General features: G+C 66.3%; 93 protein-coding genes, 1 tRNA gene, 3 rRNA genes and 1 pseudogene (2 of these 98 running past the window's edge). 23 read left to right on the top strand and 75 right to left on the bottom strand.

Going from position 1 to position 115,343, the window contains the following annotated elements; genetic code table 11:
* From dnaE to dinB, 24 genes are all read right to left on the bottom strand, one after another.
* A protein-coding gene (dnaE, locus tag NVV90_RS07875; protein WP_258440622.1) for a DNA polymerase III subunit alpha crosses the window boundary here: on the bottom strand, positions 1–2,088 show its 5' portion. It extends 1,470 nt beyond the left edge of the window; 2,088 of the gene's 3,558 nt are visible here — the first part of the coding sequence; the start codon lies at positions 2,086–2,088; the stop codon falls past the left edge of the window.
* Between the two features lie 59 nt (positions 2,089–2,147).
* Positions 2,148–2,738, bottom strand: a complete 591-nt coding sequence (locus tag NVV90_RS07870) for a hypothetical protein (RefSeq protein WP_258440621.1) — start codon at positions 2,736–2,738, stop codon at positions 2,148–2,150.
* A gap of 152 nt (positions 2,739–2,890) precedes the next feature.
* The gene (locus tag NVV90_RS07865; RefSeq protein ID WP_258440620.1) at positions 2,891–3,817 is read right to left on the bottom strand and encodes an RluA family pseudouridine synthase; all 927 of its coding nucleotides are present in this window, start codon (positions 3,815–3,817) and stop codon (positions 2,891–2,893) included.
* Entirely contained in the window at positions 3,810–4,412 is a 603-nt protein-coding gene (gene lspA / locus NVV90_RS07860; protein ID WP_258440619.1) for a signal peptidase II, read from the bottom strand. Before lspA ends, NVV90_RS07865 begins: the two co-directional genes overlap by 8 nt.
* A 100-nt stretch (positions 4,413–4,512) precedes the next feature.
* Complete coding sequence (locus NVV90_RS07855; RefSeq protein WP_258440618.1) at positions 4,513–5,205, bottom strand: DivIVA domain-containing protein; 693 nt, start codon at positions 5,203–5,205, stop codon at positions 4,513–4,515.
* A 172-nt stretch (positions 5,206–5,377) separates the two neighbouring features.
* Positions 5,378–5,665, bottom strand: a complete 288-nt coding sequence (locus tag NVV90_RS07850) for a YggT family protein (protein ID WP_258440617.1) — start codon at positions 5,663–5,665, stop codon at positions 5,378–5,380.
* A 105-nt stretch (positions 5,666–5,770) separates the two neighbouring features.
* Entirely contained in the window at positions 5,771–6,304 is a 534-nt protein-coding gene (locus NVV90_RS07845; RefSeq protein ID WP_258440616.1) for a cell division protein SepF, read from the bottom strand.
* A gap of 86 nt (positions 6,305–6,390) precedes the next feature.
* Entirely contained in the window at positions 6,391–7,158 is a 768-nt protein-coding gene (locus NVV90_RS07840) for a YggS family pyridoxal phosphate-dependent enzyme (protein ID WP_258440615.1), read from the bottom strand.
* The gene (locus NVV90_RS07835) at positions 7,151–7,846 is read right to left on the bottom strand and encodes a polyphenol oxidase family protein (RefSeq protein ID WP_258440614.1); all 696 of its coding nucleotides are present in this window, start codon (positions 7,844–7,846) and stop codon (positions 7,151–7,153) included. The genes NVV90_RS07840 and NVV90_RS07835 overlap by 8 nt, the downstream gene beginning before the upstream one ends.
* Before the next feature lie 36 nt (positions 7,847–7,882).
* The gene (ftsZ, locus tag NVV90_RS07830) at positions 7,883–9,097 is read right to left on the bottom strand and encodes a cell division protein FtsZ (RefSeq protein WP_258440613.1); all 1,215 of its coding nucleotides are present in this window, start codon (positions 9,095–9,097) and stop codon (positions 7,883–7,885) included.
* 215 nt (positions 9,098–9,312) lie between these two features.
* On the bottom strand, positions 9,313–10,203 hold the full coding sequence (locus tag NVV90_RS07825) for a cell division protein FtsQ/DivIB (RefSeq protein WP_258440612.1): 891 nt from the start codon (positions 10,201–10,203) through the stop codon (positions 9,313–9,315).
* Positions 10,196–11,566 (bottom strand): UDP-N-acetylmuramate--L-alanine ligase, encoded by a 1,371-nt coding sequence (murC, locus tag NVV90_RS07820; protein ID WP_258440611.1) that lies wholly within the window; start codon positions 11,564–11,566, stop codon positions 10,196–10,198. Before murC ends, NVV90_RS07825 begins: the two co-directional genes overlap by 8 nt.
* Positions 11,563–12,723: an undecaprenyldiphospho-muramoylpentapeptide beta-N-acetylglucosaminyltransferase gene (murG, locus tag NVV90_RS07815; protein ID WP_258440610.1), complete on the bottom strand. Its 1,161-nt coding sequence runs from the start codon at positions 12,721–12,723 to the stop codon at positions 11,563–11,565. Before murG ends, murC begins: the two co-directional genes overlap by 4 nt.
* Complete coding sequence (gene ftsW / locus NVV90_RS07810) at positions 12,720–14,030, bottom strand: putative lipid II flippase FtsW (RefSeq protein WP_258440609.1); 1,311 nt, start codon at positions 14,028–14,030, stop codon at positions 12,720–12,722. The genes murG and ftsW overlap by 4 nt, the downstream gene beginning before the upstream one ends.
* A gap of 3 nt (positions 14,031–14,033) precedes the next feature.
* Positions 14,034–15,617, bottom strand: coding sequence for a UDP-N-acetylmuramoyl-L-alanine--D-glutamate ligase (gene murD, locus NVV90_RS07805; RefSeq protein WP_396125363.1), 1,584 nt, complete (start codon positions 15,615–15,617; stop codon positions 14,034–14,036).
* Positions 15,599–16,708: a phospho-N-acetylmuramoyl-pentapeptide-transferase gene (gene mraY / locus NVV90_RS07800; protein ID WP_258440607.1), complete on the bottom strand. Its 1,110-nt coding sequence runs from the start codon at positions 16,706–16,708 to the stop codon at positions 15,599–15,601. The genes murD and mraY overlap by 19 nt, the downstream gene beginning before the upstream one ends.
* The gene (gene murF, locus NVV90_RS07795; protein ID WP_258440606.1) at positions 16,705–18,201 is read right to left on the bottom strand and encodes a UDP-N-acetylmuramoyl-tripeptide--D-alanyl-D-alanine ligase; all 1,497 of its coding nucleotides are present in this window, start codon (positions 18,199–18,201) and stop codon (positions 16,705–16,707) included. The genes mraY and murF overlap by 4 nt, the downstream gene beginning before the upstream one ends.
* A gap of 6 nt (positions 18,202–18,207) precedes the next feature.
* On the bottom strand, positions 18,208–19,854 hold the full coding sequence (locus tag NVV90_RS07790; protein ID WP_258440605.1) for a UDP-N-acetylmuramoyl-L-alanyl-D-glutamate--2,6-diaminopimelate ligase: 1,647 nt from the start codon (positions 19,852–19,854) through the stop codon (positions 18,208–18,210).
* A 103-nt stretch (positions 19,855–19,957) separates the two neighbouring features.
* On the bottom strand, positions 19,958–21,754 hold the full coding sequence (locus NVV90_RS07785; RefSeq protein ID WP_258440604.1) for a penicillin-binding protein 2: 1,797 nt from the start codon (positions 21,752–21,754) through the stop codon (positions 19,958–19,960).
* 59 nt (positions 21,755–21,813) lie between these two features.
* Positions 21,814–22,509: a hypothetical protein gene (locus NVV90_RS07780; RefSeq protein WP_258440603.1), complete on the bottom strand. Its 696-nt coding sequence runs from the start codon at positions 22,507–22,509 to the stop codon at positions 21,814–21,816.
* Complete coding sequence (gene rsmH / locus NVV90_RS07775) at positions 22,506–23,504, bottom strand: 16S rRNA (cytosine(1402)-N(4))-methyltransferase RsmH (protein ID WP_258440602.1); 999 nt, start codon at positions 23,502–23,504, stop codon at positions 22,506–22,508. The genes NVV90_RS07780 and rsmH overlap by 4 nt, the downstream gene beginning before the upstream one ends.
* Before the next feature lie 177 nt (positions 23,505–23,681).
* A complete protein-coding gene (mraZ, locus tag NVV90_RS07770) occupies positions 23,682–24,113 on the bottom strand; it encodes a division/cell wall cluster transcriptional repressor MraZ (protein ID WP_258441105.1) in 432 nt (143 codons plus the stop codon).
* Between the two features lie 389 nt (positions 24,114–24,502).
* Complete coding sequence (locus tag NVV90_RS07765; RefSeq protein ID WP_258440601.1) at positions 24,503–24,871, bottom strand: DUF3040 domain-containing protein; 369 nt, start codon at positions 24,869–24,871, stop codon at positions 24,503–24,505.
* A 229-nt stretch (positions 24,872–25,100) separates the two neighbouring features.
* Positions 25,101–26,372 (bottom strand): DNA polymerase IV, encoded by a 1,272-nt coding sequence (gene dinB, locus NVV90_RS07760; protein ID WP_396125362.1) that lies wholly within the window; start codon positions 26,370–26,372, stop codon positions 25,101–25,103.
* A gap of 73 nt (positions 26,373–26,445) precedes the next feature.
* Here dinB and NVV90_RS07755 point away from each other — a divergent pair, with 73 nt between their 5' ends.
* Positions 26,446–26,994, top strand: coding sequence for a hypothetical protein (locus tag NVV90_RS07755; RefSeq protein WP_258440600.1), 549 nt, complete (start codon positions 26,446–26,448; stop codon positions 26,992–26,994).
* Entirely contained in the window at positions 26,991–28,085 is a 1,095-nt protein-coding gene (locus NVV90_RS07750; RefSeq protein WP_258440599.1) for a polyprenyl synthetase family protein, read from the top strand. The genes NVV90_RS07755 and NVV90_RS07750 overlap by 4 nt, the downstream gene beginning before the upstream one ends.
* A 54-nt stretch (positions 28,086–28,139) precedes the next feature.
* Here the strand turns inward: NVV90_RS07750 and NVV90_RS07745 are convergent, their stop codons facing one another.
* On the bottom strand, positions 28,140–28,493 hold the full coding sequence (locus tag NVV90_RS07745) for an Rv2175c family DNA-binding protein (RefSeq protein WP_207616320.1): 354 nt from the start codon (positions 28,491–28,493) through the stop codon (positions 28,140–28,142).
* A 254-nt stretch (positions 28,494–28,747) separates the two neighbouring features.
* Between NVV90_RS07745 and NVV90_RS07740 the strand changes: the two genes are divergently transcribed.
* Positions 28,748–30,154, top strand: a complete 1,407-nt coding sequence (locus tag NVV90_RS07740) for a LysM peptidoglycan-binding domain-containing protein (RefSeq protein WP_258440597.1) — start codon at positions 28,748–28,750, stop codon at positions 30,152–30,154.
* 89 nt (positions 30,155–30,243) lie between these two features.
* Positions 30,244–32,313 (top strand): Stk1 family PASTA domain-containing Ser/Thr kinase, encoded by a 2,070-nt coding sequence (gene pknB, locus NVV90_RS07735; RefSeq protein WP_258441103.1) that lies wholly within the window; start codon positions 30,244–30,246, stop codon positions 32,311–32,313.
* 89 nt (positions 32,314–32,402) lie between these two features.
* Here the strand turns inward: pknB and NVV90_RS07730 are convergent, their stop codons facing one another.
* Complete coding sequence (locus tag NVV90_RS07730; RefSeq protein ID WP_258440596.1) at positions 32,403–33,809, bottom strand: class II 3-deoxy-7-phosphoheptulonate synthase; 1,407 nt, start codon at positions 33,807–33,809, stop codon at positions 32,403–32,405.
* Between the two features lie 66 nt (positions 33,810–33,875).
* Positions 33,876–34,634, bottom strand: a complete 759-nt coding sequence (locus NVV90_RS07725) for a 1-acyl-sn-glycerol-3-phosphate acyltransferase (protein WP_258440595.1) — start codon at positions 34,632–34,634, stop codon at positions 33,876–33,878.
* 131 nt (positions 34,635–34,765) lie between these two features.
* Here NVV90_RS07725 and NVV90_RS07720 point away from each other — a divergent pair, with 131 nt between their 5' ends.
* Together NVV90_RS07720 and NVV90_RS07715 are read left to right on the top strand one after the other, a co-directional pair.
* Positions 34,766–35,569, top strand: coding sequence for a carboxylesterase (locus tag NVV90_RS07720; protein WP_258440594.1), 804 nt, complete (start codon positions 34,766–34,768; stop codon positions 35,567–35,569).
* Positions 35,556–36,056, top strand: a complete 501-nt coding sequence (locus NVV90_RS07715) for a hypothetical protein (RefSeq protein WP_258440593.1) — start codon at positions 35,556–35,558, stop codon at positions 36,054–36,056. The genes NVV90_RS07720 and NVV90_RS07715 overlap by 14 nt, the downstream gene beginning before the upstream one ends.
* A gap of 70 nt (positions 36,057–36,126) precedes the next feature.
* Here the strand turns inward: NVV90_RS07715 and NVV90_RS07710 are convergent, their stop codons facing one another.
* A complete protein-coding gene (locus NVV90_RS07710) occupies positions 36,127–37,221 on the bottom strand; it encodes an ROK family protein (protein WP_258440592.1) in 1,095 nt (364 codons plus the stop codon).
* A 201-nt stretch (positions 37,222–37,422) separates the two neighbouring features.
* Between NVV90_RS07710 and NVV90_RS07705 the strand changes: the two genes are divergently transcribed.
* On the top strand, positions 37,423–39,234 hold the full coding sequence (locus NVV90_RS07705; protein WP_258440591.1) for a long-chain fatty acid--CoA ligase: 1,812 nt from the start codon (positions 37,423–37,425) through the stop codon (positions 39,232–39,234).
* A gap of 93 nt (positions 39,235–39,327) precedes the next feature.
* Here NVV90_RS07705 and NVV90_RS07700 read toward each other — a convergent pair whose 3' ends face one another.
* A complete protein-coding gene (locus NVV90_RS07700) occupies positions 39,328–42,723 on the bottom strand; it encodes a pyruvate carboxylase (protein ID WP_258440590.1) in 3,396 nt (1,131 codons plus the stop codon).
* 326 nt (positions 42,724–43,049) lie between these two features.
* Here NVV90_RS07700 and NVV90_RS07695 point away from each other — a divergent pair, with 326 nt between their 5' ends.
* Complete coding sequence (locus NVV90_RS07695) at positions 43,050–43,871, top strand: ParA family protein (protein ID WP_258440589.1); 822 nt, start codon at positions 43,050–43,052, stop codon at positions 43,869–43,871.
* A 149-nt stretch (positions 43,872–44,020) separates the two neighbouring features.
* Here the strand turns inward: NVV90_RS07695 and NVV90_RS07690 are convergent, their stop codons facing one another.
* The 5 genes from NVV90_RS07690 to gcvH all read right to left on the bottom strand — a co-directional run bounded on the left by NVV90_RS07690 (position 44,021) and on the right by gcvH (position 47,098).
* A complete protein-coding gene (locus tag NVV90_RS07690; protein WP_258440588.1) occupies positions 44,021–44,614 on the bottom strand; it encodes a MerR family transcriptional regulator in 594 nt (197 codons plus the stop codon).
* A gap of 240 nt (positions 44,615–44,854) precedes the next feature.
* Positions 44,855–45,358, bottom strand: coding sequence for a bifunctional nuclease family protein (locus NVV90_RS07685; protein WP_258440587.1), 504 nt, complete (start codon positions 45,356–45,358; stop codon positions 44,855–44,857).
* The gene (locus NVV90_RS07680) at positions 45,358–46,074 is read right to left on the bottom strand and encodes a MerR family transcriptional regulator (RefSeq protein ID WP_258440586.1); all 717 of its coding nucleotides are present in this window, start codon (positions 46,072–46,074) and stop codon (positions 45,358–45,360) included. Before NVV90_RS07680 ends, NVV90_RS07685 begins: the two co-directional genes overlap by 1 nt.
* 23 nt (positions 46,075–46,097) lie before the next feature.
* Positions 46,098–46,574, bottom strand: a complete 477-nt coding sequence (locus NVV90_RS07675; RefSeq protein ID WP_258440585.1) for an FHA domain-containing protein — start codon at positions 46,572–46,574, stop codon at positions 46,098–46,100.
* A 137-nt stretch (positions 46,575–46,711) separates the two neighbouring features.
* Positions 46,712–47,098 (bottom strand): glycine cleavage system protein GcvH, encoded by a 387-nt coding sequence (gene gcvH / locus NVV90_RS07670; RefSeq protein WP_258440584.1) that lies wholly within the window; start codon positions 47,096–47,098, stop codon positions 46,712–46,714.
* A gap of 163 nt (positions 47,099–47,261) precedes the next feature.
* Here gcvH and NVV90_RS07665 point away from each other — a divergent pair, with 163 nt between their 5' ends.
* Together NVV90_RS07665 and NVV90_RS07660 are read left to right on the top strand one after the other, a co-directional pair.
* Complete coding sequence (locus NVV90_RS07665; RefSeq protein ID WP_258440583.1) at positions 47,262–48,158, top strand: DNA-formamidopyrimidine glycosylase family protein; 897 nt, start codon at positions 47,262–47,264, stop codon at positions 48,156–48,158.
* A gap of 53 nt (positions 48,159–48,211) precedes the next feature.
* Positions 48,212–48,901, top strand: a complete 690-nt coding sequence (locus tag NVV90_RS07660; RefSeq protein WP_258440582.1) for a hypothetical protein — start codon at positions 48,212–48,214, stop codon at positions 48,899–48,901.
* 81 nt (positions 48,902–48,982) lie between these two features.
* Here NVV90_RS07660 and NVV90_RS07655 read toward each other — a convergent pair whose 3' ends face one another.
* Positions 48,983–50,191: an MFS transporter gene (locus NVV90_RS07655; RefSeq protein ID WP_258440581.1), complete on the bottom strand. Its 1,209-nt coding sequence runs from the start codon at positions 50,189–50,191 to the stop codon at positions 48,983–48,985.
* Positions 50,192–50,362: 171 nt separating this feature from the next.
* Between NVV90_RS07655 and NVV90_RS07650 the strand changes: the two genes are divergently transcribed.
* The gene (locus tag NVV90_RS07650; RefSeq protein ID WP_258440580.1) at positions 50,363–50,809 is read left to right on the top strand and encodes a MarR family winged helix-turn-helix transcriptional regulator; all 447 of its coding nucleotides are present in this window, start codon (positions 50,363–50,365) and stop codon (positions 50,807–50,809) included.
* Between the two features lie 101 nt (positions 50,810–50,910).
* Here the strand turns inward: NVV90_RS07650 and NVV90_RS07645 are convergent.
* The 12 genes from NVV90_RS07645 to NVV90_RS07590 form a co-directional block, all read right to left on the bottom strand.
* A tRNA-Pro gene (locus NVV90_RS07645) sits at positions 50,911–50,984 on the bottom strand.
* A 47-nt stretch (positions 50,985–51,031) separates the two neighbouring features.
* Entirely contained in the window at positions 51,032–52,219 is a 1,188-nt protein-coding gene (locus NVV90_RS07640) for an HNH endonuclease signature motif containing protein (RefSeq protein WP_258440579.1), read from the bottom strand.
* Between the two features lie 38 nt (positions 52,220–52,257).
* Entirely contained in the window at positions 52,258–52,596 is a 339-nt protein-coding gene (locus tag NVV90_RS07635) for a 13E12 repeat family protein (RefSeq protein ID WP_258440578.1), read from the bottom strand.
* Positions 52,597–52,821: 225 nt separating this feature from the next.
* Complete coding sequence (gene der / locus NVV90_RS07630; RefSeq protein WP_258440577.1) at positions 52,822–54,372, bottom strand: ribosome biogenesis GTPase Der; 1,551 nt, start codon at positions 54,370–54,372, stop codon at positions 52,822–52,824.
* Positions 54,373–54,382: 10 nt separating this feature from the next.
* Complete coding sequence (locus tag NVV90_RS07625; RefSeq protein ID WP_258440576.1) at positions 54,383–55,117, bottom strand: 1-acyl-sn-glycerol-3-phosphate acyltransferase; 735 nt, start codon at positions 55,115–55,117, stop codon at positions 54,383–54,385.
* Positions 55,107–55,820 carry a (d)CMP kinase gene (cmk, locus tag NVV90_RS07620; protein WP_258440575.1) on the bottom strand — a complete coding sequence of 238 codons (714 nt, stop codon included), beginning with the start codon at positions 55,818–55,820 and terminating at the stop codon, positions 55,107–55,109. Before cmk ends, NVV90_RS07625 begins: the two co-directional genes overlap by 11 nt.
* Positions 55,820–56,926 carry a prephenate dehydrogenase gene (locus NVV90_RS07615; protein ID WP_258440574.1) on the bottom strand — a complete coding sequence of 369 codons (1,107 nt, stop codon included), beginning with the start codon at positions 56,924–56,926 and terminating at the stop codon, positions 55,820–55,822. The genes cmk and NVV90_RS07615 overlap by 1 nt, the downstream gene beginning before the upstream one ends.
* Positions 56,927–56,929: 3 nt before the next feature.
* Complete coding sequence (locus NVV90_RS07610) at positions 56,930–58,153, bottom strand: pseudouridine synthase (RefSeq protein ID WP_258440573.1); 1,224 nt, start codon at positions 58,151–58,153, stop codon at positions 56,930–56,932.
* 153 nt (positions 58,154–58,306) lie between these two features.
* Positions 58,307–58,963 (bottom strand): SMC-Scp complex subunit ScpB, encoded by a 657-nt coding sequence (locus NVV90_RS07605; RefSeq protein ID WP_396125361.1) that lies wholly within the window; start codon positions 58,961–58,963, stop codon positions 58,307–58,309.
* 2 nt (positions 58,964–58,965) lie between these two features.
* Positions 58,966–59,832: a ScpA family protein gene (locus tag NVV90_RS07600; RefSeq protein ID WP_258440572.1), complete on the bottom strand. Its 867-nt coding sequence runs from the start codon at positions 59,830–59,832 to the stop codon at positions 58,966–58,968.
* 8 nt (positions 59,833–59,840) lie between these two features.
* The gene (locus NVV90_RS07595) at positions 59,841–60,740 is read right to left on the bottom strand and encodes a ParA family protein (RefSeq protein WP_258440571.1); all 900 of its coding nucleotides are present in this window, start codon (positions 60,738–60,740) and stop codon (positions 59,841–59,843) included.
* 139 nt (positions 60,741–60,879) lie between these two features.
* On the bottom strand, positions 60,880–61,590 hold the full coding sequence (locus NVV90_RS07590) for a TetR/AcrR family transcriptional regulator (protein ID WP_258440570.1): 711 nt from the start codon (positions 61,588–61,590) through the stop codon (positions 60,880–60,882).
* Between the two features lie 126 nt (positions 61,591–61,716).
* Between NVV90_RS07590 and NVV90_RS07585 the strand changes: the two genes are divergently transcribed.
* A complete protein-coding gene (locus NVV90_RS07585; protein ID WP_258440569.1) occupies positions 61,717–62,505 on the top strand; it encodes a DUF4386 domain-containing protein in 789 nt (262 codons plus the stop codon).
* Between the two features lie 49 nt (positions 62,506–62,554).
* Here NVV90_RS07585 and NVV90_RS07580 read toward each other — a convergent pair whose 3' ends face one another.
* Positions 62,555–63,910, bottom strand: a complete 1,356-nt coding sequence (locus NVV90_RS07580) for a cation:dicarboxylate symporter family transporter (protein WP_258440568.1) — start codon at positions 63,908–63,910, stop codon at positions 62,555–62,557.
* A 138-nt stretch (positions 63,911–64,048) separates the two neighbouring features.
* Here NVV90_RS07580 and NVV90_RS07575 point away from each other — a divergent pair, with 138 nt between their 5' ends.
* The 6 genes and pseudogenes from NVV90_RS07575 to NVV90_RS07550 all read left to right on the top strand — a co-directional run bounded on the left by NVV90_RS07575 (position 64,049) and on the right by NVV90_RS07550 (position 70,809).
* The gene (locus NVV90_RS07575; protein WP_258440567.1) at positions 64,049–65,692 is read left to right on the top strand and encodes an ATP-binding protein; all 1,644 of its coding nucleotides are present in this window, start codon (positions 64,049–64,051) and stop codon (positions 65,690–65,692) included.
* Positions 65,689–66,402, top strand: a complete 714-nt coding sequence (locus NVV90_RS07570) for a response regulator (RefSeq protein WP_258440566.1) — start codon at positions 65,689–65,691, stop codon at positions 66,400–66,402. Before NVV90_RS07575 ends, NVV90_RS07570 begins: the two co-directional genes overlap by 4 nt.
* 154 nt (positions 66,403–66,556) lie before the next feature.
* Positions 66,557–67,245: pseudogene (locus tag NVV90_RS07565) on the top strand (GntR family transcriptional regulator).
* Positions 67,208–68,728 carry an MmgE/PrpD family protein gene (locus NVV90_RS07560; RefSeq protein WP_258440564.1) on the top strand — a complete coding sequence of 507 codons (1,521 nt, stop codon included), beginning with the start codon at positions 67,208–67,210 and terminating at the stop codon, positions 68,726–68,728. The pseudogene NVV90_RS07565 and the gene NVV90_RS07560 overlap by 38 nt, the downstream one beginning before the upstream one ends.
* On the top strand, positions 68,729–69,634 hold the full coding sequence (gene prpB, locus NVV90_RS07555; protein ID WP_258440563.1) for a methylisocitrate lyase: 906 nt from the start codon (positions 68,729–68,731) through the stop codon (positions 69,632–69,634). It abuts the gene before it with no gap.
* A gap of 35 nt (positions 69,635–69,669) precedes the next feature.
* On the top strand, positions 69,670–70,809 hold the full coding sequence (locus tag NVV90_RS07550) for a bifunctional 2-methylcitrate synthase/citrate synthase (RefSeq protein WP_258440562.1): 1,140 nt from the start codon (positions 69,670–69,672) through the stop codon (positions 70,807–70,809).
* A gap of 103 nt (positions 70,810–70,912) precedes the next feature.
* On the opposite strand, the gene NVV90_RS07545 is transcribed toward NVV90_RS07550, so the two are convergent.
* The 12 genes from NVV90_RS07545 to NVV90_RS07490 form a co-directional block, all read right to left on the bottom strand.
* On the bottom strand, positions 70,913–72,205 hold the full coding sequence (locus tag NVV90_RS07545) for a hypothetical protein (protein WP_258440561.1): 1,293 nt from the start codon (positions 72,203–72,205) through the stop codon (positions 70,913–70,915).
* A 2-nt stretch (positions 72,206–72,207) separates the two neighbouring features.
* The gene (locus NVV90_RS07540; RefSeq protein ID WP_258440560.1) at positions 72,208–72,714 is read right to left on the bottom strand and encodes an RNA polymerase sigma factor; all 507 of its coding nucleotides are present in this window, start codon (positions 72,712–72,714) and stop codon (positions 72,208–72,210) included.
* A gap of 172 nt (positions 72,715–72,886) precedes the next feature.
* Positions 72,887–79,750, bottom strand: a complete 6,864-nt coding sequence (locus NVV90_RS07535; protein WP_258440559.1) for a DUF11 domain-containing protein — start codon at positions 79,748–79,750, stop codon at positions 72,887–72,889.
* A gap of 335 nt (positions 79,751–80,085) precedes the next feature.
* Entirely contained in the window at positions 80,086–80,601 is a 516-nt protein-coding gene (locus NVV90_RS07530; RefSeq protein ID WP_258440558.1) for an NUDIX domain-containing protein, read from the bottom strand.
* A gap of 357 nt (positions 80,602–80,958) precedes the next feature.
* Positions 80,959–81,618, bottom strand: a complete 660-nt coding sequence (locus NVV90_RS07525) for an NUDIX hydrolase (protein WP_258440557.1) — start codon at positions 81,616–81,618, stop codon at positions 80,959–80,961.
* Positions 81,619–81,646: 28 nt separating this feature from the next.
* Entirely contained in the window at positions 81,647–83,392 is a 1,746-nt protein-coding gene (locus NVV90_RS07520) for a CTP synthase (protein WP_258440556.1), read from the bottom strand.
* A 195-nt stretch (positions 83,393–83,587) separates the two neighbouring features.
* Positions 83,588–85,324 carry a DNA repair protein RecN gene (gene recN, locus NVV90_RS07515; protein ID WP_258440555.1) on the bottom strand — a complete coding sequence of 579 codons (1,737 nt, stop codon included), beginning with the start codon at positions 85,322–85,324 and terminating at the stop codon, positions 83,588–83,590.
* Positions 85,325–85,327: 3 nt separating this feature from the next.
* Positions 85,328–86,350: an NAD kinase gene (locus NVV90_RS07510; protein ID WP_258440554.1), complete on the bottom strand. Its 1,023-nt coding sequence runs from the start codon at positions 86,348–86,350 to the stop codon at positions 85,328–85,330.
* A gap of 13 nt (positions 86,351–86,363) precedes the next feature.
* The gene (locus tag NVV90_RS07505) at positions 86,364–87,176 is read right to left on the bottom strand and encodes a TlyA family RNA methyltransferase (RefSeq protein WP_258440553.1); all 813 of its coding nucleotides are present in this window, start codon (positions 87,174–87,176) and stop codon (positions 86,364–86,366) included.
* A 2-nt stretch (positions 87,177–87,178) separates the two neighbouring features.
* Positions 87,179–87,442, bottom strand: coding sequence for a hypothetical protein (locus NVV90_RS07500; protein ID WP_258440552.1), 264 nt, complete (start codon positions 87,440–87,442; stop codon positions 87,179–87,181).
* A 9-nt stretch (positions 87,443–87,451) separates the two neighbouring features.
* Positions 87,452–88,438, bottom strand: a complete 987-nt coding sequence (locus NVV90_RS07495; RefSeq protein ID WP_258440551.1) for an HAD-IIA family hydrolase — start codon at positions 88,436–88,438, stop codon at positions 87,452–87,454.
* Positions 88,431–89,351 (bottom strand): hypothetical protein, encoded by a 921-nt coding sequence (locus tag NVV90_RS07490; RefSeq protein ID WP_258440550.1) that lies wholly within the window; start codon positions 89,349–89,351, stop codon positions 88,431–88,433. The genes NVV90_RS07495 and NVV90_RS07490 overlap by 8 nt, the downstream gene beginning before the upstream one ends.
* Here NVV90_RS07490 and NVV90_RS07485 point away from each other — a divergent pair.
* Positions 89,346–90,518 carry a hypothetical protein gene (locus NVV90_RS07485; protein ID WP_258440549.1) on the top strand — a complete coding sequence of 391 codons (1,173 nt, stop codon included), beginning with the start codon at positions 89,346–89,348 and terminating at the stop codon, positions 90,516–90,518. The two genes, NVV90_RS07490 and NVV90_RS07485, sit on opposite strands and share 6 nt — an antisense overlap.
* Positions 90,519–90,866: 348 nt before the next feature.
* Here NVV90_RS07485 and rrf read toward each other — a convergent pair.
* The 5 genes from rrf to NVV90_RS07460 all read right to left on the bottom strand — a co-directional run bounded on the left by rrf (position 90,867) and on the right by NVV90_RS07460 (position 100,482).
* Positions 90,867–90,983, bottom strand: a 5S ribosomal RNA gene (gene rrf, locus NVV90_RS07480).
* Between the two features lie 188 nt (positions 90,984–91,171).
* Positions 91,172–94,311, bottom strand: a 23S ribosomal RNA gene (locus NVV90_RS07475).
* Positions 94,312–94,850: 539 nt separating this feature from the next.
* Positions 94,851–96,375, bottom strand: a 16S ribosomal RNA gene (locus NVV90_RS07470).
* Together the 16S, 23S and 5S rRNA genes form the textbook arrangement of a ribosomal RNA operon.
* Positions 96,376–96,905: 530 nt before the next feature.
* Positions 96,906–98,216 carry a tyrosine--tRNA ligase gene (gene tyrS, locus NVV90_RS07465; RefSeq protein WP_258440548.1) on the bottom strand — a complete coding sequence of 437 codons (1,311 nt, stop codon included), beginning with the start codon at positions 98,214–98,216 and terminating at the stop codon, positions 96,906–96,908.
* A gap of 37 nt (positions 98,217–98,253) precedes the next feature.
* Positions 98,254–100,482, bottom strand: coding sequence for an AAA family ATPase (locus NVV90_RS07460; protein WP_258440547.1), 2,229 nt, complete (start codon positions 100,480–100,482; stop codon positions 98,254–98,256).
* 161 nt (positions 100,483–100,643) lie between these two features.
* On the opposite strand from NVV90_RS07460, the gene NVV90_RS07455 reads away from it, so the two are divergent.
* A complete protein-coding gene (locus NVV90_RS07455) occupies positions 100,644–101,243 on the top strand; it encodes a GNAT family N-acetyltransferase (protein ID WP_258440546.1) in 600 nt (199 codons plus the stop codon).
* 4 nt (positions 101,244–101,247) lie between these two features.
* Here NVV90_RS07455 and NVV90_RS07450 read toward each other — a convergent pair whose 3' ends face one another.
* Positions 101,248–101,910 carry a DNA-3-methyladenine glycosylase gene (locus tag NVV90_RS07450; RefSeq protein ID WP_258440545.1) on the bottom strand — a complete coding sequence of 221 codons (663 nt, stop codon included), beginning with the start codon at positions 101,908–101,910 and terminating at the stop codon, positions 101,248–101,250.
* An 81-nt stretch (positions 101,911–101,991) separates the two neighbouring features.
* Between NVV90_RS07450 and NVV90_RS07445 the strand changes: the two genes are divergently transcribed.
* Positions 101,992–103,473 (top strand): DNA-3-methyladenine glycosylase 2 family protein, encoded by a 1,482-nt coding sequence (locus NVV90_RS07445; RefSeq protein WP_258440544.1) that lies wholly within the window; start codon positions 101,992–101,994, stop codon positions 103,471–103,473.
* Between the two features lie 4 nt (positions 103,474–103,477).
* On the opposite strand, the gene NVV90_RS07440 is transcribed toward NVV90_RS07445, so the two are convergent.
* The 9 genes from NVV90_RS07440 to argC all read right to left on the bottom strand — a co-directional run bounded on the left by NVV90_RS07440 (position 103,478) and on the right by argC (position 113,023).
* Positions 103,478–104,215, bottom strand: a complete 738-nt coding sequence (locus tag NVV90_RS07440; protein ID WP_258440543.1) for a maleylpyruvate isomerase family mycothiol-dependent enzyme — start codon at positions 104,213–104,215, stop codon at positions 103,478–103,480.
* 93 nt (positions 104,216–104,308) lie between these two features.
* Positions 104,309–105,781 carry an argininosuccinate lyase gene (gene argH, locus NVV90_RS07435; RefSeq protein ID WP_258440542.1) on the bottom strand — a complete coding sequence of 491 codons (1,473 nt, stop codon included), beginning with the start codon at positions 105,779–105,781 and terminating at the stop codon, positions 104,309–104,311.
* Positions 105,778–106,983 (bottom strand): argininosuccinate synthase, encoded by a 1,206-nt coding sequence (locus NVV90_RS07430; protein ID WP_258440541.1) that lies wholly within the window; start codon positions 106,981–106,983, stop codon positions 105,778–105,780. The genes argH and NVV90_RS07430 overlap by 4 nt, the downstream gene beginning before the upstream one ends.
* A gap of 88 nt (positions 106,984–107,071) precedes the next feature.
* On the bottom strand, positions 107,072–107,608 hold the full coding sequence (locus tag NVV90_RS07425; protein ID WP_258440540.1) for an arginine repressor: 537 nt from the start codon (positions 107,606–107,608) through the stop codon (positions 107,072–107,074).
* Positions 107,609–108,598: an ornithine carbamoyltransferase gene (gene argF / locus NVV90_RS07420; protein ID WP_258440539.1), complete on the bottom strand. Its 990-nt coding sequence runs from the start codon at positions 108,596–108,598 to the stop codon at positions 107,609–107,611.
* Entirely contained in the window at positions 108,595–109,860 is a 1,266-nt protein-coding gene (locus tag NVV90_RS07415) for an acetylornithine transaminase (RefSeq protein WP_258440538.1), read from the bottom strand. The genes argF and NVV90_RS07415 overlap by 4 nt, the downstream gene beginning before the upstream one ends.
* The gene (gene argB / locus NVV90_RS07410) at positions 109,857–110,816 is read right to left on the bottom strand and encodes an acetylglutamate kinase (RefSeq protein WP_258440537.1); all 960 of its coding nucleotides are present in this window, start codon (positions 110,814–110,816) and stop codon (positions 109,857–109,859) included. The genes NVV90_RS07415 and argB overlap by 4 nt, the downstream gene beginning before the upstream one ends.
* A 12-nt stretch (positions 110,817–110,828) precedes the next feature.
* The gene (gene argJ, locus NVV90_RS07405) at positions 110,829–111,995 is read right to left on the bottom strand and encodes a bifunctional glutamate N-acetyltransferase/amino-acid acetyltransferase ArgJ (protein WP_258440536.1); all 1,167 of its coding nucleotides are present in this window, start codon (positions 111,993–111,995) and stop codon (positions 110,829–110,831) included.
* Positions 111,992–113,023: an N-acetyl-gamma-glutamyl-phosphate reductase gene (argC, locus tag NVV90_RS07400; protein ID WP_258440535.1), complete on the bottom strand. Its 1,032-nt coding sequence runs from the start codon at positions 113,021–113,023 to the stop codon at positions 111,992–111,994. Before argC ends, argJ begins: the two co-directional genes overlap by 4 nt.
* A 190-nt stretch (positions 113,024–113,213) precedes the next feature.
* On the opposite strand from argC, the gene NVV90_RS07395 reads away from it, so the two are divergent.
* Together NVV90_RS07395 and NVV90_RS07390 are read left to right on the top strand one after the other, a co-directional pair.
* Complete coding sequence (locus NVV90_RS07395; protein ID WP_258440534.1) at positions 113,214–114,302, top strand: acyl-CoA desaturase; 1,089 nt, start codon at positions 113,214–113,216, stop codon at positions 114,300–114,302.
* 87 nt (positions 114,303–114,389) lie between these two features.
* On the top strand, positions 114,390–115,343 hold the 5' portion of the coding sequence (locus NVV90_RS07390; protein ID WP_258440533.1) for a quinone oxidoreductase. It continues 12 nt past the right edge of the window; 954 of the gene's 966 nt are visible here — the first part of the coding sequence; it begins with the start codon at positions 114,390–114,392; its stop codon lies beyond the right edge, outside the window.

Genomic DNA, 115,343 nt, shown 5'->3' with positions numbered 1-115,343 from the left:
GAGTTCCGGGTGGATCGGAATGACGTCCTGGATCTTGTTCTTGCGCAGGGCGTAGTCGGTGTGTGCGTTGGCACCCATCGGGCCCGGCCGGTACAGGGCCAGCACGGCGGAGATGTCTTCGAAGTTGTCAGGCTTCATGAGCTTGAGGAGGGACCGCATGGGACCGCCGTCGAGCTGGAAAACGCCCAGGGTGTCGCCGCGGGCCAGCAGCTCGTAGGAGGCGGCGTCGTCCAGCGCCAGGCCTTCCAGGTCGAGCTCGGTGCCGCGGTTCATCTTGATGTTTTCCAAGGCGTCGGAAATGATCGTGAGATTCCGCAGCCCCAGGAAGTCCATCTTGATCAGGCCGAGGCCCTCACTCGTGGGGTAGTCGAACTGGGTGATGACCTGCCCGTCCTGGATGCGGCGCATGACGGGAATGACATCGATGATGGGGTCCGAGGACATGATGACGCCGGCTGCGTGCACGCCCCACTGCCGCTTCAGGCCCTCGATGCCTAGGGCGGTCTCGAAGACCTTGGCCGCTTCCGGGTCCGTGGCGATGAGCTGGCGGAAATCGCCGGCCTCGGAATAGCGCTTGGCCTCGGGGTTCTGGATGTCCGCCAGCGGAATGTCCTTGGCCATCACCGCGGGGGGCAGAGCCTTGGTAAGGGTTTCACCCATGCTGAACGGGTAGCCCAGCACGCGGGAGGAGTCCTTGAGCGCCTGCTTGGTCTTGATGGTGCCGTACGTGACGATCATTGCAACACGTTCGTCGCCGTATTTCCGGGTGACATAGTCGATCACTTCGGAGCGGCGGCGATCATCGAAGTCGACGTCGAAGTCGGGCATGGAGACGCGGTCCGGGTTGAGGAAGCGCTCGAAGATGAGGCCGTGCTCCAGCGGATCCAGGTCGGTGATGCGCATGGCGTAGGCCACCATGGAACCGGCGCCGGAGCCGCGGCCCGGGCCCACGCGGATGCCGTTGTTCTTGGCCCAGTTGATGAAGTCGGCCACCACCAGGAAGTAGCCCGGGAAACCCATCGAGGTGATGACGTCGAGTTCGTAGTCTGCCTGTTTGCGGACCTTGTCCGGAATGCCGTTGGGGTAGCGGTATTCCAGGCCGGTGGCCACTTCCTTGACGAGCCAGGAGGTTTCGTCCTCCCCCGGCGGGCAGGGGAAGCGGGGCATGTAGTTGGCGCCGGTGTTGAAGGAGACTTCACAGCGCTCGGCGATGAGCAGGGTGTTGTCGCAGGCTTCGGGGTGGTCCCGGAACAGCTCGCGCATCTCCTGCGGTGACTTCAGGTAGTAGCCGCTGCCGGAGAAGGCGAAACGGGAGCCGCCGTTGTCGTAGGTGGGTTCCAGGAGGGTGGAACCGGACTGGATGGCGAGCAGCGCCTCGTGCGCCTTGGCGTCGTGCTCATGGGTGTAGTGGAGGTCGTTGGTGGCCACCAGCGGGATCTTCAGTTCCTTGGCCAGGCGCAGCAGATCGCCGGTGACGCGGCGTTCGATGTCCAGCCCATGGTCCATGAGTTCGCAGAAGTAGTTCTCGGCACCGAAAATATCCCGGAACTCGGCGGCGGCTGCCACGGCCTCCTTGTACTGGCCCAGCCGGAGCCGGGTCTGGACTTCACCCGAAGGGCAGCCCGTGGTCGCGATGAGGCCTTCGGAGTGCGTGTTGAGCAGCTCCCGGTCCAGGCGCGGCCATTTGCCGAATACGGCGTCCAGCGAGGCAATGGACGAGGCCCTGAAGAGGTTCCGCATGCCGGCGTTGTTGTAGCTCAGCAGGGTCATGTGGGTGTAGGAGCCACCGCCGGAGACGTCATCCTTGCGTTGGCTTTCGTCGCCCCAGCGCACACGGCTCTTGTCGCCACGGGCCGTCCCGGGGGTCACGTAGGCTTCGATGCCGATGATCGGCTTGATCCCCTTGTCCGTGGCCTTCTTCCAGAAGTCGAAGGCGCCGAAGAGGTAGCCGTGGTCCGTGGTGGCGAGGGCGGGCATCCCGAGGCGCTCGGTTTCGTCGAACAGCTCACCGAGCCGGGCCGCGCCGTCGAGCATTGAATACTCGGTGTGGGTGTGCAGGTGGACGAACGAGGCATTGCTGGAAGTCACCACGACAGTCTACCGTCGCGGGGCCGGAACGGCTTTCGCCTGCCCGGACCGCGGCCGGGTTACTGCCCGGCTTGCCGCCGGAGCAGCGATGCCGCAACTCCGGCCTCGACGGCGTAGAACACGAAGGGCGGGATGTCCTTGTTGGCCGCCAGGACGGTGCCGAAAACGGGCGCAGAGGCCGCCGCCGCGACCACGGCCCCGCGCGGGGCCGGCAGGCACGCAAGTGCCCCTGCCAGGGCCGCCAGTCCGGCAACGTGGAGCCAGGAGTACGTCAGGAAGGGCCATGAGGCACCCCGGCGGTAGGCGAAGCGCTCAAGATCACTGGCCCTGTCGGCCAGGCACCACACGAACAGGGGTGCCCCGGCCAGCAGCGAAGCGGCTGCGAGGCCCGCAAGCTTCCGCGCCTTTCCGTGGGGCAGCCCCGCGGCAAGCCCGGCGAAAGCCACTGGAACGACGGCGGTTCCCACCGCCGTCAGGTGCTGCCCGGCAACCCAGCGCCAGCCGGATTTTTCGAGGATCGCCAGGCGGGCGGCGGGGTCCTGCGTGAGGTACACGCGCTGGGCCGGCGAGACTCCCACAAACCAGAGCACGGCCCCGGCGACGACGGCCGCGGGCGGCCTGTTGAGCGTTTCGCTCCGGACTCCGCGCACCTCATGCCTCCTGCCATGCCGGCTGGTGTCCTGATGCACTGATGAGCTGGTGAGCTGGTGAGTCGATGAGCCAATGAATCAGCGTGCCGGTGGTGCCAAAACGCTAACCCCGGCCGCGGGCGGCGTCAACGGTGTGCGGTGAACCGGACGTCTCAGGCGTCCCCGCTGGCTAGCAGGTCCAGAGCGTACTGCAGGTCTGCCGGGTAGTCGCTGGTGACTTCCACCCAGTCGCCGGTGCGCGGGTGGGTGAAGCCAAGCTGGCGGGCGTGCAGCCACTGCCGGGTCAGCCCCAGGTTGGCGGCCAGGCGCGGGTCCGCCCCATAGGTGAGGTCGCCGGCACAGGGGTGGCGCAGGGCCGAGAAGTGCACGCGGATCTGATGCGTGCGGCCCGTCTCCAGGTGCACCTCCACCAGGGTTGCCTTGCCGAAGGCCTCAAGGACCTCGTAGTGCGTGACCGAAGGGCGCCCGTCCTCGATCACGGCGAAGCGCCAGTCGTGGCCGGGATGGCGGCCGATGGGGGCGTCAATGGTGCCTTCCAGCGGCTCGGGCAGGCCCTGGACCACGGCGTGGTAGACCTTGTCCACCGTGCGTTCCTTGAAGGCACGCTTGAGGATTGTGTAGGCGTGCTCGGTCTTGGCCACCACCATCACACCGGAGGTGCCGACGTCGAGCCGGTGCACGATCCCTGCGCGCTCCGCGGCGCCCGACGTCGAGATCCGGTACCCGGCACCGGCCAGGCCGCCCACCACGGTGGGCCCCACCCAACCCGGCGAGGGGTGGGCCGCCACGCCTACGGGCTTGTCAATGACAACGAAATCCTCGTCGTCCAGCAGGATCTTCAGGCCTTCCACAACTTCCTCCACGACTTCAAGGGGGTCCCGCCGTTCGGGAATGGTGACGTCCAGCATGGTGCCGGCCACCAGCTTGGCGGACTTGCCAAGGGCGGTGCCGGCGCAAGTGACGTTGCCTTCCGAGATCAGCAGTGCGGCGGCGGAGCGGGAAATGTCCAGGAGCTTGGCCAGGCCGGCGTCGGCCCGTGTCCCGCCGAGTTCCTCGGGAACTGCAACGGACTCACTCACCGGCGGCCTCCTCTGTGTTTGCGGCAGCCGCCGGCTTGCCGGCCTTGGCTGCCGGCTGCTGGCGCGAGCCGTCCAGGCCGATCCCCCGCAGCGTCAGCAGGCAGATGATCACCACACCGGAAACGACGGCGGAATCGGCGATGTTGAAGATCGCGAAGTTGGGCAGTTGGATGAAATCCACCACATGTCCCATGGCGAAGGACGGTTCCCGGAAGAGGCGGTCCGTTAGGTTGCCCAGGGCGCCGCCGAGCAGGAGACCCAGGGAGAGGGCCCACCAGGCCGAACCAAGGCGGCGGAGCTGGAAGAGGATGGCCACGGACACGCCCGCCATGATGATCGAGAAGACCCAGGTGACGTTCTCGCCGATGGAGAAGGCCGCTCCCGAGTTGCGGATGAAGTACCAGTGCAGCAGGGGCGGGAGTACGGGAATGCGCTCGCCCTCCACCATGGTGCTGGTGACCCAAAGCTTGGTCAGCTGGTCGAAGGCGTAGGCAAAGACGGCAAAACCGGCAAACAGCCAGAGCATGGCCGGGCGCCAGGTGTGGCGGACTATGGGGGCCGGCAGTGTGGTGCCGTCCGTGTGTTCGTCGGTCATAGTGCTTTCATTCGGGAACCGTGGCGGGCTGCTGACTAGGCGTTAACAGCAAAGGCCGGCGGCCGAGGAGTCCTCAGCCACCGGCCTTTAGAATACTTGCTTAGACGTCAGCAGTCGCTTCGCCGACCTCGGGGGCGGCAACGGAGCCACGGGCGTCAAGATCGCGCAGCTGGCCTTCGATGTAGGCCTTGAGGCGCGAGCGGTAGTCACGCTCGAAGCCGCGGAGCTGCTCCACCTTGCGTTCCAGGACGGAGCGCTGCTGCTCCAGGGCGCCGAGGATCTTGCGGGACTTCTCCTGGGCATCGTTGACCAGGCTGGAGGCCTCGATCTGTGCCTCGGCGATGATCTTGTCCTTCTGCTGGGCACCGTCTGCGACGTGCTTGTCGTGCATCTGCTGGGCCATGGCCAGCAGGCCTGCAGCGGATTCGGCAGAGGGGGTGACACCCGCGGCGGCTGCGGGGGCCGGAGCGGCTGCGGCTGCAGCCTTCTCGGCTTCCTTTGCCTTGGCAGCGGCGGCAGCCTTGGCTTCGGCCTCGGCCTTTGCTTCGGCTTCCTTGTCAACCTTGACGGGGGCAGGAACCTTTTCGACCACGGGGGCTGCGGCAGTGGCTGCGGGCACGGCGGCACCGCTCTCGCCCAGCTTCTTGCGGAGCTCGTCGTTTTCCTGGTTCAGGCGACGGAGTTCGACGACGATCTCGTCGAGGAAGTCGTCTACCTCATCCTGGTCGTAGCCTTCGCGGAACTTGGTCGGCTGAAAGCGCTTGTTGACAACGTCTTCTGGCGTCAAAGCCATCTGGTCACCTCATTGGTCTAGTTAGTCAGTAGGCCTTCCGGCCGTTCAAAACTACGGTACCTAAATATCGTCTGGTTCCTCCAATTCAACACCATCGTGTTGGATTGGAGAATTCACGGGCCTGGACCAGTGGGAACGCTGCCGTTCCCCGGGCCCCGCTTCGCGGGAAAATCTATGTCAAGCCAAGTGTCACGGCCATCAGGATGTAGACGACTATGAACAGGATCAGGAAGCCGAGGTCGAGGGAGACACCACCCAGCTGCAGGGGCGGCACCAGCCGCCGCAACCGCTTGATCGGCGGATCAGTGACCGAATACACAACATGCGCGGTGACCAGCGCGGCGCCGCGCGGCCGCCACTGCCGGGCGAACATCTGGACCCACTCAAAGACAAGCCTGATGATCAGAGTGATGAAAAACAGCAGCAGCGCTATATGGATAAGGCCGAAAACAATGCCCACGAGTTAGCTCAGATCTCCCACTTGTTTTGGATTGTTGCTCGGTCCCTATTATTGCAACACAGATGCCAGGCCGGTTGACCCGCCTGGCATCTGGAAATTCTGTTGTCAGCTCTGGTTGAAGAAGCTGGCCTGCGTTTCGCTGGCCTTCTTGTCGTCCCCGATGACCTCAACGTACGACGGCGAGAGCAGGAAGACCTTGTTCGTCACGCGTTCGATGCTGCCGTGCAGGCCGAACACCAGGCCGGCGGAGAAGTCGACGAGCCGCTTGGCGTCCGCTTCCCCCATGTCTGTCACGTTCATGATGACGGGGATGCCGTCGCGGAAGCTCTCGCCGATGATCTTGGCATCGTTGTAGGAGCGGGGGTGGACGGTGGTAATCTGCCTCAGGCCAGAGACGTCTTCGCGGCTTGCTGCCGCACGCTTGATGGGTGTCACGGGTGCGCGGTATTCCTCTTCGGCGACAAGATGGGGTACTTCACGGACAACTTCCCGGACGGGGGCAGGAGCACGGCGTTCTTCACGCTCACGGTCCTCGGAGTGGTCCTCGTCCTTGTGCGCTGCGTGGGGCTCAGACTCGTAGTGGTCCTCGCCGTCGGCCAGCCCAAGATAGATCATTGTCTTGCGCAAAGCGCCAGCCATGGTGGACTCCTATCGTGTCTGCAGTAGGCGGGCCGCCATGACTTGACGTTGTTGGAATCCCGGCCCGTCGTTCCAATACTTTGACGCTACCGCACGGCCGGCCTTGAACCGAGAATATCGGATCCGATCCTCAGGTGTGTCGCCCCGAATTTGATCGCCGCTTCAAGGTCCTGGCTCATGCCGGCGGAGACCCCGACGGCGGCCGGGTGATTGGCGCGCAGGGCCGCCGATATCCGGGCGAGCCGTTCGAAGGCCGCTTCGGGGTGGGCACCGAGGGGCGCTACGGCCATGACACCGGCAAGGTGAAGGCCCGCGGCCGATTCGATCCGTTCCGCCAACAATCCGAGCTCGTCAGGAGCGGCCCCGCCGCGGTGCTCACCGCCGTCGTCTTCGAGGCTCACCTGGATGTAGCAGTCCAGGTCCGGCCGCCCTGTTGCGTCCTGTTCGCGCGCCACAGCCTTGGCGAGGGCATCGGCGAGCTGGAGGCGGTCGACGGACTGCACCGAATGCGCGTACTTGACCACGGATTTGGCCTTGTTGCTCTGAAGCTGGCCGATGAAATGCCAGCGGACATCCAGGCCGCTGAGCTCCGCCGCCTTGGCAGACGCCTCCTGGTCTCGGTTCTCGCCGACGTCGGCAACCCCAAGGGCCACGAGACGGCGGACATCCGCTGCGGGATGGAACTTGGTGACGACGACCAGGAGGGGCTCATCGATGCGTCCCGCAGCCAAGGTGGCCGCACTGATGCGGTGGCGCACGGCCGCCAGCCGTTCCCGGAGCACTGCGCTGCGCTGGTCGACAGGACGGGCGTCGCCGGCGGCGTCCTGGGCTGCGGGGTGGGGGTGATCAGTCATGCGTCCATACCAAACCTGCGAATCGACCGCTCTGCGGATCGCGCCGGTAGGAGAAAAGTGAGTCGTTTTCCAGTGTGCATTCGCCGGAATAGGCAAGGTCCACGTCAACAGCCGCCAATTGTGCCCGGACGCCTGCGGGGAGATCGAGGCCGGGGGTTCCCCAGGACGTCTCCGACCAGGTGGCCGGCTCAATCATGGCGACTGCGGCTCGCATGTCCGCGGGGACCTCGTAGCAGGCGCCGCACACGGAGGGGCCGATCCAGGCGCGGATGCCCGTGGCTCCGCGGAGCCGCATCTCCGCCACGGTTGCCGGAACCACGCGCGAGGCTACGCCGGGGCGGCCGGCGTGGGCCACGGCCAGGATGGGCTTGTCCGGGGCGGGGCCTTCACCCAGCAACACCACGGGAACGCAGTCGGCCACCATGACGGCGAGGGGCTGGCCGTCGGAGACCATGGCGTCGGCGGTGGGGCCGGGACCCAGGGCGTCAATGAATTCCACCGTGTTGCCGTGGACCTGGTCCATGTACTGGAAATACCGGCCGCCGAGCCCCGCTGCTGTTTCCAGCGCGGCCCGGCGGGCCATCACTTCTTCGGGGTCATCTCCCACGTGCAGGGCCAGATTGCCGGCGCCCGCGTCGGTGAAGGCGAGCGATACGCCCGGCCGCACTTCATTCCGCCACCAAAACACCGGTAACTGCGTCTCCTGAACTTTGCGGAGGACTTCCTACTTCAGGAAGTCCGGGACGTCGAGGTCGTCGGTGCGGCTGCCGGACAGGTCCGGCTCCACCACGGCGGGAAGGTCGACGTCGAAGCCGGAGTCCGCAGGCAGGGCGGAGGGGCGCTGCTGGCCCCAGTTGCTCAGGCCCGAGGCGCCGATGCTGGCGGGGACGTGGTGCGGTGCGGCGGCGTGTGCCGGGGCGGATGCCGGAGCAACCGCGCGTTCAACCGGCGCAACCGCGGGACGCGACTGGTCCATGGACGGCGAGGTGGCCTTGACGTCGTCGAAGCCGGCGGCAATGACGGTGACACGGGCCTCGTCACCCAGGGCGTCGTCAATGACGGCACCGAAGATGATGTTGGCCTCCGGGTGGGCCACTTCCTGGACCAGTCGTGCGGCCTCGTTGATTTCGAACAGTCCGAGGTCGGAGCCGCCCTGGATGGAGAGCAGGACACCGTGGGCACCGTCGATGGAAGCCTCGAGCAGCGGGGACGCGATGGCCAGTTCCGCGGCCTTCACTGCGCGGTCTTCGCCACGGGCGGAGCCGATGCCCATGAGCGCGGAGCCTGCACCCTGCATGACCGACTTGACGTCGGCGAAGTCAAGGTTGATCAGGCCCGGTGTGGTGATGAGGTCAGTGATGCCCTGGACGCCGGAGAGGAGCACCTGGTCAGCGGAGCGGAAAGCGTCCAGGACGGAGACGTTGCGGTCGCTGATGGACAGGAGCCGGTCGTTCGGGATGACGATCAGCGTGTCGACTTCGTCGCGCAGGGCGTCGATGCCGGCCTCCGCGGAGCCCGCACGGCGGCGGCCTTCGAAGGTGAACGGACGGGTGACAACACCGATGGTCAGCGCACCCAGGGAGCGGGCGATGCGCGCAACGACGGGGGCACCACCGGTTCCGGTGCCACCACCCTCGCCGGCGGTGACGAAGACCATGTCCGCGCCGCGCAGAACTTCTTCGATCTCATCGGCGTGGTCCTCTGCAGCCTGCTTGCCGACCTCCGGGTTGGCGCCGGCGCCCAGGCCACGGGTGAGCTCGCGTCCGACGTCGAGCTTGACGTCCGCATCACTCATGAGCAGCGCCTGCGCGTCGGTGTTGATCGCGATGAATTCGACGCCGCGAAGGCCGACTTCGATCATCCGGTTGACTGCGTTCACGCCACCGCCGCCGATGCCGACGACCTTGATGACGGCCAAGTAGTTCTGCGGTGCTGCCACGTTTCGTGCCCCTTGCTTGTGTCCTATTAGCGAAACTGATCGAGTCCAACGTGAAGTCTGGACCTTAACCCTCTAGTTGAAGGTTGTTGTTATGTCAAGTAACTCTACTGGTGACCGTATTTCCTATGGTTCGCACATTCAATGACCGCTTCCGCGTGTCGCCTGAATGGGGCGAAATAAGGCCCTGTCCGGTCACTTGTTACCTGCTGCTGCCTCTATTTGGTGAATGGATGCCGCGGTGTGCTGACGTCGTAGACGTTGATGGGAACCTTGGGGTTCGGCGGCATCTTCAGGAGAGCCTCCAGCGCCTTGGCTTTGAGCTCTTTGTCCTCGGCATTGCCCCACACTACCGTCTTGCCGTCGTCCAGGCGCAGCTCCACGGCGTCCGCCGACTTGGCCGAGGCCGCGGAGAGCTTTGCCAGCACGTCCGCAGGGAGGGTGTCCAGGACGGCGGTGATGACCTTGAACAGCTCGGTGTTGGTGGTGCCGGCGCCTGCATCGATCAGCGGAAGCGGCACCTCGGCGGGATCCTTCGTGACCCCGAGGTGGATGCCGTCCACATCGACCATGACGTACGACTCCCCCTGCTTGGCCAACGCCACGGGCACGCGTTCGACAACATGCACCAGCAGTTCCGACGGCGGCCTGGCCTCGATGGTCGCCGAGCGGACCTGAACGAGCGGTTTGAGGAGCTCCGTGACTTCCTGCTCGCTGAGCTGCGGGAGCGGTTTGCCCTCGACGGCGGCGAGTGCCTTCTGCACGGCGGCCGGAGCCAGCAGCTTGGTTCCGTCCACGGTGATGGTCTGGACCGCAAGGACCGGAGAGTAGACGGCCCCGGCAACCACGGCGGCCACAAACGCTGCCACGGCTGCGGCGACCCACAGGAGGATGCGGCGTTTCCGACGCCCCTTGGGCTCCGGGAACTCGATGACATTGCTGCCGGGCTGTGGACTCTTGGCCTGCGGACTCTTGGTCTGCGGCTTCCCGGACTGCGGCGCCTCGGGTTCGATGGCACGCTCGGCGCTGATGACGGCGCCGGATTCCGACGAAACGCCCGGCCGGGACGTCGCGCCGGGCCTGAGGCCAGGTTTCCGGGGGCTAGCCACCGAGGGCCTCGACGATCCGCGGCCCGTAGGAAGTCACGTCCCCCGCGCCGACGGTCAGCACGATGTCGCCCTGGCCGGCCGCTGCCAGCACTGCGGCCACTGCGTCCTCGCCTGCAGCCACAAGGCCCCCGAACGTCAGGTGCTCGGTGATCAGCGTGCTGGTGACGCCGGGGATCGGGTCCTCCCGGGCCGGGTAGATGTCCAGGACCAGCGCGGTATCGGCCGTGTTGAGCGCCTCGGCAAATTCGCGCGCGAATTCACGGGTCCGGGAGAAAAGGTGCGGCTGGAACAGGACATGGACCTTGTTCCCGCCGGCCACAGAGCGGGCGGCCGACAGCGCGGCCCGGACTTCCGTGGGGTGGTGGGCGTAGTCGTCGTAGACACGGATTCCGCCCCCCTCGCCCTTGAACTCGAACCGGCGCGAGGCGCCGCTGAAGTGGCCCAGCGCGGCAGCAGCGGCTGCGGCATCCACCCCGAGCTCGACGGCAACGGCGAAGGCAGCGGCCGCGTTGAGGGCGTTGTGCCGACCGGGGACCTGGAGGTCCAGACGGTGGCGTTCGCCGCCGTCGGACACCCAGACGTCGCCGGGTCCGCCGTCGTACAGCCGGATATCGGCGTCCTCGGAGGTGCCGTACGTCAGCACGCGCGTGGTCCCTCGCTCCGTGGTGCGCGCGGCCAGGGCACGGGCGCCGGCGTCGTCGGCACAGGCCAGCAGGGCTCCGCTGGCGGGCAGGAGCGCCGCGAACGCATCAAAGGAGGCGTACACGGCCTCGGCCGTGCCGTAGTGGTCCAGGTGGTCGGCCTCGACGTTCGTGACGACCGCGATCAGCGGCCGGTAATTCAGGAAGGAACCGTCGGATTCATCCGCCTCTGCCACGAAGATGTCCGAGGCCCCGTGGGCAGCGTTCACGCCGAGGGCCGGCACGTTGGCGCCGATTGCGAAGGACGGGTCCAGTCCGGCCTCCTTCAGGAGGACGGCCACCATCGAGGTGGTGGTGGACTTGCCGTGCGTTCCGGCGACAGTGACCACGCGGTCGTTCGCCATGGTGGCGGCCAGGGCCTCGGAGCGGTGCAGCACCGGGAGGCCTGCGGCACGGGCGGCCGCGAGTTCCGGGTTGTCGGCCCGGATAGCGGATCCGGCCACGACGGTCTGGGCATCGCCGAGGTTCTCCGCTGCGTAGCCGACCGCGATCCTGGCGCCGGCGGCCGCGAGGTCTCGCATGACCGGGAGATCCTTGGCGTCGGAACCGCTCACGGCAACACCGCGGGCCACCATGATCCGGGCCACGGCGGACATGCCCACGCCGCCGATCCCAATGAAGTGGACACGGCCAAGGGACGGGAGTTCAAGCTGGGGTGTCATGCGGATACCGCTTCCAGGACAAGATCAGCCATGCGCTGATCGGCGTTTCTGATGCCGAGTGCCTCGGACCTCCGGGCCATGTCGTCGAGCCGCTCCTTGTCCCCGAGCAAGGGGATCAGCTCGGCCGCCAGCCAAGCGGCGCTCAATGCCTTATCGTCCACTAGGAGGGCTCCCCCGGCCTCTACCAGGGCAGCGGCGTTCAGGGCCTGCTCGCCGTTGCCGATGGGCAGGGGGACGAAAACGGCGGGGACGCCGACGGCTGCCACTTCGCTGACCGTTGCGGCTCCGGCGCGAGCCAGGAGGACATCGGCGGCGGCGTACACGTTTTCCATGCCGTCCACATATTCCACCTGCCGGTAGCCCTCGGCGGCCAGCAGGCCGCCGTCGGCGTCCACGACGGCCTTCCCGCGGCCGGTGATGTGCAGTGTCTGGATGCCGGCACCGGCCAGGGCACCAAGGGCGCCGGCGATGGTGCGGTTGATGCTCAGGGCTCCGGAGGAGCCGCCGGTGACGATCAGGGCGGGCCGGCCGGCGTCGAGCCCCAGCGCTGCCTTGGCCGCGGGCGCGGCAGCGGCGCGGTCCAGGCCGGAGATGGCCCGGCGCATGGGCATGCCCACATGGCGGGCGTGCCGCAGGCGGGTCCCGGCGAAGGCCACTGCGACGTGTTTGCTGAAGAGCGCGCCAACGCGGTTGGCCAGGCCCGGCCGCGTGTTGGCCTCGTGGATGACGATGGGGATCCTGCGGCGGCGCGCGGCCAGGTACATGGGGGTGCAGACATAACCGCCGACACCCACCAGCACGTCCGCGTGGGCCTCGTCCAGGATGCGGCCGGCCTGCCGGACCGCGCCCGCCAGCCGGCCCGGGAGCTTCAGGAGATCGAGGGACGGCTTCCGCGGGAACGGCACGCGGTCGATCGTCGCCAGTTCGTAGCCGGCCTCGGGCACCAGGCGCGTTTCCATGCCGCCCGGGGTACCCACGGCGAGGATGGCCGCCTCCGGGCGGGATGCCTTCACGGCGTCGGCGATCGCAAGGAGCGGGCTGATGTGGCCCGCCGTTCCACCGCCGGCAAGGACCACGGACAGGGGCCCTGTGCTGGGCTGGGGCTCGGAGCCTGGCTGGGGGGCTGCGGCTGGCTGGGGCAAGGACTCGCGATTCATGAAGTGCTAATACGCTTTCGTGCAGTTTTCGAAGGACGCCACGGGAACAGCCGGGGGCGGTGGCTGGGAGCCAGCTGGGACCGGGCCAAAGACAACACTACGCCCACCCCGCATAGCGACATCACCAACGCAGAACCGCCATAGGAGATGAATGGCAACGGCACGCCGATAACCGGGAGCAGCTGCGTGACCACCGCCATGTTCATGCATGCCTGACCCAGGAGCCAGACCATGATTCCGCCGGCCAGGGTGCGCTGGAAGGGATCCTTCTGGCGGACCACCACCCGGAAGATGGCGATGCCCAGGATGGCGAAGAGCACCAGCACCACGGTGGTGCCCACGAGTCCCAGTTCCTCGCCGATGATGGCGAAGATGAAGTCGTTGTGGGCCTCGGGGAGCCAGTTGTACTTCTGCCGGCTCTGGCCGAGTCCGAGGCCGGTCCAGCTGCCCTGCGCCAGTCCGTACATGCCGTTCGTGGACTGGAATGCGAAGTCGAACTGCTCAATGCAGCTTTGTGAGGGGTTGCCGAGCCAGGACGTGATGCGGCAGATGCGGTTGGCGCTGCTGGCGGTGGCAACCGTGGCGCCGATGGCGCCTATGACGCCGGCGATCAACAGCATCCGTGCGGGAACACCGGCGAAGAACAGCCCGGCCGCCAGGATGGCCGCGATAACGATGACCGTGCCGAGGTCGTTGCCCAGCATGACAAGAACAATGACCAGCCCGGCCCCCGGAATAACGGGGATGATGACGTGCCACCAGCGGTGGAGCAGTTTCTGCTTCCGCGCCAGCACGGCCGCGATCCAGATGCACAGGACCAGCTTGGCGGTCTCCGAGGGTTGGAGCGTAACCCCGCCGAAGTCGATCCAGTTCTTGTTGCCGTTGACGCTGCGGCCCATGACCTGGACGAGGACAAGCAGAACGACCACGGCGCCCAGGGCCCACCAGGACAACCTTTTCATCCAGCTGACGTCGGTGCGGGAGATGACGTACATCCCCACCACCCCGATCGCCCCGAAGCCGGCCTGCTTCATGGCGTCGGCGTACGGCGACTTGCCCTCGGAAATGGCTTCGACGCTGGACGCGGAGAGCACCATCATGATGCCGATGGCCGTCAGGGCCAGCGCACAGCCGAGGATCAGGTAGTACGTGGAGCTGTTGGGGGCCTTGCTCTTGCCCTCAACCCGGTCCCAGAAGCCGCGGAGGTGTCCGCGGAGCCCGGAGGGCCGCTTGGCATCCTTCGCCACGGGCCGGGTCTGCCCTCCTGCGGGTTCCTTGCCGCGATTACGGGTGGGCGTGCTGACCATGTGCTACTCCTCGGTGGTCTGTGCCTGCCCTTCCACGAGCTCGCGAACTGCCTGGATGAAAGCGTCGCCACGGTGAGCGTAGGAAGAGAACTGATCCATGGATGCAGCCGCGGGGGCCATGAGGACCGTGTCGCCGGAAACGGCCACCTCCGCCGCCGAGGCAACGGCCTGGGCCATCACGGTGTCGCCGAAGATCGGCGAAGCGGCGGCTCCGGCGGTCTGCACCATTTCAGTGTCGCCCTTGGGCTGGCTGATCACCGGGACATCCGGTGCGTGTCGCTGCAGGGACGCTTCAAGGTCCGCGGTATCGGTGCCGATCAGCACCACGGCCTTGAGCCTGGGGGCGTGCTCCTTGACCAGCTCGTCATAGTTGACGCCCTTGGACAGTCCGCCTGCGATCCACACAACGTTCTGGAAGGCAGACAGGGCGGCCGAGGCAGCGTGCGGGTTGGTCGCCTTGGAGTCGTTGATCCACAGCACGCCGTTTTGCTTGGCAATGGGCTGGATCCGGTGGTCGCCGGGCAGGTAGTTGAGCAGTCCCTGCCGGACGGCGGCCGGTTCAACGCCGTAGGCGCGGACCAGGGCGGCTGCCGCGAGTGCGTTGGCCACCATATGGCGCGGTGCCACCGGGCCAAGGTCCGCCATCGAGGCGAGTTCCGCGGCCGAGTCCTTGCGTTCGGCGATGAAGGCGCGGTCCACCAAGAGCCCTTCGACCACGCCGAGCATGCTGACCGCCGGGGTCAGCGTGGTGAAACCGATCGCACGGCAGCCTTCCACGACGTCGGCGTCTTCCACCATCCGCTCGGTCTCGATCTGCTCGGCATTGAAAATGGCGGCCTTTTGCGTGTTCGCGTAGACCTTGGCTTTGTCTGCCAGGTAGGACGTGTAGGAGCCGTGCCAGTCCACGTGGTCCTCGGCAACGTTGAGGCACACACTGGCCACCGGGGACAGCGAGTGGCTCCAGTGCAGCTGGAAGCTGGAGAGTTCCACGGCGAACGCGTCGTATTCCACGGGATCGCGGAGGGCGTCAAGGATGGGCGTGCCGACGTTGCCGACGGCAATGGCCTTGAGTCCCGCGGCCTGGAGCATGGATTCGGTCATGCCCACGGTGGTGGTCTTGCCGTTGGTGCCGGTGATGGCGAGCCAGTCCGCCGTCTTGCGTCCCTTGCGTTCCCGCAGGCGCCAGGCCAGTTCGACGTCGCCCCACACCGGGATGTGCTTGCGTTTGGCGGCGGCCAGCAGGGCCTGGTCCGGGCGCCAGCCCGGTGATGTCACCACGAGCTCGGGCAGCGCACCCTCCACCCGGGGAAGGGCGTTCACGGCGTCCTGACCGAGCAGGACATCCAGGGCCCCGACGATCTTCAGCGTGTCCGCCTGTGCTGCGGCCTTGGCGGTGGTGGCGGCGTCCACCACCACCACCTTGGCGCCGAGTTCAATCAGGGTGTCGGCGGCGGCGAAGCCGGAGACGCCGATGCCGGTGACCACAACGCGCAGCCCGCTCCAGTCAGCGTCCCAGCTGGTGAGGCCGGCGAGCCTGTCGTTGGCCGTCATGGATTCAGGATTTCCGTTCACAGCAGCACCACCCATTCAGCGTAGAAAATACCAAGGCCGGCGGCCACAAAAAGCCCGCAGAGGATCCAGAAGCGGACCACCACGGTGATCTCGGCCCAGCCTTTGAGCTCGAAATGGTGCTGCAGCGGCGCCATTTTGAAGAACCGTTTACCGCCGGTCATTTTGAAGTAGCCCACCTGGATGATGACCGACAGCGTGATGAGCACGAAGAGCCCACCGATGATGCCGAGCAGGAGCTCGGTGCGGGACAGGATGGCGAAGGCCGCCACGGCGCCGCCGATGGCCAAGGACCCGGTGTCGCCCATGAAGATCTTGGCCGGGGATGTGTTCCACCACAGGAAGCCCACCAGGGCGGCACTGAGGATGGCTGCCAGCAAGGCCAGGTCCAGGGGGTCGCGGACGGTGTAGCAGCCGCTTCCCGCTTCGCGCGGCGAACCACAGGCCTGGTTGTTCTGCCAGATCCCCATGATCGTGTAGGCGCCGAAGACCATGATGGACGCTCCGGCCGCCAGGCCGTCCAGGCCGTCGGTCAGGTTCACGCCGTTCGTGGCTGCGGTGATGATCAGGTTCGACCAGACCACGAACAGGATGGCGCCCAGCACGGTGCCGCCGAAGGCGAGGTCCAGCCATGGAATGTCGCGGACGAGGGAAATCTGCGTGGAGGCCGGAGTGATATCGTCCGCGTCCGGGAACTGGAGGACCAACACTGCAAAGACAATGCCGACGGCGGCCTGCAGGATCAGTTTCCACTTGGCGTTCAGGCCCAGGCTGCGTTTGTTGCTGATCTTGATGAAGTCATCGAGGAAGCCCACGAACCCCATGCCCACCATCAGGAAAAGCAGCAGGAGGCCGGAGGCGGAAGGGCCCGGGGAACGCGGATTCATCATCCACATGATCAGGTGCGTCAGCCCGTAGCTGATGAGCACGGCGAGGACCACCACGGCGCCGCCCATGGTGGGGGTTCCACGCTTGGTGTGGTGCGAGGTGGGCCCGTCATCACGGATGAACTGGCCGTAGCTCTTCGCAACGAGGAACCGGATGAAAAGGGGTGTGCCGATCAGGGACACAAGGAGAGCGACGCCTGCGCCGACCAGAAGTGCAATCACAGCAGCTCTTTCCCTTCAGTGGCGGCAGCTTCGGCCGCGTGTTCCCCAGTCGCCTTGGCTTGTGGGGGTAATGCTATCCTGTCACCCAAATGCCGGAGCCCCACCCCGTTGGACGATTTGAATAGGACCAGGTCTCCGGGCTGGAGCTCGGCCTGGAGGAGTTCGTAGGCCTCGTCCAAGGTCTCCGTGAAACTGCACTCATCGCCCCACGAACCTTCCTGGATCGCGGAAATGTACAGGGAGCGGGCGGGCCGGCCCACCACCACCAGCCGGGAAATGTTCAGCCGCACCACCTGGGTGCCCACCGCGGTGTGCTCCCGGATGGAGTCCTCGCCGAGTTCCAGCATGGCTCCCAGGACGGCCCAGGTGCGCCTGCCCTGGCCAAGGTCGGCCAGGGTGCGCAGGGCCGCGCGCATCGACTCCGGGTTCGCGTTGTAGGCATCGTTGATGATGGTGACGCCGTCTGCCCGTTCTGTGCGTTCCATCCGCCAGCGGCTGGCGGCTGCCTGCCCGCTGAGGGCCTCCGCAATGTCCGACGCCGGGATGCCGGCGGCGGATGCCGCGGCCGCCGCTGCGAGGAGGTTGGTGACGTGGTGGGCGCCGATCAGCCGGCTCGCCACCGGAAGGGCGGGACCGCCGTCGGGCAGCACCAGGTCAAAGCAGGGGTGGCCGCCGGCGTTGACCGTCAGGTTGCGGGCCTGGACAGTGCCTTCGGCATCGGCGGGGGCGTCCGCGCTGAAGCCCAGGACCCTGGCCGTGGTGCGCGGCCGCATAGCGGCGACGCGGGAATCGTCAAGGTTGATGATCGCCGTACCGGACTCGGGCAGGGCCTCCAGGAGCTCGCCCTTGGCCTTGGCAATGTTGTCCACACCGCCGAACTCACCGGCATGGGCGGTGCCCACTCCGAGGACCACGCCGATTTCAGGGCGCACCATGTCCGCCAGGTAGCTGATGTGGCCCACGCCGGTGGCGCCCATTTCGATGACGAGGTAGCGGGTGTCGGCACCGGCGCCGAAGACGGTCAGCGGCACGCCGACTTCACCGTTGTAGGAACCCCGCGGTGCCACGGTGGCCCCGGCCCGGGACAGGATGCCCGCGAGCAGGTCCTTGGTGGTGGTCTTGCCGGCCGAGCCGGTGATCCCGATGACGGTGAAGTCCTCTCCGCGCTCCGCGCGGATGGCGCGGATACGGCGGACCGACTCGGCAGCCAGGGCGCCCATGGCTGCCACGGCATCGTCAACGACGACGGCGGGGAACGGCTGTCCGTCCTCGCCGAGCACTTCGCGTTCGCTCAAGGTCAGCACCGCACCGCGGCTGAAGGCGGCGCCGATGTAGTCGTGGCCGTCGGCGTGCTCGCCAGGTTTGGCGACGTACAGCGAACCGGCCGTTGCTTCCCGGGAATCGGTGACGACGGAGACCGGCGCAATGCTCGGCTCCCCCGTCAGGCGGCCATGGGTGATGTCGGCGATTTCCGCCGCAGTAAGTGCAATCATCTCGGTTCAGGACTCTATCCGGTGGTCCGTGGAAACGCTGAATCCCTTGGCTGCCAAGGCAGCCCTGAGTTCAACACGGTCATCAAGGGCCAGGTTGACGCCCTTTACTTCTTGCCAGACTTCGTGGCCACGGCCCGCCACCAGGATGGTGTCCTTGGCGGTTGCCGCGTCCACGGCCTGGCGGATGGCGGCGTCCCTCGGGAAGGCCTCGAGGATTTCGCAGCCCAGTTTCTCAGCATCGCGTGCGGCGTAGGCACCGGCCAGGACGTCGGCACGGATGGCGGCGGCGTCCTCGTCGTGGGGGTCATCGTCGCTGATGATCACGACGTCGGCCAGCCGGGCCGCGATGGCACCCATGGTGGGGCGTTTGCCCTGGTCCCGCTGCCCCGTGGCACCGAAGACAACGATGACCTTGGAGCCGGGTTCCGGGGAACGGACGGCCTCCAGGGCACGCGCCAAGGCGTCCGGGTTGTGGGCAAAGTCCACAACCGAGGCCGGGGAGTTGGAGATCAGCTGCATGCGGCCGGGAACGGCCACGGTGAACGGGTCGTGCCTGTCCAGGGCTGCCTGCAGGGTTACGGGATCGACGCCCGTGGCCAGCACCATGACGGCGGCAAGGGCGGCATTGGCCACGTTGAAGTCGCCGGGCAGGCCGGTGTGAAGGCGGAGGACGTGCCCCTCCCTGCTCCTGAGTTCGAAGTCGCTGCCGAGGCCGCGGGCGGCCACTGCGGCCACAGCCCAGTCTGCGCCGGCCTCCGGGCCGTTCGTGGCAAGCGTGGTGACCGGAATCCCGGCCTCCGCGGCCAACTGCCGGCCCCAGGCGTCGTCCACTGTGACGACGGCGTGGCGGGCCCTGCCGGCCGTGAACAGCTCGGCCTTGGTCCGGAAGTACTCCTCCATGCTGCCGTGCAGGTCCAGGTGGTCCTGGGTCAGGTTGGTGAAGCCCACGACGTCGAAGACCACGCCGTCCACGCGGTGGAAGGACACCGCGTGCGAGGAAACCTCCATGGAGGCCGCCTCCAATCCGCGTTCGCGCATGAGGGCCAGCAGCGCGTGGACATCCGTGGATTCGGGGGTGGTCAGCAGGCTGGGAATCGGGTCAGCGCCGGCCAGGATCTCGATGGTGCCGATGAGCCCGGGTGTCTTGCCCAGTGCCCGCAGCAGGGAGTTGATGAAGTAGGTGGTGGTGGTCTTCCCGTTGGTGCCTGTGACGCCTAGGAGCCTGGGGAACACGCCGTCGGCGGGCTGGCTGCGGTAGATCAGGGCGGCCAGCGGACCCACGGCCGTCCGCGGCGTCCCGACGACGAAGACGGGGACGGCAAGGTCGCCGGACATCGCGAGCTGGCGTGCTCCGGCGTCGTCCGTTACCAATGCGACGGCTCCGGCGTCGATGGCCTGCCGGGCGAAGTCCGCGCCGTGCCGGGAGGCGCCGGGCAGCGCCATGTACAGATCCCCCGGCTCTACGGTGCGCGAGTTCAGCGAGATGCCGGTGACGCCGGCATTCCCGGAGCCGGCGGGCAGGGCAACGCCGAGCGCCTCCGCTATGGTTTCAAGCGGCACGGCTGCCACGTAGGCAGGGCGGAACCCCGTATTGCCCGCGGCCGGCCCGTCGCTGGGGGCAGGGGTGGAAGCGGCCTGGTTCTGCTCTGACAAATGGTTCTCCGTTGGTGCTCGTGGAACTGGCGGCCCGGAAGCCAATGGCGCCCGGTCCGGCATGGGTGGATCGTGTTTTGGCCGATACGGACGCCCAAAAAGCTTACTTGACGAACTGGGGCAGCCGCACCGGGGTGCCCGTGGACGGAGCGACGTCGTAGCTCCTGAGCACCTGGCTCATGACCGAGCGGAAGACCGGTCCGTTGGTGATGCCGTAGATGCTCCCCTTGGGCCTCTGCAGGACCACCTCGACGATGAAGCGCGGATCATCCATGGGGGCCATGCCCACCATGGATGCCGTGTAGCCGTCGAAACCCGGCAGCCCGTCCTCGCGCGGCGCCTCCGACGTTCCCGTCTTCGCACCCACCCGGTAGCCATCAATGGCGGCGTCCTTGATCTGCCCCTCCGTGACGGCACTTTCCAGGATGTCCCGGACCTGCTGGGCGGTCTCCTTGGAGACCACCGTGCGGGGTTCCTTGGCGGGCACCTTCTCCTCCGTGCCGTCCGGCTTGATGTAACTGTCGATGAGTCTCGGCTGCAGCATGACACCGCCGTTGGCGATGCTCTGGTAGGCCCGCACGGTCTGCAGGGTCGACTGCGAGACGCCCTGGCCGAACAGCACCGTGTATTGCTGGCGGTCGTCCCATTTGTCGGGCGTGGCCAGGATGCCCGTGGCCTCCGAGGGAAGGCCGATCTCCGGGGCCTCGCCGATGCCGAAGCGCCGGAGCCAGTCGTAGCGCTGGTCCTTGCTCAGGCGGCTGCCCACCATCACCGTGCCGGTGTTCATGGACCATCCCAGGATGCCGGCCAGGGTGCGTTCTTCCGTGCCGTGGACAAAGGAGTCCGTGAACTGCTGCCCGTCGATCACCAACGACGGCGGAATGGTGAACTTGTCCAGCGGGCTGGACTTGCCCTCCTCGATGGCGGCCGCGGCCGTGATCATCTTTTCCACGGAGCCGGGCTCGTACGCCGCTGTCACCGCACGGACGCCGCGGTCCTTTGCCTCGACGGCGCCGGGGTTGTTGGGGTCCGGCGCATTGGTATCGGCCAGCGCGATCAGGTTGCCGGTCTTGATGTCCATGACGATGATGACGCCCCAGTCGGCGCTCAGCTTGTTGACCTGGCTCTGAATGGCCTGCTGGGCGAAGTACTGGAGGTCCGAGTTGAGGGTGAGCTTGACGTCGCTGCCGTTCACGGCGGGGGTCAGTTCATCGGTGGCGATGGGGATGCGGAGGCCGTCGGCGCCGATCTCGAAGACCCGCTTGCCTGCCGTGCCGCGCAGGAGTTCGTCCTGGGTCTGCTCGATGCCGGCCTGGCCGGTGGTGCCGTCCTTCAGGAATCCGACAACCCCGCCTGCCACGCTGCCGTTGGGGTAGACCCGTTTGCTGATGCCTTCCGAGCCGACGCCCGGAACGCCGAGCTCGATGATCCTGGCTTCCAGCTCGGGCTTGACGTCCCTGGCCACGATGAAGTATTTCTTGTCGCCGGTCAGCTGTTCCTTGAGTTTCGCTGTTTCCATCCCCAGCGCGCTGGCCAGCTCGGTGATTCCCTGATCGCGCGAAATGGTGTCCACTTCTTCGGTGGCCCGGTTGTAGCGCTTGAAGGTCTCATTTTCACCGTTCAAGACCTGGTCCACCACGATGTTGTACCGCAGCACACTGTTGGCGAGCACGGTGCCGTTGGCATCGATGATCCTGCCTCGCTCGGCCGGAAGGTTGGTGGCCGTCAGGCGCTTGTTGAAGGCGGCTTCCGCCATCCCTCCCACGTCCAGGCCTTGGACCATGAAGAGCTTCCCGCCGACCACGAGCAGCAGGGTCAGCATGATGCCCAGCCCGATGCGCAGGCGTTTCTTCGCCGCCGGCACCTTGCCTGATTTGGTTTTGCCGGGAGTGTGCGCCACTTTGATTCCTTGCTGCTGGCCCTGCGTCGGTGATCTCTTGGCTGTCGGTGAACCGGCGGCTACTGTCCGGGGGTCTTCTGCTGCGGGACGGGCACGGAGCCGCCGTTAAGGTTCGCGGCCGGGGTTGCTGGCGTGGCCGGTGTGGCGGCAGTCCCTGCAGCCGGCGCCGGCGTGGCCGGGTCTGCCGGGGTGGCAGCATGAGCGGCCGACTTGCGGCCTTCCAGGGGGTCCTTGCTGCTCGCTGGCGGAACGACGCTGAGCTGGCCGGCGACGGCCGGGGCCGCAAGGACCGCACCGGGGTTGTCGCCCTTGACGGCCGGAGTCGCCTTTCCGGTGACTGTCATGGTGTCCAGGTCGATCTGGCCTTTGACGGTCGATGCCACCATTCCCAGTTCGGCGGCCTTGGCGGCCAGGTTCTGCGGAGCCTCGAAGTTCTGCTTCTTCTGTGTGAGGTCCTGGTTCTGCTTGCCCAGCGTGGCCGCATCGGCCTTGAGCTGCACAAGTTCGTACTGCGCCGTGGAGACAGAGATGTTCAGGACGAGGGCCGTCAGGAGGGCAGCGGCGAGGACGGTGAAGCACAGCACGACGAACGGGGCGCGGCGCTTGCCCGGAATGCTGCGCACGAGGGACAGCGGCGTACGGGGCTTCCGTCCGGCGTCGAGCCCTTTGGTCTCCGGCCGTGTACCGCCTGCCGGCAGGGCACGGGCGGTGTTGCCGACCACCGAGGGCAGGGTCTTCGCTGCGGCGCTGCTCATGCGTCTCTCCTCGCTTTGATGCGCTCCACGGCCCGCAGGCGGGCGGATGCCGCGCGGGAATTTTCGGCGATTTCCGCAGCCGTTGGCACTTCGGTGCCCTTGGTTACGGTCTTCAGTTCCGGTTTGTGCTCCTCCAGCTCCACAGGGAAGCCCAGCGGGGCGGAAGATTTGGAACCGGACTGGAAGACGGACTTCACGATCTTGTCCTCCAGTGAGTGATAGGACATCACTACGATCCGGCCGCCCATCGCGAGGGCTGCGACGGCCGCGGGAACGGCGCGTTCCAGGACATCCAGTTCCTCGTTGACCTCGATACGGAGCGCCTGGAAGGTCCGTTTGGCCGGGTGCCCGCCGCTCTTGGCTGCCGCGGCAGGGACCACGCTGCGGATCTGTTCCACAAGTTCACCCGTAGTGGCGAAGGGCTTGACGGCGCGGGCGGCCACAATGCGGTTGGCGATGCGTCCGGCGAACTTCTCTTCACCCCATTTGCGGATGATGCGCACCAGTTCGTCTTCGCTGTAGTTATTAACGACGTCGGCAGCGGTCTGCCCGCGGCTCGTGTCCATCCGCATGTCCAGCGGTGCGTCGTAGGAGTAGGCGAAACCGCGCTCCCGTTCGTCCAGCTGCAGGGAGGAGACGCCCAGGTCCATGAGGATGCCGTGGACTTCCGGGACTCCGAGGTCCTCCAGGACGTCGGCGATCTCGTCGTACACCGCGTGGACGAGGTCCGTGCGGTCCGAGAAGGGCTCCAGCCGTGCTCCTGCCAGAGCGAGGGCTTCCTCGTCCCGGTCAATGCCGATGAGGTGCAGATCGGGGTAGCGCTGCAGCATGGCTTCGGAGTGGCCGCCCATGCCGAGCGTCGCATCGATGACCACGGGCGTTTCGCCGCGGCTGCGTGCCGCTTCGAACCCGGGCGCCAGCAGGTTGATGCAGCGGTCCTTCAGGACGGGCACGTGCCGCTCCGATGTGGGCTTTGCCGCGTCCTGTTCTTCCACGCTGCCTCCTCATTCCTCAATCGTTCGCTCCGGGCCTGCACTGCCTGCTTCTTAAACCGGATCCCCATCCGCGCCTGTCGTCCCGTCCGCCTGGCTCCGGGGAAGGTGAGCCAGGAAAGCGTTCCGATGGGCGGCTGGAGATCCTGTCCAAGAAGCAGGGATGCCGCCCCATTGCCCCTAGATGAATCCAGGGAACGTGTCGTCGTCTGTCTCCGAGAAAGCGGCTTCCTTCTCGGAGAGGTACTCCTCCCAAGCCTGGGCGTCCCAGATTTCCGCGCGGGTTCCGGCACCAATGACCGCCAGTTCCCTGCCGAGCCCTGCATACGACCGGAGCGCCGGCGGAATCGTCACGCGCCCCTGCTTGTCAGGTACTTCGTCAGAGGCTCCAGAGAGGAAAACCCGGATGTAGTCGCGAGCCTGCTTGGAGGAAATTGGCGCCTCCCGCATGGACTCGTGAATACGCTCGAATTCCCGCTGGCTGAAGACGTAGATGCAGCGCTCCTGGCCTCTTGTGAGAACCAGGCCCTCGGCAAGTTCCTCGCGGAACTTCGCGGGAAGGATAATCCGGCCTTTTTCATCAAGACGCGGCGAATGGGTTCCGAGAAACATCGCCCCCCCGCCTGTCTTCAGGTACCGTTCCAGCCCCAGCACTGCCACTACCCTCTTACGCGCTCCACTTTACTCCACAACGCTCCCCCGTCAACGCAAGCGGGCGCGTTTCTCCACCACTTTGACTTTCGATCGCCCCGGGAACGCAGGGAACCATGGCCGTGGGGGAAAGTGGAGGATGCGGTGGTGGGAAATGGAGGAGAGAGGCCAAAACGGGCCCTTAAATGCGAAAAGACCCGCAGTGCGGGTCTTTTTCGCATGTGGCCTGGCACTCGGGGTGCAAAGTGGAGGCGGGGTCTGACGGCTGCCCGGCCAAGCGGCAGCAACATCGGGCACCTGATGTTTGCGGCCGGCGGTGCTTGCCGGACGGATCTCCTGTACTGGGTGAATCAGGTATCGTCGCGGCGGCGTTCGTCCCAGCGCTCTTCGAGGCTGCTCATGAATGAACTCTTGGATTTGCCGGGCTTGCGGTTGCGCGCTCCGGCTTTGCCAAAGGCTGCACCACGGAGCGTTGCAAAGTAGACGCCGGCCCCCATGACGACGAAGCCCAGCACACCCAGGGCGATGAGCTGCGTGGTCACGCCGATAAGGAGCAGAAGAATGCCGGCGATGGCACCCAAGACTCCGATGATGACATGCCGGGTTGACCAACTGCGGATGGGGTCCGACCCCATTGAATTGGCAAACTTCGGATCGTCCTCGTGAAGCTGCTTTTCGAGTTGCTCAAGCAGCTTCTGTTCATGCTCCGAGAGGGGCATCACGACCTCCTTTAGTCGGCCAGCATCTGGACGCGTTCGCGGCCTGTGCGTCTGTTCCCAGAACGGATGGGCCTCCCGAATTGTTCCCGGAATCCTGGGTGAATTTCAGGCACATCCGAGCGACCCACAGCCAAGGGACAGTTTGTCCAGACGTTTCAAATCTCTGTATATCTAGGATAGTTTGTCGCGGCCTGTTCTGAAAGACGACCACGGGCCATGGCCGCGTCGTTCAGTCATTCTCCGTCGGCTTGATGCCCTTGCGTTGTTCCAGCAGCCTGGCGGGAAGCAGCGTCTTGGAGCCGAAGCGCTCGGAAACCCTGTCCAGGGCCTGTTCCGCCGCACGCCAGTTGTCGTCCCGGCGGTCCAGGCTCAGCTGAAGTGAGGCCTGATCGGCCGGTTCCAGCTGTTCTGCCCGGACCCCCACCAGCCTCACGGTCATGGGCCGGTCCCCCAGCGAATCAAGAAGCTGGACCACCACCTGGTAGATCAGTTGCGCACTGTCAACGGGAGTCTGCACCGTCCGGCTGCGGGTCACGGTGGAGAAATCCGCATAGCGAAGCTTCAAGGCAATGGTCCGCGCCAGCATCCCGGCCCCGCGGAGCCGGGATGCCGTGCGATGGGACAGCCGCAGGAGCTCACGGTGCAGCAACGCTGCGTCGGAGGTATCGACGGCGAACGTTTCCTCGGATCCGATGCTCTTCTCCAGCCGCGTGGGCGTCACGGGGCGGGGGTCTATCCCCCAAGCCAGCCGGTACACATGTTCCCCGGTGGCTCCGAGCATCTTTTTCAAGGAGGCCACCGGCGTGGCAGCGACGTCCGCCACGGTGCGGATGCCGAGGCGGGCAAGGGCCTGTTCCGTCTTGCCGCCGACGCCCCATAGTGCGCTGACGGGAAGGCTCTGTAAATACGGGACCGTCTGCTCGGCCTCAATGAGCAGCAGGCCGTCCGGCTTGCACCGCGTGGATGCGATCTTGGCCACAAATTTGCTCGCGGCGATCCCCACTGAAGCGGTGATGCCCAATTCCGCCGCGACCCGTCGCCGCACCAACTTGCCGATTTCGAGCGGCGGACCCAGCCGGCGGATGGCACCGCCCACGTCCAGGAACGCCTCGTCCACGCTCAGCGGCTCCACCAGATCGGTGATGGATCCGAAGATCTCCATCAGCTGGTCTGAAACCTCGTAATACAGCTTGTGCCGGGGGTTGATCACCACCGCCGTGGGACTCATCCGCATGGCCGCCGCCATGGGCATGGCGGATTTGACGCCCAAGGCCCTGGCCTCGTACGAGGCGGACAAGACCACTGAACGCTCGGCAGGAAAGCCAACGATGACGGGCTTGCCCCGAAGTTCCGGACGGCTGCGGAGTTCAACCGAAACAAAGAACGCGTCCATGTCAACGTGCATGATGCTGGCGCGCCGGAGTTCCCGCAGCGCCTCCTCGGGGCCGCGGGCGGGGTCTGGGGCGGCGCCGGGGGCACCGCCGGACGTCTCCGGCCTCACACCGGCAATACTATGCCGGGGCACTGACTAAACTGGAGGCACAATCCGGCGTCACCCCAGGAGGGAAATCCCTGTGAAGCTCTTTGGAAGGCCTCGTCCGCAAGGGCTGGCTGTGCTCGCCGTCGGCGTTGCCCTTGCCGTCTCGGCCTGCTCGCCCGCCACGCCGGGCGGATCCGCCACATCGTCGACGGCGGCGATGACTGCGGCGACCCCGTCGCCGTCGGCCTCGCAGCCTTCTGCACCGGCGACCGCAGCGTCCAGCGCGCCGGTTGCCGGCGCCTCCGCCGCCGTGGGCGAACTTGTGGCCGGCTTTCCGCAGCAGCTGATCCCCCTCATGCCCGGCGCAACCGTCCAGTCAAGCAGTTATGACAAGAATTCCTCCCCCGCATCGGTGGCCCTCGTGGCTCGTATCCAGGGCGCCGCCGCGGCAGTCGCAGTCTTCTATACCAAGGCTTTCGAAGACCAGGGATTCAAAGCCATTCCGGGTGATGCTGTGGGTGACGTCACCACCAAGGACTTCCTTCGAGGCGACATCGAAACCGTGAACGTCTCCATCACGGAAAAGGACGGCACGGCGACATTCACCATCGGTGCCAACGTCAGCGAAGGATCCATCAAGTGACGCCGGCCGAGCAGCTCCGCGAGGAGCAGGACCTGTTCATCGGCGGCGTCGCCGGCAAGCTCAGCAGTTTCCTGGCAGGCCAGCAGGACATGATGGCCGGGATTTCTCCGGACGTGGCTCCGCTCATGGGCTCCATCTCGAACCTTGTCACCGGCGGCAAACGGCTCCGGGCACTGATGTGCTACTGGGGCTGGCGGGGAGCCGGAGGCAGTACTGGCCACGAGGACGTCGTGACTGCCGGGTGTGCCTTGGAACTGTTCCAGGCCGCCGCACTTATCCACGACGACATCATCGACCGCTCCGACACGCGCCGCGGCGGGCCCAGCGTCCACCGTCGGTTCAGCCTGCTCCATGAGCGCGAAGGCTGGGCACTGGACAGCGAAAGGTTCGGCCATGCCGCAGCCATCCTGACTGGTGACCTTTGCCTTTCCTTCAGCGAGGAGACCTTCACGCAGATCGGCAGCCGCGCGGCCTGGGGCACCGAGTCCCGGCGCATCTTCAACCTCATGCGGGCAGAGGTCATGGCCGGACAATACCTGGACATCCTCGAGGAAGTGGCCGGCCCGGTCCGCGACCGTGCCGGAGCAGTGCAGCGCGCAAAGTCGATCATCCGGTACAAATCGGCAAAGTACTCAATGGAGCATCCGCTGGCGCTCGGTGGCGCCTTGGCGGGCGCGGGCGAGGAACTGCTGCGGAACTATTCGGCGTTCTCCCTGCCGCTGGGCGAGGCGTTCCAGATGCGGGACGACGTCCTTGGCGTTTTCGGCGATCCGGAAACCACCGGCAAGCCCGCTGGAGACGACCTCCGCGAAGGGAAGCGGACCGTGCTGGTCAACCTGGCGATCGAGAAGGCTCCGGCCCCGGAATCCGAATACATCGACCGCATGCTGGGCCGGCAGGACCTGGGCGGGACCGAGGTGGCGGAGATCCGGCGCATCATCGTCGACTGCGGGGCACTTGAAGCTGCGGAGTCGATGATCGATGGACTCAGCGATACGGCATTCGAAGCCCTTGAGCTGCTGCCCCTGGACGAACTGCCCCTCGCCGCCCTGCGGCAGCTTGCCGAGGCAGCGGTCAGCCGGGCAGCCTGACCCTCCTGGCGGCGGACTGCCGCCGCCAGGAGTTTCTATATCTTGATGGCTTGGCTACCAGGCCAGGGACTGGGCGCGGCGGCGGATTTCGGTCTTGCGGCCTTCCCGCAGGGCGTCCACTGGACGGCCTCGCAGCGACTCATCCGGGGTGAAGAGCCAGACAATGAGCTCCTCATCCGTGTAGCCGGCATCGCTCAGGACTGCGATGGTGCCTTTAAGGCTGTCCACCACATGGCCGTCCTGGATAAACAGGGCCGGAACTGAACGGATGTTCCGCTCTCCCCGCCTAATGGCGACAAGCGCACGCTCATCCAGCAATCCATGGACTTTCGTGATGGAAACTTCCAGCAGCTCGGCGATATCGGGCAGCGGCAGCCAATCAGAAACAAGGCTCTCTACATTACTCACGCATCAAGGTTGCCACGGCGGCCCGCTCCGCGCCTAGCCAGCGCCGCTCCGGACTTTCCCGGAGCCATCAGCGGGCAGCTTTTCTGAGAACAATTCCCCTGGCTGCTTACCTCCGCATTTCTTGTGCCGATTCCATAAATGTGAGAGATTCATTTTGATCACTCTTGCACCATTGCTAACTTCAGTAACATTGGCACCACTGATATCAGGAACGGCTGTCCTTCGGGACCCGCTGCCGAGATGAGGACAATCCCATGACGACGCCCCGCTCGCCAAAGAGGACCATGAGCATGCCGGCAATTGCGGCCACGACCGCAGCGCTTCCCGCCGTCGTCCTGTCCTCCTTGGCCCTCGCCCAGCCGGCCACGGCGGATGCTGCATCGCAGCCCCGCAAGATCCCGGCCACGCTCGCTGCGGCCATGAAGGCGCAGGCCATCGCGCAGACCGCGAACCTGATTCCCGCATCCGCCGTACCCGCTGCCATTCCAAGCTCGCTCCGCCCCATGGCGCCTGCTGTTCCCAGCAGCTACACGATCGTCCGCGGCGACACCATCAGCGCGATTGCCGGCCGCTTCGGCCTGAGCACCACGGCGGTGCTGCAGCTGAACGGCCTCGGTGTCAACACGATCATCTACCCGGGCCAGTCCATCAAGCTGGGCGGCTCCGCGGCTCCTGCCGCGCCGGCCGCTCCCGCCCCGGCAGCGCCCGCGGCAGCGGCGGCTCCGCAGGCATCAGGCGGCGCCAGCTACACCGTCAAGTCCGGTGACACGCTCAGTGCCATCGCGGCCCGTCACGGAGTGTCCCTCTCCGAGCTGTTCAGCTGGAACGGGCTGAACATGCGCTCCATCATCTACCCCGGTCAGAAGGTCAAGGTGGGTGCGGGCTCGGCGCCCTCGGCCCCGGCGGCACCTCAGCCGGCAGCACCCGCGGCTCCGGCCCCGTCCGGTCCTGCGGCTGCCCCCGCGGCGCCTGCCAGCGGCGGCTCCTACACGATCAAGTCCGGGGACACCCTTGGTGCCATCGCCGGGCGGCACGGTGTTTCCCTGTCCTCGCTCCTGACGGCCAACAAGCTGTCGATGACCACCATCATCTACCCGGGCCAGAAGCTGGTCATCCCGGGCTCCACCGCACTGCAGCCCGCGGGCAGCACCGCTCCTGCAGGCAGCACGGCCCCGCTGGTTCCGAGTTCCTTCCTGGGCTTCACGTACCCGGCGGCGGTGGTCAACTCCGCCAACCAGAACAAGGCGCTGCTGAACGCGTCCCCGGTTCCCAGCCGCGAGCAGATGAAGGGCATCGTGGCGGACACCGCACGGCGCATGGGCGTCAACCCCTCGCTGGCCCTGGCGTTTGCGCAACAGGAATCCGGCTTCGACCAGCGCGCGGTCTCCCCGGCAAATGCCATCGGAACCATGCAGGTCATCCCGTCCTCCGGAGAGTGGGCGTCCGATCTGGTGGGCCGGAAGCTCAACCTCCTGGATCCCTATGACAACGCCACCGCCGGCGTCGCCATCATCCGGGCCCTCGTGGCCACCAGCAGCAGCCTGGACAATGCCATCGCCGGCTACTACCAGGGCCAGTACTCGGTCAGCAAGTACGGGATGTACGAAGACACCAAGCGCTACGTGGCCTCCGTGAAGGCTCTCCAGAAGACCTTCGGCTAGGCGTAAAGCCAGACATGAACAGGGCCCGGACCGCTTGTCGGTTCGGGCCCGTTCTGCGCCTCCATTAGGATCGTAGGGTGCAGGAACAAGTGCAGGAACAAGTGCAGGACCAACTTCTCGGGACCCTGGTGGACGGACGGTACCGCGTCCGCTCACGGCTGGCGAGGGGTGGCATGTCCACCGTCTACCTGGCCACGGACCAACGCCTTGAGCGGGACGTGGCCTTCAAAGTCCTGCACCCGCACCTGGCCAACGACCACACGTTCCTGCAGCGCCTGAGCCAGGAGGCCAAGGCCGCCGCCAGCCTGTCCCACCCGCACGTGGTGGGGGTCCTGGACCAGGGGCAGGATGGCCACACGGCCTATCTGGTCATGGAGTACGTCAAGGGCCACACGCTCCGGGATCTCCTCAACGAACAAGGGGCCTTGACGCCGCGGCTCGCGCTGGCCCTCATCGACCCCGTCATCGCCGGACTGGCGGCGGCCCACGCGGCCGGACTCATCCACCGCGACGTCAAGCCCGAGAATGTCCTGATCGCCGACGACGGCCGGATCAAGGTGGGTGACTTCGGCCTGGCCCGGGCCGTGACGTCCACCACCAGCACCGGCTCCCTGATCGGTACCGTCGCGTATGTGGCGCCCGAGCTTGTCCTGGGGAAGGCCGCCGATGCGCGGAGCGACGTCTATTCGGCGGGCATCATGCTCTATGAAATGCTCACGGGGCGCAGGCCCTACGAGGGCGAGGTCCCCATCCAGGTGGCTTACCAGCACGTGAATTCAGTGGTGGGGCCGCCGTCGGGAGCTGCACCCGGGCTCGCCGTCGACCTGGACGAACTCGTCCAGTGGTGCACGGCAAACGACGCCGAGCAGCGCCCGGCGGACGGCTCCGCGCTCCTCGCGGAACTCCGGCATATCCGGACCACCCTGAGCGACGCGCAGCTCGACCTGCAACCGCCCCTGATGCATGCCCCTGCCCAAGCCGGCGCGCCGGCAGGCGGACAGACAGCCATCGTCACGCCGGGCGCGCCCCGGAACGAGCCCACCGAGGCGCTGGCCGTGACGGGCCGCCCCACCGAGGTGATCTCCCGCCAAAGCAATCCGACAGCGGTGATTCCGCCGTCGGGCATTCCTGGCCTGTACGCAGCCGGCCCCGACGCTACGCAGCAGGTTCCCCGGCCCGGCAAACGCGAACTCAGGCGCCTTGAGCGCCAGGAAGAAAAGGACCGGGCGCGGGCCGCGGCGACCTCTGTCCGCTCGCTGCGCGAGGGCAACCCCCGGCGGCGGGGTATGATCTGGGCCATCGTGGTAATCGTCCTGGCCCTGCTGGCCACCTCTGCCGGGTGGTTCTTTGGCATGGGCCCCGGCTCCCCCGCCACAGTCCCGGATGTCAAGAACAAGACCGTGGCCGAGGCCCAGCAGCTGCTGCGCACCGCGGGCTTCCAGTCCGAGCCCCGGGACGTGTTCGACGACGACGTGGAGGCCGGCTTCACGGTCGGCACCGACCCTGCCTCGGGCCTGGTGGTACGCAAGTTCCAGCCGATCGCGCTCCTCGTGTCCAAGGGCGCACAGCAGTTCGCGCTGCCGTCCCTGGCCGGGCTGACACTTGACCAAGCCAAGGACCAGCTCAACAAGGCGGAAATGACCCTGGGCATCGTCACCCAGGCCTACGACGACAAGGCTCCGGCCGGAACGGTCCTCTCACAGGAACCGGCAGGCACCACGGCAGTCCGGCACGGCACGGCGGTGGCCCTGGTGCTGTCCAAGGGCCCCCAACCCATTCCGGTACCGGACGTGCGCGGCATGGGCCAGGACGAGGCCGTGAAGGCCCTGCAGAACGCCGGCTTGAAGGCACAGATCGCACCGGAAACGGTCAACGACAAGAAGGTGCCCAAGGGAGCGGTGGTCGGCCAGTCCCCGGCCAACGGCACCGTCATCCGCGGGGAGACGGTAACCCTAACGGTCTCCAAGGGCCCCAAGATGGTTAAGGTCACCAGCTTTGTGGGCAAGCAGGCCGCCGCCGCACGGGTAGCCCTGGAGAAACTGGGCTTCGACGTGGTCGTCAACAACGTCCTGGGCGGCTTCTTCGGCACGGTCCGGGACCAGAATCCGGTGGACACCGAGGTCCCTGAGGGCTCCACCGTCACGCTCACGGTCGTCTGACCGGGCCCACAACACGCGGCCCAGGCAGCACGCAAACAGCAGAGGGCGGTCCGGAAGATCCGGACCGCCCTCTGCTGTTGCAGCAGCGGCTACTGGTGCTTGGACAATGCCCCTGCGACGAGGAACGCCATCTCCAGCGACTGCATGTGGTTCAGGCGCGGGTCGCACACGGACTCGTAGCGGTCCAGGAAGGCGTCCTGGTCGATCGGGTCGGCGCCGCCCAGGCACTCGGCGACGTCGTCGCCGGTCATTTCGACGTGCAGGCCGCCGGGGACCGTGCCCAGTGCCCGGTGCACCTCGAAGAAGCCGCGCACTTCGTCGATGACGTCGTCGAAGTTGCGGGTCTTGTAGCCGTTGGGCGAGGTGACAGTGTTGCCGTGCATCGGGTCCGTGACCCAGAGAACCTGGGCGCCGGAAGCCGTGACGCGCTCGACAATGGCGGGCAGCTTCTCGCGGATGTTGCCGGCACCCATGCGGGTGATGAATGTCAGGCGGCCGGGTTCGCGGTTCGGGTCCAGCTTGTCAATGAGGCGCAGGGCGTCGTCGCCGCTGGTGTTCGGGCCGAGCTTGACGCCGATCGGGTTCCGCACGCGGGACAGGAAGTCCACGTGGGCGTTGTTGAGCTCGCGGGTGCGTTCGCCGATCCACAGGAAGTGGCCCGAAGTGTCGTAGGGAAGTCCCGTGCGCGAGTCGATCCGGGTGAGGGCACGCTCGTAGTCGAGCAGGAGCGCCTCGTGGCTGGCGAAGAATTCAACGCGCTTGAGCGCCTCGAAGTCGGCGCCGCACGAGTCCATGAACTTGATGGCGCGGTCGATGTCCCGGGCCAGGGATTCGTAGCGGGCGTGCGCAGGGTTCTCGGTGAAGCCCTTGTTCCAGTGGTGGACCAGGCGCAGATCAGCGAAGCCGCCCTGGGTGAACGCCCGGATGAGGTTCAACGTGGAAGCGGAGGTGTGGTAGGCCTTGAGCATGCGGCCGGCGTCGTGGGCGCGGGACTCCGGGGTGAAATCGTAGCCGTTGACGATGTCGCCGCGGTACGCCGGCAGGGTGACGCCGTCGCGGGTTTCGTCGTTGGAAGAGCGCGGCTTGGCGAACTGGCCTGCCATGCGGCCCATCTTGATGACGGGCATGGCCGCGCCATAGGTCAGGACCACGGCCATCTGGAGGATGGTCTTGACGCGGGCGCTGATCTTGTCCGCGGTGGCTGCCTCGAAGGTTTCGGCGCAGTCGCCGCCCTGGAGCAGGAAGGCCTTGCCCTGGGCCGCGGCGGCCAGCCGCTCGCGCAAGACGTCCACCTCGCCGGCGAAGACCAGCGGCGGCAGCACGGAAAGTTCTTTGACCGAGGCGTCGAAAACGCCTTTGTCGGACCAGGTGGGCTGCTGCGAGATGGGCAGCTCCCGCCAGTCGTCGAGTCCGGGATAGTCAGCCGCCCCGCTTTGGGCGGTGCTGGCGAGGGGCCCGGTTACGGACGGTGCGTTGTTCGTGGTTAGCTCAGTCACCCTACAAGAGTAGTTGCCCGTGGCACCGTTGGAGCACCTTCGGCGTAACCGTCTATCCGCAGACCGTCACACTTTCCCGGTGCCTGCTCCGGCGTCGGGCTCCGGTTCTTCGGGAGGCTCCGGAGCAGGCCGGGGTTCCGGCCCTTTTCCGGCCAATTGCTGCTTCACCACGGCGGCGTAGTCGTCCACGTATTCCTGCCCGGAGAGCCGCATGAGCTCGTACATGATTTCGTCGGTAATGGCGCGCTGGATCAGCCGGTCATCCTCCATCCCGTAGTAGCGGCTGAAGTCCAGGGGCTGCCCGAAAATGACGCCGATCCGGCGGATATTGGGGAGCCTCTTGCCGATGGGCTGGACCTTCTCGGTGCCGATCATCGCCACGGGAATCACGGGAACGCGGGTCTGCAGGGCAAGGCGGGCCACGCCCACCTTGCCGCGGTACAGCCGGGCGTCGGGGCTGCGGGTACCCTCCGGGTAGATGCCCAGCAGTCCGCCTCCGCCCAGCACGTCCTTGCCGGCCTGCAGGGACAGTTCCGAGGCTGCTCCCCCGGAGCGGTCCATGGGCAGCTGGTTGCTCAGGCGGAAGAACAATGCCGTGAGCCTGCCCTTGAGGCCGGTTCCTGTGAAGTACTCGGACTTCGCCAGGAAGATGACGGGCCGGTGCACCATGAGGGGCAGGAAGATGGAATCGGAGAACGAGAGATGGTTGGAAGCAAGGATGGCGGCACCCTCCGCCGGGACGTTGTCCAGCCCCTTGGCCCAGGGCCTGAAGAGCAGCTTGAGGATGGGACCCAGGAAGATCCGCTTCATGACCCAATAGAACACTTTCGTCCTCTCCCGTCGGCGGCTGGAAGGCTCCAGGAAAGGCCCGGCCGGCACCCAACTGCAACCCTACTCCAGGGGAATTGCCGGGAACAGCGACACGGTGGGCGCCAACAGAGTAGCCTCGAGTCATCATGACAACTCTTCCTGATCCATCACCGTTCGTGAGCGAATCCACCGGTTCCGGGCCCCGCATCGGCGTCGTGATGTCCCATGGGTTCACGGGCAGTCCGCACAGCATGCGCCCCTGGGCACAACACCTTGCGGCAGAGGGCTTCGCGGTCCGTCTGCCCCTGCTGCCCGGGCACGGCACCAGCTGGCAGGACATGGCCACGCACCGCTGGCAGGAGTGGCACGACGCCGTGGACCAGGCGTACCGGCAGCTGGAAGCCAGCTGTGATGCGGTGTTCACCGCCGGTCTGTCCATGGGCGGAACGCTGGCCCTGCGCGTGGCCGCAACCCGTCCGGTGGCTGGCACCGTGGTGGTGAATCCCGGCCTGGTCATCGATGATCCCCGTTCCGCCGTAGTGGGTGTCCTCAAGCACGTCCTCAAGTCCACTCCGGCGATCGCCAACGACATCCTCAAGCCCGGCATGGACGAGGGCGCCTACGATCGGACGCCGGTGGCCGCAGCCCATGAACTGAAGAAGATGTTCAAGGACACTGTCACCCTGCTGCCACGGATCAGCGCGCCGGTCCGCGTGTTCCGCTCCACGGTGGACCACGTCGTCTCGGACCACAGCATCGAACTGCTGCGCCGGCACGTCGTGGCTCCGCTGGAACTGAGCCTGCTGGAGAACAGCTACCACGTGGCCACCCTCGACAACGACGCCGAGGAGATCTTCCGCGGCTCGGTCGACTTCATCCGGAAGACCATGGCGGCCCGGACCGGGCCCTCGGATGCCGGCAGCAAGGACGCAGCCCATGAACAGGCCTGACCCCAACTCGGCGGACCAAAGCGCCAACAATGACGACGACGCCGTCTGGCTTGACCTGGTGGCCCGCCTGGAGGCGACCCCGTCCACAGGCACCGGGGACATCCACGAGGCGACACCGCCGGAGCCGGTCTCCGAGGAACCGGCCCGGGTTTCCTTCCGCGACTTTGATCCCCTGGGACTGTCGAGTCCGGCCGCTGCTGGGGATGTGCCCCCGGCGCCCGGTCCGCGTGACTATGGGGTGGACGATGACGAGGGCTTCGTGCCCGAGGAACCGCCCAGCCTGGCGGGAACGGAGCCCATGACCATGCTGGCGTGGCTGGGCGCCGTCGGCGGGCCGCTTGCGCTCGTATTCACAGCCATGTTCTGGCGGTCCGCGCCGCTCATTGCCATCCTCGGCATTGTGGCCGCCTTCATTGCGTCGGTGGTCTACCTCATCATGAAGCTGCCCCAGGAGAAGAACGAGGACGACGACGGCGCCCGCATCTGAGCGGGCCGCCGGACTTCGCCTGCGGCTGTGTTGGCCGTGCGTCCTGCCGCCTAGCCGAGCGTCCTGGCGTTTAGGAGCGCGTCCGGCCGCTGACGCGCGACAGGTCCGCGGCCCCGATCATCCCGGCCCGCGGGCCCAAGGCCGCCAGTTCGATCCGTGCGGCGGGGCGGAAACCGCGTCCCGTGAGGTTTTCCTCGAACGCGGCCCTGGCCGGAGCGACCAGCAGTTCGCCGGCATCGCACATCCCGCCGCCGATGACGAACTTTCCCGGGTCCAGGGCTGCGGCCAGATTGGCCAGGCCCAGCCCGAGCCACCGGCCCTGTTCCGCCAGCAGTTCCTTGGAGCTGGCATTGCCCGCCAAGGCAAGTCCGGTCACCGCAAGGCCCGTAATCCCCTCGAGTTGTCCCCCGCTGCCGGCCAGCAGCTCCCGCGCCTCCGGCGTGCCGGAGGCGGCAAAGGCGCGCGCCTCGCGGCCCAGGGCGTTTCCGGAAGCGTACTGCTCCCAGCATCCGCGGTTCCCGCATTCGCAGGCGTGGCCGCCGGGCATGATGATCTGGTGGCCGAACTCGCCCGCCACCCCGAAGCGCCCGCGCTCCACGCGGCCGTCCATGACCATGGCGCCGCCGATGCCGGTGCCAAGGGTGATGCAGACAAGCCGGCTCTCGCCCTGCCCCGCACCGAAGCGCCATTCCGCCCAGGCTGCGGCGTCGGCGTCGTTCGTCAAGAGGACAGGCCGCCGCAGGAGCTTTTGCAGGTTGGCCCTGAGTGGCTCGTTCCGCCATGCAAGGTGCGGGCTGAACAGCACCGTGCCGCCGTCGAGGTCCATCCAGCCGGCCGCACCGATACCCACCGAGGCGATGCGGTGCCCGGAGGCAAGTTCCCGGACGAGGTCCACGATCACCTGTTCCACCGCGCGAGGGTCGCTTCCAGGGGTGGAGCGTCGGGCCTCAGCGAGGACGCGGCCCCCGGCGTCCACCACACCGGCAGCGACCTTGGTGCCTCCGATGTCGATTCCGATGGCCAGGCCCCTTCGGCCCAGATGCGTCCTGCGGCTGGCCCACGGCACGTCGCCCCAGCGGGCTGCGGGCCGACGGCGGGCCGCAGCGGAGCCGGACCAGGCCGATGGGCGGGGTCCGGGCTGTGGCGTGGGCGGGCTAAGTGGCATTCCGACATCTTATTCTGCACTGCCGCAACGGCGCCGCCATCTGGCGGTGTTGCCGCGTCTCCGTAGGCTGCCGATTGGCGGAGCAGGGGGCCAAAACCGTAAAGTTACTCGCCAGTAGGTGAAATAGGACACACCCCCGGAAACGGGCGTACTAGAGTAAGAGCAGCCCCAATGTGGTCTGTTGATATCGAAGGAGCTATTGTGCGTGAAATCAGTGTTCCGCCCCTTGTAAGCATCGCCCCTGAAACCAACACGACGGACCTTGTGATCCGCCAGGCCGCCAAGCCGTCCAACCCTGCCCTGTTCTCCAAGCTCAACGGCAACGGGCAGTGGCAGGATATCCGGGCCACGGAGTTCCTCGCCGATGTGCAGGCCCTCGCGAAGGGTCTGATCGCCAGTGGCGTGGGCCCCGGCGACCGAGTCGGCATCATGTCCCGCACCCGCTACGAATGGTCGCTGGTGGACTTCGCCATCTGGTTCGCCGGCGCTGTCACCGTCCCCATCTACGAGACGTCCTCAGCGTCGCAGGTCGCCTGGAACCTCGGGGATTCCGGCGCGGTTGCGGCATTCGGCGAGGCGGCCCACCACGAGGACATCATCCGGCAGGCCGTCGCTGCCGAGGCGATCAGCGCCATGTCCAACGTGTGGCAGCTTGAAGGCGGCGGACTGGACACCCTTCGCCAGGCGGGTGCCGGCGTCAGCGACGAAGTGCTCGAAGCGCGGCGCAGCTCGGCGGGCCTCGCCGATCTCGCCACCATCATCTACACCTCCGGGACCACCGGCCGGCCCAAGGGCTGCGAACTCACGCACGGCAACTTCGTGGAGCTCTCGGAGAACGCGCGGGCAGCGCTCGGCGACGTCGTCAACGAGAACGCCAAGACCATCATGTTCCTGCCGCTGGCCCATGTCTTCGCCCGGTTCATCTCCGTGCTGGCGGTAGCCGGCGGCGTGCAGGTGGCACACACCCCCGACATCAAGCACCTCTTGGCCGATCTCCAAAGCTTCCAGCCCACGTTCATCCTGGCCGTCCCCCGGGTCTTCGAGAAGGTCTACAACTCGGCGCTCACCAAGGCAGAGGACGGCGGCAAGGGTGCCATCTTCCACCGGGCCGTGGACACCGCGATCGAATACTCCAAGGCGCGCCAGTCCGGTTCCCTTGGCTTGGGGTTGCGCCTCAAGCACACGCTGTTCGACAGACTGGTGTACGGCAAGCTGCGGGCCGCCATGGGCGGCCACGTGGCACACGCCGTGTCCGGCGGCGGTCCGCTGGGCGAACGCCTCGGCCATTTCTTCCAGGGCATCGGCCTGCAGATCCTCGAAGGCTACGGACTCACGGAAACCACTGCCCCGATCACCGTCAACCGGCCCTCCCTCATCAAGATCGGCACCGTGGGGGCCCCGCTGCCGGGCAACTCGGTGAAGATTGCGGACGACGGCGAGATCCTCGCCAAGGGCTACTGCGTGATGAAGGGCTACTACAAGCGCGAGGACCTCACCGCGGAAACCTTTGTGGACGGCTGGTTCCGGACCGGAGACATCGGCGAGCTGGATGACGAAGGCTTCCTGAAGATCACCGGACGCAAGAAGGAAATCATCGTGACTGCCGGTGGCAAGAACGTGGTTCCCGCCCTGCTGGAGGACCAGATCCGTGCCGACGCCCTGGTGTCGCAGGTCCTCGTGGTGGGCGACAACCGGCCGTTCATCGCCGCCCTGGTCACACTGGACGAAGAGGCACTCCCGGGGTGGCTGGAGCGCCACGGGCTGCCGGCGACGACCACGCTGGCGCAGGCCACCGACAACGCCGTGGTCCGCGCAGCCGTCCAGGATCTGGTCAACCGGGCCAACCAGTCGGTGTCCCAGGCCGAGGCCATCAAGTCCTTCAGGATCGTTCCCGCCGACTTCACCGAAGCCTCGGGCCACCTGACCCCATCCTTGAAAGTCAAGCGCGCGCAGGTGATGAAGGACTTCGAGTCCGTTATCGAGGACATGTACTCAACACCCCGCGTGTCCTAGGCCGCGCACCGCTCCGCGCGGGCAGCGGAAGCACTAAAAGCAAGGAACCCCGTCCGGATTTCCGGACGGGGTTCCTCGTCTATGCGGTACAGGCTACCCGACGACGAGCAGCAGATCGCCGCCCTGGACCTGCTCCACGGCCGAGACGGCGAGGCGCGAGACGGTGCCCCCGACCGGCGTCGTGATGGAGGCTTCCATCTTCATGGCCTCGATCGTCGCAACGGTATCGCCGGCCTTGACGACGTCGCCGGCCTTGACCGTGACCGTGACGGCACCCGCGAACGGCGCGGCAACCTGGCCGGGCTGCGCGGGATCTGCCTTCTCGGCGGCCTTGACGTTGCTCACCACGGAGCGGTCACGGACCACCACGGGGCGGGACTGGCCGTTGAGTGTGCACATGACGGTGCGCATGCCCTTCTCGTCGGCCTCCGACACAGCCTCAAGCTGGGCGATCAGGCGGACGCCCTTTTCCAGCTCGATCACGTGCTCGGCACCGCGCTGCAGGCCGTACAGGTAATCACGGGTGTCCAGCACGGAGATGTTGCCGTAGCTTTCCACGCTCTTCAGGTAGTCCTTGGTGGGGCCGTCGAAGAGCAAGCGGTTCAGCGTGTGCTGGCGCGTCTTCGAATCGGACTTGAGCGCGGCGCTGTCCTCGGCGCTGAGCTCCACGTCGCGCACCTTGATGCTGCGGCCCTGCAGGGCCTTGGTGCGGAACGGCTCGGGCCAGCCTCCGGGAGGGTCACCCAGCTCGCCGGAAAGGAAGCCGATGACGGAGTCCGGGATGTCGTAGTTCTGCGGATTCTCGTTGAAGTCGGCGGGATCCGCGTTGAGGCCCACGAGGTGCAGTGCGAGGTCGCCCACCACCTTGGAGGAGGGGGTCACCTTGACCAGGCGGCCGAGGATGCGGTCCGCTGCGGTGTACATGTCCTCGATGGCTTCAAACTGCTCGCCCAGGCCCAGCGCAATGGCCTGCTGGCGCAGGTTGGAAAGCTGGCCACCGGGGATCTCGTGCTGGTAGACACGGCCTGTGGGGCCCGGCAGGCCGGACTCGAACGGCGCGTAGACGCGGCGCACGGCTTCCCAGTAGGGTTCCAGGGCGCTGACGTTGGCCAGGCTGAAGCCCGTGTCGCGGGGCGTGTGGGCCAGCGCCGCGACGAGCGCGGACGCGGCCGGCTGGCTGGTGGTGCCTGCCAGCGACGCCGAGGCGACGTCCACGGCGTCGACTCCTGCATCCACCGCGGCCAGCAGGGTGGCCAGCTGGCCGCCGGCCGTGTCGTGGGTGTGCAGGTGGACCGGGAGGTCGAAACGCTCGCGGAGGGCCGAGACCAGCTTCGCCGCAGCGGCCGGACGGAGCAGGCCCGCCATGTCCTTGATCGCCAGGATGTGCGCACCGGCGTCGACGATACGCTGGGCAAGCTCAAGGTAGTAGTCGAGCGTGTACAGCGTCTCGTCCGGGTTGAGCATGTCGCCGGTGTAGCACAAGGCCACTTCGGCGACGGCGGTGCCCGTGGCCCGTACTGCGCGAATGGCCGGCGCCATCTGGTTGACGTCGTTCAGGGCGTCAAAGATGCGGAAGATGTCGATGCCGGTGGCAGCTGCCTCCGTCACGAAGGCCTCCGTGACCTCTTCCGGGTACGGCGTGTAGCCGACGGTGTTGCGCCCGCGAAGGAGCATCTGCAGGCAGACGTTGGGCAGTGCCTGGCGCAGCGCGGCCAGGCGGTCCCAGGGGTCTTCACCGAGGAAGCGCAACGCGACGTCGTACGTGGCGCCGCCCCAGGCCTCGACCGAGAGAAGATCCGGCAGCAGCGAGGTGACGGCCGGGCCGGCTGCAACGAGGTCGCGGGTACGGACCCGGGTGGCCAGCAGGGACTGGTGGGCGTCACGGAACGTGGTGTCCGTGACGGCCAGTGCCTGCTGTTCGCGCAGGGCCTTGGCGAAGCCCTCCGGGCCGAGTTCCAGCAGCCTGTGGCGGGAGCCCTTGGTGGGAACGGGACCTTCGACGACGGGGAGCTTGCTCGCCGGGTCGGAGTGCACCTTGAGTTCGCCGTTCGGCTTGTTCACGGTGACGTCCGCGAGCCAGGTGAGCAGCTTGGTTCCACGGTCCGCCGAGATGTGGGACTTCAGCAGCTCGGGGCGCTTGTCGATGAAGTCGGTGGCGACGTTGCCCGCGATGAAGTCCGGGTCGGCCAGCACGGCCTGCAGGAACGGAATGTTGGTGGACACGCCGCGGATGCGGAATTCGGCGAGGCCACGGCGCGCACGGGCCACAGCGGCCGGGTAGTCGCGGCCGCGGCAGGTGAGCTTGACCAGCATGGAGTCGAAGTGCGGGCTGATCTCGGCGCCCGAGTACACGGTGCCGCCGTCGAGCCGGACGCCGGCGCCGCCGGCCGAGCGGTAGCCGGTGATCTTTCCGACGTCCGGGCGGAAGCCGTTGGCCGGGTCTTCGGTGGTGATGCGGCACTGGAGCGCCGCACCCTTGATGGAAACGGTCTCCTGGCTCAGGCCAAGGTCTGCGAGGGTTTCGCCCGAGGCGATGCGCAGCTGTGCCTGCACGAGGTCGACGTCGGTGATTTCTTCCGTCACGGTGTGCTCGACCTGGATTCGCGGGTTCATTTCGATGAACACGTGCTGGCCGGCGCGCTCGCCTTCGGTGTCGACGAGGAATTCGACGGTGCCCGCGTTGACGTAGTTCAGCGCCTTGGCGAAGGCGACGGCGTCGCGGTAGAGCGCCTGGCGGATGGACTCGTCCAGGTTGGGCGCCGGCGCGATTTCCACGACCTTCTGGTGGCGGCGCTGGAGCGAGCAGTCGCGCTCAAAGAGGTGCATGACGTTGCCCTCGGCGTCGGCCAGGATCTGCACCTCGATGTGGCGCGGACGAAGGACAGCCTGCTCAAGGAACATGGTGGGGTCACCGAAGGCTGCGTCGGCTTCGCGCATGGCTGCCTGCAGGGCGTCCGGCAGGGCTTCGCGGGTTTCGACACGGCGCATGCCACGGCCACCGCCGCCGGCAACAGCCTTGGCGAAGATGGGGAAGCCGATTTCATCGGCGGCCGCAATCAGTTCGTCGAGATCCTTCGAAGGCCGGCTGGACTTCAGGACGGGCACACCGGCCTTGCGGGCCGCTTCAAGCGCCGCGACCTTGTTACCGGCAAGCTCCAGGACCTCTGCCGGCGGACCGACGAAGGTGATGCCCGCGGCCTTGGCCGCACGCGCCAGGTCCGGGTTCTCGGACAGGAAGCCATAGCCCGGGTAGATGGCGTCGGCGCCGGCTTCCTTCGCTACACGGACAACCTCCGCAACGTCCAAGTAGGCGCGGACCGGGTGGCCGGCCTCGCCAATGAGGTAAGCCTCATCAGCCTTCTGGCGGTGGATCGAGTTTCGATCCTCATGCGGAAAGACTGCAACGGTCTTGGCGCCCAGTTCATAACCAGCGCGAAATGCCCTGATCGCGATTTCTCCGCGATTGGCCACCAGAATCTTCGAAAACATGCTTCTCCTGCATCATTGCGGGTGTATCGGTCGGTGGTCACAGTGTGTAATGCCGCCAGTGGCAAACACAAATCTTTGTGGCAACCATCACAAAGCAATCGTCATGTGGGCTGTATAAGCGTGCGCGCGGGTGACCACCGTGCTAGTGCCCACCCGGGACTCGGCGGGGCAGCCCGGCCGGGCGGGCCGGCGAGGCAGGCCCGCAAAGGCGGGAATCGGCCCCCGCGCAACATATGATGTTGAAGGGGCTTCGGTATGCCCCACCCCGGCACCGCCGGGCAAAAACACCGCGACACGGCAACCGGCGTTAGGTTTTGGGTTCTCAAGTGCAAGTAGTCAGCATCAGCAGCCTCAAGGGCGGAGTGGGAAAGACGTCCGTCACCACCGGACTGGCCTCGGCGGCACTGGCTGCCGGAATCCCCACGCTCGTCGTCGACCTCGACCCCCACGCAGACGCCACCACAGCCCTCGGGGTACAGCCAGGCGAACAGCTGGACATCGGCCGCATGCTGAAGAACCCACGCAAGGCAAAGCTCAGCGACAACGTGGCGAGCAGCGGCTGGGTGTCCCGTGCCAACGGCAACGGGGCGCATGCACATGTCCTCGACGTTGCCGTGGGATCCGCGTATACCGGCATCTATGACCGTCCTGACCTTGGCCGAAGGGACCTCCGCCGCCTGTCCGCCGTCCTTACCGGCAGCGAACGCTACGAGCTCGTCCTGGTGGACTGCCCGCCATCACTCAACGGCCTCACACGCATGGCATGGAACGCGAGCGACCGCGTGGTGCTGGTGGCCGAACCCGGCCTGTTCTCCGTGGCCGGCACGGAACGCACCATGCGCGCCATCCAGCTGTTCCGGCAGGAGTTCGCCCCGAACCTGGCACCGGGAGGCATCGTTGCCAACCGCGTCCGGAGCGGCTCGGCCGAACACACCTTCCGCCTGGGCGAAATGGAATCCATGTTCGGCGAGCTGCTGCTCGCCCCTCACATCCCGGAGCAGGCCAATTGGCAGCAGATCCAGGGCGCGGCCCATGCCGTGCACCACTGGCCCGGCGATTCGGCCAAGAACGCTGCCAAACTCTTCGACACCCTTCTTGAGAACATGCTGTCGGCGCAGAACGGCCTGCGGGACCGACGCCAGCGCTAACATCGGGGCCAGGCCAACACGGGGCCAGGCCTAGGCTGGACACAGCTGCATCAATGCAACCGCTTGGACACAGATACGCAGAAGGCCGCCTCAAGGGGAGGCGGCCTTCTGCGTATCTGTGCCGGCGGCGTCTGACGCGGGCCCAGCGCTTAGCTGATGCGGCGAGCGACGCGGCGCTTGCTCAATTCGTCGTCGGGAAAGGACTGCTCCGTTGCGTGCTCGCTGGGCAGCGCGGCGAGGCTGCCCTCGACCTCCCGCCAGACGCGGCCGACGGCGATGCCGAACACTCCCTGTCCGCCCTGTACAAGATCAATGACTTCATCGGCGGAGGTACATTCATAGACACTGGCGCCATCGCTCATGAGGGTGATCTGGGCCAGGTCCTCCACACCGCGTTCGCGCAAGTGCTCCACGGCTGTGCGGATCTGCTGGAGGGAGACCCCGGTGTCCAGGAGTCGCTTGACGACCTTCAGGACCAGGATGTCGCGGAAACCGTAGAGCCGCTGGGAGCCTGACCCTGCGGCCCCGCGGACAGCGGGCTCAACGAGGCCAGTGCGTGCCCAGTAGTCGAGCTGGCGGTAGGTGATGCCCGCGGCTTTGCATGCTGTGGGGCCGCGGTAGCCCGCGTCCTCGTCCAGCACGGGAAGGTCCTCCGTAAACAGGAGACCCTGGGCACCGCCCGCGTGCGCAGCAATGCCAGTCGAGGCCTGCTTCAGCTCGCCTGCTTCGCCTTTCGGACTCACGTGACCCTCCTTGTAGTAAGTTCCCCTGGGGAAGGTGCATCCAGCACGCAACACGTGGGCGAAACCCAGCCGTGTAGTCTCCGCGCAGGTCCACATTCCAGTGTGACTTGCGGGGGCAGTGTATGCAACGGGAACTTGATACTTCGACGTTAGGCCTGTGGAGGCCCAAGGTCAAAGACGTCGGAAGCAATTTCGGATCGTGTCGAAACCTTCAGCTTCAACTTCAACCTTAATTCCGTGTCAGCCCTCGAAATCCTCCGGCTCCACGTCGTCCAGGAATTCCCGGAACTTGCGCAGCTCGCCTTCCTCGTCAACGGCGGAATCCGGTTCGGCTTCCTCGCCCTCATCATGCTCGGTGATACGGACCCCTGCTTCCTCCATGACGGCATCAGCGCACCAGATCCGGCATTTGGCACGCAGGGCCAGGGCCAGCGCGTCCGAGGCCCGGGAACTGACCACTGTGCCGTTGTCGAACTGCAGCTGCCCGTAGAAGATGTTGTCCTCAACGGCCACGATATTGACGCTGATGATCGAGTGCCCCAGGGATTCGACAACATCGACCAGGAGGTCGTGCGTCATGGGCCTTGGAGGCACCACACCCTGCTGCGCCAAGGCAATGGCACTGGCCTCGGGTGTTCCGATCCAGATGGGCACGTGCCGTTCGCCGTTGATCTCGCGCAGGAGAACCAGTGGCTGATTGGACGGCAGCTCGATCCGGACGCCGACGATTTCGACTTCGATCATCAGGCGTCCATGCGGGAGATACGGTCCTGCACCAACGCCCGGTGCAGGCTCAGGCAAAGCTCGCTGATTTCGCGTGCGGCCTCGGCGGCCCGGGCCTGCGAGGCTGCGTCCTTCCGGGACGTCAGCGGCGCAACGGCCCGCTCAACAAGGCTGAACTCACGTTCGGCAGCGGCTTGAAACGGACGCAGGTGGCGCGGTTCCAGGCCATGGCCCTCAAGCTGGACACAGGCGCGGGCCACCTGGAGCGCATGCTCGTCGAACTTGCCGTTGGCGTGGCTGATGAGGCCAAAACTGAGCAGGGATTGAAGCAACGGCACGCTGGCACCGGACTCCGCACGCAGCTGCTCCTCGCTCAGGGCGCGGGCACGCCCGTGGATTTCGGCGGCGAGCGCTTCGGAAACGATCCGCGGAGACACGGTGACCCCGTCCGGCAGCTTGTCCGGGCGTTCCCCGCGGTCGATCGCGTCGAGGTAGTCCTTGATGACCTTCAGCGGCAGGTACTGGTCCCGCTGCAGGGCCAGGATGAAGCGCAGCCGTTCCACATCGCTGTCCGCGTACTGACGGTATCCAGCCGGAGTGCGCTTGGGGTTGATCAGCCCCTTCTCCTCCAGAAACCGGATCTTGGATGCGGTCATGGCGGGAAAGTCGTCGCTCAAAAGCGCGAGAACTTCCCCGATGTTCAGGACCTGGGGCCCTCGACGCTCCGGCTGGGCCATTGCCACAGAGTGGTTCCCCGGAATCAGACTTGGCCTGCTGCGCGGGCAGGGCTCAGGTAGTAGGTCAGCCGGAATTTGCCGATCTGGACTTCATTGCCGGTCTTCAACTGCACGCTGTCCACGCGGTCGTGGTTGACGTAGGTTCCGTTCAGGCTGCCCATGTCGACTACCTCGAAGCCGGATTCCGTGCGGTGGAACTCCACGTGCTTGCGGGAAACCGTCACGTCGTCAAGGAAGATGTCGGCGTCGGGGTGCCTGCCTGCCGTGGTGGTGTCCGAGTCCAGCAGGAAGCGGGCACCGACGTTCGGTCCGCTGTGCGCAATGAGCAGCGCGGAGTCCGGCGGCAGCGCTTCCACGGACGCCCGCTCTTCGGGGGCCAACTTGGGCGCAATTTTGGGCTCATCCCATACGGGCGTCAGGCTGATCGAGGTGGTCTCCGGCGTAGGCTGTTCGTCCGCACCGTTCTCGCCAGTGGTTTGGTTCTGTTCGCCGCCAACCATGGAATTCCTCCTCATCCGCCGGCTGCTGCTCGCTGCCGGCCACACCTTCGCCCGGTTCCGCCGGGGAAATCGGTTTGCTGGCCCGCCTTCCCGGCTCCCGCTAACGCAGGAGTACCAGCCGGGCGGGCCAGATAACTTTAGCCTACCTGCTGTTCATACTCGGATGAACTGAGCAGCGACTCCACGGCGTCCGCCTCGGCCAGTTTGACTTCCAGGAGCCAGCCTTCGCCGTAGGGGTCCGAGTTGATCAGGGACGGGTCCGTGTCCAGCGCCTCGTTGCGGGCCACCACCTCACCGGATACCGGCGCGTAGATGTCGCTGACGCTCTTGGTGGATTCAACTTCACCGACGACGTCGTTGCCGGCCACGGTGGTGCCGGCTTCCGGCATCTGGGCGTAGACAACATCGCCCAGCGCGTCCTGGGCAAAATCAGTGATTCCAATCCGCACAATGCCCTCGGCATTGGGGGCAGTGACCCATTCGTGTTCGGCAGTGTAGGAAAGATCGGCAGGAATGTTGCTCATCGGTCGCCTTTCATCGGGACTGTTACTGACCTCGACGGCGGACCGGGCTTCCGGCCACCGCTGAAAGTATATGCACAATCGCCTTCCCTCCCCAGAGGCGTCTGGGATCATGGAAGTGTGTCTGATCCGGTCCCCACCGGAATGTCCGCAAAGGAAGCTGACAATGCCCGAACTCCCCGAACTCGCAGCAATGGCCACGTTCCTGGACGGGCAGCTCAGCGGCGCCGTGATCACCCAAGTGCAGTTCCCGAATTACTTCTCACTGAAGACCAAGGAACACCCGCCGGAGGAACTCCAGGGGCGGACGGTCGAATCGGTGTCCCGGCGGGGAAAGTTCGTCCTCCTCAAGACGGCTGCGGGCCCGGATGCACTGTCTGCACCGGGCTCCCCCGTGACGATGTTCCTGGCTTTCAACCTGGCGCAGGCAGGCTGGCTGCACTTCATGGAGAAAGCCGTGGGTCCCGTGGACAAGCCCGGATTCATTGCAGCGCGGCTGAACTTCGCGCGGAACGGCCAGGACGTGTCTTTCGACCTCACTGACGCCGGGACGTGGAAGGGCTTGGCCGTCTTCATCGTCAACGATCCGGCGGATATCCATGGCATCGCCGAGCTGGGCCCGGAACCAATGGAACCCGGCCTTGGCCTGGAGGAGTTCAGCAGGCTGTTCAGCGCGAGACAGCAACTCAAGGCACTCCTGAAGGATCAGAAAGTCCTCGCCGGGATCGGAAACGCCTACAGCGACGAGATCCTGCACGCCGCAAAGTTGTCGCCCTTCGCAACGGCCTCATCCCTGGATCCACAGGCTGTTGAACATCTCTTCAACACCATGAGGTCCCTCCTGACGGACGCCGTACAGCAGGCCACGGGCAAGCGGCCCGAAGATCTCAAGGCCCTGAAGAAATCCTCCATGCGGGTCCATGGACGGACGGGACAAGCATGCCCGGTCTGCGGGGACACGGTACGGGAAATCGCGTACACCACCGGATCGCTGCAATATTGCCCCACGTGCCAGACCGGCGGGGAAATCCTCGAGAAGCGGCGCCGCGGCAAAGCCGACTAGGCAATCCGGGCGAACTTGCGGCAGCGCGCCCGGGCCTCTGCCATGATGGACGCATGATTGAACAAGCGCAGGTACCTGCCAGGAAAAAAGGCAACTGGGGAGCCAAGATCATTCTGGTCGTCGTTGCCTTGCTCATCGCCGTGGTCAGCTACTTCACCCTGTCCGCCATACTTCCCCGCTGGTGGTCCGACGTCATTGCCGGCCAGATCCGCCGCGATCTCGGTGCCAGCGTGCTCGTGGGCATGTTCTACGGTTTCGTGTTCACGTTCCTCCCGTTGCTGGTTGCGTGGCAGGCGACGCACAAGGCCATCACATGGCCGTGGAAAATCGTCATCGTGCTCCTGGCCGTAGCCGTCGCCACACCCAACCTCCTGACGGCCGGCATCGTCTTCGGCTCCTCGGAATCCTCGCATGCCGGCCAGCGGACGCTAAGCGTGGACGCAGGCTTCTTCACCACCTGGACGGCCATTTCGGCGATTGCGGCCGCAGTCGCCTTCGTGGTGGCGGTCATCCTCTGGACGGTGTGGCGCAGCCGGGGCAAGAAGGTCAAGGCCCTGAAGCAGGCCGACAACGAACGGCTCAAGGCCGCCAAGCAGGCCGAGAAAGAAGCCCGCGACGCCGAACGCGCGGCAGCCGGCCGCCCGACGTCGGGCCCCGCAGCGTTCCTCGACGAGGCAAAGGGGCGCGTCGCCGATGTCTTCGACGGCAAGCCCGACCTGGACGGCAAGCCCGACAAACAGTAGATACCGGGAACAGCGAAAAGCCCGCCGCGGTGATCCCGCGGCGGGCTTCCCTGCTTGCTGGCCAATGACCATTGGCCAGGGTCAGGCGACGCCGGCAGCCTGGGGTTCGCGTTCGACGTCGGCGGTTGGCTCTTCCGCCCCAGCTCCCCTGCGTCGGGCGGCGGCCGCCGCGGCCAGCATCACGAGCAGCCCGGCAACGGTGATTCCGGCCCCCGCCCAGATGGGCGAGGTGTACCCGAGGCCGAGGGTGATGGTGACGCCGCCCAGCCAGGCGCCGAGCGCATTGCCGAGGTTGAAGGCGCCGATGTTGGCGCCGGACGCGAGCGTCGGGGCGGAGGCCGCGAAATGCATGACGCGCATCTGCATTCCGGGAACGGCCGCAAAGCCGACGCCGCCCATGAGGGCAAGGGAGAAGACCGTGGCAACGGGGCTGCTTGCCGTGAGCCCGAAGAACACCAGTACGGCCACGAGGGCCAGCAGCGCGGTGATCAGCGTCTTGTCCAGGGCCTTGTCCGCCGCCTTGCCTCCGACGAAGTTGCCCACGAACAACCCGACGCCGAAAGTCACCAGGAGCCACGGGACCGCGCCCGAGTCGAAGCCGGAGACCTCGGTCAGGGTGAAGGCGATGTACGTGAAGGCGCCGAACATGCCGCCGTAGCCCAGGATCGTGACAAGGATGGACAGCCAGACCTGCTCGGATTTGAACGCGCCGAGCTCGCTGCGCAAGCCCCTGCCGGGTTCCGCGCTGCTACGCGGGACCAGGAAGGCAATGCCGAGCAGTGCGACCACGCCAATGGCCGTGATGGCCCAGAAGGTGGAGCGCCAGCCATGACTCTGCCCCAGGAGGGTGCCGAAGGGAACGCCCAGGACGTTGGCGGCCGTGAGCCCGGTGAACATGATGGCAATGGCGCCGGCCTTCTTGTGCGCCGGCACGAGGCTCGCTGCCACCACGGAGCCGATGCCGAAGAAGGCACCGTGACAGAGGGCGGCAATGATGCGCCCGAGCAGCATCGCCGGGTAGCTGTCGGCAATCGCCGAGAGCAGGTTGCCGACAATGAACAGGACCAGAAGGCCCAACAGCACGGGTTTGCGCGGCAGCCTGGTTACTGCGGCGGTCACCAGCAGGGCGCCCACCGTCACGCTGAGGGCGTAGCCGGAGATGAACCAGCCGGCGGAGGCTTCGCTGACGTTGAAATCGGCTGCGACCTCGGGCAAGAGGCCCATGATGACGAATTCGGTCAGGCCGATGCCGAATCCGCCGAGAGCCAGGGCAATCAACCCTGCGGGCATGTGGTGCTCCTTAAATGGGACAGGTTCCTTGGGGAAGTGGATGTGCGCCGCCGGGAACCGTAGAATATTAGTTGCAGGCGCTTCATACATAGTTGCACACGCCAGATAATTGCGCAAGCAACTACTTTTTGCGGTGCCGCCATTTCAGATTCAGGCAGGAGCACAGAAGACATGGGCATCAAGGACGACGCCGTAGAAGTACGCGCGCAGGGCTGGCGGACGCTCGCGGCATTGCACGGCAGCATCGAGACAGAGCTCGAGAAGGCGCTTCAGTCCGCCGTCGAGCTCTCCGTGGTGGAATACACGGTCCTGGACGCCCTGAGCCGCCAGGACGGCTGGCACATGCGGATGCAGCAGCTGGCCCGCGCCACCGCACTGTCGAGCAGCGCCACCACGCGCCTGGTGAACCGCCTGGAAGACCGCGGCCTGCTGACCCGCATCCTATGCGCCGACGACCGCCGCGGCATCTACACCGAACTTACGGCTGCCGGCCAGAAACTGCTGCTGGAGGCCAAACCTGCGCACGACGAAACCCTGGCTGCCGCGCTGGCCGCGGCAGAGCTGGTTCCGGAGCTGGAGCCGCTGGTCAAGGCCCTGGGGGCGTTGCAGGGGGTGTAAGCGGGACTGGGTGCGTCCGCACAAGAGCGCGCTCAGCACACCTCCTTGAACGCGAAAAACCCCGCCGCTCCCTCTCGGGAACGGCGGGGTTTTTCATGCGGTCGGGCTGACAGGATTTGAACCTGCGACCCCTTGACCCCCAGTCAAGTGCGCTACCAAGCTGCGCTACAGCCCGCCTTGCCTGACCGTTATCGCTATTCGCGGCCGTTCAAGCAACGCGTATTAGCCTATACGAAAGCTGCCCGGATGAGAAATCGAGGGCCGTTCAACACACTGTGTCGCCGCGCAGCACAGCGAAAGCGAGAAACCAGCACACCACGACGGGTTCTTGCCCGCGTTCTTGCCCAATTCAGCCAGCCCGACGGCAGCTCCCTCGCACGCCGATGTCCTTGGGCACAGGGGCGCGTCAAATGGTGGCGGTTTGAAAGTATTTCCCGGCCCAAAGTGATCAGCAGTCACCCGGCGTTGCGTGCGGACCGTGACGCCAGTGTGCGTCGCGGGTATGGGTGGGTGATCCACGTAAGTTCGGCCGGTTGGGCTGGTCCATTCCAGCACCCCGGCCCCGGCTTGCCGGGTTTTCCACGGCGAACGGTGCTTGAGCGTGTGGTGGCGCCTGCAAAGCCCGACTTGGTTGCCGGTTTCCGTGGGCCCGCCGAGGGCGGCGTCCTGGGTGTGGTCCACGTCCAGATCACGTGCTTTGATCCCGCATCCAGGGAAACGGCATCTGCTGTCCCTGGATGTCAGCAGCCGCTTGAGCTCCTCACTGGGCCGGTACCTGTCCACGGAAAGCACAGCACCGGTGAACGGGTCCGTCAGTACCCTGTTCCACGCGGCTGCCTGGCCGGCGAGGATTCTGGCGGTACCGGGGTCGATGGGATGGCGTCCGTCCATGTCGGCCGGGACCTGTTCCGCGTTTCCTGCGGTTGTGCTGATTGCGGCTGCGTTGCCCGCGGCACGGGCGGTTCCCCCATCAATCAAGTTCAGGACGGGGACGGTGACAGCCGCCCGTGCTGTAATGGCTGCCAACAGCCCGTCAGGTGTGTCATGGCCGGTGGGAGCGCCGCGCAACAGCACGTCCGATAGGAGGTCGGCGCGGAGCTGGTCGACGTTTCGATGCATTCCGGCAGGACAGGGGGCCTGGTTTGCCTCGGCTTGTGCGTGGGCGTGGGCCATGCGGGTGAGGCGATCGTGGATGCCGTGTGCAACTGCCGCGGGCAGCACCGCGGCCAGCTCGGCCATGCCGTCTGGTAGCGGCGTCACCCGGACATGTCGTTCCGCCACGGCCCGTTCATGCCGGAGCGTCAAGGCCTCGGGCTGGACCTTCTCGGCTTTCCGGACAGCCAAGCGGCGCACCCGTCCAGGCGCCTGCTGCTCGGCGCAGGCCACCACCACGGCTTCGTGGCGTGCCAAGGCGGAAGGATAGCCCAGAGACATGCCGGCGTCCTGGATCACGCGGCGTGGGCGAGACTGATCCTGCCCTGCGCGAGGGCTCCGAAGGTGGCTGGGAAGCGGTCCAGAAGCTCCACCGCTTGGCCCATTTGCCGCTGCACCGTGCGATCGTTGGTGCGCGTGGCCGTGGCGATCTCGGCCGCCACCGCACGCTGGGCCAGTTCCGCCGAACGTGAATCCCAGCCCGCGGCCGTGAATCCCGCTCCTGTTGAACCGTTCAGCGCAGCACTGCCGTGGTTCATCACCTCCGCCAGCCGGGAAGCCATGGCGAGCGTGTACTCCCGCAGTGACTGCAGGCTTGCGATCGCCTTCTCAACGGACTCGAGGGTGGAGACCATTCCGCCCGACGCCAGCATGGATGGGACGCCGCGTCAGATTGCGGGGTCGTCTCAACCAGGCTGATGATTTCCATGAAGTGATCACATCACCGACCACCGACATTATTGCTCCAGAGCGGGCCGAGGCGCCCACCCCCTAAAGGAACTGCCGCCACCCCCGGCGTACGCAAACGGCGCGCCTCCCCGCTAAGGGGCGGCGCGCCGTCGTCGTACTAAAGAAGAGAGTTACTTCTTCCGTCCACGCTTTTCACGGACACGCATGTTAACCTCGATGGGCGTGCCCTCGAAGCCGAACGTCTCGCGCAGACGGCGCGTGATGAAGCGGCGGTATCCGGGGTCCAGGAATCCGGTGGTGAACAGCACGAACTTCGGCGGGCGGCTGGAGGCCTGCGTGCCGAAGAGGATGCGGGGCTGCTTGCCGCCGCGGACCGGGTGCGGGTGCGCTGCAACGAGCTCGCCCAGGAAGGCGTTCAGGCGGCCGGTGGGGATACGGCGGTCCCAGCTCTCCAGCGCGATGTCCAGCGCGGGCACCAGACGGTCCTTGTGCCAGCCGGTCTTGGCGGAGATGTTGACGCGCGGCGCCCACTCCACGTGTGCCAGGTCCTGCTCGATTTCGCGTTCCAGGTAGCGGCGGCGCTCGTCGTCCAACAGGTCCCACTTGTTGAACGCGAGGACCAGCGCACGGCCGGACTCAATGGCCAGCTGCAGGATGCGGACGTCCTGCTCGCTGAGCACCTCGTCGACGGCCAGGAGCACGACGGCGACCTCGGCCTTTTCGAGCGCGGCCTGCGTGCGCAGGGAGGCGTAGAAGTCTGCGCCCTGTGCCATGTGCTGGCGGCGGCGGATGCCTGCGGTGTCCACGAAACGCCAGGTGCGGTCACCGAGTTCGATGAATTCATCCACAGGATCGCGGGTGGTTCCGGCAAGGGTGTCCACAACCACGCGTTCGGTGCCGGCAAGCTTGTTCAGCAGAGAGGACTTGCCCACATTCGGGCGGCCGATCAGGGCGATGCGGCGGGGTCCACCGGAACGCTCGACGCCTTCCACCGTGGAGTACTCGGGCAGGGTGTCCATGACATGGTCGAGGAGGTCGGCCACACCGCGGCCGTGCAGTGCGGAGACCGGGTACGGCTCACCGAAGCCGAGACCCCAGAGCGTTGCCGAATCGGCTTCCTGGGCAAAGTCGTCCACTTTGTTGGCCACCATGATGACCGGCTTCTTGGACTTGCGCAGCATCTTCACGACGCCTTCGTCCGTGGCGGTGGCGCCAACGGCGGAGTCCACCACGAACAGCACGGCGTCGGCGAGCTCCACGGCCATTTCGGCCTGCTCGGCCACACGGGCGTGGATGCCCTTGGCGTCGTGCTCCCAGCCACCGGTATCGACCAGCGTGAAGTTGCGGCCGTTCCAGTTGGCGGAGTACATGACGCGGTCACGGGTGACGCCGGGGGTGTCCTCGACGACGGCCTCGCGGCGGCCGAGGATACGGTTCACCAGCGTGGACTTGCCCACGTTCGGGCGGCCGATGATGGCCAGCACCGGGTCCAGCTTCAGCGGGCCGTCTTCGCCCTCGTCTCCGTATTCGCCGCGCAGCAGGGCTGCATCGTCTTCGTCCAGCTCGTAGTCGTCCAGGCCGGCCAGCAGGGTGGCGGCGCGGAGCTCGGCCTCGTCGTCGTCCAGGGCGGCAAGGTTTTCAGCCACCTGGTCGGTGCCGGTGGGCGTGTATTCGTCGTCGCCGGCTCCATGGTTGCCGGATTTTTGAGTCGTATCGCTCATTGCACTTTCCTTAGTGGTGGTCTGCCGGCGTCCCGGCTACTGCTTTTTGACGATGCTGCGGAGTTTGTGGACCGGGCACGGGGTCCTTCGGAAGGTCCTGCCCGGTGGTGTGGATGGCATCCCGAATGTGCTCTGCCAATGCGTCGCGGATTTCCGCAGCCGCCCTGTCCATTGAAACACGCCCGGGCTCGCCGTTCCGGCGCTGCACGGTGAGAGGCTCGCCGAAGCTGACGTAGAGCCGGCGCCGCGGCCTGGGGATGTGGTCGCGGTGCTCGTTGCCAGTCCGGGTGCCGAGGATGGCCACAGGTATCACGGTGGCCCCGGAATTCAGGGCCAGCCAGGCAACGCCGTTGCCGATGCTTTCGGCTGCGCCGCTCCCCCGGGTTCCCTCGGGGAGAATCCCGACGCAACGGCCGGCGTCGAGCAGTGCCTTGCCCAGGTGCAGGGCCGCGCGGTCTCCCGCACGGTCCACCGGAATCTGGCCCGAGCCGCGCAGGACGCGTCCCAGGAAGCCCGCGAACATCTCCTTCTTGACGAGGATGTGCATGGGCCGCGGGGAGGCGCCGAACATGACGGGACCATCCAGCATGCTGATGTGGTTCCCGGCGAAAATCACCGGACCTGCTGCTGGAACGTTCGCGCGGCCGGTGACGGATGTCCGGTAGACCACGTGGTCGATGAGCCAGCCGATCGGCCGGCTCCAGAACCTGGTCCACGAGGCCGGGAGTGCCTGCTCAGTCACCATAGATGACCTTGCCGACAATGTTGAGCGCGGTGTCCACGGTTTCCTCGAAGTCCAGGTCCGAGGAATCCAAGGTCACCACGCCATCGGCCGCCTGGGTGAAGTTCACCACGGTGGAGTCCTTGGCGTCGCGCTGGATGACCTGGGCGGCTAGCTGTTCCTTGCTCTGTGTGCCGCCGAGCTGGATGCCGCGACGGCGGAGCCGTGCTTCCTCGCTGGCGGTCAGCAGCATGCGGACTTCCGCTGCAGGCGCGACGACGGTGGTGATGTCACGGCCCTCCACCACCATGCGGTGGTGGTGCTGTTCGATGAGCCGACGCTGGCGCCGGATCAGCTCGGTGCGGGCACCGAGGGTGGTGGCCACGGCACTGACGGACGACGAGATCCGAGGGTCCCGGATCTCCTCGGTGATGTCCGTTCCGTTGACCGCCACATACTCGGTGCCGGTGCTGGTGCTGATTTCCAGCGGCATGGTCTTGGAGGCCTGTTCGACGGCGGCACCGTCCGTGAGGTCGATGCCGTTGTTGAGGCAGTACCAGGTCAGCGCCCGATACATGGCGCCCGTGTCCAGGTACGCCAGTTTCAGGCGCCTGGCCACTTCCTTGCTCACGCTGGACTTGCCGGACCCGGAGGGGCCGTCGATGGCAATCAGCAGCGGCTTTCCGGGGCGGGCTACCGTCTCGGGTCCGAAGAATTCACGCGTCATTACTGGAGTACCCGCCATCCACGGTCAGTCAAGGCTTCTACAAGGAGGTCGTGCTTGTTGGGCAGCACGGAGAGCTCCACCATGCCCACGTTCTGGCCGGACGAGTGGTCCAGCCGGAGGTCTTCCACGTTCACGCCGATCTCGCCGATTTCGGTCAGGAGCCGGGCGATCTGGCCCGGACGGTCGTCCACCAGAACTGTCAGCCACGAGTACGCCTGGGGCGGACCGCCGTGCTTGCCCGGGATCCGGGCCTGGCCGGCGTTGCCTTCGCTGATGAGCTGGGCAAGGTCAAGCCGGGCACCGGGTGCCAGGGGATCCTCCAGGGTTCCGATGAGCCGGTTCAGGTCCTCCCGCACGCCGTGCAGGATGGTGACCACCTTGTCCGCGTTGCCGCCGAGGATCTGCACCCACAGGGTGGGATCGCTGGCGGCGATGCGGGTGGTGTCCCTGAGTCCGTTGCCGGCCAGGGACAGCGCATGCAGCGGCGTGCCCTGCAGCCGGCTGGCCAGCAATGAGGACATGAGCTGCGGGACATGCGAGACCAAGGCCACCGCTTCGTCGTGCTCATCGGGGGTGAACTGCGAAACGATCGCGCCCAGGTCGCCCGCGAGGGAGCGCGCCACCTGGAGCGCCTCCCCGCTGCTTTCCTCGCCGGGGCACAGGACCCACGGCATGGACGTGAACAGCTCGCCACGGGCGGCAACGGGCCCGGACTTTTCGCGGCCCGCCATGGGATGCGTTCCCACGTAGCGGGCCAGGTCCACGCCGCGCTGCCGAAGGTCTCCCTGGATAGCCGCCTTGACGCTGGCAATGTCCACCACCACGGCGTCCGGGTAGTCCCGGAGCGCACGCTCGACGACGTCAGCCGTCACATCGGGCGGCGCAGCGACAACCACCAGCTGCGGCTGTTCCTGCAGCTCGGTCAGCGGCCGGCCCGCCCCGATGTCCACGGCCACGGCCTGGTTGGTGGGCGAGGGGTCCGACAAGTAGACCGGGACCCCCCGGCCACGCAGGCCGAGGCCGATGCTGGCGCCGAGCAGCCCTGTACCGAACACGACCACCGGACCATCAAGGTGTCCCCGGCCGTGCGTGCGGAATGCCGTCATGCCCTAGAGCCCCACGGATGCCAGGAGGTGGCCGACTTCCTGCCTGCCGAGGTTGCGGATGCTGCCCTGGCGCTGGTCGCCCAGGCCGATGGGGCCGATCTTGACGCGGACAAGGCGCTCAACCGGGAAGCCGACGGCGTCGAACATGCGGCGCACAATGCGGTTCTTTCCGGAGTGGAGCACAACCTCAGCCAGGACGTGGCCCGGGGTGGAGTCCACCAGCTTGAAGGAGTCCACTGCTGCGATGCCGTCTTCGAGCTCGACGCCGGCCTTGAGCTGTGCGCCGACGCCGTGCGGGAACGGCCCGCGGACCTGGACCAGGTACGTCTTGGGCACCTCGTAGGAGGGGTGCGTCAGGCGGTTGGCCAGTTCGCCGTCGTTGGTCAGCAGCAGCAGACCCTCGGTGGCGACGTCAAGGCGTCCGACGTGGAAGAGCCGTTCGCCCTTGGCCTGCTTGCGCAGGAAGTCGCTGATGCAGGGACGGCCGTCCGGGTCTTCCATGGTGGAAACTACGCCCTTGGGCTTGTTGAAGACCATGTAGACGAGGGTTTCGTCGAGCTGGATGCGGATTCCGTCAACGTGGATAACTGCCGTTGCGGGGTCCACGCGCACGCCGAGTTCGGTGGTCAGCTGGCCGTCCACCTCGACGCGGCCTTCGAGGATCATTTCCTCGCAGACGCGGCGGGAAGCCACGCCGGCCTGGGCCATGACCTTCTGCAGGCGGACGCCGTCGACGTCGTGCAGATCGGACTGCGGCACGTCCTGGCGCGGGCCGCGCGACGGCTTGCGGATGGGGCCAAGGTTCTGGCCGAAACGCTCGCTGCCGAAGGCGCGGGAGCCGTACTGCTTTGCATTGCTGCCGGTCTTGCGCTTGGGCGCACCGGGCGTGCCGGGAGCCCTGCCGGAACCGGGCTTGTTGGTGCCGGGCTTGCGGAACGGCTTGGCCGGCCTGGCGTCGCGGCCGCGGTCGTAATCGCCGGCCGTGGTGGGGTTGTCCGGGTCAAACGGGGCTGCTTCACGCGGACGGGCCGCTTTGAAGGGCCGTTCGCCCTGGAAGGGGCGGTCGCCGCCCTGGTTGAAGCCGCGCTTTGCTGCGCCGCCGGCACTGCTGCGGCCGGAGAATCCGCCCGCGCCCGTGCGGCCTGCGCCGCCGCGTGCCTCATTGCGTCCAGAACCGTTGCGTCCCGAACCGTTACGTGGTGAACCCTGGCGTCCCGCCTGTGTCATGACCCGTCCTTGTGTAGTAATGGCCGGCATTCGTTGCTGTAACAACACTAGCCAGCCGGGCAGACAAAATCTGCCCTTCTTTGCTGTGGCCCCGAGGTATCCGGAGCCTTCTATGAAGTTGTCCTGCGGTGCAGGTGGTGCCGGCGCAGCTGCCTACATCCGGCCGGCGTCGTAAAACTCCTCGATGCCGTCCAACCCGGGAAGGTGGGGCGACAGCGCAGGCAGTTCAGCCACCGAAGCGATTCCCATCCGTTCAAGGAAATAGGAGGTGGTCCGGTACAGGACCGAACCCGATTCGGGATCGTTGCCGGCGTCTTCGACCAGGCCCCGCTGGGTCAGGGTCCGGACGACCGAATCAACATTGACGCCGCGGATCGCAGACACCCGGGCCCTGGAGACCGGTTGCCGGTAGGCGATGACCGCCAGCGTTTCAAGTGCTGCCTGGGTCAACCTGCTGGTCTGGCCATCGAGAACGAATCTGCCCACGACGTCGGCAAAATCCGCGCGCGAATAGATCCGCCACCCGCCGGCCACGTTCCGCAATTCAAAACCCCGGGGTGCGGCACTGACAACGGCAAAGCCGACAGCGTCCACGTCCGGGGCTTTAACAGTATAGCCGCTATACTCCCGCTGCAGCTCGGCCAGCAAATCCTCGACGACGGCGACCGTCACGCCCAGCCCGGCCGCGAGCTCCTCGGACGTGGCCGGCTGGTCCACAACCATCAGCACTGCCTCCAGTGCTGCACGGACTCCCCCGGGCCTTTCCTCCAGGGCGGCCGGGTCCTCCGTGGCGTGCGTCTCTTCGCTCACAGCTACTCCTGTTCCATGCCGTATTCCTCGTTGAGGCCGTATTCCTCGCTGAGGTTTTCGCTGCTCCAGTCTTCATGGTTCCCCGTCCAGCGCACGGTGAGATCGCCCAGCGGAGCCGCCTGCTCAAAGGCCACCACACGGTCGCGAAACATTTCCAACAGGGCGAGGAAGCGGGCCACCACCACCGGTGTGGTCCCGGCGTCGGCGATGAGGGCGCGGAAGGACAGCGGCACGCCGTGCCGCAGACGGCGCCCGATGATCCCGGCCTGCTCCTTGATGCTGACGGCCGGGGCGTGGAGGTGGTCCAGGCCCACTTGCGGGGCTGCGGTGTCCTTCGGCGCTAGGGCCTTGGCGGCCAGCGCGGCAAACTGCTCAGGCGTGTGCCGCCACACGAGTTCCGGAAGCAGCGCCGCGAAGTGGGCTTCAAGGGCCACCTGCCGCGGAAAGCTCTTCGCCTCCAGGTCCAGGGTGTCGCTCATGATCCCGGCAACCTGCTTGAACGCCTTGTATTGCAGCAGGCGGGCGAACAGGAGGTCCCGGGCTTCCAGGAGCGCAATGTCCTCGGCGTCCTCCACTTCGCCCGCAGGCAGGAGCCTGGCAGCCTTCAGGTCAAGGAGGGTGGCGGCGATGACCAAGAACTCGCTGGCTTCGTCCAGGGCCCATTCCTCGCCGAGTTCCTGCAGCTTGCGGATGTACTTGATGAACTCATCCGTGACGGTGGCAAGGGCGATTTCCGTGATGTCCAGCTGGTGCTTGGAGATCAGGCCCAGGAGCACGTCGAAGGGCCCGGTGAAATTCTCGAGCCTGACTTCGAAGCCGGGCGCCGGCGGGGCGGCCGTCTCCGCCGGCGGAGCGAGCGCTTGTGCCACGCGGTCCGCTAGGGTGCGCCGCCGCGCGAGATCAGTTCCTTGGCCAGGCGGCGGTAGGCGTCGGCGCCGATGTGGCTTCCGGCGTAGCTGGTGATGGGTTCGGCGGCCACGGTGGCGTCGGCAAACTTGATGGAGCGCTTGATGACGGTTTCGAAGACCTTGTCACCGAAGGCCTCGACCAGGCGGGAGATGACTTCGCGGCTGTGCAGGGTGCGGGCGTCGTACATCGTGGCCAGGACACCGTCCACCTGCAGGCGCGGGTTGAGGCGGTCCTGGACCTTTTCAATGGTCTCGACCAGCAGTGCCACGGCGCGCAGGGCAAAGAACTCGCAGATCAACGGGATGATCACGCCGTGCGCGGCGGTGAGGGCGTTGACGGTCAGGAGCCCCAGCGAGGGCTGGCAGTCAATGAGGACGACGTCGTAATCATCCTCGACGCTCTTGAGGGCGCGGTCCAGGACCTGTTCGCGGGCAACCTCGTTGACGAGCTGGACTTCTGCGGCGGAGAGGTCGATGTTGGCGGGCAGCAGATCGACGCCGTCGACGCCGGTCTGCTGGATGGCGTCGCGGATGTCCACTTTGCGGTCCATCAGGACGTTGTAGACCGTGAGATCGAGCTCGTGCGGGTTGGCACCGAGGCCGGCGGAGAGGGCACCTTGGGGGTCGAAGTCCACCAGCAGGACGCGCCGGCCGTATTCGGCGAGCGCCGCTGCGAGGTTGATGGTGGACGTGGTCTTGCCGACGCCGCCCTTTTGGTTGACCATGGCGATGACCCGTGCCGGTCCGTGCGAGGCCAGCGGCTCTGGCTCCGGGAAGTCACGCTGCGGGCGGCCGGTGGGCCCCATGACAGCGCCTTCCAGGTCGAACTCCGTGCCTTCCAGCGTTGCCGAACCCCATTCGCTGCTCACGTATCTGTCCACACTTTCGACGTCGATCTTTTGTCCCTGCTGCTGGCGCCAGCTTCAGCGATACTACCCACCTAGGCTACAGTCCCGGACACGCTGTTTGACGAAACTTGACAATGTCGGCCATTTGAGCCTTTACCTTCTAGCTGAGGTCTAAGGTTGATGCTTCCAGGCCGGCAATCAGCATTTTCAGGCCCCAGCGGAACTGCTCGGCCCCCACCCACGTTGCCATGGTTCCAACCGCCGCAGCGGAAAGCGGCAACCGCCGTTCGTCGATGCCGCGGAATGCTTCCAAGCGGCTGGCCATCCGCTCGGCCTCGGGGTCCATGGGTGCCCTGCCGTCCGTCTCGGCCACTTCCATGGCCACCGAACCCAGAACGAAAACCATCAGCGCATAGGACGCCCGGGCCGCCCCTTCGGCAGACAGGCCGGCGCCCGCCAGCACGCGCAGCAAGCCCTCCCCCACCTCGATGGCAACCGGACCGTCCATGGGTGCCGTCATGAACAACCCCGCGACACCAGGGTGTGCGTGAATGGCGCCGCGCAAGGCGTTGGCAAAGTCCTGCAATTGCTGTTGCCAGGTCCCGCTGCCGGGCACCAGCAGGCCCGGGTCCACGCCGCCAAGGATCTCTTCCACGAGAAGCCGCTCCAGGTCCGCACGGCTCCGCACATAGGTATAGAGGGCATTGGGATTGATTCCCAGAGCGGCCGCCACCGCCCTGACGGAGAGTCCCTCCGGCCCGGACGCGTCAAGCACGCCCAGCGCTGCGGCAGCCACCTGCCCGGCAGTGAAAGTGCGTGGGCGGCCGGGCCTGCCCGTGGTTGCCGAAACCGTTGACCCATCATCCGTCATGGGGTTACTGTACATCGTACAGCGACTGTACAGTGTACAGAAATTGCAAGGTACAGAAACTGCAAGGTGCAGAAATGGCGCGGTATGAAAATTGCGCCACATGAATCCAGAACAGGAACTGATCACATGCAGACACACCAGCCCCGCCCCGTCCTCACCGCCGCGTTGCTCGCGGCGGGGGCCCTCGCGTCCAACGCAGCCTTCATCTGGCTTGGATCCGTCTATGACTACCCCGCCGTGCTCAGCAGGCCTGCGGCAGAAGCCCTGGCCAGCTTCCATGACAAGCCGGAGGCCGTCGTCGCGGGCTTCAGCGTGCTCTCCGCCGGCGCCGCACTCATGGCGCCCATCGCGGTGCTGGCAGCACGGCTTCAGCCAGGCGTCGCCATGCGGGCCGCCGCCTGGGCGGGCATCGTCGCCGCCGTCGTCCAGCTTGCCGGGCTGCTCCGCTGGGTCACCCTGGTGCCAATGCTGGGGCCCGATGATACAGGGACGTTCACGCTCCTCAACCTGGTTCTTGGAAAAGTGCTGGGCGAATGGTTCGGATACCTCTTTACTGCAGCGTGGACAGTGCTGGTGGCACACCGCTTTGGAATGCACCGCCGATGGTTCGCATGGTGGGGCTACGCTTCGGCACTCCTCATTGCCGCCGGCTTGACCAGCCCGCTGGGTCTTGAATCCGCGGACATCGCGAACTTCGCCGGCTATGTCCTCTGGTCCCTGTGGCTGCTCGCCTTCGCCGCCCTGATTCTGAGGGACCGGGCCCTGAAGGACGGCATCCTGAAGGTCCGCGGGACGGGAAACCGCGACGGCGGGAGGGCTGCCAACGCGGCAAGGCCGGCACCTGGTGGTGCCGGCCTTGCCGGTGGAACCGTGGGATCCGGAGCTATGGATCCCGAAGGGGGCCTGCGCCGCTGAACTTAGTCAGGACAGCTGTTCAGCAGGGCAGCTGAGAGGCAGCTGGTCGTCAGGCAGGAACCTTCTCGCGCAATTCCGTTCCGGCCTCCGCTTCCGCTTCCACGGCCTCGGCGCCGTGGGCGATCATGGTCTGCTCGTCGAAGGGCTCGGCGCCGGACAGGACCCGGCCCATCTGGCCGTTGTCGATCTCCTTCACCCAGGTGCCGATGAGCACGGTGGCCACGGCGTTGCCAGTGAAGTTGGTGAGGGCGCGGGCCTCGGACATGAATCGGTCGATGCCCACGATCATGCCCACGCCGCCAAGGAGCTCGGGCTTGTGTGCCTGAAGGCCTGCGGCGAGGGTGGCCAGGCCGGCGCCGGTGACACCGGCGGCACCCTTGGAGGCGATGATCATGAAGACCAGCAGGGATACCTGGGCGCCGAGGTCCAGCGGAGTGCCCATGGCGTTGGCCACGAACAGGGAAGCCATGGTCAGGTAGATGGCGGTGCCATCCAGGTTGAAGGAGTAGCCCGTGGGGACAGTGACGCCGACAACCGGCTTGGACACGCCCAGGTGCTCCATCTTGGCGATCAGGCGGGGAAGGGCGGCCTCGGAGGAGGAGGTGGAGAAGATCAGCAGGTATTCGCGGGCCAGGTACTTCATGAGCTTGAAGATGTTGACCCCGGCCACCACGCGCAGCAGCGAGCCCAGGATGACCACGATGAACAGTGCACAGGTGATGTAGAACGCCACCATGAGGGTGAACATGCTGAGGATGGCCTGCGCGCCGGTGGCACCCACGACGGCGGCGATCGCGCCGAAGGCGCCCACCGGGGCCAGCCACATGATCATGATGAGGATGCGGAAGACGAGAGTCTGGCCATGTCCGATGGCCTTCAGCACGGGGGCTCCCTGCTTGCCCATCTTCTGCAGCGCGAAACCGACCAGGATCGCGGCAAGCAGCGTGGGCAGAACGGGAATATCGCCGGGGATGATGCCCAGGAGGAAGTCGACGGTGCTGTCGGTGGCGGCCTTCTTGGTGGGATCGTAGGGCGCCAGCTTCAGGCCCTCGCCCGGGTGGATGAGGTTGCCTACCACCAGGCCGATGCCCAGGGCGAAGGTGGACATGGCCACGAAGTAGCCCAATGCGAGCCCGCCGACCTTGCCCACCGTGGCGGCCTTGGCGATCGACCCGATGCCCAGGACGATGGTGCAGAAGATCACGGGGGCGATCATCATCTTGATGAGCTTGATGAAGCCTTCACCCAGCGGCTTCAGGGACTTGCCGACCTCCGGGAACAGCAAGCCGACCAGTGCGCCCAGGATGACGGCGGCGATAACCGCGATGTACAGGTAGTGCGACTTGTCGAGCCCCTTGCGTCCACCCTTGGTGTGCTGTGCCGACTCTCCTCGTTGAGAGGTCATGGGATTACTCCTTTGGATACTCTGTAAGGCGCTGCGGTCCTGCACTTGTGTCCATTCCGCCGTCCTTCTGTGATATCCATCATTGGGCCGCCAGTGACATGCATCACGGTTGCGGTCATATTGGTCATGGAGGTGACTGTGTTTCAGAGCTGGAGCATTGCCCGGCGGCTTTTCGTGGCGAACCTGCTGTTCGTCCTGCTGCTGACGGCCGCATTCGGGGCGGCCGCCGTGATCGAGGCCAGGAACAGGGCCTACGACGACGCCGGTCACCGGATGCGGGCCGTCGCGGCCGCCGTCGCCGCCAATCCCCTGGTGCTGCAGGCCGCCGACCTGCCGGACCCCTCGGCCATGCTCCAGCCCTATGCCACCGCCTTCCTGGACGACGCAGACACGGACTTCATCACCATCATGGCCCCGGACCGGACGCGCTGGACGCATCCCAACCCGGCGGAGCTGGGCAAGCCCTACATCGGCACGATTGAGCCGGCTCTCCGGGGCGAATCATTCACGGAAGTCACCGCCGGAACCCTGGGGCCATCCGTCCGGACCATCGTCCCGGTCAAGGACGCCGCCGGAAGCGTGAAGGCACTCGTGGCCGCCGGCGTCACGGTCCGCACCGTCGACGTCGCGGTTTCCGAGCGGCTGCTGGCCGTTGGGGCCATCGCCCTGGCCGTGCTGCTGGCCGGCTCCTTCGCCTCCTGGGCCCTGGGCCGGTACCTGCGCTCGGTCACCCGGGGCTGGGGGCCGGAGCAGCTCGCCCAGCTCTTCGCCTACTACGAATCCGTGCTGCATTCCGTCCGCGAAGGCGTCATCCTCTTCAACACACAGGGCAAGGCCGTGATGTACAACGACCAGGCGGCGGAGCTGCTGGGACTGGAGCCTGCCGACGTCGACCGGGCGCCGGATGCCGCCCCCCGGCTCTCGGAGCTGCCGCTCGACGGCAGCTTGAAAGCGCTCTTCCAGTCCGGACGGACGGCGCACGACGAGATCCACCTGACGGGCTCCCGCATCCTGGTGGTCAACCAGGCACCGGCCGTGGGCCCCGTGCCGGCACGCAGCCGCCAGAAGCCGGCGGTGTACGGCTCGGTGGCGACCATCCGGGACCGCACCGAAATTGAGTCGCTCGGCACGGAACTGCAGACCATGAAAACCCTTTCGGATGCCCTGCGGGCGCAGACCCACGAACACGCCAACCGGCTGCACACGCTGGTCTCGCTGATGGAACTGGGCCGGACTCCGGAGGCGCTGGATTTTGCCACCAAGGACCTTGAACTCAGCCAGCAGCTCACGGATGAGCTGCTGTCCTCCGTGGACGAGCCGATCATGAGCGCGCTTGTCATGGGCAAGGCGGCAGAAGCCCATGAGCGGGGCGTCGAACTGCTGGTCCGCACCTCGGGCAGCACCGGCGCGCACGGACTGGACGTCCAGGACCTGGTGACCATCCTGGGCAACCTCCTGGACAACGCGATCGACGCCGCTGCAGCGGCGGAGGCCCCGCGCCAGGTGGAGTTGGTGGTCACGTCGGGCCTCGACGCCCTGGAGTTCGTTGTCCGGGACTCCGGCGCAGGACTGGATCCCGGTATGGTTGATGACGTTCTCCAGTACGGCTTCAGCACCAAGGCATCCGGTCCCCCACGCGGCGGGCATGGCCGCGGAGTGGGGCTCGCCCTGGTCCGTCAGGCGGTCCAGCGGCTCGGCGGCACGATGACCATCAGCAACCCCGGGGGCGCCCAGTTCCATGTGGTGCTGCCCGCGCCGGACCACGAGGAAGAATCCGCATGACAGAAATCCGCGTCCTGGTGGTCGAAGACGAACCCGTCGCCGCCGACGCCCACGCCGTGTATGTGGGCCGGATGGCGGGCTTTGTCCTCGCCGGAACCGCCCCGGACGGCCAGTCCGCCCTGCGGATCATGGGCGAATTCGCCGCCGCAGGAACCCCCGTGGACCTGGTGCTCCTGGACATGAACCTGCCCGATCTGCACGGGCTCGACGTGGCCCGCCGGATGCGCGCCGCCGGCCTGCCCGCCGACATCATCGCCATCACCGCCGTCCGCGAGCTCAGCATTGTGCGCAGCGCCGTATCCATCGGCGTGGTCCAATACCTGATCAAGCCCTTCACCTATGCGACGTTCGCCGACAAGCTCGGGAGCTACCGGGCCTTCCGCGAACAGCTGGCGTCGTCGGCGTCGGGCATTTCCAGGGCCGGCGCCTCCCAAAGCGATGTGGACCAGGCGTTCGCGAGCCTGCGCGCGCCCACGGAACTTCCACTCCCCAAGGGCCTGTCCACATCCACACTGGACTCGGTCAAGGAGCTCATGCGCGGGCGGCAGCAGGCCGTCTCCGCGAACGAGGTCATGGAAGCGCTGGGCATGTCCCGCGTGACGGCACGGCGCTACCTGGAGTACCTGGCCGACGCCGGTGTTGTCACCCGGGCGCCGCGCTACGGCACCCCGGGCCGCCCGGAAAACGAATACGGCTGGAACCGGCCCTAGGCAGAGCCTCCTCGCCACCGTGTATACACAGGCGGAAATTATGTATACATAGAGCGGTACTTCTAGGGCATTTTCAAGAAATCTGGCCAAAAACACCCAATCTGTCACCTTCCGTGTATACACTGATGCTTATCCACGGATTGAGGGGAGGACCATGCGGGCCAGCGACAAAGCCTATGCAGCGCTTCGCGAAGACATCATCGAGTGGCGCCTGGCGCCGGGCACGGTCCTTGCCGAAGTGGAGCAATCAGAACGCCTCGGCGTCTCGCGCACCCCGGTCCGGGAGGCGCTCAGCCGGCTCAGTGCCGAGGGGCTGACAACGGCGGCGGGCGGCCGCGGCGTCGTCGTCACCGACATCTCCCTGGACGACATCGACGAGATGTTCGAACTGCGCGAAACACTGGAGGGCAAGGCCGCCGCCCTCGCTGCCGAACGCGGCGAACGCTCGGTGTTCGAGCAGCTGCACGCAGACCTCCTGCGGGCGCCCGAGCTGATCAGGGAAAGCGATCCGGCCAGGCACGAGTACTACGCCCTGGTGGGGCGCCTTGATGAAGCGATCGACGCCGCCATTTCCAATTCCTACCTCGCCCAGGCGATGCGCAGCCTGCGCGTCCACCTGGTCCGTGTCCGCCGCCTTGCGGCCGACGATTCCCGGCGCCTCAACGCGGCCGCCCTGGAGCACGCGGCGATCGCCGAGGCCATCGCCTCCGGCAACGCCAAGCTCGCCGAGGCGGCCACCACGGTGCATCTGCACCGCAGTCTTTCCCACGTCAAAGCAACCCACTCACCTCACTAAAGGAGCACCATGGTCAAGCTCAACCACGTCCGCGTTTACAAGAGTGAAGAGAACCTTGCCCGCGAGGACCAGCTGGCCCACAAGATCGCCGTGGTCGCCGCCGACCCCGTCGCCGTCGCCCCCGAGGTCACGGACATGGTCATCAACCGGGTCATCGACAACGCTTCCGTGGCCATCGCCTCGCTGAACCGCGGCCCCATCGTCGCGGCCCGCGCCCAGGCACTGACCCACGCACCCACCACCAACGGCAAGGGCGCCGGCGTCTTCGGCATCACGGACCGGGTCTCCCCCGAGTGGGCTGCCTGGGCCAACGGTGTGGCCGTGCGTGAGCTCGACTACCACGACACGTTCCTGGCGGCGGACTACTCCCACCCGGGCGACAACATCCCGCCGATCCTCGCCGTCGCCCAGCACGTCGGGGCCAGCGGCGCGGACCTGATCCGCGCCATCGCCACCGGCTACGAGATCCAGGTCAACCTGGTCAAGGCCATCTGCCTGCACAAGCACAAGATCGACCACGTGGCCCACCTGGGCCCGTCCGCCGCTGCCGGCATCGGCACGCTCCTGGGCCTGGACGTCGAGACGATCTTCCAGTCCGTGGGCCAGGCGCTGCACACCACCACGGCCACCCGGCAGTCCCGCAAGGGCGAAATCTCCACGTGGAAGGCCCACGCCCCCGCGTTCGCGGGCAAGATGGCCGTCGAAGCCGTGGACCGCGCCATGCGCGGCCAGACCTCCCCGGTGCCGATCTACGAAGGCGAGGACGGCGTCATCGCCTGGATGCTGGACGGCCCGGACGCCTCCTACGAGGTCCCGCTGCCCGAGGCCGGCGAAGCCAAGCGCGCCATCCTGGACACCTACACCAAGGAACACTCCGCCGAATACCAGGCCCAGGCCTGGATCGACCTAGCCCGCAAGCTGCACGCCGAGCACCCCGAGGCCACGGACCCGTCCAAGGTGAAGTCGGTGCTGATCAAGACCAGCCACCACACCCACTACGTGATCGGTTCCGGCGCCAACGACCCGCAGAAATACGACCCCACGGCCAGCCGCGAAACCCTGGACCACTCCATCCCCTACATCTTCACCGTGGCCTTGCAGGACGGTTCCTGGCACCACGTTGACTCCTACACCCCGGAGCGTGCCGGCCGTGCCGACACCGTGGAGCTGTGGAACAAGGTCAGCACCGTGGAAGACGCCGAATGGACCCGCCGCTACCACTCGCTGGACATCGCCGAGAAGGCCTTCGGCGGCACTGTTGTCATCACACTCACCGATGGGACCGTAGTCACCGATGAGATCGCCGTGGCCGACGCCCACCCGCTCGGTGCCCGGCCGTTCGCCCGCGAGCAGTACATCCACAAGTTCCGCACCCTCGCCGCGGGCCTGGTTGCCGAGGAGGAAATCGAACGTTTCCTTGCCGCAGCCGAGGCCCTGGCAGAGCTGGGCCCGGGTGAGCTGGACCAGCTGAACATCACGGCCGCGCCCGGCGTCATCGACCTCAGCAACGCACCGAAGGGACTGTTCTAGATGCTTTACTCCACCACCACCCCGGAGCAGAAAAGGATCCGGCTCCGCGAGTTGCTGGCCTCCGGCACCATCGCCCAGTTCCCGGGCGCGTTCAACCCGCTCTCGGCACGGCTGATCGAGGAAAAAGGCTTCGCCGGCGTCTACATCTCCGGCGCCGTGCTCGCCAATGACCTGGGCCTGCCGGACATCGGGCTGACCACCCTCACCGAGGTCGCCACCCGCGCCGGGCAGATCGCCCGCATGACCGAGCTGCCCTCCCTGGTGGACGCGGACACAGGCTTCGGCGAGCCCATGAACGTGGCCCGCACCATCCAGGAACTCGAGAACGCCGGCCTGGCCGGCTGCCACATCGAGGACCAGTTCAACCCCAAGCGCTGCGGGCACCTGGACGGCAAAAACGTCGTCGACGTCGACACGGCCGCCAAACGCATCCGTGCCGCCGCCGACGCCCGCCGCGACCCGAACTTCCTCATCATGGCCCGCACCGACATCCGCGCCGTGGACGGAATCGAAGCCGCCCAGGACCGGGCCAAGGCTTTGGTGGACGCCGGCGCCGACGCCATCTTCCCGGAAGCCATGAGGGACCTCGGCGAGTTCCAGGCCATCCGTGACGCGGTGGACGTGCCGATCCTGGCCAACATGACCGAGTTCGGAAAAAGCGAGCTCTTCACCGTCGGGCAGCTCCAAAGCGTGGGCGTGAACATGGTGATCTACCCGGTCACCCTGCTGCGCATTGCCATGGGAGCTGCAGAGCGTACGCTGGAAACGATCAAGGCCACAGGGTCGCAGGAAGCACAGGTGGAGAACATGCTCACCCGTGCGCGGCTCTATGACCTCGTGGACTACGAGGCCTACAACCACTTCGATACTGGCGTTTTCAACTTCCAGATTCCCGGCGTCCGCTAGGACCTGGGATCCACGAAAGAACGAAGGAGTTCAGCATGGCTGCTGAAGATATCAAGAAGGGTCTGGCCGGCGTGGTGGTGGACTACACCGCAGTCTCCAAGGTCAACCCGGATACCAATTCGCTGCTCTACCGCGGCTACCCGGTGCAGGAGCTCGCCGCCAGATGCAGCTTCGAGGAAGTGGCCTTCCTGCTGTGGAACGGCGAGCTGCCCACCCCTGACGAGCTGACCGCCTTCTCTGACCGCGAGCGTGCCGGCCGCGCCCTTGATCCGGTGGTCAAGCAGGTCGTTGACACGCTGCCCACCACCGCCCACCCCATGGATGTGTGCCGGACTGCGGCGTCGGTCCTGGGAGCCCGGCATCCTCTGGCCGAGGATTCCTCACCCGAAGCGAACATGAAGAAGGCCATCGATCTGTGGGCGGCCATGCCGGCGATTGTGGCCTACGATCAGCGCCGGAGGCGCGGCCAGGATCTCGTGGAGCCCCGGGATGACCTGGGCTACTCGGCGAACTTCCTGTGGATGGCGTTCGGCGAAGATCCTGTGGACGAGGTCGTCGAGGCCTTCAACGTCTCGATGATCCTGTATGCGGAGCACTCCTTCAACGCCTCCACCTTCACGGCCCGCGTGATCACGTCCAGCCTGTCCGACCTGCACTCGGCCGTCACGGGCGCGATCGGCGCCCTCAAGGGACCGCTGCACGGCGGCGCCAACGAGGCCGTGATGCACACCTTCGACGAGATCGGCATCCGCCCCGAGGAATCGCTGGAGGACGCCGCCGCCCGGGCGAAGGCCTGGATGGAGGACGCCCTGGCCCACAAGAAGAAGGTCATGGGCTTCGGACACCGCGTCTACAAGCACGGCGATTCCCGCGTCCCCACCATGAAGGCCGCGCTGGACAAGATGATCGCCCACTACGGCCGCCCGGAGCTGCTGGGGCTGTACAACGGCCTGGAGCAGGCCATGGACGAGGCCAAGGCCATCAAGCCGAACCTTGACTACCCGGCCGGGCCCACCTACCACCTCATGGGCTTCGACACCCTGACGTTCACCCCGATCTTCGTGGCCAGCCGCATCACCGGCTGGACCGCGCACATCATGGAGCAGCAGGCCTCGAACTCCCTGATCCGGCCGTTGAGCGAATACAACGGCGTGGACGAGCGGCACCTGCCGTAGTCCCCACCGGCTCCCAACCGGTTCCCTGAACGCCCGACGGCGGGCCGGTCACCTTCCCAGGTGGCTGGCCCGCCGTCGTTCCTGTCCCAGTTCAGTTCCTGTCTCAACCCTGCGGCGCCACCCGCAAGGCAGCGAGCAGCGTGGCCACTTGGTTATAGCGTTCCGTGGCCCGCCAGGCTTTGGCCGCCTCCACGTCTGCGAACACCCAGCCGGCACCGGCGCCGGCGTCGGACCGCTGGATCCCGGTGCCGAACGTGAGTTTCAGTCCGCCCAGCTGCACAGGAGTCAAGGTGCACTCCGCGCTGCCCGCACCGCTCACCCGGGCCAGCAACAGCGCCCCGTACAGCTGCTCCCCTTTGAAGACCCCGTAGACCATCCGGGCCGCAGCGTCCGGAGACTCCTGGAGCGGCACGGACTCAAGGATTTCGAAGTTGCCGCCGGGGCCGCAGGAGATGCCCGGGTCCATGCCCGCCGACGCTCCGAAGACCAGCTTCGCCGTGCTCTTGCCAGCGCTGTCCAGGACCTGCAAGGACAGCTCCCCGTCCGGATCCGTGCCGGGCGTGTGCTGGACGGTGAAGGCGTCGGCGTAGTCGAAGCCCATTGTGTAGCCCTGGGAGTGGAGCTCGAAGCGGCTTCCGCCCAGCGCGTCCGGACCGGGCGCCTCCCCCACAAGTTGTGGCCGGAGCTCCACGGGGATGCCCTTGACGGCGAACTCCTGGTCCATGGCCTGTTGCGGCGCGAGGACCTGGCCATTCTGCGAGACGTCGTTCCTCAGCGCCTGGAACTTCCAGCTGAAGACGCTGGACCATTCCTGCTGGAAGTCGCTGAGGAAGCGGCCGTTCTGCAGCCTGGCGATCAGATACCAGGCGTTGCCGCCGTCCAACTGGAGGGCCATGGCGCCCTCGTCGGAAACGGAGTAGGCCAGCCAGCCCTCGGCGCAACCCAGCACCGTGTAGTACTTCTGGTCCGCCGCCGGGATCGGTGCGATGGCCCGCCGCTGGTCATTGAGCTGTTGGTCGATGTTGGCCACCGTGCACTCCACCCCGTTGCTCGTCAGGACGGGCGGCACGCTCGCCGTCGGCGTCGGCGTGGGGCCGGCCGTGGAGGTATGGAGCGGTGTCGGCGTGCCGGTCTGGGCGGGCGACGGCGTGGGCTGTGCCAACAGATTTCCGCCGACCACGACTGCGGCGGCAAGGACCGCGGCGGCGGCGAGTGCGCCGACAGCCGCCCGGACCGTGGTGCGGCGCGCCGGCCTGCGCTGCCTGCGTACTGCAAGGGACACAACATTGGGATCGTCGCTGAAGACGATCGAGCGGGCCGATTCGAATCCCGCGGCGGCCTGCGGTTCATCCACGTGTGGCCGTGCATCCTTCATGAGCTGCTCGATGCGGTCCATGGCTAGCCCTTCCGTTCGGTCATCAGGTGTGCGGGGGAAATCCTGGCGAAGGCCTGCCGGGCGCGGTGCAGTCGGACCCCGGCGGCGGAAACAGAGCAGCCGAGGCTTTCAGCAAGTTCCGCGGTGGTGAGATCGTCCCAATAGCTGAGCATGAGCACCTCCCGGTGCCGCTCGCTCAACTGGGTCAGGACCTCGGCGACCTCCTGCCGCACGGTGGAGCCGGCGTCGCTGTCCTGCCGTAGGCGCGCCTCGCTTTCCAGGCGTTCCCGCAATTGTTGCTGGCGGCGGCGTCCCTTGTACTCGTTGCCAAGCACATTGCGGGCGGTGGCGATGAGCCAGCCGATGCCCGGGGCGTCCGCCGAGCGCTTTTGCCACGCGATCCGGAAAACGTCCGCCGCGAGTTCCTCGGCCCGGGACTGGTCCTGGATGCGGTAGGCGATGTAGCGGTAAACGCGAGTGAAATGCTGCGTGTGCAAGGCAAGGAATTCGTGCTCATCGGCAGCCAGCATGGCTTATCCCCCGATCCTCCGGATGACCCCACTTTTAATGACTAAGTGTCCCGTCCGAGGCGTCTTCTTACACCTCTGCCCGGGAATTTCTCCAACAATTTGTCCAACAATGTGTCCGGACGCAACAGACCGCCTGCAGGAACCTGCAGGCGGTCCGTTAGGCACTTCCGCACTATGCGGTCCGGAAGGCCCGCCGCCGTTTGGGCCTGACGGCGACGACCAGCAACGTCCCGATCAACAGCAGGGCCGCAGCCGGCCAGAACCACGCGGTGACTCCGGTGCCCGTGGCGGCGAGCGCCGCACGTTCCACCGTGGTCACGTGCGTGGCCCTGTTATTGCCGGTCACGGTCTCAGGGGTTGAGGTGGTGACCACCGCTACGTTGGTGAACGGGCCATTGCCCATGTAGTCGGTGATCGAAGCCTTGACCCCGATGGTGATCTCCTGTCCCACGGCCATCAGGCCAAGGTTGCAGATGAACGACGTTGCAGAATTGATGCAGCTTCCGGCGGACGGAGCGAGCGCGTCCGCCGTGACATCGGCCGGCATGGTGTCCTTGACCACGACGTCCCTGGCCTCGGTGGGACCGTTATTGGTCACTCTGAGGGTGTAGGAAATCGCTGCCGAGCCGCCCTTGTTGGGCAGCAGGACCTTTTCGGTACCGGTCTTGACGACGGCCACGTCGGCCTCGTCCGGCGCGGAAACGCAGGCTTCGGCTTCACCGCCTGTGCCGTCAACCACGGTCAGTTCCACCTTGTTCAGGAAGCCTGTGCCGTCATCTCCCTCCCCGAGGGTGCAATCCCTGGCATCCGATCCTGTTGCCGGGGCGATCGTGGACGTGGTGGTCACCGTATAGGTGTGGACCGCATCCGGGTCGATGGTGACCGGCGCCGCGGTCAGATGCGTGACCGTGGTGCCGTTCCAGTCGGGATTGACCGAAGCATCTGTGCTGGCCGCACTGGCTTCGGTGGCGGTGATGCCGTCGCCAAAGGCCAGCTTGTCCGTCAGCTTGTACTGTTCGGTGACAAACGACGCCGAGCTGACCCTGATGCTGTACGTCACTGTGTAGCTCGAATCGGCGTTTTTGACCGGTCCGCTGGTGACGGTCTTGCTGATGTCCACGGGGCCGCGCTTGCCGTTGGTGTACGTGCAGCTGATCACGTCGCCCGGTGCCGGGTTCAGGATCGCCTCCGTTCCGTGGACAGTGGCGCCGTTGAACACCTCGCCGCCCTTGAGGCATTCAAGCCCGAGGAGCCGCCAGCCGTCTTCGGCCATTTCAGTGACGCCCCAGTCCTGGGCCGGGTTGAGTCCGGTGAACACCTTGGGTTCCTGGGTGTCCGTCAGGGTGAAGGTCTCACCGAACTCGCTGTTGGGCAGGAACCACTGGAAGGCGAACACTGCTGGGTCGGCCGCAGGAACGGATTCCTTGTCGACGATGACGGTGGCGGTCTGGGTGTTTTCAAACACGCAGGTCACCGTCTCGCCCGGATCCAGCTTGATGTTGCCCGTCCTGTTCGGTCCATCGGTGGTGCTGGCGGTTCCGCTTTCCATGGAGTCCGAGCAGGACAGCACACGAGACAGGTAGGCCGGGAAGGGGCTGTCCTCGGCCACCGTGTAGCTGCCGGGCAGGACGTCCATGAACGTCTGGCTTCCGGTGCCCTCCTCGGTGGTGATGTCGAAGCCGCCGTCAGCCAGGGCCGGGGTTCCGGACGTCCAGCTGCCGTTGAAGCCGAAGGTGCCATCGGCGCCGTCGACGTTCTTGACGATGACGATCCTGCCCTTGGCCGTGTTGGTGATGGCGCAGCCGATGTCTGCGTCCGGTCCGACAGTGAACGGGATGCCCACTGCGTGTCCGTTGAGCGTGCAGCTGAGCTGTCCCATCGTCCAGCCGGAGCCCGGGTTCACCTCGCTGACCGTGTAGTGGACGCCGGGGACGAGGGCCACGGTGGCCGTCCCGGTGCCGTCCGCCGTCACGATGGTTTCCTCGGTTTCGACGCCGTTCTCTTCCCCGGTGATGGTGAAGTCGAACGAGCCGTTGCCGCCAACCGCTGTCTTGACGATGGTCAGTTCGCCGGGCAGCACCGCGTTGGTGACGGCGCATGCGATGCCGTCGCCGGCCTCCACCAGGATGGTGTTCCCGACGTCCTCGGTGGACTCGTCGGCATGCGTGACCGTGCAGGTGATGGTTCCGCCCGTCCAGCCTGCGGGGACCTGTTCGGTGATGCTGTAGCTTTCACCGGTCAGCAGGCCTTCCCACCCAACGGTCGGGTCCGCCGTCGTCGCGTTCTTGGTGCCCGTCTCGCCGTCAGGAACGGGCGAGATGGTGAACGGGATGGACCAGGCGTAGTCCGGAAGGACGCCGGTGACCGTCTTGGTGACCTCGACGTCGGCGGGTGCGGCGGTGTTGACGAGGCCGCAGGTGATCAGCTGGCCCGGCTGGGTGATGGTCACCTGGAAGCCGGCCAGTTGCGGGTTCTCATCCGCACCGGTGGAGCAGGTGATTGCGCCCTGGGTCCAGCCGGCAGCCGGTTCTTCCTCCGTGATGGTGTACTGCTTGTTCAGGACCAGCGGGGCGAACGAAACGGTGTCGCCGCCGTCTCCGGTGCCCGAAGCTTCCTGCGGGCTCGTCGCTCCGGCTTCCACCGGGGAGATGGAGATGTCGAAGGTCCAAGCGTAGTCATCCGCGACGCCCTCAACCGACTTGGTCACCTGGATGGTTCCCGGGGCCGCACGGTTGACGAAAGTGCAGGTGATGGTCTGCCCCGGAGCCGGGGTCAGGGAGACGCCGTTGGCCGTTACCGCAACCTGGTTGCTGCAGGCGGAGGCGGCCAGGTCGAGCGTCCATCCCGGCACTGCCACTTCATTGACCGTGTACGGCTGCTTGGCCGGCAGCAGTGCTGACGTGAAGGTGTTGGAGCGGGTGCCGTCCGCGTCGTCGTCGAGAATGAACGACGGCGGCAGCGGGCTTCCGGTGGCGCTGAACGTGAAGTCCTGGTCGTCGTCCGGAACGGCGTCCTTGACGATCACGATCGTGGAGCGCTGCGTGTTCGTGTAGGTACACGTCACCGTCTCCCCTGGATCGAGGTCGATGGTGCCCACCAGGCCCTGGGCCGAGCTGGTGTCTCCGGCAAGGTTGCCGGAGCACACCAGATTGGTGCCGTCATACCCGGGCGTCGGATCCATTTCCGTGACCGTGAACGGGCTGCCGTCCTTGGGGACCACAACACCGGTCCATGTCCGGCTGCTGGTGCCGCTGTCCGTGGTCAGCTGGAAGTTGTTGACCGGGGTGCCCGTTTCGGGGTCGACCCAGTTTCCGCTGAAGTCGAAGGTGCCGTCGGCTCCTTCCACGTTCTTGACGATCACGATGGTGCCGCGGCCTGCCTCATTGGTCCACCTGCAGACGATGTCCCCGGTGGCTGCCTTCGGTACCACGATGCTGCCCGAGAGGGCACCACCCTGGTATGTCAGAGGGGCGCCGGTGCAGAGCAGCGAGGTGGCGTAGGCCGCGTCGTTGGCCGCATCGAGGGACTCGGTCAGCCCCACGGTTTCGCCGGAGAGAACCGTCACGGTCTTGACCGGGGAATCGACTTCACTGCCCGGGAGGCCGTTGGATTCAGACCCTTCCGGGAGCCCCGGGAACGTCGACGCCGCACCCAGGACGGCCCGGTCGCCGTCTGCCCCGTCAATCCATTCCTTTTCGAGCGTCAGCTGGACGCTGGTCCGGTTGTTGGTGAAGGTACAGGTGACCGGCGCAGCGGTCTTGGGCATGGTGTACGCACCATTCAGTCCCGGCGTTGGTTCCGGGTTCAGGCCCGCCGCGCTGCAGGACAGGCTGGAGGTGTAGGAACCAAGGTTTCCGGCGCCGAGGGCTTCCGCCAGGGAGACGGTCTCCCCCGACAGCACGGTTGCCGTCACGGTTTTGGCGGTGTCCGCGAACTGGGCGCTTCCGATGGCAACGGACGCGGCCCCGGCGGCGGGCGACTGTCCGAGCTGGGCAGTGATGTCCAGATCGGCGGTGTCCCCCTGTGCGCCATTGATCCAGTGCTTCTGGAGCGTCAGAACCGCGCTGGTGCGCGTGTTGGTGAACGTGCACGTCACGGCGGCCGGCGTGGGCGGCACCGCGTAGCTGCCGGTGGGGGCCGGCGGGGTGTAGCTCAGCCCATCGGCACCCGCGCAGCTCAGCGAGGTGGCGTAGGAGCCCACGTTGGCCGGAGCCAGGACCTCCCCGAGGTTCACCGTTTCGCCGGCGTAGACCGTGAGCACGGCTGGCGTGGTGGTGGCCGGTGCCGTGGAGCTTCCGGCGGCGTCGGGCGACAGCCCGCTGCTTCCGGCGGCACCCAGCGACGCCTGGTCGCCCGCCCGCCCATTGACCCATTCCTTGGTCAGGGTCAGCTGGGCCGACTTGCGCGTGTTCTGGAAGGTGCAGGTGACGGTCACGTCCGGGGACGTGACGGTGAAGTTGCCGGACATCCCGGTGTTGTTCGCCGGCACAATTCCGTTGTCGCAGACCAGCACGGATGAGTACCAACTTCCGTTGGTGCCAGCGTGGGCCGCCTCGGAGACGGTGACGCTTTCACCGAGGACAACCACCACGGCCGGGTTGGAAACGAATCCGTTGCCCACTCCGCCGGGGCTGCCCTGCGGCACGCCGTTGATGTTCAGATCGAACCTGCCCGGATCGGCTGCCGGCGTCAGCTGCTTGGCCACCTTGACGTTGGCTGTCTGCTTCGCGTTGGTGAAGGTACAGGTGACAATGTGCCCAGGCAGGATGTTGATGTTGCTCAAGGCCCCGGTGGCCGGGTCGAAGGCCGTTCCGGCGAGCGGGGTGGTTCCGTCCACGCAGGTGGCCGAGACCTTGCTCCAGTACAGCTCGGAGGTGGACTCGGTGACGGAGTACACGCCGGGGTTGACGTCATTGCTGAGCTCATCGCCCGCCTCTGTGACGTTGTTCACGGTGGTGATGTTGCCGTTGATCAGCTGGGTGTTCTGGCTGTCACGTCCGTCGAAGCTGAACGTGCCGTCCCGGAGGGTGGTTGCCTTCTTGACGATCAGGCGGCCCTGCTGGTCATTGGTGAAGGTACAGGTGACGGCGTCGCCCGCGGCCAGGGTCACCGTGGTCGACAGATTGCCCTGCACGTAACCGGTGGCGGTGGATCCGCCCGAACCCGTGATGGTGATGACGCAGGCAATGTTCACCAGCGCATAGTCGGGATCGTATTGCGTGTTCGCTGCCGTCAGGAGCTCGGCGATCGTGTAGGCACCCGGTGCCAGGTTCGGCGAGGCGTTGGACTGTCCGATCTGCAGCGAGAACTCTGCCGTTCCGTCCGGAGCGGCGGCGTTGTTCGCGTAGGTGGTGTCGAAGCCGAAGGTGTCCGTGGCGGTCTTGCCGCGGCCATCCTTTGCGACGACGATCTGGCCGTTCTGGTTGTTGGTGAACGTACAAGTGATGATCTGTCCGCCGATTGTGGCGAAGCCGACCGATGAACCTGCGACCGTTCCTACCGGCTGCTGCTGCCCGTCAAGGCAGACGATGCCCTGCAGGACCCAGCTGGGCGTCCCGGCAGGAACCAGCTCGCTGATGGAAACCTGGGTTCCCGGGGTGAAGGCCAACAGTCCCGAGCTGTCCCCGAGCGTCAGCGGGATGGATCCCTTGCCCGTGACATCGAAGTTGAACACCGTATTGGTGTTGCCCGCACCGGTCTTGTTGATGACGACGCCGGAGGATTCGTTGGTGATGACACAGGATGTCTGGACTCCGTTGTCCACCCCGCTGGGCGGAACCTGGAAGAGCTGGGTGACGTTGTTCAGGTTGGCGGTCACGACTTCCTGGGTACGCAGCACTCCCGAGGGCAAGGCGAATGGATCCCACCACGTACATTTGACGCTGACCAATGCCCAGCCTGCGGGCAAGGTGGTTTCCCGGAGCCGGTAGTCCGGCTGCGCGAGCACATTGCTCCAGATGTGGGTTTCACCCACCTTGATGGCCGAGGTGATCATCGCCGGATCCGGCTGGTCCAGGGTTGCACCGGTTCCTTGCACCGTCAGGTCAGGGCCGAACGCGTCCTGCTGGTCTGCCTGGTCCAGCGTGTACCCGAAGACATCGGCTCCGGTGAGGCCGGCAGGGTTTGATTCCTTGGTGATGCTGATGCTGGAACAGGTGTTGATCGTCAAGGGGGAAGCAGGCTGCAGGAGGTCCTTCAGCGTGGGGTTGCCTCCGCCGGGATCCGTCAGCACGCCGCCCAGGGCAACCGTGCCGCACACGTCCTGCGGCAGGACGCCTGAGGCCGTGAGGTCGATGGCCAGTTCGCCGAAGATGGCATTGGTGGGTACATCAACTCCCGGCTGGGTACCGGCCAGAGCCGTGACATCCGAGAATACCCAGGCACTGCCGTTCCAAGTCCCGACGCCCACCGCATTGGCGCCGCCGCCCCCCTCGGTGTGGAAAAAGCGGACGAGCTTGTCGTCCGCCCGGCCGTCCTTGTTGAAGGGATTACCTGGGGTCGGATCGAAGGGTCCGTTGACGGTGAAGTAGGTGTTCATCACGCCGCTGTTGCCCGGCACCCGGTTCCAGTCCATGTACAGCACGTAGTGCAGCTGGCCCGCCACGTTGACAATCTCGTAGGCCATCTCGGACCCGCATAGATCCGCTTTGGTGGGCGAAATCGCGCCTGGCGTGAAGACCCAGTCATCGTCGAGGTGCGTGCCGCCCACGGCCTGGCTCGGGTCGGTCACGGCTCCACAAGCGTCGGGCATGTTCCGGTACCCAACAATGCCCGTGGATTGCCGGCCCTGGGCGGTGGTGTACGGCCCATAGGGTGCCGCTGCAATGCCGGCCCAGTCGTTCGTCCCGGCGCGGTTTGCACCGCCCGGTCCTTCGATTTCAAACTTGGTGAAGTCGCCGCCTGCGGTGTGCCCTGGAAGGGCGGCGAAGGCTGGTGACATGAGGCCGTAGGGTCCGGCGATGGCCAGGACCAGGGCTGAAAAAATGGTGACGAAACCGCGGCGTAGAGGACGCCGGCGGGATGCTGCATGTCTCATGACATCTCCCGGGAAACTGATGGCCCCAAAAAGCGCCAGTCAGTCCGGCGCTTCTATCAGTTGTCTCGAGTTCAATGTGCCTGTCCCCGTGACAACATTGAACGGGCAGCTCCCCAGCTCCCTGGTCCGTACAGCACAGACCATACACCTGGAATCGGGAAAGCAAGCCTGAGCTGTCGGCAAATAACGATTGCCAACTCTCAGTTAGGCCGAATTTTCGGGAGAAAATCGATTAACAAGTAGCACTCCCGGAAAAGACGGGTACTACTTGGCCACGAATCGGCGGGCGGCAAGCAGGTAAGCGCGGGGCCAAGCGGCGAAGCTGCCGAAGGGGGTCAGAGCCCCGGCTGGAGGCCCGTCGCAGAATCCCCGCAGACGGAGGTGTGGACCTCGGCGACGCTCTCGTTATCGTCAGCCAGGACCACCCTGACGGCAAGCTTCCGGCCTGAAATCATGGCCGGCAGCCAGTGCTCCGCGTCGGCCCACATCTGCTCAACGGGCAGCGTCTCGACGCCGTACCAGCGGGGCGCGATTTCATCGCTCTCGGAGGGTTCGCCCTCCCATTTCCCGGTCAGGAAGACCGTGGTGAACATGTTCCACTCGGTCCTGCGGGGGAACACGAAGTCCACCGTCCCGGCGAACACAAGGTCCTGCTGGACCACGGTGACATGGACTTCCTCGTGCACTTCCCTGCACGCCGCTTCAAGGGCCGTCTCCCCCACTTCCAGGTGTCCCCCGACGCCCACCACTTTGCCGCTCCCGAAGCCGGTCTTCTTGGTTCCGAGCAGCACTTCCTGCCCGTCCACACCGTCGCGGAGCAGGAAGCAAAGGGTCACGTGTACGGCAGTCATGGGCCCAGCCTACTTCGGTGCCGGATCAGCTCCGGCAAGGCGGCGCAGGAAGCCCCCGGGCGTCCAGCGCTGCCTTGCTACAGTGGGGCCGTCCCTGGGACTGAACCTCCTGCTGGCCGCGGTTCCTCTGGTCTTCTCGGTGCTGTGGCTGGCCTTTATCGTGCGCTGCGCGTGGTTCCTTCGCAGGCTCCGCGGCTGGTGCCAGAGCCCGGCCAACTCAAGGGTGCCCAGGAAATTCCTGCGCGGGCTGCCCGAGCTGCGGCGGGTGGTGGTGGGGCTGGCGCACCCCGGTAGGGCTCCGCTCAACGCTGGGTTAGGGTTCGTACCCGCCTGGGGCCGAAAGCGCTGGCTTGGGGCTCAGCGCTGGCTTGGGTGTGCCGGCCACGGCGCGTCGGCCGGGCGGAGGTTCGCGAAGCCGTCGGCCTTCGCCGCCGCGGCTGCGAGGATCCCGACGACGGCAGAAGGGTTGTGCAGGCGCCCTTCCAGGACTGCCGCCACGGCATCGGTGAGCGGGACCCAGCGGAGCTCGATTTCGGCTTCCTCATCGGTACGGACGTGCCGTTCGGCCTCCGGGACCTCCCCGAGGCCGCGGGCGAGGTAGATCCGGATGGCCTCGCTGGAGGAACCCGGGGAATTGAAGAAGTCCGCCAGCACGTTCCACGTGGCCGCTGTGACATCGGCTTCTTCGGCCAGTTCCCGGGCCGCGCCCACCACGAAGTCCTCGCCCTCAATGTCCAGCAGGCCCGCCGGAATCTCCCAAAGGTCCATCCCCACCGGGTGCCGGTACTGCTTGAGCAGGAGGATCTCGCCGTCGTCGTTCATGGGAAGGACCGCCACGGCCCCCGGGTGGTCGATGTAGTCGCGCACCAGGGTGCCTGTGTCCTCGCCGAGCTGGAAGGCGTCGCTGACGACATCCCAGATCCGGCCCTCGTAGACCGTGCTGGACGACAAAAGACGGCGCGGGCTCGGCACGTCCGAAACCTGCCGTGACGTGGGGGTTTCAGAAATGCCGGGCATCGCGCCGTCCTTCGTTGTCGTGCTTGCGTTACTTGGCAGCTACCTTGCGGGCAGCAGGCTTTGCAGCCGCGGCGGCGTCTTCACGCCGGTCCAGCGCGGCCTTGACGAGGCCGGCGAACAGCGGGTGGGGACGCGTGGGGCGGGAGCTGAGCTCGGGGTGCGCCTGCGTGGCCACGTAGTACGGGTGGACTTCGCGGGGCAGTTCGACGTACTCAACAAGCTTGCCGTCGGGCGACGTTCCGGAGAACACCAGGCCCTCGGCCGCGATCTGCTCGCGGTACTTGTTGTTGACCTCATAGCGGTGCCGGTGGCGTTCGCTCACGCTGGTGGAACCGTAGGTTTCAGCAACCACGGAACCCTCAAGCAGCTTGGCCTCGTACAGGCCAAGGCGCATGGTGCCGCCCAGATCGCCCTTGCCGCCCACAATGTCCAGCTGCTCTTCCATGGTGGCGATGACCGGGTACTTGGAGTCCGGCTCGAATTCGCTCGACGATGCGCCTTCCAGGCCCACCACGTTGCGTGCGTACTCGATGACCATGCACTGCAGGCCGAGGCACAGGCCCAGGACCGGCAGTTTGGTTTCGCGGGCGAACTTCAGCGCGCCGAGCTTGCCTTCAAGGCCGCGGATGCCGAAGCCGCCGGGCACGCAGATGGCGTCGACGCCGGCCAGGGACTTGGTGGCCCCGGCAAGGGTCTCGCACTCATCGGAGGGGACCCAGCGGATCTTGACCTTGGCCTCGTTGGCGAAGCCGCCGGCGCGCAGGGCCTCGGTCACGGACAGGTAGGCGTCCGGCAGGTCGATGTACTTGCCGACCAGGGCAACCTCGACCTCGTGCTTCGGGTTGTGGACGGCTTCGAGGAGCTTGTCCCACTTGGTCCAGTCGACGTCCTTGAACGGCAGGTCGAGGGCACGCACGATGTACGAGTCCAGGCCCTGGGCGTGGAGCGTCTTGGGGATGTCGTAGATGCTGGGGGCATCGGCGGCGTTGACCACGGCGTCGATGTCGACATCGCACATGCGGCCGATCTTCTCACGCATGGCGTCCGGGACTTCGCGGTCGGAGCGGATCACGATCGCCTCGGGCTGGATGCCGATGGAGCGCAGCGCGGCAACGGAGTGTTGCGTCGGCTTGGTCTTCAGTTCCTGCGAGGGGCCGATGTAGGGCACCAGGGAGACGTGCAGGAAGAAGACGTTACCGCGGCCCACGTCCTGGCGGACCTGGCGTGCGGATTCGAGGAAGGGCTGGGACTCGATGTCGCCAACGGTGCCGCCGATTTCCGTGATGATGACGTCCGGGGCGTTCTTGCCTTCGGCGGGCAGGCGCATGCGGCGCTTGATTTCATCGGTGATGTGCGGGATGACCTGCACGGTATCGCCCAAGTACTCGCCGCGGCGTTCCTTGGCGATGACCGTCGAGTAGATCTGGCCGGTGGTGACGTTGGCTGAGCCTTCGAGGTTTTCGTCGAGGAAGCGCTCGTAGTGCCCGATGTCGAGGTCCGTCTCGGCGCCGTCGTCAGTCACGAAGACTTCGCCGTGCTGGAAGGGGTTCATCGTGCCCGGATCCACGTTCAGATAGGGATCGAGCTTCTGCATAGTTACAGACAAACCGCGTGCCCGCAGCAGGTGGCCGAGGCTCGAAGCCGTCAGTCCTTTGCCGAGCGAGGACGCCACACCGCCGGTAACGAAGATGTGTTTGGTCGTCTTGGACGAGCCCGGGAACCGGGAATTTACACGGGAATTTGATCGCTGCACCACGGAGTTCGAGCTTATCATCAATTGCGCCTTCCAAGCGTCCGTATCTGATTTCCCAAATGTTCAATGGTGGCTTACGGAGCGCCCCCGGAGCAAGGGTACGCACCGGCGGATCCGCCCGGATCGGCGCCACCAAAGGAAGCCCGGCACTGTTGGGCCATGGAGGCCCCGCCACACGTCCACTGCCGATCCTGCCATGACGTGAGCCGAAACACCTCAGGCCTGCGGCAGCAGCTTCGCGTCGTCAAGGAGCTCCTGGGCATGGGCACGCGCCGATTCGGAGTCCTCCTGGCCGGCCAGCATGCGCGCCAGCTCCTTGACGCGCTCCGCTGCGTCCAGCAGCTGCACATCGCTCGAGGTGAACCCCGTGGCGGTCTTGCCGTCAGCGCCCCGGACGGAGGTTTTGGTGACGCGGATGTGCTGGTCCGCGAAGGCGGCCACCTGCGGCAAGTGGGTGACCACCAGCACCTGGACGTGGCGGGCCAGCATCGCGAGCCGGCGTCCGATCTCCACCGCGGCCCGGCCGCCCACGCCGGCATCGACCTCGTCGAAGACGAACGTCGGCACGGGGTCCACGGCGGCGAGCACCACCTCGATGGCGAGCATGACGCGGGACAGCTCACCGCCCGAGGCGCCCTTGCCCAGGGGCCGTGACGGGGCGCCGGAATGCGGCTGCAGCAGGAAGGCGATCTCGTCCACACCGTGCGGGCCCAGCTGGCCGCCGGCCTCGACGTCGATCACCAGCGTGGCATCGGCCATGGCCAGGGCCTTCAGTTCCGCGCTGACACGGGCCGAGAGGTCCTTGGCGGCCTTGAGCCGCGCCTTGCTGATGTCCGTGGCCAGTTTCCGTAGGGTGGCCTCGGCGGACAGCACCTCGGCGTCGAGGGCCTCGATCCTGCTCGAGTCGTCCTGCAGTTCATCGAGCCGTGCCCGGGAGGCTTCGGCCCATTCGAGGACTTCGTCGATGCTCGGGGCGTACTTGCGGATCAGCTTCGCCAGGGCGGCCCGGCGTTCCTCGATCTCCGACAGCCGCTCCGGGCCCTCGGTGTCGAGGGAGGCCTGGTAGCTGGAGAGGTCGGCGGCGATGTCGTTGAGCAGGAAGCCCACCTCGGCAAGGCGGGCCGCCGCGGCCCCTAGTTCCTCGTCATGTTCGGCAACGTGTTCCAGCGTGCGCTTGGCCGCGTCCACGAGCGTGGTGGCGTCGCCCGTGTCGCCGAACTCCTCGGCGATAAGGGCTTCATGCGCCGCGGCGGCCGCGAGGCGGAGTTCCTCGACATTGGCGAGCTTGACGGCCTCGGCCTTGAGGGTCTCGTCCTCGCTGGGCTGCGGGTCCACCTGGTCGATTTCGGCGAGGGCGACTTCAAGGGACTCGGCTTCGCGCAGGCGTTCTCTGGCCTCGCCACGGAGGGTTTCCAGCTCGCCCTGGATCGATTTCCAGTGGGCGAAAAGTTCCTGGTACTCCCCCAGGACCTTGGCCAGCGGCGCCCCGGCGAAGCGGTCCAGGGCGTGGCGTTGCGCGGTGGCTCCCTTGAGCCGGATCTGGTCCGACTGCCCGTGGATCACCACCAGGCTTTCACCGATTTCGGCCAGCACGCCTACGGGCGCGGATCGCCCGCCGACGAAGGCACGGCTGCGTCCGTCGGCGCCGACGGTACGGGCAAGGACCAGTTCGGCCACGCCGTCGAACTCTTCGGCCTCGCCGCCCGCCTCGCGGGCGCGGGCCACGGCGTCGTGCACAGGGTCGAGTTTGAGTACGGCCTCGGCAGAGGCAGATTTGGCGCCGCTGCGCACCGCCCCGGCGTCCGATCTGGCGCCCAGGAGGAGCCCGACGGCGGTGACCACCATGGTCTTACCCGCGCCGGTTTCGCCTGTGACGACGCTGAGGCCGCGGCCCAGCGGGAGCGTGGCATCGGCGATGACACCGAGGTCACGGATTCGGAGTTCTTCCAGCATGCTTCACTTCGCCTTCGTGGGGTCGGCCTGATCACCGGGCCCGGCGTCCCTGGGACTGGGCAAGGGAGTCGGGGTGAAGGTCCGGATGATGGGCGTGGGTCCGGTGTTGACGTCCTCGGAGTGGGGTGCAGGGCCCCGCCAGCCGTGGATGGGCAGTTCGAACTTGCGCACGAGCCTGGCGGAGAAGGGGGTCTTGTGGGTGCGGGCGAGCCGTACCGGGGTGGCGGAGCGGGTCACCTCGACGCGCGCGCCCGGCGGCAGGTCCACGGACCGCCGTCCGTCGCACCAGAGGACGCCTTGGGCGTCGGTGCGGTTCATGATCTCGACGGCGAGCTTGGACCGTGGTGAGACCACCAAGGGTTTGGCGAACAGCGCGTGGGCACTGATCGGAACGATGACGAGGGCCTCCACCTCTGGCCAGACAACGGGTCCGCCGGAGGAAAACGCGTAGGCGGTGGAGCCGGTGGGCGTGGCCAGGACCACGCCGTCGCAGCCGAAGGAGGTCAGCGGGCGTTCGTCGACTTCGGTGACGACCTCGAGCATGCGTTCCCGGTTGGCTTTTTCGATGGCGGCCTCGTTGAGGGCCCAGGTGTGCCAGATTTTCTGCCCGCGGACCCAGACCTGGACGTCGATGGTCATGCGTTCTTCCACCGAGTAGTCACGGCTCGCGATCCATTCGACGGTCTGCGCCAGGTCTGCACGCTCGCTTTCCGCGAGGAAGCCCACATGGCCCAAGTTGACGCCCAGGAGGGGAACATCGACGTCGCGGACAAGTTCGGCGGCCCGGAGGATGGTGCCGTCGCCGCCGAGCACCATGACGAGTTCGACGTCTTCCAGCGAAACGTCCTCGTGCAGGATCTCAATCGGGTTGTCCAGGGCACCGAAGAACCGCTCGATGTCGGCCAGCTCCGATTTCTGCAGAACGGGGACGAGTCCCGAGGCGTGGAGCTGCGTGCAGGCATCCCAGGCCGCGCGGAGCGACTCCTCCCGCCCTGTGTGGGCAAGGACCAATACACGCCTGCTCATCGGGTTCCGCTTCCTAGTTGTTCGGCCAGATTGTTTCCATTAGCGCAGCAACTTCTTCGTCCCGCTCTTCGATCTTAGGCAAGACCGCGGACATCTTGCGTTTTATCCACAGGAAGTACTCGACATTTCCGTCCTGGCCCGGCAGCGGACTCGCCGCCAGGCCGTGCAGCCCCAGCCCCGCATCCACCGCTGCGCGGGCCACCTGGGCGACCGCTCGGCGTCGTTCGTGCTCGGAGGACACCACGCCGGTGCGGCTCAGACGTTCCCTGCCCACTTCGAACTGCGGCTTGACCATGAGCACCAGATCGCCGCCGGGTTCGGTGCAGGCCGCGAGCGGATGCAGCACCAGAGTCAGGGAAATGAACGAGAGGTCCGCGACCGTCACCGCGGCAGGGCCGCCGATCCGTTCCGGCTTCATGTACCGGACGTTGAGTCCTTCGTGCACAACGACGCGCGGATCGTTCCGCAGCACGGGCACCAGTTGGTCATGCCCCACGTCCACCGCAACCACCTGCGCGGCACCCAGCCGCAGCAGTACGTCCGTAAATCCACCCGTGGAGGCGCCGGCGTCGAGGCATCGCTTTCCGGCGACGTCGACGGCGGGAAACGCCTCCAGGGCGCCGGCGAGTTTGTGCCCGGCACGGCTGACGTAGATGTCCTCCACATGGGATTCAACGTCGAGGACGGCGTCCGCAGCCACCTGCTGGGCCGCCTTGACGAGGACGGTTCCGCCGGAGCTGACTTTGCCGTCGGCGATGAGTTTGGCGGCATGGGTCCGTGACCTCGCCAGTCCGCGGACCACGAGTTCCTGATCGAGTCGTGCCATGCTCAGCTTTCGCCGTCTCTGCGGGTGCCGGCATCGGCCGGCTCCGCGTCCAGGGCTTCACGCAGGGCGTCATGGATACCGGCATACAGTCCGCTGTGTTCGGCCACGGGCGTGTCCGGGATGCCGTCCAGCCGGCGGAGGACGGCGTCCACAGCCGGATCGCCAGTGGGGACTCCGGGCGAGTCGCCCGGCAGCGTGTCCCGACCGGGCCATTGCGGGCGTGGCGGCGCGGCAGCCGTTTCCGGGGAATCATTCAGCTCGGTCATGGCACCAGTCTAGTTTTCGCGCCATTCCAGCCGGGGTGCAGTTGCCGCGGCCGCCTCGGGAACGGCGGTCCACCATGCGGCACAGGCAGCACGCCAGGCATCCAGGTCCGTTTCGGAACCGGTGACCGACACCGTGCCGTCCGCCACGCTGGCGGAGGCCGCGCCGCAGCGGAACAGTCCGGCGTCGTTGACGATTTCCGGGTAAGGCTCATACAGGCCCGGGAGGTCTGCGAGCAGGTAGTTGGGGCGCTCGTCCGTGCGTGCGGCCAGGATGGTCCGGGGCGTGTCCACGCCGGTCAGCACGGCCGCCGTCGCGTAGCCTGCACGGTTGCCGCCCAGGATGTCGGTGTCGAGCCGGTCCCCGACCACGAGGGGACGATCGGCCTGGAGCCGCTTTGCGGCGACATGGAACAGCGGGGCCTCCGGTTTCCCGGCTACGAGCGGCTTCTGGCCGGTGGCGGAGGCCACCGCGGCCACGAGCGTTCCATTCCCGGGGGCGATGCCGCGGGCCTGCGGGATGGACATGTCCGTGTTGGTGGCGACCCACAACGCGCCCGCCGCAATGGCATATGCGGCCTCGGCCAGGTCCTTCCAGCCGATCTCCGGGTTGAAGCCCTGGACCACGGCCACAGGGTCCTCCGCCTGGCTGTGTACGGGGGTCAGCCCGGCCAGCTCAATTTCGTGAGCCAGGGCTGCACTGCCGGTGATCATGACGCGCGAGCCCGCAGGCAGCAGCCCGGCCAAAAGCGCGCCTGCCGCCTGCGAAGAGCTCACTACCTGATGGTCTTCGGCCGGCGCTCCGAGCTCGCGCAAATGTGCCGCGACCTGCGCGGGCGTACGGGAGGCATTGTTGGTCACATAGCCCAGCCCCACACCCACGGTCCCGAGGCGCTGCAGCGACTCCACGGCGCCGGGAATGGCGTGCGGGCCAGCGTAGACAACACCGTCAAGATCGGAGAGAACTGCGTCGAACGAAGAAATCAGGGAATCAGTCATGCTTGGGCTCGTTGCCGTCTTCCTCGTGTGCTTCCCCTGCCGGTGCTTCTTCTTCGTCGTCGCCGGCTTCGTGGTCTTCGTCTTCTTCCGCGGAGTCACGGTCGGACTCGGCGTCGTCGGATTCGAAGTAGTCGGACTCCGCGTCATCGAGTTCGGTGTCAGCCAGGTCCACGTCGGCCGCAGTGGCCTCGGAGATTGCTGCGGCAATGGCCGGCTGGTCCTCGTCGGCGTCTTCGGCGTTGGTGTCGCCTGCGGGGCGTTCGAAGCGCGGCTTGCGTGCAGAGCGCTCTTCTTCCTCGTCCCAGCCAAGGTCCATGATGTCCGGCTCTTCGAATTCTCCGACGCCCAGGGCGTTCTCCGCCACTACGGCCTGGCGCGACCACTTGCCGGCTTCCTCCGTACGGCCAACGGCCGTGAGTGCGGCGGCGTAGGCGCGGAACAGGCGCGGGCTGTAGGAGAAGGCCCGGTTGATGTCCAGCTGCACGATCTCAAGCTCGGTCACGGCGGCGTCGAGCTGGCCGAGATCGGTGCGGGCACCGGAAGCGACAATGGCCAGTTCCACCTTGCCCGGGGCATCCAGGTCCTGGGCTTCGGGGGAACGCACAGCGTCGAGGGCGCGGTCCGGACGGCCAAGACCGCGTTCGCAGTCGGCCATGATGGGCAGGTGGACGTTGGAACCGCTGATGCGGCGGTACGTGCGGAACTCGCGCAGTGCCTCACCGTAGTGGCCGGCAGCGTAGGCGGTCAGGCCCACGGCTTCACGGACGCACGAGAGCCGGCCGCCACGGCGGCTTGCTGCCAGGGCGTGCTGGAAGGACAGCTCCGGCTCAATGTCGATCAGGCGGCCGGCCATGACCAGGTGCTTTGCAACCCAGCCTGCGTTCATTGCTTCCAGGGTCTTGATCTGGTGCATGGTGGCGCGGTCCAGTTCGGTGCCTGTTACGTCCTCGTCGATCTCAGGAGAGCGGTCGCGGTCCGGGCGGTTGGCACTGCGCAGGTCTGCGGCGTTAGGGACGCGTGCGGGACGCTCCTCCCAAGACGAGTTGCGGCGGTCATCGCCGCCCCGCTGCGGGCGGTCGCCGAAGGGCTTGCGCTCCGGTCGGTCTCCACCGAACGAACGGCGCTCACCGTCACGGGCCGGGCGGTCGCCGAAGGGCTTGCGGTCGCGGTCGCCGCTGAACGGCCGGCGGTCATCGTTCTCGCGGCGGGGGCCATCGAAGTTCCGGGGGCCACGGTCATTGCGGTCGCCGAAGGGCTTGCGCTCCGGACGGTCTGCACCGAACGGGCGACGCTCGCCGTCGCGGGGCGGGCGGTCGCCGAAGGAGCGGCGCTCGTCGCCACCACGGGCGGGACGGTCGCCGAAAGGCTTGCGGTCGCGGTCGCCGAAAGGCCTGCGCTCGGGGCGATCACCGCCGAAGGAACGGCGCTCGTCGCCACCGCGGGCCGGACGGTCGCCGAAGGGCTTACGATCGCGGTCGCCGAAGGGCTTACGATCGCGGTCGCCACCGAAGGAACGGCGCTCATCGCCGCCACGGGCCGGACGGTCACCATCGCGCGCAGGACGGTCGCCGAACGGCTTACGGTCACGGTCGCCGAACGGCTTACGGTCACGGTCGCCACCGAAGGAACGGCGCTCATCGCCGCCACGGGCCGGACGGTCACCATCGCGCGCAGGGCGGTCGCCGAACGGCTTGCGGTCACGGTCACCGGCAAAGGGACGACGCTCGCCATCACGGGCCGGACGGTCACCGAAGGGCTTGCGATCGCGGTCGCCACCGAAGGAGCGACGCTCGTCGCCACCGCGGGCGGGACCATCAAAGTTACGCGGGGCACGGTCTCCGAAAGGCTTGCGATCGCGGTCGCCACCGAAGGAGCGGCCTGCGTTGTTTCCGTCACGGTCGTCCCTGGAGCGGAAGCCGCGGGGGTCACCACCGGAGTTGTTGTTGGGACGGAAAGAGCCGCGGTCGCCCCGGTTGCCGCCGAAGTTGCGGTCGCCGCTGCGATTGCCGCCGTTGTGCTCAGCCATGGTGGATTCCTCCTGTTGCGAGCCGACCACTGGCGCGTGCGCAGTCGCTCATAACCTTATTTCGTTGTCACGCCGCCGGGCACCACAAAGGGAACCGGCTCGTATGTCTAATGCAATTCTAGGCGACACGCTTGCAACCACCGAACGCCAAGGTACCCTTTCGCCCCTGCCGTGGGAAGTCTCACAGCGTTGATGCCGGCCGCGTGGGTGGGCGGGGCCGCTGCCGGGCACACTGAAGGCCGGTAACTGCCCGACGGCGGGTTGCCGGCGGGGCAGGCGGGCTTCCGCTCCGGTTTCGCGGCCGTGCCTGGGTACCTGTTTGTGGGGCCAATGGCTGTGTGGTTTGTGGGTTAAATGGCGGGAGCCCCGGCCGTGGTGGCGGGGGCTCCCGGTGCAATGTGTGTCCGGCGGTGTCCTACTCTCCCACACCCTCCCGGGTGCAGTACCATCGGCGCTGTGGGTCTTAGCTTCCGGGTTCGGAATGGGACCGGGCGTTTCCCCCACGCTGTGACCGCCGTAACCCTGTGTCCCGTCCCGCCGGGTTGTGCCGGGGGTGGGAAATCCGTGGTTACAACATGTTCCTGCCCGTGCGGGCAGGTGTGGTGTTGTTGTTGTTTAGTTGTGGTTGTGTTCCTGTGCCGTGCAAACCGCGGTTTGGGTTTGTTGGTCGGGAACCACATAGTGGACGCAAGCAGTGTTTTGTTTGTGTGGTGTAAGTTGTCGGCCTATTAGTACCGGTCAGCTTCAACAGTCTTTGGTCCTGTCTTCCACATCCGGCCTATCAACCCAGTGGTCTGGCTGGGGGCCTCTCACACACGAGGTGTTTGGAAATCTCATCTTGAAGCGAGCTTCCCGCTTAGATGCTTTCAGCGGTTATCCCATCCGAACGTAGCTAATCAGCGGTGCACTTGGCAGTACAACTGACACACCAGAGGTTCGTCCGTCCCGGTCCTCTCGTACTAAGGACAGCCCTTCTCAAATTTCCTGCGCGCGCAGCGGATAGGGACCGAACTGTCTCACGACGTTCTAAACCCAGCTCGCGTACCGCTTTAATGGGCGAACAGCCCAACCCTTGGGACCTACTCCAGCCCCAGGATGCGACGAGCCGACATCGAGGTGCCAAACCATGCCGTCGATATGGACTCTTGGGCAAGATCAGCCTGTTATCCCCGAGGTACCTTTTATCCGTTGAGCGACGGCCATTCCACAATGTACCGCCGGATCACTAGTCCCGACTTTCGTCCCTGCTCGAGATGTCTCTCTCACAGTCAAGCTCCCTTGTGCACTTACACTCGACACCTGATTGCCAACCAGGCTGAGGGAACCTTTGGGCGCCTCCGTTACTTTTTAGGAGGCAACCGCCCCAGTTAAACTACCCATCAGGCACTGTCCCTGACCCGGATCACGGGCCGAAGTTAGATGTCCAAAGTGACCAGAGTGGTATTTCAACGATGACTCCACCCGGACTGGCGTCCGGGCTTCCACGTCTCCCACCTATCCTACACAAGCCACTCCGAACACCAATACCAAACTATAGTAAAGGTCTCGGGGTCTTTCCGTCCTGCTGCGCGTAACGAGCATCTTTACTCGTACTGCAATTTCGCCGAGTTTATGGTTGAGACAGCGGGGAAGTCGTTACTCCATTCGTGCAGGTCGGAACTTACCCGACAAGGAATTTCGCTACCTTAGGATGGTTATAGTTACCACCGCCGTTTACTGGGGCTTAAATTCTCAGCTTCGCCACCGAAGTGGCTAACCGGTCCTCTTAACCTTCCAGCACCGGGCAGGAGTCAGTCCGTATACATCGTCTTGCGACTTCGCACGGACCTGTGTTTTTAGTAAACAGTCGCTTCCCCCTGGTCTCTGCGGCCCACACCCGCTCCGGAGAGCAAGTCTCCATCACGGGGCAGGCCCCCTTCTCCCGAAGTTACGGGGGCATTTTGCCGAGTTCCTTAACCATAATTCTCTCGATCGCCTTAGTATTCTCTACCTGATCACCTGTGTCGGTTTGGGGTACGGGCGGCTAAAACCTCGCGTCGATGCTTTTCTAGGCAGCATAGGATCACCGGATCCCCCTTGCGGGAGTCCCATCAGATCTCAGGAACGTGATTGAACACACAGGGACGGATTTGCCTATCCCTGACCCTACATCCTTAGACCGGGGCAACCATCGCCCGGCCCGGCTACCTTCCTGCGTCACACCTGTTAATACGCTTACCTCCCGGGATCAGGTCCCGCGCTCGGCCAAAACCCGCACACCACAAGGGTGATTGGGCAGGCTCCGGGCGGTTAGTATCCCCCGCTTGGCATGGGCGGTTTTTCGCCGGTACGGGAATATCAACCCGTTGTCCATCGACTACGCCTGTCGGCCTCGCCTTAGGTCCCGACTTACCCAGGGCAGATTAGCTTGACCCTGGAACCCTTGATCATTCGGCGGACGGGTTTCTCACCCGTCTTTCGCTACTCATGCCTGCATTCTCACTCGTGTAGGCTCCACCGCTGGTTTACACCGCGACTTCACCGCCCACACGACGCTCCCCTACCACTCCAGACGCCTGAACCACGAAGGCTAGGCCATGTCTGAAATCCACAACTTCGGCGGTGTACTTGAGCCCCGCTACATTGTCGGCGCGGAATCACTTGACCAGTGAGCTATTACGCACTCTTTCAAGGGTGGCTGCTTCTAAGCCAACCTCCTGGTTGTCTTCGCAACTCCACATCCTTTCCCACTTAGCACACGCTTAGGGGCCTTAGTTGGTGGTCTGGGCTGTTTCCCTCTCGACTATGAAGCTTATCCCCCACAGTCTCACTGCTGCGCTCTCACTTACCGGCATTCGGAGTTTGGCTGACGTCAGTAACCTTGTAGGGCCCATCGGCCATCCAGTAGCTCTACCTCCGGCAAGAAACACGCAACGCTGCACCTAAATGCATTTCGGGGAGAACCAGCTATCACGGAGTTTGATTGGCCTTTCACCCCTACCCACAGCTCATCCCCTCCATTTTCAACTGAAGTGGGTTCGGTCCTCCACGACGTCTTACCGTCGCTTCAACCTGGCCATGGGTAGATCACTCCGCTTCGGGTCTAGATCACGCCACTACGATCGCCCTGTTCAGACTCGCTTTCGCTACGGCTTCCCCACACGGGTTAACCTCGCGACGTAACACTAACTCGCAGGCTCATTCTTCAAAAGGCACGCCGTCACAGCTACAAGGCTGCTCCGACGGATTGTAAGCACACGGTTTCAGGTACTGTTTCACTCCCCTCCCGGGGTACTTTTCACCTTTCCCTCACGGTACTGGTCCGCTATCGGTCATTAGGAAGTATTTAGGCTTATCAGGTGGTCCTGACAGATTCGCACGGGATTTCTCGGGCCCCGTGCTACTTGGGATCCTCTCCAGGCGGTGCACAACATTTCGGTTACGGGGCTCACACCCTCTCTGGCCTAGGCCTTTCAAGACCGTTCACCTATGCCTGCACTCCACACCCCACCGGTCCGGCAGAACCAGTACGGAAAGTCCCACAACCCCGCCCATGCAACGCCCGCTGAGCTATCACACATGGAACGGTTTAGCCTGATCCGCGTTCGCTCGCCACTACTAACGGAATCACTCTTGTTTTCTCTTCCTGCGGGTACTGAGATGTTTCACTTCCCCGCGTTCCCCCCACGCACCCTATGTGTTCAGATGCGGGTCACCAGATCACTCGCGCGTCTGGCGGGGTTTCCCCATTCGGACATCCTGGGATCACCGTTCGGTTATCAACTCCCCCAGGCTTATCGCAGATTCCTACGTCCTTCTTCGGCTCCTAATGCCAAGGCATCCACCGTGTGCCCTTAAAAACTTGACCACACAAAGATCAAAAGCTTTCTCGAGAGAACCATGACCACAAGGGCCAGGTTCTTCATAAAAAGAAATTGCTGTAAGACACACACACGCCCCGCCCCCGAAGGAACGGCCATGCGCATGCCTAGATGCTCGCGTCCACTATGTAGTTCTCAAACAACAACCCCGTCCCCCACACCCCACACACCAGCCACCCCCAAGAGGGCGGCCACCGTGCGTGTTCGGTGAAGGCAGGAAAAACAGAAACCCCAGGAGGTTCCCGCATTGCTGCAGGTCCTGTTGCCTCAGGACCCAACAGTGCGCCAAACACAACCCCGCATCCCACGCCCCGGCGCGTTCCCAACACCCACACCCCCAAGGGGGCGCGGGCGCCGTACTGGCACCAGGACACGGCCGCGACGGCCATGCCAAAACAAGTCTGATTCGTTGATATTCCACCCATGAGCACCCACCGCAGGACGAATGCCTGCGCAATGGGCTTTGCTTCCACACACCCACTCCAGGACCATGCGGTCCCTTCGGGGCGATGATGGTGCTCCTTAGAAAGGAGGTGATCCAGCCGCACCTTCCGGTACGGCTACCTTGTTACGACTTAGTCCCAATCGCCGGTCCCACCTTCGACGGCTCCCTCCCACAAGGGGTTAGGCCACCGGCTTCGGGTGTTACCAACTTTCGTGACTTGACGGGCGGTGTGTACAAGGCCCGGGAACGTATTCACCGCAGCGTTGCTGATCTGCGATTACTAGCGACTCCGACTTCATGGGGTCGAGTTGCAGACCCCAATCCGAACTGAGACCGGCTTTTTGGGATTAGCTCCACCTCACAGTATCGCAACCCTTTGTACCGGCCATTGTAGCATGCGTGAAGCCCAAGACATAAGGGGCATGATGATTTGACGTCGTCCCCACCTTCCTCCGAGTTGACCCCGGCAGTCTCCTATGAGTCCCCGCCATCACGCGCTGGCAACATAGAACGAGGGTTGCGCTCGTTGCGGGACTTAACCCAACATCTCACGACACGAGCTGACGACAACCATGCACCACCTGTGAACCAGCCTCAAGAGGGGCGCCTGTCTCCAGGCGTTACTAGTCCATGTCAAGCCTTGGTAAGGTTCTTCGCGTTGCATCGAATTAATCCGCATGCTCCGCCGCTTGTGCGGGCCCCCGTCAATTCCTTTGAGTTTTAGCCTTGCGGCCGTACTCCCCAGGCGGGGCACTTAATGCGTTAGCTACGGCGCGGAAAACGTGGAATGTCCCCCACACCTAGTGCCCAACGTTTACGGCATGGACTACCAGGGTATCTAATCCTGTTCGCTCCCCATGCTTTCGCTCCTCAGCGTCAGTTAATGCCCAGAGACCTGCCTTCGCCATCGGTGTTCCTCCTGATATCTGCGCATTTCACCGCTACACCAGGAATTCCAGTCTCCCCTACATCACTCTAGTCTGCCCGTACCCACTGCAGAACCGGAGTTGAGCCCCGGTCTTTCACAGCAGACGCGACAAACCGCCTACGAGCTCTTTACGCCCAATAATTCCGGATAACGCTTGCGCCCTACGTATTACCGCGGCTGCTGGCACGTAGTTAGCCGGCGCTTCTTCTGCAGGTACCGTCACTTTCGCTTCTTCCCTACTGAAAGAGGTTTACAACCCGAAGGCCGTCATCCCTCACGCGGCGTCGCTGCATCAGGCTTTCGCCCATTGTGCAATATTCCCCACTGCTGCCTCCCGTAGGAGTCTGGGCCGTGTCTCAGTCCCAGTGTGGCCGGTCACCCTCTCAGGCCGGCTACCCGTCGTCGCCTTGGTAGGCCATTACCCCACCAACAAGCTGATAGGCCGCGAGTCCATCCAAAACCGCAAAAGCTTTCCACCACCACACCATGCGGTGAGCGGTCGTATCCGGTATTAGACCCAGTTTCCCAGGCTTATCCCAGAGTCAAGGGCAGGTTACTCACGTGTTACTCACCCGTTCGCCACTAATCACCGGCGCAAGCACCGGGTCATCGTTCGACTTGCATGTGTTAAGCACGCCGCCAGCGTTCATCCTGAGCCAGGATCAAACTCTCCGTTGAAGTAAAACAAAAACAGACACAACCAACACCCCCGGAAACACGGGGAAAGAAGGCTGCACAAAATTTGAAACCAGCTGAAACCAGGCCACCACACACGGGGGTGCGGGCAACCCGGCAAATCAACCAATTCATAAAAACAAATCGGTATCAACAAACTTGGCACACTATTGAGTTCTCAAACAACAGACACACCCGGCACCACCAACCCCCACAAACAGGGACCGGCTCGCTCCGGAGCAACTTTCCAAACCTACCAGACCATACCCCCCGGCGCAACTCCCAAAACCAGGGAACCACACCAGGAAAACACCATCCGGGACCCCCAAAACCAGCACGGACACACGGAACGTGGACCAAATATTTGGCTTCAATTTGAAGGGGGTCGGTCGCCGGTTGAACCGTATTCGCCTTTCGGCTTTCCGTTCCGCACCCGGCAACTCAGAAAACAATACACGCTCCCCCAGGACCGTGCAAATCGGCCCTGGAGGAGCGTGCATGGGCCCGGAATCCGGGCCGGCAAACCTGTAAAACTAGGCGGAAACCTCAATGGTTGCAAGGTTCTTCTTGCCGCGCCGGAGGAGCAGGTAGCGGCCGTGCAACAGTTCGCCCTGTTCGATCACGGCGTCGGGATCCGTCACCTTGGCGTTGTTCACATAGGCGCCGCCTTCACCCACCGTACGGCGGGCGGCCGACTTGCTCTCGGACAGGCCCGAGGCCACCAGAAGGTCAATGATCCCCAGACCGTCAGTGCCGATGGTCGCGGACGGAAGTTCCGCCGTCGCGGCTTCCAAGGTGCGTTCGTCCAGAACGCTGAGGTCGCCGTTGCCGAAGAGGGCGGCGGATGCGGCAATGACCTTTTCGGTTGCCTCGACGCCGTGGACCAGGGAGGTGACTTCGTACGCGAGCTTCTTCTGGCCTTCGCGGGCGAAGGGGCGCTCGGCAACGGCCTGGCCGAGTTCCTCGATCTCGACGCGGCTGAGGAAGGTGAAGACCTTGAGCCGGTCCACTACGTCGGCATCTGCCGTGTTCAGCCAGAACTGGTAGAAGGTGTACGGGCTGCACATGTCCGGGTCGAGCCAGATGGCGTTGCCCTCGCTCTTGCCGAACTTGGTGCCGTCCGAGTTGGTGATGAGCGGCGTACCAAAGGCGTGGACGCTCTTGCCATCCACCTTGCGGATCAGCTCCGTGCCGCTGGTCAGGTTGCCCCACTGGTCCGAGCCGCCGGTCTGCAGCACACAGCCGTAGTCGCGGTTCAGCTGGAGGTAGTCCATGCCCTGCAGGATCTGGTAACTAAACTCGGTGTAGCTGATGCCTTCGTCGGAGCTGAGGCGCGAGGCCACGGCGTCCTTGCGCAGCATGGTGCCCACACGGAAGTGCTTGCCGATCTCGCGCAGGAAGTCGATGGCGCTCAGGGGCGCGGTCCAGTCAAGGTTGTTGACCATGCGGGCCGCATTGTCGCCCTCGAAGCTGAGGAAGCGGCGGACCTGTGCCTGCAGGTAGCCCACCCACTCGGCCACGGTGTCCTTGGTGTTCAGCGTGCGCTCTGCCGTTGGACGGGGGTCGCCGATCAGGCCGGTGGAACCGCCCACCAGGCCCAGTGGCTTGTGCCCGGCCAGCTGCAGCCTGCGCATCACCAGCAGCTGGACGAGGTTGCCCAAGTGCAGCGAGGGAGCCGTGGGATCGAAGCCACAGTAATACGTGAACGGGTCCCCGGCGAGCAGCTTTTCCAGTTCCGTTTCATCCGTGGAAACGTGGACCAGGCCGCGCCATTTGAGCTCTTGCCAGATGTTGGCAAAGCCCGGGTCGTTGTGCTGGGACTCGAGGTTGTTTACGTGTGACACGAGATCTAAGTTAGCAGGATTACCGGGCCTGTTTTGCCTAGCGCTCGATGCCCGCCGGGAGCGGCGCCGCCGTGATGAGCCGCAGGCGCTGCGTGGGACGCGTCATCGCCACGTACAGGTCCCCCACCTTGCCATGCTCATGGTTGAGCATGGCGGCCGGTTCCAGGACCACAACGCCGTCGAATTCCAGGCCCTTGGCTTCCTTGGGGCTGATGACCACAATGTCCTGCTCATAGCTGCCCGCGCCCACGCCGATGCGGCGCCCGTAGACCGCCCGCAAGGCTGCCGTGGCCTGCGGCAGGAGCTCGCCCTCGGCGATAACGGCCAGCAGACCGCCGTCGATCGCTGCTATTTCCTCCGGCAGGACCTCAACAAGACGCTCCACGATCCCGGCGGCTTCCACGCGGTCCACAATGGGCGACCACTGGCCCTCGCGGACGGCCTTGGGGGCCGAGACCACCAGGCCGGCACGGTTTGCCATACGGACCGCTGCTTCCGCGATCTGGGACGGCGTGCGGTAGTTGACCGTGAGTTCCTCCAGCTGCCAGCGGTCTCCGAACGACGGCGCCAGGGCACTTTGCCAGGAGTTCGCGCCCGCCGAGGAGCTCGTCTGGGCGATGTCGCCGACGATGGTGAAGGACTTCAGCGGGCAGCGGCGGACGAGCAGGCGCCACTGCATGGGCGACAGTTCCTGCGCCTCGTCGACCACGATGTGCCCGAAAGCCCAAGTGCGGTCGGTCGTGGCTCGTTCGGCGGCCGTCAGGCGGTTCTCGCGCTCCTGGTTCTGCTCGGCGAGTTCCTCGGCGGTGATGAGGACGTCGACGCCCATGGACTCCATGTTCACCAGCGTCTGCTTGGCGTTGGCGAGGTCGCGGGCGCGGTCGTGTTCCTGCTGCGCGAGGCCCCGCCCGGCGGCCGGGTCCAGCTCGCCGAGGAGTTCGGCCGCTTCATCGAGCAGCGGGACGTCGGCTTCGGTCCACGGCGCGTTGGCGGGACGCAGCAGCAGGGCGCGCTGCTCCGCGGTGAGGTGGGGAGTGCAGGCATCCAGGATGGCAGGCTTGCTGAAGAGCTCCGAGATGAGCTTCTCCGGCGTCATGGGCATCCAGCACAGGTTCAGCATGGTGCGGACATCGCGGGCCGTGCGGACGTCCTCGGCGAGGTAGGAACGGTCGGCGTTGTTGCCGATGTTGGATTCCTCAACGATTTCGGTCAGCTGCTCCGTGAGCTCGCGCAGCAGGATCTTGACGAAAGTTACGCGGGCCTCGTTGTGCGGCTTGCCCGTGGCGCGCGCCTTGTCACGCGCACGGCGTACCTGGCGGACGGTCAGCGTCAGCTTGCGGGAATCAACCTCGAGCAGGCTGTCCGCGGCGGGCGTCCGCTGCCGGTTGGCCACGGCGTTGGCCACGACGGCGGCCATGTCCAGTTTGCCCTTGAGCGCGGCGACGTCGGCGTCGTGCTCGGGGACGGCGTGGATGCCGGGCATGAGCCGGCCCAGGCTGGCCATGACCACGCCGGTCTCGCCCAGGGAAGGGAGCACACGTTCGATGTAGTGCATGAACGACGACGACGGGCCCACCAGGAGCACGCCTGCGCTCTTGAGCCTGTCGCGGTGGGTGTAGAGCAGGTAGGCGGCGCGGTGCAGGGCGACGGCTGTCTTGCCGGTACCGGGCCCGCCCTGGACGACGAGCGCCCCGGAGATGGAGGAGCGGATGATCCGGTCCTGCTCGGACTGGATGGTTCCGACGATGTCCGACATGCGGCCCGTGCGCTTGGAGTTCAGCGCGGCCAGCAGCGCGCCCTCGCCCTGGAGGGAATCGTTGTCCGCGAGCATGCCGGCGTCGAGCACGTCGTCCTCGATGGCCTTTACCTCACGGCCCTGCAGGATCAGGTGGCGGCGACGCCGGACGCCCTGGCGGTCGAACGCTGTGGCCTGGTAGAAGTGGCCGGCCTCGGGCGCGCGCCAGTCAACCATAAGCCGCTGCAGATCCGCCGTGGACAGGCCGATGCGGCCGATGTACTGCGCCTCACCGGAGTCGAGGTCGAGGCGGCCGAACACCAGGCGGTCGTCGACGGCGTCGAGCTGGGCGAGGCGGTCCTCGTACAACGCCGCGAAGGCGTCGCGCTCGGAGACGTTCTGCATGGTTCCCACTGCCCCGGCCCGCCGGACCTGGGCCAACTGTGCGCGCTTCTCCACGCGCAGCTCATCGAGCCGGGCGTAGAGCCCGGCAACATATTCCTGCTCGTGGACCAAATCAGCGTCGTGCATTGAACCGTAACCCCTATCGCAAAAGACAGACCGTCCATTCTACAGCGGTTTTCGTTAATGCGGCAGGAACAGGCCATATTCCGGACCACGTCATCCAAAGTTCACACTCCGCTAACCATTCGGGCGTGCGACGGCACAGCCCGGGGTGCTTAAATGCTGCAATGCAGCACGACGTTGCCCTTTCCGGACACGGCATCAGCCTGGTCCCGTTGTTGCCCTGGCACGCCGGCTCCCTGTTCGGATTCGTGGATTCCGAAATGTGGGCCGGGATGGCCGCCAGCCAGCCGCACAGCACCGAGGAGCTGGCGGCCCTCTTCGCGACCCGCCTGGAGAATCCGGACATGGTGCCGTTCGCCGTGACCGGCCAGAACTCCGGGGAACTGCTGGGAACCACCTCCTTGACCGAATACAGCCCGCGGCAGGAACGCGCCGAAATCGGCGGCACCTTCTTCGGCCGGCCCTACTGGGGAAGCCACGTCAACACGGCCAGCAAGCACCTCCTGCTGTCCTATGCCTTCGAGGTGCTGGACGTGCACCGCGTGGCGTTCCGCTGCGATACGCGCAACACCCGCAGTGCCAACGCCATTGCCCGGCTCGGGGCACAGTACGAGGGAACGCTCCGCGGCCACCGCCTGGCGCCCGACGGCAGCCGCACTGACACCGCCGTGTTCTCGATCCTCCAGCCGGAGTGGCCCGAGGTTCGCGGGGCGCTGCTTGACCGCTTGGCGCCGTTCAGCGTGGCGCTGGAAACAGCCGCCTGAAGCGCTACTGTTTGGGCGTCCTGGCCTTGGCGGCCTTGTAGCGCGAGACTGTGGGATCATCCTGGATCCAGAAGCGCCAGGGATAGAGTCCGCTGCCGCCGTCGCCGGCCACGCCCACGCGCGGCCCGCTCCCGACGGCGGAGGCCGCCGCGCCCGGCAGGACCAGCCCGAACGGCGGGGCGAGGGCGTCGCGCCCGCTGTCCGCCGTCGTCAGCCCCAGCACGGTCGCCAGCCGCGCCGGCCCGCTCGCGAGGTCCCTCGGCGACTTCGACGCCGGCCGCCGTGACGCCGCGATCCCCTGCCCGGCCACCACCTCGCCCGCACGCAACAGCAGCGCGGACGGCACGCCGTCGGGACCGCAGACAATGTTGGCGCAGTAATGCATTCCGTACGTGAAATACACATACAGGTGTCCCGCGGGGCCGAACATGGGCGCATTGCGGGCGGTCAGCCCCCTGAATGTGTGGGAACCAGGGTCGGGACGCGGTGAATCGTGCGGGCCCAGGTAGGCCTCCACCTCGGTGAGCCGGACCGAGACCGCGCCTTCGTCCGTTTGGTGCGTGAGCACGGCCCCGAGCAGCAACGGCGCAATGTCGCGCGGATCGCCGGACAGGAATTGCCGGAGCGCGGAAGCTTCCGGGCCCGGGTGCCCGGCTGTCTCGCTCATGCCCCAGACCTTAGCAAAGCCGCCAACGGTGATGTCCGATTTCCGCTAGCCGCGGCACCGGGCGGCTGGCAGGATGGGGGCATGGACTTCTGGCAACGCTACCGGGCCATCGACGCGCGGGACACCCGCTTCGACGGACAGTTCTTCACGGCCGTGCGCTCCACGGGGATCTACTGCCGGCCGTCCTGCCCGGCCCGCACCCCGAAGGCAGAGAACGTCACCTTCTACGAGACCTCGGCGGCGGCGCACGAGGCCGGATACCGTGCCTGCAAGCGCTGCCTGCCCGAGGCAGTCCCGGGGACGCCCGCGTGGAATGTGCGCTCCGACGTCGCCGGCCGCGCCATGCGGCTCATCAACGACGGCGTCCTGGGCCGGGAAGGCGTGGACGGGCTGTCCAGCCGTTTGGGCTATTCCTCACGCCAGCTCAACCGGATCCTGCGCCACGAACTCGGCGCCGGGCCCTTGTCACTGGCCCGGGCCAGCCGCGCCCAGACTGCCAGGACCCTGCTGGTGTCCACGGACATGCTGCTGGCGGACGTCGCCTTCGCCTCGGGGTTCAACAGTGTGCGGCAGTTCAACGACACCATCGCCGAGGTCTTCGCGCTGACGCCGAGTGCCCTGCGCGCCACGGCCGGCAAGGCCGGCATGGCCAGAACCGCCACTACAAGGGGGCAGGCGGTCACGCCGTCGGCCCTGACGCTCAAACTCCCCTACCGGGAGCCGTTCGACCCAGGCATCTTCGATTTCCTTGCCGCGCGCGCCGTGCCGGGCATCGAGGCCGCCGGCCCGCACCGCTATTCAAGGACCCTGCGCCTCCCCCGCGGCGATGCGGCGTTCACCGTGGACTACGACGCGGCCGCGCCCGGCAAACCCCTGCGGCTCGCCGTCGCCTCATTGGACCTCCACGATCTGCCCGCGCTGTTGAGCCGGGTCCGCAGGCTGTTCGACCTCGACGCCGATCCGGTGGCCATCGACGAGGTGCTGGCGGCGGATCCGCGGCTCAAGGCCAGTGTCCGTGCCATTCCCGGGATCCGGGTCCCGGGGGCGGTGGACCCACACGAGCTGCTGGTCCGGGCGATGATCGGGCAGCAGATCACCGTGGCGGCTGCGCGGACCGCGCTGACGCAGTTGTCCGCGGCTGGATCGCCCGCAGGTAACCCGGCCCCGGGGCTGGAGCGCTTGTTCCCGACGGCGACCCAGCTCGCCGAATCGGGGCGGGAACTGCTCCGGGGTCCGCAGCGCCGCATCGATTCCGTGCTCGCCGCCGTCGAGGCCATGGCCGGCGGCAGCCTGGATGTCGGCTACGGCGACGGGCTCCAAGAGCTGGAGGACAAGCTGCTGCCCCTGCCGGGGATCGGCCCCTGGACTGTGGGGTACGTGGCCATGCGCGTCATCGGCGCCCCGGACGTGTTCCTGGGCAACGATGCCGCCGTCCGGAACGGGCTCAAGGCCCTGCCGCCCAGGGCCGGACTCTCGGCGGATTTCCGCGAGGCCAGTCCCTGGCGTTCCTACGCCACGATGCACCTGTGGCGGGCAGCGGCCGCTCCGAAAAGCCGGGCCTGAGACGCTACTTGGCGGCAGGCGCCGCGGACGGCCACGGCAGCAGGCCGGGCAGGTCCACGCCGTCGGCGGCAGCGGTGGCGCGCAGGCTCCCGAGGGTGGCCGTCCTGCCGGCCAGCCAGGCCGCGATGTCGGTGAGCATGCCGTTGATGGCGATCGATGTGGTGCCCGTGCCGATGGTGACCCGCGGCAGTCCGGTGGGCTGCAGCACGAAGCGGTACTCCTCCGGCACCCGGGCGGCAAGGAAGCCGATGAGGTGTTCGCAGAACGGGCGGCTCCAAGTCTCTGGGCCGCGTCCGGTGGCCAGATCGGAAGCGTGGATCACGAGTTCGCGCCACAGCGCCAGACCGCCGTCGAACGCTGTTCCGTTGCGGTAGCTGATGGGAGCCGTCCAGCCGCCATCACCGAGACTGTCGAACGCGGCGATGGCCGCCGTAAGCGAGGATTCCACGGCTTCGCGGTGTTGGGCCAGGCTGTGTCCAGCGGCGAGTTCAATGGCCTTGGTGCGGCCTTCCATGCCGCCGTCGTACAGTTCCACGGTTTCGCCACGCAAGGCGAACTCGATCTGGCGGCCCATGGCGCGCGAGATGCCCGCAATGTGGGCCAGGACGTGGCCGCGGGTCCAGCCAGGCAGCTCGGAGGGAGCGGTGACGGCTGCGTCGTCCAGCTTGGCAACAAGACGGGTGACGACGCCGGCGGCTGTGTGAAGTTCGGCGAGCAGCGCAAGAGGTGTGATCTCGGTCATGCGGCCATGATATCCGAGGGTTAATGGCGCTTAACGCACGACGCCCTCCCAGCTTTGCCCGGCTGAGGACAAAGCTGAGAGAGCGTTTGGGTGCTAGCCTGCGTAGCCGCGGACGGCTGCCAGTTCCGCCTCGAGCGCCACAAGCTGGCGCTCGACGGCGGCCGGTGCTGTGCCACCCTGGGAGTTGCGGCTGTTGAGCGAGCCTTCGGTGGACAGGACCGTGCGGACCTCGGGGCTCAGGTGCTCCGAGATGCCGGCGTATTCCTCATCCGTCAGGTCCCACAGCTCCACGCCGCGGCCCTCGGCGAGCTTCACGGCTGCGCCGGAGAGCTCGTGCGCCTCGCGGAAGGGAACGCCCTGGCGGACGAGCCATTCGGCAATGTCCGTGGCCAGCGCGAAGCCCTGCGGAGCCAGGGACTCCATCCTTTCGGTGTTGAAGGTCAGCGTGGCGATCATGCCGGACACGGCCGGGAGCAGCAGCTCCAGGGTGTCGGCGGCGTCGAACACCGGTTCCTTGTCTTCCTGCAGATCGCGGTTGTACGCGAGCGGCAGGCCCTTGAGCGTTGCCAGCAGGCCGGCCAGGTTGCCGATGAGGCGCCCCGCCTTGCCGCGGGCAAGCTCGGCGACATCCGGGTTCTTCTTCTGCGGCATGATCGAGGACCCCGTGGAGTACGAATCATGCAGGGTCACGAAGGAGAACTCCTTGGTGGCCCACAGAATGACTTCCTCGGAGATCCTGGACAGGTCCACGCCGATCATGGAGCAGATCCAGGCGAACTCGGCGAAGACATCGCGGGAGGCGGTGCCGTCGATCGAGTTGTGCACGGCCGAGAAGAAGCCCAGGTCCGCGGCAACGGCTTCGGGGTCCAGGCCCAGCGAGGAACCCGCCAGAGCGCCGGAGCCGTACGGCGAGATGCCTGCCCGCTTGTCCCAGTCCTGGAGGCGCTGCACATCGCGCAGCATCGCCCAGGCGTGGGCCAGCAGGTGGTGGCTCAGCAGCACAGGCTGGGCGTGCTGCAGGTGCGTGCGGCCGGGCATGGCCACGCCCTGATGCGCCTTGGCCTGCTCGATCAGCGCGTCAACCGTGGCCAGGACGCCACGGGCGACGATCCGGGCGTGGTCGCGCAGGAACATGCGGCCAAGGGTGGCCACCTGGTCGTTGCGTGAACGGCCGGCCCGGAGCTTGCCGCCGAGGTGGGTGCCTGCGCGCTCGATGAGCCCGCGTTCCAGGGAACCGTGGACGTCCTCGTCGCTCTCCGCCGGCTGGTAGGCGCCGCTCGCGACGTCGTCATCCAGTTGGGTAAGCGCCTTCAGCATGCCGTCCAGTTCGGCGTCGTCCAGCAGTCCTGCCTTGTGGAGCACCCGAGCGTGCGCCTTGGAGCCGGCGATGTCATAGCGGGCCAGCCGCCAGTCAAAGTGCGTGGATTTGCTCAGTGCTGCGAGGGCGTCTGCGGGGCCGCCGGCAAAGCGGCCGCCCCACAGTGCACCTTCGTTGGTCCCCGAACGCTCCCCCACCTCGCTGCGCTCGGCCGGGGACCCCGGCGTCCGTGGGCCCACCGACGTCATTTGCCCGAAACCCGCAGATCGCGGCCTGCTGCGACCTTGGAGGACATGCCCCACAGCTCGATGAAGCCCTTGGCCTGCGACTGGTCGAAGGTGTCGCCGGTGTCGTAGGTAGCGAGGTCGAAGTCGTACAGCGAGGTGTCCGAACGGCGTCCGTTGACGATTGCCTGGCCACCGTGCAGCACCATGCGGATGTCGCCGGAGACGTACTTCTGGGTGTCCTCGATGAACGCGTCCAGGGAGCGCTTGAGCGGGGAGAACCACTGGCCGTCGTAGACCAGTTCGGACCAGCGCTGGCCGACCGTGGCCTTGAAACGGGCCTGCTCGCGCTCGATGGTGACGTCCTCAAGGTGCTTGTGCGCGGTGATCAGCGCCATGGCACCCGGGGCTTCGTAGATTTCGCGGGACTTGATGCCCACGAGGCGGTCCTCGACGACGTCGATGCGGCCGACCCCCTGGGCGCCTGCGCGGCGGTTCAGTTCCTGGATGGCCTGCAGCGGGGTGACCTTGACGCCGTCGATGGCCACCGGCACGCCGGCTTCGAAGGAAATGGTGACCTCATCCGGTGCCGGCGGGAATTCCGGGGTGGCGGTGTAGTCGTAGATGTCCTTGGTGGGTGCGTTCCAGATGTCCTCGAGGTAGCCGGTCTCGACGGCGCGGCCCCAGACATTCTGGTCGATCGAGTACGGGTTCTTCTTGGTGGTCTCGATCGGCAGTCCCTTTTCCTCGGCGAAGGCAATGGCCTTGTCGCGGGTCAGGGCGAGGTCGCGGACCGGTGCGATGCACTTCAGGTCCGGGCCGAGGGTCTGGATGCCGACCTCGAAACGGACCTGGTCGTTGCCCTTGCCGGTGCAGCCGTGGGCCACGGTGGTGGCGCCGAATTCGCGGGCCGCCTTGACCAGGTGCTTGACGATTACCGGGCGGGAGATGGCGGAGACCAGCGGGTAGTGGCCCTGGTAGAGGGCGTTGGCCTTCAGCGTGGGCATGGCGTATTCGTTGGCGAACTCGTCGCGGGCGTCGGCCACGTAGGCTTCGACGGCGCCGCAGCCGAGGGCGCGCTGGCGGATGGTCTCCAGCGACTCGCCGCCCTGTCCGACGTCGACCGCCACGGCGATGACCTCGGCACCGGTGGCTTCACCGATCCAGCCGATGGCTACGGAAGTATCAAGGCCACCGGAGTAGGCCAGAACAATGCGCTCAGTCACGAGAGTGCTCCTTTGTTGTTGCTTGGTTCTGTTGAGTCAATGCTTGCGGGTCAATGCTGTGCCGGCCGCAAGGCCGGACGTGCCGGGCTCAGTTGCCGGGCCCGGCTTCCTCAGCCAGCTGGAGGAACCGGGCTGCCAGAGCGGCCCCGCCGTCGGGATCGCGCGCGACCAAAAGCAAGGTGTCGTCGCCTGCGATCGTACCCAATACGGACGGCATCACCGAGTGGTCGATGGCCAGTGCCAGGAAATTGGCCGCCCCGGGCGGGGTCCGGAGCACCACGATGTTGCCGGAGGCCTCCGCGGTGACCAGGAGTTCCCCGCACAGCCGGCTGAGCCGGGCATCCAGGATTTCCTGGGTGACGCCGCTCTTGGCCGCGCGTTCCCCGCCTTCGCCGGGGACCGCGTACACGAGGGCCCCGTCCTTGCCGCGGACGCGTACTGCGCCCAGTTCGACCAGATCCCGGGACAGGGTCGCCTGGGTGACCTGGACGCCGTCGTCCGCCAGCAGGGCTGCAAGCTCTGCCTGGGACCTCACGGACTCCCCCGTCAGGATCGCGGTGATGCGCGCCTGGCGGGCGGTCTTGGTGGCCGGGCTTGCGCCCTGCGACGGCGGGTGGGTGGACACTTAGGCGCGCTCCGCCACCGGCGCAAGGCCCTCGACGACGGCGAGCCCGGACTGGTGCATGAGCCAGGCCATGAGCGCCTTCTGGGCGTGGAGGCGGTTTTCGGCCTCGTCCCAGACAATCGACTGCGGGCCGTCGATGACGCCGGCGGAGATCTCGTAGCCGCGGTAGGCCGGGAGGCAGTGGAGCACCACGGCGTCCGGTGCGGCCTGGGCCATGGCGGCCTCGTCCACGGAGTAGTCGCGGAACAGGTGCAGGCGGGCTTCCTTTTCGGCCTCCTGGCCCATGGACACCCAGGTGTCCGTGGCCACGACGTCGGCACCCTTGAGTGCACTGCCTGCGTCGCTGGTGATCAGCACGGAGCCGCCGGTCTCGGCGGCGCGTTCTTCCGCGGCGGCCACGATCTCCGCGGCCGGCAGGTAGCCTTCGGGACCGGAGATACGGACGTGCATTCCGGCTGTTACGCCCGCAAGAAGGTATGAGTTCGCCATGTTGTTCGCGGCGTCGCCCAGGTAGGCCATGGTGAGGCCCTTGAGTTCGCCCTTGTGTTCCTTGACGGCCAGGAGGTCGGCCAGCAGCTGGCACGGGTGGTAGTCATCGCACAGTGCGTTGATCACGGGCACCTTGGAGTTTTCGGCCATGGCCACGAGGCCCGAGTGGGCACCTGTCCGCCACACGATGGTGGAGACCATGCGCTCCAGGACCTTGGCGGTGTCCTCCACGGATTCCTTGTGGCCGATCTGGGCCTCGCCCGGGTTGATGATCAGCGCGTTGCCGCCCATATCCGCCACGCCCGCGGCGAAGGAGACACGGGTGCGGGTGGAGGTCTTGTCGAAGATGACGGCCACGGTCTTGCGGCCGTTGCCCTCCCCGGCGAAGGGCTGGACGCTGTACGGCGCAGCCTTCATGCGGACGGCGAGGTCGAGGACCTCGGCCTGCTCGGCAGGGCTCAGGTCCGTGTCCTTGAGGAAGTGACGGATGGTGGTGTTCACTGTGCGTCCTTTGCGGTCTGGGCTGCTGCCTCGATGATGGCGGGCAGGGCGGCCAGGAAGCGGTCGGCCTGTTCGGTGGTCAGGATGAGCGGCGGGGCCAGGCGGATGGTCCGGGGACCGGGGCCGTTGATGATGAAGCCCGCCTCCAGGGCGGCCGTCACCATCGCCGCTGCGATCTCGGCGTCGACGTCGAAGCCGATCAGCAGGCCTTCGCCGCGGACTTCCGTGACGCCGTCGACGGCGGCCAGGCCCTCGCGCAGGTACGCTCCGACTGTCAGCACGTTCTTCAAGACACCCTGGCTTTCGATCGCGTGCAGGGTGGCCAGCGCGGCGGCCGTGGCCACCGGGTTCCCACCGAAAGTGGTGCCGTGCTGTCCTGCGGTGAGCAGGGCCGACGTCGTACTTCCGAAAGTGATCAAGGCACCTACCGGGAAGCCGCCGCCCAGGCCCTTGGCGAGGGTCACGGCGTCGGGGACGATGCCCGCGTCTTCGCTGGCCAGCCATTTACCGGTACGTCCGATGCCGGTCTGGACCTCGTCAAGGATCAACAGCGCGCCCGCAGCAGTAGTGGCCTCGCGGGCTGCCTGCAGGTATTCGGCGCTGAGCGGCCGGACGCCCGCTTCGCCCTGGATCGGTTCCAGGAAGACTGCTGCGGTGGTGTCGTCGACGGCGGCACGCAGGGCTGCGATGTCGCCGAACGGGATGTGGACCACGCCGCCGGGCAGCGGCTCGAAGGGCGCGCGGTAGGCCTCTTTGGCCGTGAGCGCCAGGGCGCCCATGGTGCGGCCATGGAAGGCGCCTTCGAGGGCGATGATCTTGGTGCGCTTCCCGCCTCCGCTGTTGCGCCGTGCGAGCTTGAACGCGGCCTCGTTCGCTTCCGTGCCGGAGTTGGCGAAAAACACCTTGGACCCGGCGGGAGCGTTGCTGAGTGCCAGCAGCTTTTCGGCCAGGGCGATCTGGGTGGGGCTGGTGAAGAAGTTGGAGACGTGGCCCAGGGTGGCCAGCTGGCTGGAGATCACCGAGGTGACGAAGGGGTGGGCGTGGCCCAGGGCGTTGACGGCGATGCCGCCCAGGAGGTCCAGGTACTCCTTGCCGTCGGCGTCCCACACGAGGGAGCCGGCGCCGCGGACCAGGACCCGCTGCGGCGTGCCGAATACGCCCATGAGGGAGGAGGAGTAGCGGGCAAGCCAGTCGGCTCCGGTGCTGTGGCCTGCAATTGCGGCGGCCGGGGTTTCGACCAGTTCAGCTTCTTTGGCGGTCATGCGTTCACTTCCTCATCGGGGACAACCTGGGTTCCAATGCCCGCGGCTGTGAAGGTTTCCAGGAGCATCGAGTGCGGCAGCCGGCCGTCCACGATGTGTGCGCGTTCCACGCCCTCGTCGATGGCCTTCAGGCAGGCCGCCATCTTCGGGATCATGCCGGACTCGAGCCGCGGCAGCATTTCGCGCAGTTCGGAGGCCGTCAGGGATGAAATGAGCGAGGACTTGTCCGGCCAGTTGGCGTACAGGCCCTCAACGTCGGTCAGGATGACCAGCTTGGACGCCCCCAGCGCGGAGGCGACGGCGGCCGCGGCGGTATCGGCGTTGACGTTGAGCACCTGGCCCGTAGTCTGGAACCGTTTGGCGCCTTCCTCGCCTTCGCCGGCGTCGATGATTTCCGGGGCGACCGTGGAAATCACGGGGATGCGGCCGGCGTCGAGGATGTCTTCAATGCCCGTGGGATCCACGCCCACTACCTCGCCCACCAGGCCAAGGTCCACTTCCTCGCCGTCCACCATGGTGCCGGTGCGGACGGCGCGCAGGAGGCCGCCGTCTTCACCGGACATGCCCACGGCGTAGGGTCCGTGCGAGTTGATCAGGCCCACGAGTTCGCGGCCCACCTGGCCGGTGAGTACCATGCGGACAACGTCCATGGCCTCTGGCGTGGTGACGCGCAGCCCGCCCTTGAACTCGGATTCGATGCCGAGCCGTCCGAGCATGGAGTTGATCTGCGGGCCGCCGCCATGAACCACCACGGGGTGGATGCCCACGTGGTGCAGGAAGACGATGTCCTCGGCGAAGGCGCGGCGGAGTTCCTCGTTGACCATGGCGTTGCCGCCGTACTTGATCACCATGGTGGTCCCGGCGAAGCGCTGGATCCAGGGCAGTGCCTCGATCAGCGTGCCGGCCTTGCTCTGGGCATCGCTCATGGACGTGGTTTCCCGTGTGCGCGCGTTCATGGTCATCCCCGCTTAGCTCGAGTAGGCGCTGTTCTCATGCACGTATTCGTGCGTGAGGTCGTTGGTCCAGATGGTGGCCTCGGCGTCGCCGGCCTGCAGGTCGATTTCCACGAGGACTTCGCGGGGCTCAAGGTCCACCAGGTTGCGGTCGTCTCCGATGCTGCCGTTGCGGCAGATCTGGATGCCGTTCATGGAAACGTTCAGCTGATCCGGTTCGAACACGGCGTCCGTGGTGCCCACGGAGGCGAGCACGCGGCCCCAGTTGGGGTCCTTGCCGAAGATGGCGGTCTTGAAAAGGTTGGAGCGGGCCACCGAGCGGCTGACCACCTCGGCGTCGCGTTCGCTGGCAGCGTTGAAGGTGCGGATGGCGATGTCGTGGCTGGCACCCTCGGCGTCGCCGATCAGCTTGCGGGCCAGCTCAGCGCACACCTGGGTGACGCCGGCGCCCAGCAGCTCGGCTGATGGGACGGCGTCGCTGGCACCGGAGGCCAGCAGCACCACAGTGTCGTTGGTGGACATGCAGCCGTCCGAGTCGGCGCGGTCGAAGGTGACGCGCGTGGCATCCCGGAGGACCACGTCGAGCAGCTCCGGGCTGGCCTGGGCGTCCGTGGTGAGGACCACCAGCATGGTGGCCAGGCCTGGGGCCAGCATGCCGGCGCCCTTCGCGATGCCGCCCACCGTGAACGTGTTGCCCTCGGCGTCGGTGCCGGTGAATACGGCTTCCTTGGAGACGCTGTCAGTGGTCATGATGGCCGTGGCCGCCGCGGAACCGCCGTCCTCGGAGAGCTCGGCGAAGGCGGCGTCGATGCCGGGGATCAGCTTGTCCATGGGCAGCTGCTCACCGATGAGGCCGGTGGAGCAGACCACGACGTCGGAGGCGGAGATGCCGAGCACGGCAGCCACTTTTTCGGCGGTTGCGTGCGTGTTTTGGAACCCTTCCGGGCCGGTGCAGGCATTGGCCCCGCCCGAGTTCAGGACGACGGCGTCGGCCCGGCCGTCGGTGATCACCTGGCGGGACCAGTGCACGGGGGCTGCGGCAACCCGGTTGGCGGTGAAGACTGCTGCGGCGGACGTGAGCGGGCCGTCGTTGACCACGAGGGCGAGGTCCGGGTTGCCCGATGCCTTGATGCCGGCTTTGACGCCCGCGGCGCGGAATCCTTTGGGTGCGGTGATGGTCACGGAGCAACTCCTTGCAGGTTCAGGCCGGCGGTTTCCGCCAGGCCGAGGGCGATGTTCATGGACTGCACGGCGCCGCCGGCGGTTCCCTTGGTGAGGTTGTCGATGGCGCACGTGATGATGACGCGGCCGCTGTGCTCGTCGAACGCCAGCTGCATGACGGCATGGTTGGAACCCTGCACCGACTTGGTGGTGGGCCACTGGCCTTCGGGGAGCAGGTGGACGAAGGGCTCCTCGTCGTAGGCGTCGGCCCAGGCCTGGCGTAGCTGCGCGGCGGTGACGCCGGGCTTCACCTTGGCTGTGGCCGTGGTCAGGATGCCGCGGCTCATGGGGGCCAGGGTGGGTGTGAAGGAAACCGTCACCTGTTCCTTGGCAGCGTTTGAGAGGCCCTGTTCGATCTCGGGGGTGTGGCGGTGCCCGCCACCCACGCCGTAGGGGCTCATGGAGCCCATCACTTCGGATCCGATGAGGTTCACCTTGGCCGCCTTGCCGGCACCGGAGGTCCCCGATGCGGAGACGATCACGACGTCGTCGGCCTGGAGGAGCTGGCCGGCGAACCCGGGCGTCAGGGCGAGCAGGGCCGACGTCGGGTAGCAGCCAGGCACGGCGATGCGGGTGGCTCCCTTGAGCGCTTCGCGCTGGCCGGGGAGCTCGGGCAGGCCGTAAGGCCAGGTGCCGGCGTGCGGGGAGCCATAGAACTTTTCCCACGCGGCGGCGTCCTGGAGGCGGTGGTCCGCACCGGCGTCGATCACTACCGTGCCTTCCGGCAGCTGCGCGGCAATCTCCGCAGAAGCCCCATGCGGCAACGCCAGGAACACGACGTCGTGCCCGGCAAGGTTTTCCACCGTGGTGTCTTCAAGAATCCGGCCGGCCAAACCATGGAGATGCGGCTGCAACTCCCCTAGTCTGGAACCGGCGTTGCTGTGCGCTGTGATCGCACCGATGGTGACGTCAGGGTGGCCGGCGAGCAGGCGCAGCACCTCTCCTCCGGCGTAGCCGCTGGCACCGGAGACGGCAACAGAAATAGTCATGGCAAGACTATACAGCAAAAATATTCATGGTCGCCGATATTTATGCATGCCTGCCGCCCGGATGCTGCTCGGTCGGGGTTGGTCAAGCCATTTCGATCAGCGGCGTATGCTTGGTAAAGGGTGATCCAGACCGTGCAGTCCGAACGTCGGCTGCAGCGTTGCCCGTTAGCGATACGGGGCACAACCATATATGGCACCCACTTCCACCGCTGAGCGCCCGAAAATCCGCGCCATTCAGCCGAACCCGGTTGTCCACAGCTATTCCGAACTGCTCAAGAAGGTCCGCTCTGAAGGCCTGTTGGAGCGTCGCAGCGGCTTCTACATCTGGGTCTTCGTCGCCCTCATGCTGCTCATGGCCGCAACCTGGCTCGGTTTCGCCCTGCTGGGCGACTCCTGGTACCAGTTGCTCATCGCGGCCGCGGTGGGCATTTTCTGCACCCAGCTCAGCTTCCTGGCCCACGAGGCCGGACACAAGCAGATCTTCGCGTCCCGCCGCGCCAACGACTGGTCCGCCAGGCTCCTGGCCACAGGAATCGCCGGCATCAGCTACTCCTGGTGGGAGCAGAAGCACGGCGCCCACCACAACCACCCCAATGTCATCAACAAGGACCCGGACATCCGGACGAACGCCCTGGTGTTCCACACCGAGGCTGCCGAAGCCCGGCAGGGACGCCTGGCCTTCCTGACGCGCAGGCAGGGCTGGTTCTTCTTCCCCCTGCTGACGCTCCTTGGCATCAGCCTCCAGTTCGATTCCCTCCGCTTCATCCTGGGCCGCGAAAAGGTCCGCCACCGCTGGGTGGAAGCGCCCATCCTGCTGGCCAGGCTCACGGCCTTGCCGGTGCTCGCGTTCACCTTCCTCCCCATCGGCATGGCCTTCGCCTTCCTCGGCGTGCAGATCACGGTGTACGGCTTCTACATGGGCGCCTCGTTTGCCCCCAACCACAAGGGCATGCCTGTGCTGCCGGCCGACAGCCGCGTTGACTTCCTGAGCCGCCAGGTCCTCACCTCCCGCAACATCTCCGGCGGACGCTTCATGGACTTCCTGCTCGGCGGCCTGAACCGGCAGGTGGAGCACCACCTCTTCCCGGACATGGCCCGCCCGCAGCTGCACCGCGCCGCCCGCATTGTGCGCGAGTTCTGCGCCACGCACTCCATCCCCTACACCGAAACCACGCTGATGCAGTCGTACGGGATCGTGGTCCGGTACCTCAACGAGGTGGGGCTCTCCGCGGGCCGCGGCTTCGACTGCCCCGTGGCCTCCACGCACGGGCGCCGCTGACTCCTGGTTGGACAACCCGGGCCGCCTGCTCCCTAGGATGGTGGGTGACCCGGGCTCCGGAAAGACCGTCCCGGAGAAGGAGATCCCATGATGCATGCCATCGTTGCCCGGCAGTCCGGAGGGCCTGAAGTCCTCGAACTCACGGAGACGGAGATCCCGGCGCCCGGCCCCGGTCAGCTGCTGGTCAAGGTGGCCGCCGCCGGCGTCAACTTCATCGACACCTACAAGCGCGGCGGCATCTACAAAGTCGGGTACCCGTTCATTCCCGGCGCGGAGGCGGCGGGCACCGTAGAGGCCATCGGCGACGGCGTGCTCGACTTCGCTGTCGACGACCGGGTCGCCACAGCGGAAGGCGACAACTGCTACGCCGGGTACACGCTGGTGGACGCCCACAAGGCGCTTCCGGTGCCCGACGGCGTCGACGACCACACCGCGGCCGCACTGCCGCTGCAGGGCATCACCGCGCACTACCTGATGAATTCCTCCTTCCGTGTGGAGCCCGGCCACACCGTACTCACCCACGCAGGCGCCGGCGGCGTCGGGCTGCTCCTGATCCAGCTCCTGAAGTCCCGCGGGGCCCGCGTCATCACCACGGTCTCCTCGGACCAGAAGGAAGCCCTCGCCCGGGAAGCCGGGGCCGATGAGGTGCTGCGCTACGACGGCTTCGCCGACAAGGTCCGCGAACTCACCCATGGCGAGGGCGTGCACGTGGTGTACGACGGCGTCGGCAAGGACACCTTTGACGACTCGCTCAAGTGCCTGCGCATCCGCGGCTCGCTGGTCCTGTTCGGGGCCGCCTCCGGCCCGGTACCGCCGTTCGATCCGCAGCGGCTCAATTCCGGCGGCTCGCTGTCCGTCACCCGCCCCACCATGGCGCACTTCCTGCAGAACGCCCAGGAACGTCGCTGGCGCGCGACGGAGATCTTCGACGCCGCCGCCAACGGCACGCTCAAGGTACGGGTCGGCGCCACCTACCCCCTGGCCGAGGCAGCCCAGGCCCACCGCGACCTCGAGGGCAGGCAGACCACCGGCAAGGTCCTC

Source organism: Arthrobacter sp. CJ23 (assembly GCF_024741795.1).
Taxonomy (GTDB): domain Bacteria; phylum Actinomycetota; class Actinomycetes; order Actinomycetales; family Micrococcaceae; genus Arthrobacter.
The sequence above is the reverse complement of the archived record's forward strand: the minus strand, read 5'-3'. Positions and strand labels throughout refer to the sequence as shown.

What these genes read in the sequence shown, in the direction of transcription:
- lspA (WP_258440619.1), bottom strand. Translation starts at nt 4,412, where the DNA reads ATGACCGACGAACACACGGACGGCACCACACTGCCGGCCCCCATAGTC.
- NVV90_RS07855 (WP_258440618.1), bottom strand. Translation starts at nt 5,205, where the DNA reads ATGGCTTTGACGCCAGAAGACGTTGTCAACAAGCGCTTTCAGCCGACC.
- NVV90_RS07845 (WP_258440616.1), bottom strand. Translation starts at nt 6,304, where the DNA reads ATGGCTGGCGCTTTGCGCAAGACAATGATCTATCTTGGGCTGGCCGAC.
- NVV90_RS07840 (WP_258440615.1), bottom strand. Translation starts at nt 7,158, where the DNA reads ATGACTGATCACCCCCACCCCGCAGCCCAGGACGCCGCCGGCGACGCC.
- murC (WP_258440611.1), bottom strand. Translation starts at nt 11,566, where the DNA reads ATGACACCCCAGCTTGAACTCCCGTCCCTTGGCCGTGTCCACTTCATT.
- murG (WP_258440610.1), bottom strand. Translation starts at nt 12,723, where the DNA reads ATGAATCGCGAGTCCTTGCCCCAGCCAGCCGCAGCCCCCCAGCCAGGC.
- ftsW (WP_258440609.1), bottom strand. Translation starts at nt 14,030, where the DNA reads ATGGTCAGCACGCCCACCCGTAATCGCGGCAAGGAACCCGCAGGAGGG.
- murD (WP_396125363.1), bottom strand. Translation starts at nt 15,617, where the DNA reads ATGGGTGGTGCTGCTGTGAACGGAAATCCTGAATCCATGACGGCCAAC.
- murF (WP_258440606.1), bottom strand. Translation starts at nt 18,201, where the DNA reads ATGATTGCACTTACTGCGGCGGAAATCGCCGACATCACCCATGGCCGC.
- NVV90_RS07780 (WP_258440603.1), bottom strand. Translation starts at nt 22,509, where the DNA reads ATGAGCAGCGCCGCAGCGAAGACCCTGCCCTCGGTGGTCGGCAACACC.
- mraZ (WP_258441105.1), bottom strand. Translation starts at nt 24,113, where the DNA reads ATGTTTCTCGGAACCCATTCGCCGCGTCTTGATGAAAAAGGCCGGATT.
- NVV90_RS07765 (WP_258440601.1), bottom strand. Translation starts at nt 24,871, where the DNA reads ATGCCCCTCTCGGAGCATGAACAGAAGCTGCTTGAGCAACTCGAAAAG.
- NVV90_RS07740 (WP_258440597.1), top strand. Translation starts at nt 28,748, where the DNA reads ATGACGACGCCCCGCTCGCCAAAGAGGACCATGAGCATGCCGGCAATT.
- NVV90_RS07720 (WP_258440594.1), top strand. Translation starts at nt 34,766, where the DNA reads ATGACAACTCTTCCTGATCCATCACCGTTCGTGAGCGAATCCACCGGT.
- NVV90_RS07715 (WP_258440593.1), top strand. Translation starts at nt 35,556, where the DNA reads ATGAACAGGCCTGACCCCAACTCGGCGGACCAAAGCGCCAACAATGAC.
- NVV90_RS07710 (WP_258440592.1), bottom strand. Translation starts at nt 37,221, where the DNA reads ATGCCACTTAGCCCGCCCACGCCACAGCCCGGACCCCGCCCATCGGCC.
- NVV90_RS07700 (WP_258440590.1), bottom strand. Translation starts at nt 42,723, where the DNA reads ATGTTTTCGAAGATTCTGGTGGCCAATCGCGGAGAAATCGCGATCAGG.
- NVV90_RS07685 (WP_258440587.1), bottom strand. Translation starts at nt 45,358, where the DNA reads ATGATCGAAGTCGAAATCGTCGGCGTCCGGATCGAGCTGCCGTCCAAT.
- NVV90_RS07680 (WP_258440586.1), bottom strand. Translation starts at nt 46,074, where the DNA reads ATGGCCCAGCCGGAGCGTCGAGGGCCCCAGGTCCTGAACATCGGGGAA.
- NVV90_RS07675 (WP_258440585.1), bottom strand. Translation starts at nt 46,574, where the DNA reads ATGGTTGGCGGCGAACAGAACCAAACCACTGGCGAGAACGGTGCGGAC.
- gcvH (WP_258440584.1), bottom strand. Translation starts at nt 47,098, where the DNA reads ATGAGCAACATTCCTGCCGATCTTTCCTACACTGCCGAACACGAATGG.
- NVV90_RS07665 (WP_258440583.1), top strand. Translation starts at nt 47,262, where the DNA reads ATGCCCGAACTCCCCGAACTCGCAGCAATGGCCACGTTCCTGGACGGG.
- NVV90_RS07660 (WP_258440582.1), top strand. Translation starts at nt 48,212, where the DNA reads ATGATTGAACAAGCGCAGGTACCTGCCAGGAAAAAAGGCAACTGGGGA.
- NVV90_RS07655 (WP_258440581.1), bottom strand. Translation starts at nt 50,191, where the DNA reads ATGCCCGCAGGGTTGATTGCCCTGGCTCTCGGCGGATTCGGCATCGGC.
- NVV90_RS07650 (WP_258440580.1), top strand. Translation starts at nt 50,363, where the DNA reads ATGGGCATCAAGGACGACGCCGTAGAAGTACGCGCGCAGGGCTGGCGG.
- NVV90_RS07635 (WP_258440578.1), bottom strand. Translation starts at nt 52,596, where the DNA reads ATGGTCTCCACCCTCGAGTCCGTTGAGAAGGCGATCGCAAGCCTGCAG.
- der (WP_258440577.1), bottom strand. Translation starts at nt 54,372, where the DNA reads ATGAGCGATACGACTCAAAAATCCGGCAACCATGGAGCCGGCGACGAC.
- NVV90_RS07625 (WP_258440576.1), bottom strand. Translation starts at nt 55,117, where the DNA reads ATGGTGACTGAGCAGGCACTCCCGGCCTCGTGGACCAGGTTCTGGAGC.
- cmk (WP_258440575.1), bottom strand. Translation starts at nt 55,820, where the DNA reads ATGACGCGTGAATTCTTCGGACCCGAGACGGTAGCCCGCCCCGGAAAG.
- NVV90_RS07615 (WP_258440574.1), bottom strand. Translation starts at nt 56,926, where the DNA reads ATGACGGCATTCCGCACGCACGGCCGGGGACACCTTGATGGTCCGGTG.
- NVV90_RS07610 (WP_258440573.1), bottom strand. Translation starts at nt 58,153, where the DNA reads ATGACACAGGCGGGACGCCAGGGTTCACCACGTAACGGTTCGGGACGC.
- NVV90_RS07590 (WP_258440570.1), bottom strand. Translation starts at nt 61,590, where the DNA reads ATGACGGATGATGGGTCAACGGTTTCGGCAACCACGGGCAGGCCCGGC.
- NVV90_RS07585 (WP_258440569.1), top strand. Translation starts at nt 61,717, where the DNA reads ATGCAGACACACCAGCCCCGCCCCGTCCTCACCGCCGCGTTGCTCGCG.
- NVV90_RS07580 (WP_258440568.1), bottom strand. Translation starts at nt 63,910, where the DNA reads ATGACCTCTCAACGAGGAGAGTCGGCACAGCACACCAAGGGTGGACGC.
- NVV90_RS07570 (WP_258440566.1), top strand. Translation starts at nt 65,689, where the DNA reads ATGACAGAAATCCGCGTCCTGGTGGTCGAAGACGAACCCGTCGCCGCC.
- NVV90_RS07560 (WP_258440564.1), top strand. Translation starts at nt 67,208, where the DNA reads ATGGTCAAGCTCAACCACGTCCGCGTTTACAAGAGTGAAGAGAACCTT.
- prpB (WP_258440563.1), top strand. Translation starts at nt 68,729, where the DNA reads ATGCTTTACTCCACCACCACCCCGGAGCAGAAAAGGATCCGGCTCCGC.
- NVV90_RS07550 (WP_258440562.1), top strand. Translation starts at nt 69,670, where the DNA reads ATGGCTGCTGAAGATATCAAGAAGGGTCTGGCCGGCGTGGTGGTGGAC.
- NVV90_RS07545 (WP_258440561.1), bottom strand. Translation starts at nt 72,205, where the DNA reads ATGGACCGCATCGAGCAGCTCATGAAGGATGCACGGCCACACGTGGAT.
- NVV90_RS07540 (WP_258440560.1), bottom strand. Translation starts at nt 72,714, where the DNA reads ATGCTGGCTGCCGATGAGCACGAATTCCTTGCCTTGCACACGCAGCAT.
- NVV90_RS07535 (WP_258440559.1), bottom strand. Translation starts at nt 79,750, where the DNA reads ATGAGACATGCAGCATCCCGCCGGCGTCCTCTACGCCGCGGTTTCGTC.
- NVV90_RS07530 (WP_258440558.1), bottom strand. Translation starts at nt 80,601, where the DNA reads ATGACTGCCGTACACGTGACCCTTTGCTTCCTGCTCCGCGACGGTGTG.
- NVV90_RS07525 (WP_258440557.1), bottom strand. Translation starts at nt 81,618, where the DNA reads ATGCCCGGCATTTCTGAAACCCCCACGTCACGGCAGGTTTCGGACGTG.
- NVV90_RS07520 (WP_258440556.1), bottom strand. Translation starts at nt 83,392, where the DNA reads ATGATAAGCTCGAACTCCGTGGTGCAGCGATCAAATTCCCGTGTAAAT.
- recN (WP_258440555.1), bottom strand. Translation starts at nt 85,324, where the DNA reads ATGCTGGAAGAACTCCGAATCCGTGACCTCGGTGTCATCGCCGATGCC.
- NVV90_RS07510 (WP_258440554.1), bottom strand. Translation starts at nt 86,350, where the DNA reads ATGAGCAGGCGTGTATTGGTCCTTGCCCACACAGGGCGGGAGGAGTCG.
- NVV90_RS07505 (WP_258440553.1), bottom strand. Translation starts at nt 87,176, where the DNA reads ATGGCACGACTCGATCAGGAACTCGTGGTCCGCGGACTGGCGAGGTCA.
- NVV90_RS07500 (WP_258440552.1), bottom strand. Translation starts at nt 87,442, where the DNA reads ATGACCGAGCTGAATGATTCCCCGGAAACGGCTGCCGCGCCGCCACGC.
- NVV90_RS07495 (WP_258440551.1), bottom strand. Translation starts at nt 88,438, where the DNA reads ATGACTGATTCCCTGATTTCTTCGTTCGACGCAGTTCTCTCCGATCTT.
- NVV90_RS07490 (WP_258440550.1), bottom strand. Translation starts at nt 89,351, where the DNA reads ATGCACCAGATCAAGACCCTGGAAGCAATGAACGCAGGCTGGGTTGCA.
- NVV90_RS07460 (WP_258440547.1), bottom strand. Translation starts at nt 100,482, where the DNA reads ATGCACGACGCTGATTTGGTCCACGAGCAGGAATATGTTGCCGGGCTC.
- NVV90_RS07455 (WP_258440546.1), top strand. Translation starts at nt 100,644, where the DNA reads ATGCAGCACGACGTTGCCCTTTCCGGACACGGCATCAGCCTGGTCCCG.
- NVV90_RS07450 (WP_258440545.1), bottom strand. Translation starts at nt 101,910, where the DNA reads ATGAGCGAGACAGCCGGGCACCCGGGCCCGGAAGCTTCCGCGCTCCGG.
- NVV90_RS07445 (WP_258440544.1), top strand. Translation starts at nt 101,992, where the DNA reads ATGGACTTCTGGCAACGCTACCGGGCCATCGACGCGCGGGACACCCGC.
- NVV90_RS07440 (WP_258440543.1), bottom strand. Translation starts at nt 104,215, where the DNA reads ATGACCGAGATCACACCTCTTGCGCTGCTCGCCGAACTTCACACAGCC.
- argH (WP_258440542.1), bottom strand. Translation starts at nt 105,781, where the DNA reads ATGACGTCGGTGGGCCCACGGACGCCGGGGTCCCCGGCCGAGCGCAGC.
- NVV90_RS07415 (WP_258440538.1), bottom strand. Translation starts at nt 109,860, where the DNA reads ATGACCGCCAAAGAAGCTGAACTGGTCGAAACCCCGGCCGCCGCAATT.
- argB (WP_258440537.1), bottom strand. Translation starts at nt 110,816, where the DNA reads ATGAACGCGCGCACACGGGAAACCACGTCCATGAGCGATGCCCAGAGC.
- argC (WP_258440535.1), bottom strand. Translation starts at nt 113,023, where the DNA reads ATGACTATTTCTGTTGCCGTCTCCGGTGCCAGCGGCTACGCCGGAGGA.
- NVV90_RS07395 (WP_258440534.1), top strand. Translation starts at nt 113,214, where the DNA reads ATGGCACCCACTTCCACCGCTGAGCGCCCGAAAATCCGCGCCATTCAG.